General features: G+C 49.9%; 106 protein-coding genes and 1 other annotated feature (1 of these 107 running past the window's edge). Of the genes, 28 read left to right on the top strand and 78 right to left on the bottom strand.

The window, feature by feature from the left end:
* The 5 genes from DX130_RS20895 to yyaC form a co-directional block, all read right to left on the bottom strand.
* Window positions 1-323, bottom strand: partial view of a histidine kinase N-terminal 7TM domain-containing diguanylate cyclase gene (locus DX130_RS20895; protein ID WP_240644642.1) — the 5' end (the start) only. Its footprint begins 1,357 nt before the window's first position; the window shows 323 of its 1,680 coding nt (coding positions 1-323); the start codon lies at window positions 321-323; its stop codon lies off the left edge, out of view.
* Window positions 324-402: 79 nt separating this feature from the next.
* The gene (locus DX130_RS20890) at window positions 403-1,608 is read right to left on the bottom strand and encodes a class I SAM-dependent methyltransferase (RefSeq protein ID WP_116048700.1); all 1,206 of its coding nucleotides are present in this window, start codon (window positions 1,606-1,608) and stop codon (window positions 403-405) included.
* A 26-nt stretch (window positions 1,609-1,634) separates the two neighbouring features.
* Window positions 1,635-2,288: a DUF6483 family protein gene (locus DX130_RS20885; protein ID WP_116048699.1), complete on the bottom strand. Its 654-nt coding sequence runs from the start codon at window positions 2,286-2,288 to the stop codon at window positions 1,635-1,637.
* Between the two features lie 38 nt (window positions 2,289-2,326).
* Window positions 2,327-3,175, bottom strand: coding sequence for an alpha/beta fold hydrolase (locus tag DX130_RS20880; protein ID WP_116048697.1), 849 nt, complete (start codon window positions 3,173-3,175; stop codon window positions 2,327-2,329).
* A 30-nt stretch (window positions 3,176-3,205) separates the two neighbouring features.
* Window positions 3,206-3,808, bottom strand: a complete 603-nt coding sequence (yyaC, locus tag DX130_RS20875; protein ID WP_240644623.1) for a spore protease YyaC — start codon at window positions 3,806-3,808, stop codon at window positions 3,206-3,208.
* A gap of 147 nt (window positions 3,809-3,955) precedes the next feature.
* On the opposite strand from yyaC, the gene DX130_RS20870 reads away from it, so the two are divergent.
* A complete protein-coding gene (locus DX130_RS20870; RefSeq protein WP_116048695.1) occupies window positions 3,956-4,183 on the top strand; it encodes a DUF1128 domain-containing protein in 228 nt (75 codons plus the stop codon).
* Window positions 4,184-4,304: 121 nt separating this feature from the next.
* On the opposite strand, the gene DX130_RS20865 is transcribed toward DX130_RS20870, so the two are convergent.
* The 4 genes from DX130_RS20865 to DX130_RS20850 all read right to left on the bottom strand — a co-directional run bounded on the left by DX130_RS20865 (window position 4,305) and on the right by DX130_RS20850 (window position 8,734).
* Entirely contained in the window at window positions 4,305-4,763 is a 459-nt protein-coding gene (locus DX130_RS20865; protein ID WP_116048694.1) for a hypothetical protein, read from the bottom strand.
* A 146-nt stretch (window positions 4,764-4,909) separates the two neighbouring features.
* Window positions 4,910-6,499, bottom strand: a complete 1,590-nt coding sequence (locus DX130_RS20860; RefSeq protein WP_116048692.1) for a UDP-glucose--hexose-1-phosphate uridylyltransferase — start codon at window positions 6,497-6,499, stop codon at window positions 4,910-4,912.
* Between the two features lie 32 nt (window positions 6,500-6,531).
* Entirely contained in the window at window positions 6,532-7,524 is a 993-nt protein-coding gene (gene galE / locus DX130_RS20855) for a UDP-glucose 4-epimerase GalE (RefSeq protein ID WP_116048690.1), read from the bottom strand.
* A 34-nt stretch (window positions 7,525-7,558) separates the two neighbouring features.
* Window positions 7,559-8,734 carry a galactokinase gene (locus DX130_RS20850; RefSeq protein WP_116048689.1) on the bottom strand — a complete coding sequence of 392 codons (1,176 nt, stop codon included), beginning with the start codon at window positions 8,732-8,734 and terminating at the stop codon, window positions 7,559-7,561.
* Window positions 8,735-8,931: 197 nt separating this feature from the next.
* Between DX130_RS20850 and DX130_RS20845 the strand changes: the two genes are divergently transcribed.
* Both DX130_RS20845 and DX130_RS20840 read left to right on the top strand, forming a co-directional pair.
* A complete protein-coding gene (locus DX130_RS20845) occupies window positions 8,932-9,810 on the top strand; it encodes an AraC family transcriptional regulator (RefSeq protein WP_116048687.1) in 879 nt (292 codons plus the stop codon).
* A gap of 53 nt (window positions 9,811-9,863) precedes the next feature.
* The gene (locus DX130_RS20840) at window positions 9,864-11,093 is read left to right on the top strand and encodes an NAD(P)/FAD-dependent oxidoreductase (RefSeq protein ID WP_116048686.1); all 1,230 of its coding nucleotides are present in this window, start codon (window positions 9,864-9,866) and stop codon (window positions 11,091-11,093) included.
* Between the two features lie 75 nt (window positions 11,094-11,168).
* On the opposite strand, the gene DX130_RS20835 is transcribed toward DX130_RS20840, so the two are convergent.
* The gene (locus tag DX130_RS20835; RefSeq protein WP_116048684.1) at window positions 11,169-12,458 is read right to left on the bottom strand and encodes an MFS transporter; all 1,290 of its coding nucleotides are present in this window, start codon (window positions 12,456-12,458) and stop codon (window positions 11,169-11,171) included.
* Window positions 12,459-12,580: 122 nt separating this feature from the next.
* On the opposite strand from DX130_RS20835, the gene DX130_RS20830 reads away from it, so the two are divergent.
* A complete protein-coding gene (locus DX130_RS20830; RefSeq protein ID WP_116048683.1) occupies window positions 12,581-13,378 on the top strand; it encodes a DUF2935 domain-containing protein in 798 nt (265 codons plus the stop codon).
* Between the two features lies 1 nt (window position 13,379).
* Here DX130_RS20830 and DX130_RS20825 read toward each other — a convergent pair whose 3' ends face one another.
* Entirely contained in the window at window positions 13,380-13,940 is a 561-nt protein-coding gene (locus tag DX130_RS20825; RefSeq protein ID WP_116048681.1) for a general stress protein, read from the bottom strand.
* 204 nt (window positions 13,941-14,144) lie between these two features.
* Between DX130_RS20825 and DX130_RS20820 the strand changes: the two genes are divergently transcribed.
* The gene (locus DX130_RS20820) at window positions 14,145-15,338 is read left to right on the top strand and encodes a CorA family divalent cation transporter (protein ID WP_116048680.1); all 1,194 of its coding nucleotides are present in this window, start codon (window positions 14,145-14,147) and stop codon (window positions 15,336-15,338) included.
* Window positions 15,339-15,452: 114 nt separating this feature from the next.
* Window positions 15,453-16,274: a lipase family protein gene (locus tag DX130_RS20815; RefSeq protein ID WP_240644622.1), complete on the top strand. Its 822-nt coding sequence runs from the start codon at window positions 15,453-15,455 to the stop codon at window positions 16,272-16,274.
* Between the two features lie 18 nt (window positions 16,275-16,292).
* On the opposite strand, the gene trhA is transcribed toward DX130_RS20815, so the two are convergent.
* From trhA to DX130_RS20780, 7 genes are all read right to left on the bottom strand, one after another.
* Window positions 16,293-16,937: a PAQR family membrane homeostasis protein TrhA gene (gene trhA, locus DX130_RS20810; protein WP_116048678.1), complete on the bottom strand. Its 645-nt coding sequence runs from the start codon at window positions 16,935-16,937 to the stop codon at window positions 16,293-16,295.
* A gap of 75 nt (window positions 16,938-17,012) precedes the next feature.
* Window positions 17,013-17,705 carry a hypothetical protein gene (locus tag DX130_RS20805; RefSeq protein ID WP_116048676.1) on the bottom strand — a complete coding sequence of 231 codons (693 nt, stop codon included), beginning with the start codon at window positions 17,703-17,705 and terminating at the stop codon, window positions 17,013-17,015.
* A gap of 283 nt (window positions 17,706-17,988) precedes the next feature.
* Window positions 17,989-18,189, bottom strand: coding sequence for a hypothetical protein (locus tag DX130_RS20800; RefSeq protein WP_116048675.1), 201 nt, complete (start codon window positions 18,187-18,189; stop codon window positions 17,989-17,991).
* A 31-nt stretch (window positions 18,190-18,220) separates the two neighbouring features.
* Window positions 18,221-19,162, bottom strand: coding sequence for a TRM11 family SAM-dependent methyltransferase (locus tag DX130_RS20795; protein WP_116048673.1), 942 nt, complete (start codon window positions 19,160-19,162; stop codon window positions 18,221-18,223).
* Window positions 19,163-19,173: 11 nt separating this feature from the next.
* The gene (locus tag DX130_RS20790) at window positions 19,174-19,533 is read right to left on the bottom strand and encodes a LapA family protein (protein ID WP_116048672.1); all 360 of its coding nucleotides are present in this window, start codon (window positions 19,531-19,533) and stop codon (window positions 19,174-19,176) included.
* 153 nt (window positions 19,534-19,686) lie between these two features.
* Window positions 19,687-20,721, bottom strand: a complete 1,035-nt coding sequence (locus DX130_RS20785) for an NADH:flavin oxidoreductase/NADH oxidase (protein ID WP_116048670.1) — start codon at window positions 20,719-20,721, stop codon at window positions 19,687-19,689.
* A 149-nt stretch (window positions 20,722-20,870) separates the two neighbouring features.
* Window positions 20,871-21,437, bottom strand: a complete 567-nt coding sequence (locus DX130_RS20780) for a C40 family peptidase (protein WP_116048669.1) — start codon at window positions 21,435-21,437, stop codon at window positions 20,871-20,873.
* A gap of 337 nt (window positions 21,438-21,774) precedes the next feature.
* On the opposite strand from DX130_RS20780, the gene DX130_RS20775 reads away from it, so the two are divergent.
* Window positions 21,775-22,698 (top strand): class 1 isoprenoid biosynthesis enzyme, encoded by a 924-nt coding sequence (locus tag DX130_RS20775; protein ID WP_116048667.1) that lies wholly within the window; start codon window positions 21,775-21,777, stop codon window positions 22,696-22,698.
* Between the two features lie 135 nt (window positions 22,699-22,833).
* Complete coding sequence (locus tag DX130_RS20770; RefSeq protein ID WP_240644621.1) at window positions 22,834-23,076, top strand: NHLP leader peptide family RiPP precursor; 243 nt, start codon at window positions 22,834-22,836, stop codon at window positions 23,074-23,076.
* A gap of 28 nt (window positions 23,077-23,104) precedes the next feature.
* Here the strand turns inward: DX130_RS20770 and DX130_RS20765 are convergent, their stop codons facing one another.
* The 4 genes from DX130_RS20765 to DX130_RS20750 form a co-directional block, all read right to left on the bottom strand.
* On the bottom strand, window positions 23,105-25,024 hold the full coding sequence (locus DX130_RS20765; protein WP_165861389.1) for a sensor histidine kinase: 1,920 nt from the start codon (window positions 25,022-25,024) through the stop codon (window positions 23,105-23,107).
* A gap of 203 nt (window positions 25,025-25,227) precedes the next feature.
* The gene (locus DX130_RS20760; protein WP_116048662.1) at window positions 25,228-25,947 is read right to left on the bottom strand and encodes a hypothetical protein; all 720 of its coding nucleotides are present in this window, start codon (window positions 25,945-25,947) and stop codon (window positions 25,228-25,230) included.
* Entirely contained in the window at window positions 25,944-26,825 is an 882-nt protein-coding gene (locus DX130_RS20755) for an ATP-binding cassette domain-containing protein (protein ID WP_116048661.1), read from the bottom strand. The genes DX130_RS20760 and DX130_RS20755 overlap by 4 nt, the downstream gene beginning before the upstream one ends.
* Window positions 26,822-27,190, bottom strand: coding sequence for a GntR family transcriptional regulator (locus tag DX130_RS20750; RefSeq protein WP_116048659.1), 369 nt, complete (start codon window positions 27,188-27,190; stop codon window positions 26,822-26,824). Before DX130_RS20750 ends, DX130_RS20755 begins: the two co-directional genes overlap by 4 nt.
* A gap of 166 nt (window positions 27,191-27,356) precedes the next feature.
* On the opposite strand from DX130_RS20750, the gene DX130_RS20745 reads away from it, so the two are divergent.
* From DX130_RS20745 to DX130_RS20725, 5 genes are all read left to right on the top strand, one after another.
* Window positions 27,357-27,764 (top strand): (deoxy)nucleoside triphosphate pyrophosphohydrolase, encoded by a 408-nt coding sequence (locus tag DX130_RS20745; protein ID WP_116048658.1) that lies wholly within the window; start codon window positions 27,357-27,359, stop codon window positions 27,762-27,764.
* A 139-nt stretch (window positions 27,765-27,903) separates the two neighbouring features.
* A complete protein-coding gene (locus tag DX130_RS20740; RefSeq protein ID WP_116048656.1) occupies window positions 27,904-30,285 on the top strand; it encodes a beta-propeller domain-containing protein in 2,382 nt (793 codons plus the stop codon).
* Window positions 30,286-30,454: 169 nt separating this feature from the next.
* Window positions 30,455-31,420 carry an ATP-binding protein gene (locus DX130_RS20735; protein ID WP_116048655.1) on the top strand — a complete coding sequence of 322 codons (966 nt, stop codon included), beginning with the start codon at window positions 30,455-30,457 and terminating at the stop codon, window positions 31,418-31,420.
* 32 nt (window positions 31,421-31,452) lie between these two features.
* Entirely contained in the window at window positions 31,453-32,325 is an 873-nt protein-coding gene (locus tag DX130_RS20730) for a tetratricopeptide repeat protein (protein WP_165861388.1), read from the top strand.
* A 340-nt stretch (window positions 32,326-32,665) separates the two neighbouring features.
* Window positions 32,666-33,532 (top strand): alpha/beta fold hydrolase, encoded by an 867-nt coding sequence (locus DX130_RS20725; protein ID WP_116048652.1) that lies wholly within the window; start codon window positions 32,666-32,668, stop codon window positions 33,530-33,532.
* Between the two features lie 670 nt (window positions 33,533-34,202).
* Here DX130_RS20725 and DX130_RS20720 read toward each other — a convergent pair.
* The 11 genes from DX130_RS20720 to DX130_RS20670 form a co-directional block, all read right to left on the bottom strand.
* Window positions 34,203-34,763, bottom strand: coding sequence for a GNAT family N-acetyltransferase (locus tag DX130_RS20720; RefSeq protein ID WP_116048650.1), 561 nt, complete (start codon window positions 34,761-34,763; stop codon window positions 34,203-34,205).
* 177 nt (window positions 34,764-34,940) lie between these two features.
* Window positions 34,941-35,468 carry a GNAT family N-acetyltransferase gene (locus DX130_RS20715; protein WP_116048648.1) on the bottom strand — a complete coding sequence of 176 codons (528 nt, stop codon included), beginning with the start codon at window positions 35,466-35,468 and terminating at the stop codon, window positions 34,941-34,943.
* Between the two features lie 385 nt (window positions 35,469-35,853).
* On the bottom strand, window positions 35,854-37,167 hold the full coding sequence (locus DX130_RS20710) for an ABC transporter substrate-binding protein (protein ID WP_116048646.1): 1,314 nt from the start codon (window positions 37,165-37,167) through the stop codon (window positions 35,854-35,856).
* Between the two features lie 231 nt (window positions 37,168-37,398).
* Window positions 37,399-38,886: an ABC transporter substrate-binding protein gene (locus DX130_RS20705; RefSeq protein ID WP_116048644.1), complete on the bottom strand. Its 1,488-nt coding sequence runs from the start codon at window positions 38,884-38,886 to the stop codon at window positions 37,399-37,401.
* Window positions 38,887-39,101: 215 nt separating this feature from the next.
* Window positions 39,102-40,580, bottom strand: a complete 1,479-nt coding sequence (locus DX130_RS20700) for an ABC transporter substrate-binding protein (protein ID WP_116048642.1) — start codon at window positions 40,578-40,580, stop codon at window positions 39,102-39,104.
* Window positions 40,581-40,810: 230 nt separating this feature from the next.
* Window positions 40,811-41,413 carry a response regulator transcription factor gene (locus DX130_RS20695; protein WP_116048640.1) on the bottom strand — a complete coding sequence of 201 codons (603 nt, stop codon included), beginning with the start codon at window positions 41,411-41,413 and terminating at the stop codon, window positions 40,811-40,813.
* Window positions 41,410-42,549, bottom strand: a complete 1,140-nt coding sequence (locus DX130_RS20690; RefSeq protein WP_116049022.1) for a sensor histidine kinase — start codon at window positions 42,547-42,549, stop codon at window positions 41,410-41,412. The genes DX130_RS20695 and DX130_RS20690 overlap by 4 nt, the downstream gene beginning before the upstream one ends.
* A gap of 67 nt (window positions 42,550-42,616) precedes the next feature.
* Window positions 42,617-43,669, bottom strand: a complete 1,053-nt coding sequence (gene desA, locus DX130_RS20685; protein ID WP_116048638.1) for a Delta(5) desaturase DesA — start codon at window positions 43,667-43,669, stop codon at window positions 42,617-42,619.
* Between the two features lie 129 nt (window positions 43,670-43,798).
* Complete coding sequence (locus tag DX130_RS20680; protein ID WP_116048636.1) at window positions 43,799-45,793, bottom strand: dihydroorotate dehydrogenase; 1,995 nt, start codon at window positions 45,791-45,793, stop codon at window positions 43,799-43,801.
* 58 nt (window positions 45,794-45,851) lie between these two features.
* Window positions 45,852-47,090: an aminopeptidase gene (locus DX130_RS20675; RefSeq protein WP_116048634.1), complete on the bottom strand. Its 1,239-nt coding sequence runs from the start codon at window positions 47,088-47,090 to the stop codon at window positions 45,852-45,854.
* Window positions 47,091-47,144: 54 nt separating this feature from the next.
* The gene (locus DX130_RS20670) at window positions 47,145-48,119 is read right to left on the bottom strand and encodes a helix-turn-helix transcriptional regulator (RefSeq protein ID WP_116048632.1); all 975 of its coding nucleotides are present in this window, start codon (window positions 48,117-48,119) and stop codon (window positions 47,145-47,147) included.
* Window positions 48,120-48,245: 126 nt separating this feature from the next.
* On the opposite strand from DX130_RS20670, the gene DX130_RS20665 reads away from it, so the two are divergent.
* The gene (locus DX130_RS20665) at window positions 48,246-48,575 is read left to right on the top strand and encodes an SDR family oxidoreductase (protein ID WP_165861387.1); all 330 of its coding nucleotides are present in this window, start codon (window positions 48,246-48,248) and stop codon (window positions 48,573-48,575) included.
* A 5-nt stretch (window positions 48,576-48,580) separates the two neighbouring features.
* On the opposite strand, the gene DX130_RS20660 is transcribed toward DX130_RS20665, so the two are convergent.
* The 4 genes from DX130_RS20660 to DX130_RS20645 form a co-directional block, all read right to left on the bottom strand.
* Window positions 48,581-49,450, bottom strand: a complete 870-nt coding sequence (locus DX130_RS20660; RefSeq protein ID WP_116048629.1) for an SDR family oxidoreductase — start codon at window positions 49,448-49,450, stop codon at window positions 48,581-48,583.
* 14 nt (window positions 49,451-49,464) lie between these two features.
* A complete protein-coding gene (gene speD, locus DX130_RS20655) occupies window positions 49,465-50,268 on the bottom strand; it encodes an adenosylmethionine decarboxylase (RefSeq protein WP_116048628.1) in 804 nt (267 codons plus the stop codon).
* A gap of 164 nt (window positions 50,269-50,432) precedes the next feature.
* Window positions 50,433-51,338, bottom strand: coding sequence for a hypothetical protein (locus tag DX130_RS20650; RefSeq protein ID WP_116048626.1), 906 nt, complete (start codon window positions 51,336-51,338; stop codon window positions 50,433-50,435).
* The gene (locus DX130_RS20645; protein ID WP_116048624.1) at window positions 51,331-51,888 is read right to left on the bottom strand and encodes an RNA polymerase sigma factor; all 558 of its coding nucleotides are present in this window, start codon (window positions 51,886-51,888) and stop codon (window positions 51,331-51,333) included. Before DX130_RS20645 ends, DX130_RS20650 begins: the two co-directional genes overlap by 8 nt.
* Before the next feature lie 149 nt (window positions 51,889-52,037).
* Between DX130_RS20645 and DX130_RS20640 the strand changes: the two genes are divergently transcribed.
* Window positions 52,038-53,108 carry an AI-2E family transporter gene (locus DX130_RS20640; RefSeq protein WP_165861386.1) on the top strand — a complete coding sequence of 357 codons (1,071 nt, stop codon included), beginning with the start codon at window positions 52,038-52,040 and terminating at the stop codon, window positions 53,106-53,108.
* Between the two features lie 100 nt (window positions 53,109-53,208).
* Here the strand turns inward: DX130_RS20640 and dcuC are convergent, their stop codons facing one another.
* The 5 genes from dcuC to DX130_RS20615 form a co-directional block, all read right to left on the bottom strand.
* Complete coding sequence (gene dcuC / locus DX130_RS20635) at window positions 53,209-54,642, bottom strand: C4-dicarboxylate transporter DcuC (RefSeq protein WP_116048621.1); 1,434 nt, start codon at window positions 54,640-54,642, stop codon at window positions 53,209-53,211.
* Window positions 54,643-54,677: 35 nt separating this feature from the next.
* Window positions 54,678-55,604, bottom strand: a complete 927-nt coding sequence (rihC, locus tag DX130_RS20630; RefSeq protein ID WP_116048619.1) for a ribonucleoside hydrolase RihC — start codon at window positions 55,602-55,604, stop codon at window positions 54,678-54,680.
* Between the two features lie 71 nt (window positions 55,605-55,675).
* On the bottom strand, window positions 55,676-56,560 hold the full coding sequence (gene rbsK, locus DX130_RS20625) for a ribokinase (RefSeq protein WP_116048618.1): 885 nt from the start codon (window positions 56,558-56,560) through the stop codon (window positions 55,676-55,678).
* Window positions 56,561-56,572: 12 nt separating this feature from the next.
* Window positions 56,573-57,547, bottom strand: coding sequence for a LacI family DNA-binding transcriptional regulator (locus DX130_RS20620; RefSeq protein WP_116048616.1), 975 nt, complete (start codon window positions 57,545-57,547; stop codon window positions 56,573-56,575).
* A gap of 240 nt (window positions 57,548-57,787) precedes the next feature.
* Entirely contained in the window at window positions 57,788-58,780 is a 993-nt protein-coding gene (locus tag DX130_RS20615) for a lipoate--protein ligase (protein ID WP_116048615.1), read from the bottom strand.
* A 168-nt stretch (window positions 58,781-58,948) separates the two neighbouring features.
* Here DX130_RS20615 and DX130_RS20610 point away from each other — a divergent pair, with 168 nt between their 5' ends.
* The gene (locus DX130_RS20610; protein WP_116048613.1) at window positions 58,949-59,923 is read left to right on the top strand and encodes an aldo/keto reductase; all 975 of its coding nucleotides are present in this window, start codon (window positions 58,949-58,951) and stop codon (window positions 59,921-59,923) included.
* A gap of 13 nt (window positions 59,924-59,936) precedes the next feature.
* On the opposite strand, the gene DX130_RS20605 is transcribed toward DX130_RS20610, so the two are convergent.
* A complete protein-coding gene (locus DX130_RS20605) occupies window positions 59,937-60,650 on the bottom strand; it encodes a DUF4085 family protein (RefSeq protein WP_165861385.1) in 714 nt (237 codons plus the stop codon).
* A gap of 1 nt (window position 60,651) precedes the next feature.
* Complete coding sequence (locus DX130_RS20600; protein ID WP_116048610.1) at window positions 60,652-61,638, bottom strand: Gfo/Idh/MocA family protein; 987 nt, start codon at window positions 61,636-61,638, stop codon at window positions 60,652-60,654.
* A gap of 90 nt (window positions 61,639-61,728) precedes the next feature.
* Here DX130_RS20600 and DX130_RS20595 point away from each other — a divergent pair, with 90 nt between their 5' ends.
* Window positions 61,729-63,117, top strand: a complete 1,389-nt coding sequence (locus DX130_RS20595) for a DUF5808 domain-containing protein (protein WP_116048608.1) — start codon at window positions 61,729-61,731, stop codon at window positions 63,115-63,117.
* A gap of 115 nt (window positions 63,118-63,232) precedes the next feature.
* Here DX130_RS20595 and DX130_RS20590 read toward each other — a convergent pair whose 3' ends face one another.
* Both DX130_RS20590 and DX130_RS20585 read right to left on the bottom strand, forming a co-directional pair.
* Window positions 63,233-63,997 (bottom strand): AAA family ATPase, encoded by a 765-nt coding sequence (locus DX130_RS20590; protein ID WP_116048607.1) that lies wholly within the window; start codon window positions 63,995-63,997, stop codon window positions 63,233-63,235.
* Between the two features lie 35 nt (window positions 63,998-64,032).
* Window positions 64,033-64,542, bottom strand: coding sequence for a CYTH domain-containing protein (locus DX130_RS20585; protein ID WP_116048605.1), 510 nt, complete (start codon window positions 64,540-64,542; stop codon window positions 64,033-64,035).
* Between the two features lie 162 nt (window positions 64,543-64,704).
* On the opposite strand from DX130_RS20585, the gene thiD reads away from it, so the two are divergent.
* Window positions 64,705-65,529, top strand: coding sequence for a bifunctional hydroxymethylpyrimidine kinase/phosphomethylpyrimidine kinase (gene thiD, locus DX130_RS20580; protein WP_116048603.1), 825 nt, complete (start codon window positions 64,705-64,707; stop codon window positions 65,527-65,529).
* A 761-nt stretch (window positions 65,530-66,290) separates the two neighbouring features.
* Here thiD and DX130_RS20570 read toward each other — a convergent pair.
* Window positions 66,291-69,026, bottom strand: coding sequence for a hypothetical protein (locus DX130_RS20570; protein WP_116048600.1), 2,736 nt, complete (start codon window positions 69,024-69,026; stop codon window positions 66,291-66,293).
* 195 nt (window positions 69,027-69,221) lie between these two features.
* Here DX130_RS20570 and DX130_RS20565 point away from each other — a divergent pair, with 195 nt between their 5' ends.
* Window positions 69,222-70,319 (top strand): ParB/RepB/Spo0J family partition protein, encoded by a 1,098-nt coding sequence (locus DX130_RS20565; RefSeq protein WP_116048599.1) that lies wholly within the window; start codon window positions 69,222-69,224, stop codon window positions 70,317-70,319.
* A gap of 192 nt (window positions 70,320-70,511) precedes the next feature.
* On the opposite strand, the gene DX130_RS20560 is transcribed toward DX130_RS20565, so the two are convergent.
* The gene (locus tag DX130_RS20560) at window positions 70,512-72,005 is read right to left on the bottom strand and encodes a DHA2 family efflux MFS transporter permease subunit (RefSeq protein WP_116048597.1); all 1,494 of its coding nucleotides are present in this window, start codon (window positions 72,003-72,005) and stop codon (window positions 70,512-70,514) included.
* A gap of 48 nt (window positions 72,006-72,053) precedes the next feature.
* Entirely contained in the window at window positions 72,054-74,471 is a 2,418-nt protein-coding gene (helD, locus tag DX130_RS20555; RefSeq protein WP_116048595.1) for an RNA polymerase recycling motor HelD, read from the bottom strand.
* 367 nt (window positions 74,472-74,838) lie between these two features.
* Here helD and DX130_RS20550 point away from each other — a divergent pair, with 367 nt between their 5' ends.
* On the top strand, window positions 74,839-75,528 hold the full coding sequence (locus tag DX130_RS20550) for a DUF421 domain-containing protein (RefSeq protein WP_338068652.1): 690 nt from the start codon (window positions 74,839-74,841) through the stop codon (window positions 75,526-75,528).
* A 504-nt stretch (window positions 75,529-76,032) separates the two neighbouring features.
* Here the strand turns inward: DX130_RS20550 and DX130_RS20540 are convergent.
* A complete protein-coding gene (locus DX130_RS20540) occupies window positions 76,033-76,902 on the bottom strand; it encodes a metallophosphoesterase (RefSeq protein ID WP_116048590.1) in 870 nt (289 codons plus the stop codon).
* Between the two features lie 27 nt (window positions 76,903-76,929).
* Window positions 76,930-78,444 carry a DUF4153 domain-containing protein gene (locus DX130_RS20535; protein WP_116048589.1) on the bottom strand — a complete coding sequence of 505 codons (1,515 nt, stop codon included), beginning with the start codon at window positions 78,442-78,444 and terminating at the stop codon, window positions 76,930-76,932.
* A 115-nt stretch (window positions 78,445-78,559) separates the two neighbouring features.
* Between DX130_RS20535 and DX130_RS20530 the strand changes: the two genes are divergently transcribed.
* Window positions 78,560-80,359 carry an ABC transporter substrate-binding protein gene (locus tag DX130_RS20530; protein ID WP_116048587.1) on the top strand — a complete coding sequence of 600 codons (1,800 nt, stop codon included), beginning with the start codon at window positions 78,560-78,562 and terminating at the stop codon, window positions 80,357-80,359.
* 82 nt (window positions 80,360-80,441) lie between these two features.
* Window positions 80,442-80,864 carry a DUF2500 domain-containing protein gene (locus DX130_RS20525; protein WP_116048585.1) on the top strand — a complete coding sequence of 141 codons (423 nt, stop codon included), beginning with the start codon at window positions 80,442-80,444 and terminating at the stop codon, window positions 80,862-80,864.
* Window positions 80,865-80,880: 16 nt separating this feature from the next.
* On the opposite strand, the gene DX130_RS20520 is transcribed toward DX130_RS20525, so the two are convergent.
* On the bottom strand, window positions 80,881-81,342 hold the full coding sequence (locus DX130_RS20520) for a GNAT family N-acetyltransferase (protein ID WP_116048584.1): 462 nt from the start codon (window positions 81,340-81,342) through the stop codon (window positions 80,881-80,883).
* A 3-nt stretch (window positions 81,343-81,345) separates the two neighbouring features.
* A complete protein-coding gene (hisJ, locus tag DX130_RS20515) occupies window positions 81,346-82,176 on the bottom strand; it encodes a histidinol-phosphatase HisJ (protein WP_116048582.1) in 831 nt (276 codons plus the stop codon).
* Between the two features lie 247 nt (window positions 82,177-82,423).
* On the opposite strand from hisJ, the gene DX130_RS20510 reads away from it, so the two are divergent.
* The 3 genes from DX130_RS20510 (at window position 82,424) to DX130_RS20500 (ending at window position 84,375) form a co-directional block, all read left to right on the top strand.
* A complete protein-coding gene (locus DX130_RS20510) occupies window positions 82,424-83,401 on the top strand; it encodes a M23 family metallopeptidase (RefSeq protein WP_116048580.1) in 978 nt (325 codons plus the stop codon).
* A gap of 2 nt (window positions 83,402-83,403) precedes the next feature.
* Window positions 83,404-83,811 (top strand): bactofilin family protein, encoded by a 408-nt coding sequence (locus DX130_RS20505; RefSeq protein ID WP_116048579.1) that lies wholly within the window; start codon window positions 83,404-83,406, stop codon window positions 83,809-83,811.
* Window positions 83,812-83,973: 162 nt separating this feature from the next.
* Window positions 83,974-84,375: a hypothetical protein gene (locus tag DX130_RS20500; RefSeq protein ID WP_116048577.1), complete on the top strand. Its 402-nt coding sequence runs from the start codon at window positions 83,974-83,976 to the stop codon at window positions 84,373-84,375.
* A gap of 173 nt (window positions 84,376-84,548) precedes the next feature.
* Here DX130_RS20500 and DX130_RS26570 read toward each other — a convergent pair whose 3' ends face one another.
* From DX130_RS26570 to DX130_RS20485, 4 genes are all read right to left on the bottom strand, one after another.
* The gene (locus tag DX130_RS26570; RefSeq protein WP_165861384.1) at window positions 84,549-84,722 is read right to left on the bottom strand and encodes a hypothetical protein; all 174 of its coding nucleotides are present in this window, start codon (window positions 84,720-84,722) and stop codon (window positions 84,549-84,551) included.
* 94 nt (window positions 84,723-84,816) lie between these two features.
* On the bottom strand, window positions 84,817-86,250 hold the full coding sequence (locus tag DX130_RS20495) for an MBOAT family O-acyltransferase (RefSeq protein ID WP_116048576.1): 1,434 nt from the start codon (window positions 86,248-86,250) through the stop codon (window positions 84,817-84,819).
* A 2-nt stretch (window positions 86,251-86,252) separates the two neighbouring features.
* Window positions 86,253-87,410 (bottom strand): hypothetical protein, encoded by a 1,158-nt coding sequence (locus DX130_RS20490; RefSeq protein ID WP_116048574.1) that lies wholly within the window; start codon window positions 87,408-87,410, stop codon window positions 86,253-86,255.
* A gap of 283 nt (window positions 87,411-87,693) precedes the next feature.
* Window positions 87,694-88,551, bottom strand: a complete 858-nt coding sequence (locus DX130_RS20485; RefSeq protein WP_420818547.1) for a hypothetical protein — start codon at window positions 88,549-88,551, stop codon at window positions 87,694-87,696.
* Window positions 88,552-88,804: 253 nt separating this feature from the next.
* On the opposite strand from DX130_RS20485, the gene DX130_RS20480 reads away from it, so the two are divergent.
* Window positions 88,805-89,461, top strand: a complete 657-nt coding sequence (locus DX130_RS20480; RefSeq protein ID WP_116048570.1) for an SIMPL domain-containing protein — start codon at window positions 88,805-88,807, stop codon at window positions 89,459-89,461.
* Here DX130_RS20480 and DX130_RS20475 read toward each other — a convergent pair.
* Window positions 89,413-90,066, bottom strand: a complete 654-nt coding sequence (locus DX130_RS20475; protein WP_240644620.1) for a hypothetical protein — start codon at window positions 90,064-90,066, stop codon at window positions 89,413-89,415. The two genes, DX130_RS20480 and DX130_RS20475, sit on opposite strands and share 49 nt — an antisense overlap.
* 196 nt (window positions 90,067-90,262) lie before the next feature.
* On the opposite strand from DX130_RS20475, the gene DX130_RS20470 reads away from it, so the two are divergent.
* Complete coding sequence (locus DX130_RS20470; RefSeq protein ID WP_116048568.1) at window positions 90,263-90,847, top strand: hypothetical protein; 585 nt, start codon at window positions 90,263-90,265, stop codon at window positions 90,845-90,847.
* A 143-nt stretch (window positions 90,848-90,990) separates the two neighbouring features.
* Here DX130_RS20470 and DX130_RS20465 read toward each other — a convergent pair whose 3' ends face one another.
* From DX130_RS20465 to DX130_RS20420, 10 genes are all read right to left on the bottom strand, one after another.
* Complete coding sequence (locus DX130_RS20465; RefSeq protein ID WP_116048567.1) at window positions 90,991-91,641, bottom strand: nitroreductase family protein; 651 nt, start codon at window positions 91,639-91,641, stop codon at window positions 90,991-90,993.
* 102 nt (window positions 91,642-91,743) lie between these two features.
* On the bottom strand, window positions 91,744-92,379 hold the full coding sequence (locus tag DX130_RS20460) for an NAD(P)-dependent oxidoreductase (protein ID WP_116048565.1): 636 nt from the start codon (window positions 92,377-92,379) through the stop codon (window positions 91,744-91,746).
* Window positions 92,380-92,402: 23 nt separating this feature from the next.
* A complete protein-coding gene (locus tag DX130_RS20455; RefSeq protein WP_116048563.1) occupies window positions 92,403-93,278 on the bottom strand; it encodes a VOC family protein in 876 nt (291 codons plus the stop codon).
* A gap of 223 nt (window positions 93,279-93,501) precedes the next feature.
* Complete coding sequence (locus DX130_RS20450; RefSeq protein ID WP_165861383.1) at window positions 93,502-94,620, bottom strand: Gfo/Idh/MocA family protein; 1,119 nt, start codon at window positions 94,618-94,620, stop codon at window positions 93,502-93,504.
* A 57-nt stretch (window positions 94,621-94,677) separates the two neighbouring features.
* Window positions 94,678-95,997 (bottom strand): MFS transporter, encoded by a 1,320-nt coding sequence (locus tag DX130_RS20445; RefSeq protein WP_116048559.1) that lies wholly within the window; start codon window positions 95,995-95,997, stop codon window positions 94,678-94,680.
* 59 nt (window positions 95,998-96,056) lie between these two features.
* Window positions 96,057-96,320 (bottom strand) — a binding site (T-box leader).
* A 65-nt stretch (window positions 96,321-96,385) separates the two neighbouring features.
* A complete protein-coding gene (locus DX130_RS20440) occupies window positions 96,386-97,642 on the bottom strand; it encodes an NAD(P)/FAD-dependent oxidoreductase (protein WP_116048558.1) in 1,257 nt (418 codons plus the stop codon).
* 6 nt (window positions 97,643-97,648) lie between these two features.
* Complete coding sequence (locus DX130_RS20435) at window positions 97,649-98,389, bottom strand: methyltransferase domain-containing protein (RefSeq protein WP_116048556.1); 741 nt, start codon at window positions 98,387-98,389, stop codon at window positions 97,649-97,651.
* On the bottom strand, window positions 98,376-99,563 hold the full coding sequence (locus DX130_RS20430; RefSeq protein ID WP_116048554.1) for a type III polyketide synthase: 1,188 nt from the start codon (window positions 99,561-99,563) through the stop codon (window positions 98,376-98,378). The genes DX130_RS20435 and DX130_RS20430 overlap by 14 nt, the downstream gene beginning before the upstream one ends.
* A gap of 331 nt (window positions 99,564-99,894) precedes the next feature.
* On the bottom strand, window positions 99,895-100,632 hold the full coding sequence (locus tag DX130_RS20425) for a ThuA domain-containing protein (protein ID WP_116049018.1): 738 nt from the start codon (window positions 100,630-100,632) through the stop codon (window positions 99,895-99,897).
* 101 nt (window positions 100,633-100,733) lie between these two features.
* Window positions 100,734-101,777 (bottom strand): Gfo/Idh/MocA family protein, encoded by a 1,044-nt coding sequence (locus tag DX130_RS20420; RefSeq protein WP_116048553.1) that lies wholly within the window; start codon window positions 101,775-101,777, stop codon window positions 100,734-100,736.
* Window positions 101,778-101,908: 131 nt separating this feature from the next.
* On the opposite strand from DX130_RS20420, the gene DX130_RS20415 reads away from it, so the two are divergent.
* On the top strand, window positions 101,909-102,790 hold the full coding sequence (locus tag DX130_RS20415) for an AraC family transcriptional regulator (protein ID WP_116048551.1): 882 nt from the start codon (window positions 101,909-101,911) through the stop codon (window positions 102,788-102,790).
* A gap of 270 nt (window positions 102,791-103,060) precedes the next feature.
* Here DX130_RS20415 and DX130_RS20410 read toward each other — a convergent pair whose 3' ends face one another.
* The 10 genes from DX130_RS20410 to DX130_RS20360 all read right to left on the bottom strand — a co-directional run bounded on the left by DX130_RS20410 (window position 103,061) and on the right by DX130_RS20360 (window position 113,699).
* Window positions 103,061-103,426 carry a hypothetical protein gene (locus DX130_RS20410; RefSeq protein ID WP_116048550.1) on the bottom strand — a complete coding sequence of 122 codons (366 nt, stop codon included), beginning with the start codon at window positions 103,424-103,426 and terminating at the stop codon, window positions 103,061-103,063.
* Window positions 103,427-103,734: 308 nt separating this feature from the next.
* Window positions 103,735-104,640, bottom strand: coding sequence for a DNA-3-methyladenine glycosylase family protein (locus DX130_RS20405; protein ID WP_240644619.1), 906 nt, complete (start codon window positions 104,638-104,640; stop codon window positions 103,735-103,737).
* 195 nt (window positions 104,641-104,835) lie between these two features.
* Window positions 104,836-105,531: an ABC transporter permease gene (locus DX130_RS20400; protein ID WP_116048548.1), complete on the bottom strand. Its 696-nt coding sequence runs from the start codon at window positions 105,529-105,531 to the stop codon at window positions 104,836-104,838.
* A complete protein-coding gene (locus tag DX130_RS20395; protein ID WP_116048546.1) occupies window positions 105,515-106,447 on the bottom strand; it encodes an ATP-binding cassette domain-containing protein in 933 nt (310 codons plus the stop codon). Before DX130_RS20395 ends, DX130_RS20400 begins: the two co-directional genes overlap by 17 nt.
* A gap of 78 nt (window positions 106,448-106,525) precedes the next feature.
* Window positions 106,526-107,500, bottom strand: a complete 975-nt coding sequence (locus tag DX130_RS20390; protein WP_116048545.1) for a sensor histidine kinase — start codon at window positions 107,498-107,500, stop codon at window positions 106,526-106,528.
* Window positions 107,501-108,217, bottom strand: coding sequence for a response regulator transcription factor (locus DX130_RS20385; RefSeq protein ID WP_116048543.1), 717 nt, complete (start codon window positions 108,215-108,217; stop codon window positions 107,501-107,503).
* Between the two features lie 16 nt (window positions 108,218-108,233).
* A complete protein-coding gene (locus tag DX130_RS20380; RefSeq protein WP_116048541.1) occupies window positions 108,234-108,644 on the bottom strand; it encodes a disulfide oxidoreductase in 411 nt (136 codons plus the stop codon).
* Between the two features lie 10 nt (window positions 108,645-108,654).
* Window positions 108,655-109,341, bottom strand: a complete 687-nt coding sequence (locus DX130_RS20375; protein WP_116048539.1) for a thioredoxin domain-containing protein — start codon at window positions 109,339-109,341, stop codon at window positions 108,655-108,657.
* A gap of 701 nt (window positions 109,342-110,042) precedes the next feature.
* Window positions 110,043-111,782: an assimilatory sulfite reductase (NADPH) hemoprotein subunit gene (gene cysI / locus DX130_RS20365; RefSeq protein WP_116048538.1), complete on the bottom strand. Its 1,740-nt coding sequence runs from the start codon at window positions 111,780-111,782 to the stop codon at window positions 110,043-110,045.
* Window positions 111,783-111,842: 60 nt separating this feature from the next.
* On the bottom strand, window positions 111,843-113,699 hold the full coding sequence (locus DX130_RS20360) for an assimilatory sulfite reductase (NADPH) flavoprotein subunit (RefSeq protein ID WP_116049014.1): 1,857 nt from the start codon (window positions 113,697-113,699) through the stop codon (window positions 111,843-111,845).
* Window positions 113,700-115,343: the final 1,644 nt, after the last annotated feature.

Here is a 115,343-nt window from a genome sequence, read left to right as displayed (position 1 = left end):
ACAATAACCGACACAAGTGCCGGTATCGATAGCAGAAGCAAGCGACTCTTCCGAATGATGTAGTATTGACCTGTCAAAAATAAGATAAAAGCAAACCATCCAATACCGAGCAATGAAAGGCCAATATAGGACGCGGATAGGTAAAAAAGCCTATAACTGACCACCGTTGTCGTCTGCGATGCAAACTGAAACAGAGGCCATAGCATGAAGACGATATGCAAGAAAAGATAGATTCGGTGCAGAACCGTGACTGAGCTTGATGAAAATAAATATAAAAATAAGCCCAGCAGCACCGCAAACGTACTAAAGTCTATCCAAATCATCCATTCCAATACGGTTCACCCATTCATTTGGTAGCCATCTTCTTCCATTGTAGCAAATGTTAATCCTATCGACAATTGGCTATTTCGTAGTTTTTACGAATTTGTTCTCTTCGTCCGGCCAGCGATGGGACAATATGCTCTCTAGTGCTGGAGACAGATGCAGAAAGTCTCTGAAACTCTCATATTGCTTCCACTTGGCGAGTGATGGTTCTTTGTGCGGAGTCGCTACAGCACGAATCAGCAGGTTTTTCGGGGTATGCTCCGGGTCCACGAACTCCAGCATGTTCACCTTGTAGCCGAGCACTTCCAGCAGATTCCCCCGGACGGCATCAGTTGCGAGCGCCGCGAACCGCTCCTTCAGCAGTCCTTGCGAGAATAGCGGCGCCAGCACATCACTCTTCACTTGCCGGAACAGCTCATGCTGGCAGCAAGGAACTGACATGATCACAGAGGCTCCCCAGCCTACCGCCTTGGCCAAAGCCGCATCTGTTGCCGTATCGCAAGCATGAAGGGTTACGACCATATCGGCTGCTTCAAGACCTTCATACTCTGCAATATCCCCGACGAGAAACGTCAGCTTGTCATACCCCAGCTTCTCGGCCAGATTAGAGCAGAAGTGAATGACATCTTCCTTCAGATCCAGCCCGATCACAGAGATATCACGCCCCTGCTCTACAGCAAGTAGATGATACAAGGCGAACGTCAGATACGACTTGCCACAGCCGAAGTCAACGATCTTAAGCTGGCGATCCTGCGGAAGCGCGTCCAGCACGTCGGTCACCATCTCCAGGAACCGATTGATCTGACGGTACTTGTCCTGCTTCTTCGCGTGGACGCGTCCATCCTCTGTCATGATGCCAAGCTCCACCATGAATGGCGCCGGCTTGCCTTCCTCCAGGATGCGCTGCTTCTTGCGATTGTGCTGGGGCGGTACAGACGTGTCCCGTCCGCTTACAGCAGACTTTCGAACCGTCGCTTTTCCCTTCTTGCTGAACAGCAGTTGAATATCGGCATCCGACGTTTTCACTAGTCCCTGCCGATACAGGGGACCGACGATCTCTAGCAATCGCGTGATCGTCTCATCCTTATCCAAGTTGTGATGGAGCACTTTATTCGCATAATGGGACTCGAATTGGTAACGAAGCCCCTCTTTCAGATTCACAGGCCGGACGACCGTCCGCGGAGCCGTCATCTCTCCGCCCCCGCGCGGCGAGCTAAGCGTCGCTTGCAGCAATTGTCCATTCCTGATCCAGCTCTCGATATCCTGTTGCCATTGTTCCGTCATGCTTGACTGGTCACTCCCTCGTTGCCTTATGCTTTCAATGCCGATTCCAGATCGGCCATGCCTTGGCGAATCTCTTCTCGCGGAAGTCCTCCCGCGGCCAACGCCTCGTCGCTCAGCCCCAACAGCCGACGATAGATCGCAGAGGCTTCCTCCGGCGATATCGTCTTCGCCTCAAGCAGCTCGTACATCATATTTTCAGTCAAATCGTAACGTCCATCCGCCTCATGCCATTCCATCAGCAGCCGCTTTGCAGGAGAGGGCAGCTCATAGGCGCTGAGCAGTTCCAACAGTTCGTTTATTTGCTCTCCAGGTTCTACGATCGTGGGCTCTGCACCCATTAAGGACAAGTGCACAAAAAGGCGAAGAGAACGCACATACATCTCGTAGCATTCCGCTTCCCGTCCAAGTTCCCCATGAAGCACTCCCTCTTGCTTCATAAGAATGGCGATAGCCTGAAGATGATCGGTATCGACCACTCCATTCGTAGTCATGATGTTGATCAAGTCTTCATCGGACAATGAACGAATCAGCTTGCTGCTAAGCCGGAAATGCTTGTCCAGAAGCTCGTCCAGCACGAGCAGCGCTTCCTCCTGCTTCATCTGCTTGCGCAATCCAAGCACTTGCCCTAGCGCTTCCGTCATCTGACCGATCATTCTCATGAAATAATCGCGTTGGAACATAGACCGCGTCCTCCCCTCGCCATTCCTTATTGCTCTTGCTAGATCGACCTTACGAAAGAAGCGATCTCTTCCGCAAGCTGTGCCGAACATTCCATCATGCTCATATGCCCCGCTTGTTCCAGTTCGACCTTTCTCGTCTCACCGTTAACGGCGGAGAATGTGCTCTCCACCGGAATAACCCCGTCTTGAGCGCCTGCTACAAGCAAGATTGGCAAAGCAGACTCCCTGATCACCGTGCTGCGATCAGCTCTGCCCTTCATCCCCTTAGCGGTGGCCACAGCGCCATGCAGAGCTGTTGTGTAGCCAATTTCCTTGCACCTCGCTACTTCCGGCTCCATCCCCTCCAGCCGATCCTTGGCGAACAGCTTCGGAATCAGACCATCGACGAACTCCGCGATGCCGTTCTCTTGAAGTGCAGCGACCGCTTTATCCCGATTGGCACGGGCAGCCTCGCTATCCGGCAGCGGAGTTGAATGCACAAGTCCGAATGCCGCGAGCTTATCGGCATAACGTTCTGTGAATGCCAGCGTCACATATCCGCCCAAGGAATGGCCCAGTACGATCGCACGGCGAATGGACAGCGAATCCAGCAGAGCAGCCACATCGTCAGCGAACAGCTCCATCGAATAAATCTCGTCCTCCGGGGCGGAGCTTAGTCCGTGTCCCCTGGCGTCGGGGGCTATGACTCGAATGGAGTCAGCCAGCTCGTCCACAATTTTTTCCCAATAGGCAGAGCTGCCGCAATAGCCGTGCAGCAGGACCAGCGCCGTATCGAGTCCATGCGATTCCTTCGAGTCATAATAAGCCAGCTTGATACCGTCCTTCAGATCAATGGTGTCCCGGGCTATTGATGGGTTGCCGCCCGTTTTCTCGTTTTCTTTTATCATAATCAAGCCTCCTTATCAGTTTGAATCCTACTACCCGTTACTTGCTTCCTCCAACCACGCAGCCTGAACGGCAGCAGCCACTGCCTTCACCATCCCCATAACTAGATGCAGCGATGTCGTCTGCAACATCCCGTACGCCTTGACGCCATACAGATTGACGACACCGGCAATGCTGTAATCGCCTACGGCAGGCAGTCTCCGTCCTGTTGCCACACCCGGCTGCAAGGAGCCTTCCTTGACAATAAAGCCTCCTACCGATTGTGGTTTGCCCAGACATGCGTCAACCGCAATCACCGTCATTCGGTCCCTGTCTTGCATGAGGGCAGCCTTGCTTGCAGCCGCCTCTACTGTATGGGCATCGCACGGCTCCTCTAGCGTGCCAATCACATGCTTCCAGCCCTGCTCCTTCAGCATCGTACCGAGCAGCGGACCGAATGCGTCTCCGGTTGACCGATCGCTCCCGATGCAGATGAACATGATGCAGTCCGGGTTGGGCTCCCGACTTGCGATCATGGCCAGAAAACTCGCCAATTCCTCTATATTTACTGCCGCCTGTGCCTCGGCATCCGCTCTAATGCCAGGCCGCAGCCCGCGTACTGCGCCGCTTCTCATTGACTGTTCCGTATCACGCACCTGACCTTTCATCCGTTTCCGGTTTCCGTACTCTTCCCAATACTATTTATTGTACCGAATATTGCCCTCGTCTTCAATTTGTGGCGATCCCCTCCCCAGTCGTGATACAATGACGGAAGCCAACACCCAAGGAAAGGGGCGGAGAATATGAGCAACCTGGATCAACCCACCCAAGAAAACGTAGAAATCATGATCGAAGCGATCAAGACCAAGCTGAGAATGGCATCGGGTGCAGCCATGCAAGCATCTAACTTCAACGTAGAACAATACGAGGATATAAAGGATTTGTACGATGTGGTAGACGGTAAGGACAGATTCAGCATCAGCGAGGTCGAGGCATTGGTTTCGGAGCTTGGCAAGCTGCGCAAAAAATGATGGTCCTCACGAAGCGGGATATATCGTTTATTCTGCCATTATGAACCATTAATTATCATTATTCGACAGAAAAGAACCGAAATCGCTCAAGCCGATTTCGGTTCTTTTCCTGCCGTTTTCGTTATTCCTGACTATCCGGACTTTCGTTCTGCTCCGCATCCACCGCTTCAATGGACAGCTTGATGGTGATGTCCTTGCGCTCGCCCTTCAGGAAGTGCGCCAGTCTCTCCAGCTTATCGGCCAGCTCCGGTCCGCTCAACGTCGTGTTGAGCTGGTAGTCGAATGAATCGGAAGGTAGCTTCGCGCCGTAACTGCCGCTGCGCCAGCCCCGCTCGTCCACATGACCGGGACGTTGATTCAAATTTTCTTGAACCGGGTAGAACTTGTCAGACTTATTCACGACACGCTCATAAATTCTAAGCTTCTTCAACAACATGTAATATTGGGCTGAATGCTTGAAGTTCCAAGCCTCCCGAATATCCTTAAGAGTATAATCCATCTTCCAACGCTTTAGTTTCTCAACCTGCTCGTCTGGGCTTAGCTGCAAAAAATCGTCAAGCGGCAGCATTTTCTCTGGCATTGCTATCCCTCCGTTATGATGGATCATCAAAATTTATTAATTCTAAAAACAATATTTATTATATAAAAAATACCATAATACATGAAAGATTACAACAAAGAACCTTCCCGTTCATCACATTGTCGATTTTCAGGAAGGTTCTCTATTCATTTTGGGGTGGCGCCTGCCGAAATAAGGAATTGATGAAAGGCCAATCTTCCATGTTCGTTTCGCTTGAATACACCTGCATCTCTAAGGACGCTGAGGAATTTCTCCCCGGTTTCCACTTGCATGATTTCCCAAGCTTGTGTTCCCGAATTCGCGGTACCGTACTTATTGGCTAGCGTTTCCAGCCACTTCCCGTGCTTGTGAAGTGGATGCTCCTCCCGCCCAAGCATCGTTATTTCCTCCGGTGGATCGCTCGTCAAGTATAGGGACAAGCTCTTCAGCTCTTCGCTCAGCCGACCTGGCAGCACTGCCAGTCCCATCACTTCAATTAGCCCGATATTTTCCTTCTTGATATGGTGCAGATCCCCATGAGGATGGAAGATCCCATCCGGATGTTCGGGACTGGTGCGATTATTGCGCAGCACCAGATCCAGCTCGTACTCGCCATTATCCCGCAGACGCGCAATTGGCGTAACCGTATTGTGAAGCTCGCGCATATGGTTCGCCCGATCCGTCCATGCCAACACTTCGGCAGAGGCGTCACTATAGCCTCTCCAGGCATCCAGCATGCGTTCAGCCGCTTTCAGCACACCTAATCGGGAAGATCCGTTAAGACGGATAACAGACATGGGCCACTCCACAATGCCAATAGATACATCGGGGCAGTCGGCGTCTGTGAACCATGACTCCACCTTCGCCGTTTCCATCGGAAAGACATGCCGTCCAGCCTGGAAGTGGTCATGACTTAGAATGGAGCCGCCCACAATGGGCAGATCCGCATTGGAGCCGATAAAATAATGCGGGAATTGCTCCACAAAATCAAATAGTCTTACAAACGTACCGGGGGTGATCGCCATAGGCTCATGCGCGGCCTTCAGTACGATGCTGTGCTCATTGTAATAAACGTAGGGAGAGTATTGAAAATACCAAGCTTCTCCTCCCAAACTGAGGGGCAGCACTCTCAAATTCTGCCTTGCCGGATGATCCATTCTTCCAGCATAGCCTACATTGTCCGCACATAGCAGACAGCTTGGGTAATGACTGGGCGGAATCGATCTCAGCAGCGCGATTTCTTGCGGGTCCTTCTCCGGCTTAGACAAATTAATCGTCATCTCCAGATTTCCGTAAGAAGTCTGGTGCAGCCAGTATAGATTGCTCGCAATACGGTCCATGCGAATATAATTGCTCGCGATATTCATCTGATAGAAGGCAGCCGTAGCGTTCGCTAAGCCTTCCCGTTCCGACCTCTTGTGAAATCGTTCCGCCACTTCCGACGGTCTGGGCATAAGCAATCCCATAATCTTGGCGTCCAGCAAGTCCCGCTGCGTCATCGTGGAATCAGGCACCAATCCAATGGAGCAGCCGTAGTCAAGCAGCGGCTCCAGCAGCTCGGACACCCTCCCTATCTCCACACCCTGAACAGTTCCTTCATAAGGCTCGGAAAATCCGAACAGATCAAGCAAGGCGTTGCGTCCATAGGACAAATCCAGTTCGTGCAGCAACTCCTGTTGTTGCGCGAACACCAATAATCGTTCGATCAGCAGCAGCGCTTCTTCTGCAGAAGGCGCCCTTTGCGGAGCGATTCTCATACGTCCAGCTCCTCTCATGCAGTTGCAGGTGGTTACATGCTATCCCCATAGCCGTCCGGGTGCGATGTATGCCAATTCCATGCGCTCTTGATGATATGCTCGAGCTCGCTGCGGCGGGGTTCCCAGCCCAGCTCCGTGCGCGCGCGCTGCGATGACGCGACCAATACAGCGGGATCGCCGGCCCGTCGCGGCTCGATAATCGCTGGAATAGCCTCGCCCGTAACCGTGCGCGCAATCCCAATCACTTCTTTTACGGAGAAGCCTTGCCCGTTGCCCAGATTATAGACTGCGCTGTCAGCGCCCGTACGCAGACGGTCGACCGCCAACACATGGGCATCCGCCAGATCGCTCACATGAATATAGTCACGGATGCAAGTGCCATCTGGCGTATCGTAATCATCCCCAAACACAGAGATATGAGGACGCTTGCCCAGTGCCGCTTCCAACACAATCGGCACCAGATGCGTCTCCGGCTGGTGATCCTCTCCGATCTTGCCGTTTTCATGCGCTCCCGCAGCGTTAAAGTAGCGAAGGGCGATGAACTTGATGCCATGGGCCGTATCAAACCAATGCATCATCTTCTCCATCGCCAGCTTTGTCTCGCCATATGCATTCGTCGGCTGCGTCCGGTCATATTCATCAATCGGGACTTGCTCCGGCTCGCCGTAAGTGGCGGCGGTGGATGAGAACACGATTTTCTTAACACCGTATTCATTCATCTTCTCCAGCAGGCATAACGTTCCGTACACATTATTGTGATAATACTTGCCCGGCTGCTTCATACTCTCGCCCACTAACGAATTGGCGGCAAAATGAATGACCGCATCGATCGTATTCTCTGTAAAAATCCGATCCAATACCTCATCATCGCGCAAGTCGCCCACATACAGCTTGCCGCCAAGCAGCGCTTCCTTATGTCCTTGCTGCAAGTTATCCAGAACAACAATCTCCTCGTCGCGATCTAGCAGCGCTGCCACCGTATGAGAGCCGATATATCCTGCGCCTCCCGTAACTAATACTGCCATTTCAACATCTCCTCACTAGTTAAATTCCCTTTATTTAAGGCTCCAGCCTCTCTACGCCATTACCGATGCTGCATACGTAGAAATCGGCTTTCAAGCCAGTAGCTTCCGTGTATCGACGTCCAACCTCTTCCATGAATAAAGCCACGTTGTCTTCATGCACAAGCGAAACCGTACAACCGCCAAACCCTGCTCCCGTCATACGCGAGCCTGCCACGCCTGGTAGTTGACGGGCGGCGTCCACCAACGCGTCGAGCTCTTGTCCTGTCACCTCATACAAGTCCCGCAGCGACTGATGCGATGCGTTCATCAGTTCGCCGAACCGTTCCAGATCCCCCGCAGTCAGCGCCTCTACCGATTGCAGCACACGCTCATTCTCCTCTACTACATGCTGAGCGCGTCTCCTGACGGTCTCGTCTTGAATCAGATGATGGATGCTATGGAACTGACCTGCGCTCAGTTCACCAAGCAGCTCCAGGTCTGGATGTGCGGCTCGCAGCTCCTCTACAGCACGTTCGCACTCGGCGCGTCGCTCGTTATATTTGGAGTCTGCTAATCCTCTCCGTTTATTCGTATTAGCAATGATCAACTGATAGCTTCCAGTCTGGAATGGCACCATCTCGACCTTCAAAGTATCGCACATGAGCAGAAGCGCATGATCGCGCAGCCCGTGAGCAACGGCAAATTGGTCCATAATGCCGCATTTGACGCCGTTGAACTCATTCTCCGACTTTTGCGACAACAGCGCGATTTTGGTCTTGTCGAGCGGCAAGCCTTCCATTGACAACAAGGCGTACGCCGTCACGACTTCAATAGAAGCAGAGGAGGACAGACCCGCTCCGTTCGGAATCTCGCCATGGAAAAGCAGATCGTACCCCTGGCTGAACGCAATGCCTTGGCCCAACAGCTCATGCACGATCCCTTTCGGATAATTCATCCATTCATCCGCTGGATCATAAGAGACGGAATCCATGTCATGCAGCTTGGAAAGCTGGAAGTTCGTAGAAGCAAGGCCTAGACTCCGATCCCTTCTCCCCCGAATAAGAAGTGTCGTCCCGAAAGTTAGCGCCGCCGGGAATACATAACCTCCGTTATAGTCCGTATGTTCTCCGATCAGATTAACTCTTCCCGGGGCATGAAAAACTTCGATATCCGACGCATGTCCGCCATAATGTTCGATAAATTGAATTTTGAGCGTCTCTATATTAGCCATCGCTTTCACGTTCCTTTGCTAGTGGAATGAATCGTCTAATCTTGTTAGCCTTAGTATAGTGGAAGATAGCTGGAAGGGAAATGGCGGAATAGAAGCATCTTATGTATTTATGTGACTTTTCCATCCTCGACTGGGCATGTTATGATGTGAAAAAAAACAGTGTCGGATCATCGCGTCCCGGAAAGGGGAAAGTCAACATGAAACCGGAAACCTATCGTGTCGCATCCAATCCGGCAATCGAGAGCAGCGGCGAATCGGCCGCCTTGCGCGTCTTATTTTCCGGAGAAAGCCAGACGAAGCCCAGCCATCTTCTTGGCCCAAAAGTATATGACTTCTATCTCATGCACCTTGTCTTGTCGGGACGAGGCACCTTCGAGCTGAATGGCAATAGCTATGAACTAAACGCGGGGCATACCTTTCTAATCAAGCCAGGCCAGTTGATTCGCTATGAATCAGACAGCGCGGAACCGTGGCGTTACAGATGGATTGCATTCAAGGGAATAGAGGCAGCTGCGCTTGTTGAGTTAGCTGGTTTTGATTCAGGAGAAGGTCAATATGTCCATCTCCCCGATTTCCGGCGAGCTTCGATTCTATACCGTCGTGTCTATCAGACACTGCACGGTGATGGTGCCGCTGCTGCCCTGGAGGCTGCCGGATATGTTCAGCTTATTCTGGCGGCGTATGGCAAGGCAGACCTCACCTCACACCGGCGCGCAGAGATTGCGGGAAGCCATGGCGATCAACTCCACCAGCGAGTGATCCGCTTATTGTCCGCTCAGTATACGCACTCCGTATCCATCGAAGCGATGGCAGATTCGCTGGGCTACAACAGAGCTTATCTGTCGCGCGTCTTCAGGAAGAAGACCGGACTCTCTCCGATCTCCTTCCTGCTCAGGCTCAGATTGGACAGGGCGAAGCTGATGCTTAGGGAGCGGCCCCAATTGACCGTAGGGCAAGTAGCAGCCTCCGTCGGCATACAGGACGCGCTGTACTTCTCCAAGCAATTCAAGAAGCAGCACGGGCTCTCCCCTGTTGCATATAGGCTTGATATATTGGGGATGCAGGAGGATTCCTGATATCCGGCAATGGACATACTATGGATTAGGTTGTTCCATGAAAGGGTGTGTCTATGAAGGAGCTTCACACAGGCCAGCTATACTGGCCGACTACACGAAGGGATTCGAAGCCTTCCTCCCCTCTGCAAGAGGCAACTGCTGCCAAAGTTGCCATCATTGGCGGTGGCATGTCCGGCGTGAACTGCGCCTACGCCTTTGCAAAGGCTGGACTCGATACGCTCCTGGTCGAGCGAGGAGAGATTGCGGGAGGAAGCACATCAGCCAATACGGGCATGCTGCAATTTTGCAATGACATTATGTTGTGCGATCTGATCGATCAAATTGGCAAGGCGGATGCCCAGCTCTTCTACAAGAGATGCCTTCAATCCGTCGATGAGTTGGAACAAACAGCGCTCAGCCTGCCAGTCGATGTCGGCTTCAAACGAAGAAGCAGCCTCTACTTCGCTTCCTCGGAACAAGATCTGCCCAAGCTGAAGAGAGAATACGAAGCGCTCAAAGAAACGGGGTTTCAGGTAGAGTGGTGGTCAGCCGACGACATCTCAGCCCGTTTCCCGTTCCGAAAGCCGGGAGCGATCGTGACGCATGGCGATGCCGAGGTTAATCCCTATCAATTCGTACTTGCTCTCGCCGACGGGGCCGCTCAGGCCGGCGCGCGGTTGTACGAGCATACGGACATTGAACGACACGAGAAGCTTGCGGACGGACGGCATAGGCTGTACACCTCTGGAGGTCTTACGATCGACGCCGACTATCTCGTCTGTGCGGTTGGCTACGAGCCGGAGGAGCTGCGCGGCAAGCTGGTACAGGCAAGCATGAACCGCTCTTACTCCATCGCTACAAGCGTCATCCCGGAGCCGTTATTACCGCAATGGCACGAGCAATGGCTAATATGGGAGACGGCAAGACCCTATCTATACATGCGGACAACCGTCGATGGGCGCGTTATCGCGGGTGGATTGGACGAGGAGATCGAGCAGCCTGTTCATCGAGCAGCGATATTGGACAAGAGGGGGGAGAAGCTCCTTGAAAGGGTTCATTCCTTATTCCCCGATTGGCCACTTGCCATCGAATATACGTGGAACGCGACATTCGGAGAGTCGCAGGACAATCTTCCTTTCATCGGAGAGGACCCCGCTCTGCCGGGCGTATATTACAATCTGGGCTACGGCGGGAATGGCACCGTCTACTCCATGATTGGCGCGAAGACGATATTGGGATTGATTCGAGGCGAATACAAGGTCCATCCGCTTCCCTTTATCGGCATACGCACCTCCACTACATGACTGTGCTTGGCTTGCAAAAAAAAGCTGTCATCGGACAACATGCCGAGTGACAGCTTTTTTGTTACGCATTCTGAATCAAGCATGCGCTTTTTTCTTTTTCCCCGGCTTAATGCCGAACAACCCTACTACGCAGCACAGCAAAGCAACGGCAGCTAACAGATAAAACAACCATTCTTCATGGCTGATGAGAGCGGAAGCCGTCAAGGGACCAGCTGCGACCCCAATAAACCTCATACTGCTGTATAGAGAGGTTATAGTTCCCCTTTGCTCTTTCTCCACGCCTTCTGTAATGAGCGCATCCAAACTAGGCAAGGAGAATCCGATCCCCACGCCGCCGGCGAACATGAGCGAAATAAGAAACACCATGCTTTTTGTATTAACAAGCGCGCAAGTCAACATACTGGCTGTCAGAAGCGCTGCTCCGATAACGGTAAACCATTTCATTTTCGACTTGTTTTCTCCAACAAGCTTTCCTGCAATGAAGGAGGATAGGCATATGGCGCATAACGGTATCGCAAGCACGAGGCCTTTCCATATTCCGTCTATATGATAATGCTCTTCCAACACGGACGATAAGTAATAAAGAAATCCAAACATAACAAACATCAGTATGCCGCCAATGGCAAAGATAGCGTAGAGCCAGCGATTCTGCTTCAAATTATCTTTCGTATTCGCCACAAAAGCCCCTAGCCCGGCTGGGCTTTCCTTCTTTTGCTTCTTCGGCTTAGGCACTTTCACGAAGTAGGCGACCGCCGCTATAGAAATTGCGGAGAACAAGGGAATAACAGCCAGCGGCAAAAACCAAACCATTAAAGCCAGTGCCGAGCCAAGAATAGGGCTGATCACTTTGCCGAACGTATTGGACGTCTCAATCATACCTAGTCCGCTGCTGATTTGCTGCTGGCTTCGGTACATATCTCCGACCAGAGGAAGCACAATCGGGAATGCTCCTGCCGCTCCAATTCCCTGTACAAGCCTGCCGCCCAAAATAACAAAGTAAGCCCCTTGCTCCTGCAATAACCATGCGCCGAGTCCGGATATGATACCGCCAATTGCGGCAATCGTTAAACCGATCAGAATAATAAGCTTTCTGCCGAAGCGATCCGACAAATAGCCTGCAATCGGAATACATACAATGGATACCGCGGCATATACCGTAATGATTAGGCTGGATTGAACGGGAGTAATACTCAGCTTCTTTTGCATCAAAGGCAGGACCGGAATCAGCATGGAATTGGCAAGCGTCATTATAAGGGGGATGGTGGCTAGAGCAGCCAGGTCCCATTTTTTCTTATCGCTCACGCTTACTCCCCATTCTATATTGGGATAACAACGATTGGACGAACGCCGAACGCTGCATCGCATGCCCTCAGGTCTCCCCGATTAATTTGTACGGTTAGGCCAAATATATTCCGACTGAATGCTGTCAGAATATGAATAGGACAGGGAGTGCTGTCCATAGGCTAGTGGAGGGAGGGATCGTACATATGGATAATCAAGCTTGGTTCGAGCATCGATTCTGGCTGCAAATATTAGGGGATCATGCCAGATTCATTTACAACGCGCTGTCACCGATTGAATTGAAGGATATCCAGACCGCCTCACGTTTCATCCATCACTTCGACCAGCTCTTAACGCAAGCAAGAGATCAATCCGTTCCTCTTGGGGAGCTGAATAAGCCTGCTAATGAGCTCACTGCGCAGCTTCGCTGGTTCAAGCTGGAGCTGCTCGATAAGTTGCTGCGCGGGAGGGTGAAGATTGGATTCACGCCCACTTTTCTGAATCACATGGTGAATGAACTGGATGAATATGCCGCTATTCTGGCTTCGCTGCTGGCAGGCAAGGGAGTTCCACAATTTCCATCCCTGCATCATGATCTGCTGTGGCTGCAGGATGCTTCGGGACATGCCGCTTCGCTGGCGATGGATCTGGATGCGGTCGAGAAGCGCTTGATCGGAAAAAGCCGGAAATTCGAAAAGCATTTCACCCAATATTATTTGAAAGCTATCGAACTGGTAGGATACTTCCGCACCATGCGCGATCGCTATCCCGTACTTGGCATATTTCATACCGACGTCAATCTGGAAATGAAAATATTTATGTCCTTTCTGAAAGAGCTGGAGGAGCTTGAGCTTGGAGAAGAGCTGCTCAGCCGCATCGACCCCTTAATGCCTAATCACATGTATCGTGAGGAATGTTATTATCTGCTTAAGCTATCTCAGAGCGGAGATATTGCACAGCCCGAGTGTGACCCTGCAGCACCCAGACTTCATGTAAAGGGATGACCTAGCTGCCATCTGCGATCTGGTATGCGCCGTTGCGGCGGAAGGCTGCCTCGGCAATGCCAAGCTTGGACAGGTCTGGTCCACCGTCCTTGTCGAGAAGCGATTTACTTTCATTGGTCTCCACAATAAAGGCAATCGCGCCTCCCCTCACCGCTTCCGAACACAGCTTCGATTCCTTGCTGTCGAGACCAAGAGACCGATAGGCACGCGTCTGAGCGTTATCGATAAAATCAAATGGCGCTGCTCCAGAATATCCGCCTCCGCCGATTCCCGGAGAATGCTCGAAGGTAGACAAGCCATAACCGCCTGCAATAACCGGGTAACCGTAGCTAGGTACAATGGCCAAGCCAAAGTCATCAAGCTCGCCCCCCCTTGCTCCTGTCTCCTCCAGCTCACGCATCTCCTCCACATGCGTATCCGTCTCTGACTCGATCCGTCTGGAATGCTCCCAATCTTTGGTCAGAATGAGCATCTCACCCGGCGTGAAGCCCGCTCCTTCAAGTTCCTCAATTGCCGTTATTACATCCTGCTGTTTTTCGAATAGTGCTATTTTTTTGGCCATAATGATTGCCTTCTTCCCTTCTTTAAAGTGAAATTGTCCTTAAGATTGGTATGCCCAATCGGTCAGGTAATCAGTCGAATATGTCGGATGAAGCGGAATTTTGACAAATAACGTCTAATACGAGATGGCAGGTTGTGCGGTCAGCCACGTTCGGGGTATGATGTTGAGTAGATATGGGAGAAAGCGGAGAAGGGGGATGGAAGGATGATTCATCGGATGCTTCGTTATCCCGCGGGCTGGGAATGGCATGTCGTTCAGCAAGCCAGATACGAGCCCCTGGATCAGCAGCCGCTCCCGAGCAGGAAGTCCGCCGCACGAGGCGAGGGCTCCCCTGCACTGAAACGAACCAAACAGAAGCCTTCGATGTCCGAAGCACAGAGTCAGGCTGAAGAGCATATTGCGGATTTGAAACGCGAATTTCCGGAATGCGCCATCTGGCTGGACGAATGCCAAGGCAGACGAACCAATCATATATATGTTGACGATCAGCCAACAATCGGCCCGCTTCTATGCGGCACCTTAATGATTCAAGTAACGGAAGATCATTCCGATGTACAGTCATTCCACTTCTGGTTATCCAGTAGTCGACTCATTACGATGCATGAGGATATGCGCGTCCCGCTCAGACTTCAGTCCGGAACTCATGCGCTCAAGTACGACGAATGCGGAATCGCGCCCGAAGCTTTTTTCATTATGATCAGCGTTCTGCTGGAAACTTTCCACATTGGATTGGATGGATTCGAGCGCAGACTAGGCGAGCTGGAGCGAACGATGAGGCGACGCAATCAGACCGGATTGCTTGACGTTATTTTCGAGAGACGATATGACCTGCTCCACTGGAGCCACCTCTTCATCCCGATTCGTGAGCTGTACGGAGCAGCGAAAGAATCATTCACAGAAGAGCTGGAAGAGAAGGAAGCTTTCATTCGTCTTAATCACAAGCTGGAACGCATCGAGACGCTGCTCAAGCATTATGCGCTGGAGATTGATACGCTCATCTCGATGGATGACGCCATATCCAGCTTTCGAGGCAATGACATCATGAAGACGCTGACGATCTTTACCGTCTTGTTCCTGCCGGCGACTATTGCCGGGACACTGATGGGAAGCAACTTCGACAAGCTCCCCTTCAGGGATCATCCCTGGGGATTTGCTGCTATGATAGCAGGAATTGCAGCCATTACAATCGGGATCTACATCTGGTTATGGAAGAAGGGCTGGACCGGCGATCTGCTTAACAAAAAGAGCGGTCCGCTGCTAATGCCTGAACCCGACTCTCAGGAGAGCCGTTCACACCGTCATGGCAAACGAAAGAAATCTCCGAAGAGCAGGCAACCGGAGGCCCCTATCGAATCATCAAATACGCTCGCATTGCGTTCCCGTAAAAATCGCGTGTAATACGCGGCTCCTACGGGAGCGTTTTTTCGTATGGGCCGCATTCCTATCGCAGGTACCTATTCTGGGCGATCGACATACACTATCCCATCAGTCGGTTGCGACGGAGGGATGACAATGATGTCAGCGTCGGAGCATGCGCGAGGCTTGGAGCCAGATATGGTGAGTGCGCTCTTCATGGCTGCGGTATGCGGACAAACATATGTACAATTCAATAACAAGGAAGACGGCTTGTTTCTCGTTCCCCGCACCTACAGTCTAGTGGGGGAATTTACAGCATCGAACGCTTATGACCAGCGGCCTGAGCGCTTCGGCTTCCTCATTGTGTCGGAGCAATGCGCCATCCTGGCCTTTCGAGGCACTGGCTCGGCAGTCGATTGGGTATCCGACTTTATAGCCCATCAAACCCTATATAGGCCTGTACGAAATGCAGGGCTTACGCATAAAGGCTTTACCGATATCTATATGTCCGCACGCGACCAGGTGCATGCCTTGCTTGGCCAAGTTCCGTACAATAAGCCTTTATTTATTACAGGACACAGTCTGGGCGGCGCACTAGCCACGCTCGCCGCGCTTGATATCGCTACGAACACGCCGTTTTCCGCTCCGATGGTCTATACGTTTGGCGCCCCTCGGGTCGGTGATCCCAAGTTTGTTCAGGCTTATAATTATGTCGTGCCGGTCCATTACCGATTCCAGAATGAGTTCGATATCGTCCCTCACTTGCCCCCGCTTGTCTATCAATCGCCCAGAACAAAAGGAACGTACTTTTATTTGCATGTCAAAGGAGAAGTTCAGCGCTCCTTCCGAATGGGCTCTGTCTCCAGCAACCATGTGCTATCAAGCTATTTTGCCGATTTGGCCAAAGAAAAACCCGTTGACGCGGCAGTCATGTGTGCCGAGCCTCCGGGCTGGTGTCCAGCAATTGAGGACGAATAAGGGATGGGCTTATTGATCTTAAGCCGGAAGAACGTAGAGCAGAATTGCAAAGAAATGAACGATGGATCCCGCAAGTACGAACAAGTGCCACACCGCATGATGGTAAGGGAAGCTCCGCCACATATAGAAGATCGTGCCTGCTGTGTACAGGATGCCGCCCGTTATGAGCAATTGAAGACCGCCTGGCGCCAAATGCGTAATTAACGGCTTCCATGCGAATACGATAATCCAGCCCATCGCGATATACAGAATGGTTGACGTGAATAGATATCTGGACGGGAAGATAGACTTGAATACCGTCCCAACAATCGCAATTCCCCAAACAATGCCGAACAATACCCAGCCAAGCGCACCTTGAACGATATGGAACAAGATTGGCGTGTACGTACCCGCAATAAAGACATAGATAAACGAATGGTCAAGCGATTCGAAGACCCGCTTGGCCTTTCCGATAGGAAAGCTATGGACAAGGGTCGAGGCCAAATACAGCAACAGCATGGCGGAGCCATAGATCGTGAAGCTGACGACATGCATAGCTGTGCCTTTCAACGATGCGAATACAATAAGCAGTACAAGAGCCGCGATGCTAAGCAGCGCTCCTATCCCATGCGTAACCGCGTTAGCGATTTCCTCGCCTTTAGAAAACGTATGTGTATTAGCCATAAGGTAGTCACCTCTTCCGACGTTTTGCCCCGGGCAAAACGCATTCGTATGCGTGCTTACCTTCAGTCTAAAGGATTACAGCCATTCTTTCAACCACGCCCGTACGCGTCCAATCGTCTTATCCAGATTGCATACCGCTTCCGTATCCATGAATGGCTCAGTATTGCGGAAATAATCGGCATGCCCTCCTACTGTAGGAATGCCTTCCACATATCCGGGCGCATACTTAAGCCGATTCCACGTCGGTACGGTCCGTCCCGATCTTGTCCAGCCGCCCCAACTGCCGATTCGGCTGATTGGATCGTTAAGATTGCCCAAGCTGTCGATGGAATGAAAGTAGCTTACCCTATCCCTAAGGGAAGGATGGATCGGTGTGCGCGGCGAACCCACCTGTACGACACGGAAATCATGGACAGCACCTTCCTCCTCCAACAGCTTTGCTGCTTGGTAAGCTGCCGCACCGCCCCCGCTATGTCCGATAAAGAGCGCTCGCTCACCATTAACTGTATCCTTTATTTGCTGCCATACATATTTCCCGCCGACTCGTCCTGCCCGCATCCGATTGGACAAGTCCGACTTCACCTCCAGGAGCTGTCTCATCAAGCTGCGGCTGGCATCGCCATAAGGAAACAACACCTGAATCGTATGCTCGATCCCCTCCGAATGCAGCTGTTCCTCAAGCCTCGTTTTACATGCGTTGAAGGAGCACGTCGTTGTCTTCACTCCGGCAAGCAGATAAACGCGGAGCGACGATGTATGGGCTGCCATAGAGAATCCCTCCAGTGAATAATCGATTGTTTATCGTTATCCTCATTATGCGGGGACACCGGGCTTATCATTCTTGAAAATCGCTGTCAGTTCCGACCACACGGAGCCCTGAGCTTTCGTCCCCTCATTCGTGCCATGAATGTAAGCTTTACTCATTGGGAGCGCTCACGCTTTTTTTCTAGGCTATATCCTATTCACCCCATAGTCGGAATGCGAATCCAGACAATAAAAAGAACGTCAAACCGCTTACGCGGCTGACGTCCCGTCCATGTGATATTGCGTGCTACACGCCCATTTTTTTGCGCTGGTTGTTAACCTTTTTTGTGTTCTGGCTCTTCATTTCCTGAGTCCCGGTTGTCAAATGCTTCTGACCTTGCTGGCCGCCGGATGCAGATTGTTTCTTCTGAGCCAGCAATTGCTTGACGCGCTCGGCCTGGGTTAACGGCTTGGATGGCTGCGCTTCGTTTTGTTCATTTGTAGACATAGGTTCACCTCGCTTTATGCTCCAATCATTTCTATTCTACTACACTTATATATCGTGTAAAAGAGCCTTTCGAAAGCTGTACCTGATCTCTTAACCTGAAATGGGCCTTTTTGAAACGCTCCTCGATCTCTTCCGTCGTCACAATAACCGCTCGACCGGCTATTCTGCGCACAGCCCGCAGCATAGCTAGCGACTCCTCTTGAGGCAACACGGAGCATAGATTATAGGGCATATCCACGATAGCCGTATCATATCTAGTCATCTCGTCCTGCATATCGCCCAGCTTCACCGTATTCGGATAGCCGAAGTGAGCCAGATTCAATCTTGCCCCCTGCACGGCAAGCGGATTCCGATCAATACCGTCAATCGCTATACCCATCGACATCGCTTCAATCAATACCGTCCCCATTCCGCAGCAGGGGTCAATCATACGCAATGTCTTGAGATTCGATTGTCCTGCCCCGATATTTACGATAGCTCGGGCTGCACGAGTGGGCAGCGCTGTAGAGTAGTTCTGCGGCTTGCTCTGATGCTTCAGCCACGTGGAATCATCCTCTTGGCAAGGACCGAACAGCCAGTTACCTTTATAACGGATTAACCCAAAGAGTTTCTCCGGCTGCCGCATCTCCGCTTTTCCTTTCAACACGGATCCAGCCGTCCGCTCCAGCATACGCCGCTCGTCATAGGAATGCCGCTCGTCACCTTCCGTATACAGTACTTTGAAGGTACCGCCAACGGGCTCCAGAGAGGCAATACGATCCGTAAGCTCTGACAGGCTTTCCGCTTCCTCGATTACTTCAATCCGCCTCTTAAAGAACGGACTTCTATTCACCGAAGGCGAGCCTTCGGATTCGGATCCCCACGCCACGACACCATCAGCGATCGACGCCATGCTGCCGAACAAGGAACGAAGCTCCAGCGCACATAAGTCTGATTCATCCTCATGACGCGCATATGTATAGATGACTTGCATTTCTCTCACACCTAACGTTTGCTGTCGTCTTCTCCATCCAGTTGGTTCTCTGGCTGCTCTTCGGTAACATTCGCAGCTTTGGCATTGTCGCTAGCAAAGCTTGCTTCAAACTTATCTGCTGCGGACGGCTGTTCAGCGACACGCTTCTCCAGCGCTTTCACCGTCTTCTGTAACTTATATATGCGCAGCATGCCGAATAAGCCCACTGTCAAGCCGCCAAGCAACGTCGATACAAGAATGACTAGAATAAGCGGCGTATTCGTCTTGGCGAACAGAAAATTCACTTGCACCTGATCCACATTAATAACGGCAAATACAGCGATCACAAGCGCAAATACAAATGCAGATATCAGTATGCCTTGTCCCTTCATCAGCGATCCCTCCAGTTCTTAGATTAAGATTCTCATAATTGGTTCAAATAGTCTAGAGGACAATAGGAAGGGGCTAATAATGATTCCCATCAAAAAAAAGCTGGCCTGATCGTCCAAACGACGCCGGCCAGCCTCTAGCTATTAAAGGTAACGTTAGTAACCCCGTATATAGGCCTTTGGAACCTGAGCGCGGAAGTCGCCGCCCGTCTCCTTGATCGCATGAATAGCCCAATACGGATCACGCAGCAAGGCGCGACCGACAGCAATCAAATCCGTCTTGCCGCTTGCAAGCGCATCAGCTGCGAATTGAGGATCGTCCAGCATGCCGACGGCAACAACAGGAACACCCAGCGCTTCTTTCACCGCATATGCAGCGTCCAACTGGAAGCCAGGCTCTAACTTCGGTCGCTTGGCAGGAGCAGGCGTGCCTTCTCCTCCCGTCGAGATATGAAGCAGGTCAACGCCCGCCTCCAGAAAAGCACGGCACAGCTCGATACCGTACTCGATGCTATAGCCATCCTCGACGTATTCCAGTGCTGAGATACGTAATAACAGCGGCATATCATCCGGCATATTCTTCTTCACTTCAGCAATAACCTCTCGGCCGAACAGCGTCAGGTCTTGTCCATATTCATCGTCACGTGTATTCGTGCGAGGAGAATGGAATTGATGCATCAGATAACCGTGCGCGCCATGCAGCTCGATCGTATCGAACCCCGCTTCTACCGCTCTGCGTGTGGCGTCGCCGAATGTCTTGACCATTTGCTTTACTTCCTCCGTCGTCAGTGCCCGCGGCTGCTTGTATGTCTCGTCGAAAGCGATCGCCGATGGCGCTACAGGCAGCACGGCATCCTGCGCCTTCCGTCCTGCATGAGCGATCTGAATGCCGATCTTGGCACCATGTGCGTGTGCAGCGTCGACAATGCGCTTCAGCGCCGGAATGTGGTCATCGGACCACAAACCCAGACATTGGTCGGAAATCCGGCCGTCAGGCTCGACATTGGTCATCTCCACAATAATAAGGCCAATGCCTCCAAGCGCACGGGATGTATAGTGCAGATAGTGCCACTCATTGGCAATCCCGTCCTTCTTCGTAACGCTGTACTGGCACATAGGCGCCATAACCGTTCGGTTGCGAAGCTGGAGTCCCTTCATGGCAAAGGGTGTTTCTAACGTAAATCCACTCATTGATTTCTTCCCTCCCTGAATCTGTCTATCTAACCGCGCCGTTCGAACGATACGTGGTTATATATTTTACTGCTAACCTTTACGCTCATGCAAGCGGTTAGGGCTTAACTGGAAACAAAAAAAGACCTCTATGGAAGAGATCTCTTGGATTATGCAGTTCGGAATGCGCTGGCGGCCGGCATACTCTCACAGCCTGCATAAGAATGCAGCCTTCCGTGATAGACCAGTTCAAGCTCCGGGGTATGCTGCAGATCGCCAGGCGTCACGAGCAGCGGTGATTTATCAACCAGGCTTACGCCGCTTCGTTCGAAGACAGTCGCTACGAATTGAGAGCAGAAGTAAGCGTATCTGCGCTCCCACTCGATGTTAAATACGACACCAAGCATGCCTACCAAATTGTATTTGTACAAATCCTGATATTGCTCGAAATGCTGCACTTGCGTCCGGATGCTGTTATACGCGGCTTGACTCACGTTGCAGCGATATAGAGCGCACATCGACTCTTCAAAAAAATCGCCCCGCACGTTTTCCTTCACAAACCCTGCGAAAAAAGGGTTGCTTGGATTTTTGCGGCCAAAGCTATATACTTCGCTCAAATCCGAATCAAAAGCAATCGATGCATGATTAAGCGGATCTTTCGTGAAGGTTCTTATAATTTTTGTTAAGACAGTTCCGGTATCTGTTAGCAATACATATATTTCTTTATCTCTGTTCATGACCCTCTGACCTCCACATGAAAGAACTCTTCTAGGTATTTACTTTAATGCAGGATATGCAAAAATATTAACCTGCTCAGGTAATAGATGACCCTCGACTTTAGTCCAGTTATGCAAGCCTCTCATGAAAGAGAAAAGTGAAAATGTTATGAACGTCATCAATCCTTCTTCATTCTACTGGATTTTCCATCTTTACTCAACCTATCAAATCAAAAGACATCAAAATAAATTCTATTCTGTCAGGAATTGTAGGACTGCTTGGACTAGCATGATATAGTTAGGAAAAGGCTTGTTTCCTTAATAATCTACTCTATTCATGAACGGGAGATCGGTTACGATGGACTGGTACAAACGACATATCACAAGTTTAAAACCTGTATTTCACGAAGTACAGTTGCAGATCATGCAATTCCCGCACCCGCTTGGAGACATCGGGAATCGGTATGCCGAGAAGTACAACCCTCTGGTTGATATTGACAAAGGCAAAGACTACATATGCGTGCTCCTGCCTTATTGGATGCAAGAATTAGTGGACCTATCGGACGAGCAATGTAATAGACTGGCGCTTGCCAATATATATGGCATGCTTTACTTTTTTATTCTTGATGATGTAATGGATAGTACGCAGATCGACCGGGTAAAGTCTCAACTTTCTCTCGCAAGCCTCCTTCAATTGAAGATGTCCGCCGTATTTCGTGAACTGTTTCCTTCGGATAGTCCCTTCTGGGCTTATTATGATCGTTATGTAACGGTATGGGCGGATTGCGTCATGAATGAGGATAAAGCTGATTTCTTTGTCCATAATCCCATCCGTACGGCCGGAAAGGCTGGTCCGGTGAAAATATCAGCAGTCGGTGCGTGTCTGCTTGCCGGGCGCGAAGAGCTAATCGATGAAGTTGGTCAATCGATCGATCTGTCTCTCATGACCTTGCAAATGCTGGATGATTGGGCGGACTGGCAGGAAGATATGGAAGAGGGCAACTATAACGGATTACTGGCATTGATCGCTTTCGAGACGGGCAAAGATTTGAAATCACTTACTATAGAAAAGATAAAATCGCACATTTATGTACTTGGCTGTATGAATCGATATACAGATATCGCCAATCGCAACCATAAAAGCTTGTTGGGGCTAAGTATCTGCATTCCTTCTATCTTGGAGTACCATGATTATATGGTAAACAGCCTGCGTGAAATTGCATCCGGGATTGAAAACAACAAGCGAAAGGCTCTGGGCGGCGGAATCAACTTTTTTGCTTAAAGCTACGCAAGTCTATTATCCTAGAACTGTACGACTATACCCATGTAGAATATAGTAAAATAGTTGTAGTAAATGTCGAATAATCGTGCTATCCTAGTCTTGGTAATCCTATACATATTTGAGAGGATGATTACGGTGCCAAGCGAAAAGGAACTACGTGAACAAATTATTGAGAAAGCATGGGCGGACGGAGAGTTCAAGCAGCAACTGCTGAAAGACCCTAAGGCAGCGATCCAAGATGCTTTTGGTATCGAAATTCCTGCTGAATTCAAATTGACTGTACTGGAAGAAACAGATGATACTTTCTACCTGGTTCTGCCTAAGAATCCGGATGATAAAGAAAACGTGGTTGGTGAGGTCTGCTATCCAAGATGGTAATTAAATACATAAAAAGCCGATTAATTATTTAATCGGCTTTTATAATTCTTGGAAGTTTAATTTTACATTCAGTCCCTTGGCCTTTTGTGCTACTAAATTGAATAGTCCCTTTCATAGCTTCGATTATTCGATAAGTAACCATAAGCCCTAAGCCAGTACCCTTTGTCTTTTTTGAATAGTATGGTTCTCCTAATCGTTTTAAATCTGCCTCATCAATTCCCTCGCCGTTATCTTTAATAACAATTATAATCATGTTCTCCTGCACTTCATAATTTGCCGAAATTTCAACCAATCCCGCATCTCTATTAAAAGCCTCAATACTATTTTTAATAATATTGATTAAGGCCTGCTTAAACTTTGAAGAATTTCCGTCTATAAATAAGTCATTTTGCGAACTTATCTTCAGAGTTCCTCCCCCCATTGTTGCTAGGGGAGCTAATATTGCCGTAATTTGCTGCAATTCATCCGTTAAATTTAAAGTGCGCATGTCTCCAAGATCTGGTTTAGCAAATGTCAAAAAGTCAGTAATGATTTCGGATGCTCGATCTAATTCATTAATTGCAAGCGTTGTATAGGCCTTTTCCTTTTCCCCACTTGATTTCTGACCAATTAACTGCAAAAAGCCTCGTGTTACTTGTAATGGGTTTCTTACTTCATGTGCAATCGAAGCTGCCAGGTGACTTATCATCTCAATTTTTTCTGACCGTTGTAACTCATTATTAAATATCTCAATTTGTTTAGAGTACTTCACAGCTTCTTCATAATTTTGCATAACCTTTCGAACTAAAATAATTATTAATGATGCAAGAAAGAATAACAAACTTACTTTCCAAAAAAACATCATATGCATTTGATCACTTAAGAAATACCAAATAACTTCTGCAATACCCACTCCCGCAAATATACTAAAACCCGAAGCTAGGATAATAGCTTCTTTGTTACCTCTTTTACAATAGAGGAATAATGAAACTATTAAGATGATATTACCAACGACTATTGAAATGGCAAATATAATAAGGCCAACATTTTCATACAATCGGGCGATGAATTCACTATTAGCGCTACCTATAAGTAGTGCAATTAAGAATATTGCACTTACCATTTGTAAATTTCTAAAATAACGAACAATATTATATGGGCCTTTCCCGAAGATTTTATCAAAAAAGAAGAAGATGGAGGGAATAAGAATAGATGAGGCCACATCAAAAATGTAATATAAAACCCTTCCATACTCCGGAAAAATCTTATCTATGAAAGAAGAGTAAGTTAGTATCATTAATCCAATAGAAAGCATAACTAGAAACAACGAATTCCAACCAGGTACAAACGATCGATTAAAGAAAACAACACTGACTAACATGAAAAAAGATATAAAAATTAATGCAGCTCCTAAAATAACCGCAATCAAATCTTCTTTTACATATCTTTTAATTAGTTCTGATGATTCACCAATATTGATAACATCTTGCAAACCTATTCGATAATTATCCCTTATTAGCTTTAAATAGACTTCTTTTTTTGTTTCAGAGTTAGACAGAGGTACAAAAAATTCATTCAAGTCATAAGGATAGTCTCTTGTTAGTTGATACACTATATTTTGTTCAATATAAATAGTTATACTAGTTGCAAATAGTCTATTAAATTCAATAGCAGGCCGCATCTGAGTCAACTCTGGCAATTGAAATTTAATCCAAACTGTTTTGATTTCTTCAGGCACAACCGGATACTCCCCGCCTACCTTTACGGGGAACCAGCCGTCATCATCACTTAAAGCGCTTACTTGCTCGATCGTCATCTCTTTACCGGATTGCTCCCAGAACATTTGCCACTCTGTAATGGTATTCATTCGCTCGTTGCCTTCGGCACGAAGCTGGGCCACCGGAACTAGAAAGGACAAAAGCACTACTACAATAGCAACTTTATATATAAATCCACGCGTTTCCCCCATAATGAGCACCTCTGACCAACCTCTTCGCGTTGAAATATTTTTCATAATTCGACAATGTTCTGCAAAATTTTCCTACTAACATTTTCCTCTATTCCAAATATAATAGCAACAGTCTAAATGGGCTGTTTTGCAAAAAAAATATCCCGATCGCCTCTCACTTCATGAAGAAGTGAGAAGCATCAGGATAGAATCAAGCAGATTAATTAGATCAATTTGCGTTTAATGGCCACCGTACGATGCATCCCATAATTTATTGTCATTACGATGACGGCGATTAGCAGGATAAGCAGCATTTCTACAATAAAGGACATAGACGGCATTGTAAACGTGTAGCCGAACAGCTCCGATGGTCCGGTACCGCCCACCATTTCAATTAGAATAATGGGGATAAGCGACAGAATAGAAACCGCTATGCCTGTTTGCCAATTAAAACGATAGAAGCTGCTTCCGATCATCCATCCAATAGCGAAATAACCGAGGAAACCAAGGAAAAACTCCACACCGACTTGCAGGAGCAGCGGCTTAACCAGAATCTCCTGCCCTCCAAACCACTCTGTCAGCAGGCGTTCCACTGGGAAACCGACAGTCATAATTAAAGCACTTATAAGCGACATAAGCATGCTGAATAGGACAGCTCCTCCCACAAAATGCTTGCGGGTTATGCCACTGGAGACGAAACTGGACAACGAAAGGGGTGTGAGCAGAATGCCGAGTATCAATAGGTATAATTTCGGCGAGATTCCAGCACCCGACCAGATGCCCTGTCCGATCTCCATCTCTTTCGATAAATGAATAGGCAAGCCCAATTGAATACCAATGAAAATGGCTGTGAATATGCTCCAATATGCAATGAGCGAGATACGATAACCGGACCATAGGTTTTTGGCTACAATGAACACAGGATGTTTTCTCTTTGTTGTCATATTCCCTCGCCTCCTTTCTTCGTCAAATGCACGAACAGATCTTGCAGCGCCACAGGGCCAAGCTCCAGCCCGTCCGTACGTGCACGATTTACGCGCTCTTGGCTCAGCTCTCCGTATACCGTTACAGACTTAGTCCTGCCAAGCGTCTGCTCTCCGAGCACCTGTAGTCCAATCACATATTCATCCACCCGCTCAGCCGGTCCTGTAATGGTAACGCCCCGTTGTCTCAGCAATTCCGACTCTTCTTGCAAAAGCAATCGTCCGTTATCCAGAATGAGTACCTCTTCGAACAAATTGCCCACTTCCTCGATCAAATGAGTCGAAAGAATAAAGGTACGCGGATGCTCCATATAATCGCGAAGCACTTCTTCATAAAAGGCGTACCGCGTAGGAGCGTCCATGCCGAGATAGGCTTCATCAAATATCGTAATGGGTGCCCGGCTTGCCAGGCCAATCGTGACGCCAAGCGCCGACTTCATACCTCTCGACAGGCTGGAAATTCTTTTCTTTTGCGAAAGCTGGTACAAGTCCAGCAGATAATTCGCATATTGTTCATCCCAATTCGGCCAGCAGCTTGCCGCCAGCTTGATCGCATCCTTCACAGAGTAACCGTCCGACATATGGCCATGCTCTTGAATGAAGCATACCTGGCTCATTATTTCCGCATTTTCGAACGTAATTTTGCCGTCGATCAGTACTTCCCCCGTCGTGGGCTGCCTGAATGAAGCAAGTACCGACAGCAGACTGGTTTTGCCAGAGCCGTTCCGTCCAAGCAAACCATAAATTTTATTGCCTTCCAGCTTGAAGGACACATTCTCTACCGCCACGGTGCGCCCGTAATGAACCCCAACACCTTTTATATCAATGCTTAATGTCATTGTCCCTTACCCTCCTTCCGGCTTTCAATATGGTTCAATATATCTGCGATCGGCACGCCGATCTGTCTCGCTTCCTCGACCATTCGGTCGACCACTTCCTCGAAGAAACGATCCTTGCGCGCTTGAACCAGTGTCTGCCGTGCGTCCACACTTACGAACATACCAATCCCTCTCTTCTTATACAAAATGCCTTCCTCTGTCAAAAGCTGAAAGCCCTTCGCTGCAGTAGCCGGATTAATCCGGTAAAACGCCGCATACTGGTTGGTCGACATGACTTGCTCATCTTCCTGCAGTACCCCGGATACAATATCAGCCTTAATTTGATCGGCAATCTGCTGATAGATCGGACTTCGTTCATCAAACACGTCATCACCCCGCAACCTCATTGGTTCATTACTTATGTAACTAACCATATAACTTCACGAAACAATCGTCAAGCCCCATTTGAAAATAAATGAATAATTCTTGCGCACAAAAATGGTTTGCCTTACCATGTGAGGAGAGAATTGAACAAGCAAAGGAGTAGCTTGCATGACCGAATACATACTTGTAGCAGGGGCTGTCATTCGCAATGACCAGGGAGAAGTGCTATGCGCGCTGCGATCCGAGACCATGTCCATGCCGAGACTATGGGAGTTCCCCGGCGGCAAGCTGGAGCCGAATGAGTCGGCGGAGCAATGCCTGGTGCGGGAAATTCTGGAGGAGCTTGGCTATGTCATACAAGTTGGAGATTTAATCGCCGACGTGATACACGAGTATCCTTCCATCCGCGTGCGGCTTGTCACATATGAGTCCAAGCTGGCGAGCGGCATGCCTGTGGCGCAAGAGCATGAGCAGCTGCTATGGCTGCCGGTTAACCGCATGAGGGAGTTGGAATGGGCCCCGGCAGATTGGCCTACGGTAGAAGCCTTAATAAAAGCACAATCGCAGGAACAATAGCGGTATAAACAAGTTGATGGATCTTGTAACTTCTGGAAGAGTTTTTACGTTGTATGTGATAACAACCATGGATTACGGCACGGATGCAACGGGCATTAACTTATTCATTTCGTTTTGAAAAAAAAGGAGGAATAGCCTCATGAAGCGTACTGCCCTATTAGCGGCTTGCCTGGCGATCGTGTTATGTCTTCCGTCATCGCTTTCATGGACGGACTCAAGCGTGGCTCATGCGGCGCAGAAGCCGATTCGCATTGAATTAGATAGCAAAGAGCTGCCGCTTGCAGCGCCCGCTTACATTGAACAAGACTCTACACTCGTACCCGTTCGGGAGATTGCCGAAGCATTGGGGGCGACGGTCACGTACGACAAGAAAGACGGAGAGCGAACCATTCTGTTAACCAAAGGCGAACGGAAGGCCCTGCTAACGATCGGCTCGAAGCAGATGCATGCGCAGGGAAGAACCATCGCTTTGACTGCGGCCCCCCGCACCGTTAGCAGCATCACGTTTGTCCCGCTCCGGGCGATATCCGAAGCGCTCGGAACCGTCGTAGCATGGGACGGCTTGAAGCGAACGGTCCATATCGATAAGCCACTGGAGCTCCCCGCTATCGGAACAGAAGAGAAACTGATCGAGCTGCTGAAGTCGACTCCGACCGACGACAGCGCCATCATTTCGCTGCCGGGATTATGGCTCCAAGGTAGAGAAGAAGTGGCGGTAGAGAGTTCAGCCCCGCAAGTATCGGAAGCTAATGGAGAAGCCGGGACACCTGGCATCGACTACTCGCAAACGAACATTCAAGTAAGCGGCGTAGACGAAGCCGATTGGGCCAAGACCGACGGAAGATTCATCTATCAGATCAGTGGCTCCCGTGTCGTCATTACGGATATCGCCAATCCTGACAAACCGCGACTAGCCAGTGAATTAACATACGGCCCGGAAGAACAATTCCAGCCCGAACAGCTCTATGTAGACGGTACGCGCCTGATCGTAATCGGTCATGCGACTGACTATGGCCTTAATACCATTCAGCCGCAGTCGGAGCAGCTTACCGTTTTGCCGGAGAGCAAAAGCGTATCATTATTGCCTCCGCCACAGATCAAGCAGTCAGTGAAATCCTATATTTACGACCTACAAAGCAATGGACAGCCCAAGCTGAAGCGCACGTTGGAGCAGGAAGGCAGCTACCTCTCCTCCCGCAAGATCGGCGACGCTTTATACATCATCACCAATAAGTTCTATCGCAATTATTCTCTATATGCCAAGTCAAAGGGACTTCATCTGGATGCCAGTACAGGACAGCAAACGGACTTCAAGGAGCTGGCAGCCTCTTTCCAGACCAATTATACCGATTCTGCCGTATCCGACAAGCCGCAGAGCGTATCGTTGAACGATATTCATTACTTCCCCGACATTCTTAACTATTCGTTGCTGCTTGTCGGGTCTATCGATCTGGGACAGCCGGAAGGCCAGCTTCAGGTATCAGCTTATCTAGGATCAGGTGACAGGATCTTTGTCTCTCAACGGCATCTCTATGTGTCCCAGATGATCCACAAGGCAAAGGGCAGCGCTTTTGAGATGATTACGAAATTCCACAAGTTCCGCCTGGATTATGGCAGCGTGCTTTATATGGGTGAAGGTACCGTTCCCGGCTACGTCACCGATCCATTTTCGATGAATGAGCATGAAGGCTATTTCCGGGTAGCCTTAACGAATGGCGATCTTACGTCAGAGCACCCCGGAGAATCGAGCCAAATTTATATTTTGGACGAAAAGCTTCGTATCGTCGGGAAGGTGGACGGCATCGCACCGGGCGAACGCATGTATTCGGTACGCTTCATGGGGAAACGCGCCTATATGGTCACCTTCCGCAAGGTTGATCCCCTCTTTGCCATCAACTTGAGCAATCCGCAACAGCCGAAGATTCTTGGCCAGCTGAAGATTCCGGGTTACAGTGATTATTTGCACCCGTATGATGAGAACCATTTGATTGGATTCGGCAAGGACACAACCGAAATCAAGAGCCTCGGATCTTCGAATGAGACGGTGGCCATAGCCAAGGGCATGAAAGTCGCCCTGTTCGACGTCAGCGATGTGAGCCAGCCTAAGGAAAAGTTCAAGGAAATTATCGGAGACTCCGGGACGCATTCTGAGCTGCTGAACGATTACAAGGCGCTGCTATTTTCCAAAGAAAAGGGGCTATTGGCCTTCCCTGTCACGCTTTATGAGATCGAAAACAAAAATAGCACTGGAAATGCAGAAGTATTCGCCCACGGCCAATTTGCCTATCAAGGCGCTTATGTGTATAGCCTTGACCTGGAGCGAGGCTTCCGGTTAAGGGACCGGATAACGCATCTGTCGAATGAGGAAATGCTGAAGAGCGGAATGTACGGTTACAATTATTCGAAGGCTATCAGACGAATTATGTATGCGGGAGATACACTCTATACGTTGTCGGATGCTATGCTGAAGGCCAATGGTCTGAGCGACTTGAAGGAACGCGGCGCACTACTGTACCCTTAGCCGCTTAGAATTCTATCATGAGAGGACAGTGACAGACGCTGTCCTCTTCTTCTATTCCCACCTCTTATTTGATCATTTAGCAACATTCCTTTTTTTCCAATTTATACGCCAGTCTCAAGTAATCTGGTATACTATTGACCATACGAAAACGAAGCAAAGGATGGTTGCCATGTCCGATTTCAACGGCCGGGACGATCTGGCAGATCGCCGCCGGAACAAGCTGAAGGTGCTGCAATTCGACAAGGACGGCAAAGATTTGATTGAAACCGAAAAACCTAAGGAAACGTTCCATGATGTGGGCGGCCTGGACGCTGTAAAGAAGAAAATCCGCATGAATTTCATTCTCCCGCTCCAGCAGCCTGAGCTATTCGCAGCTTACGGCAAGGAAGCTGGCGGCAGTCTGCTGCTCTATGGCCCTCCCGGCTGCGGGAAGACATTCCTCGCCCGTGCGATTGCCGGAGAGATTGACGCAAATTTTCTGCATATTGAGCTGCAGGCCATCTTGTCCATGTACGTAGGCCAAAGCGAAAGCAACTTGCATGATCTATTCGAGAGGGCGCGCGACAATAAGCCTTGCGTTATTTTTATCGACGAGCTTGACGCTATGGGCGGCAGCCGCAACAATATGCGCCAGCATCACGACCGCATGCTCGTGAATCAGCTGCTGCTAGAACTGGACGGCCTGCAATCGTTCAACGATGGCGTATTTGTCATCGGAGCGACGAATACCCCGTGGTATTTGGACCCCGCCTTGCGCAGACCCGGACGGTTCAACCATTTGATCTTCGTGCCGCCGCCTGAGGAAGCCGAGCGGGAGACCATTCTTAATCTTAAGCTTGCTGGCAAGCCGATCGATAGGCTTGAGCTGTCACGGATCGCCAAAGATACACGACACTTCTCCGGCGCTGATCTGGAGCAAATCGTCAAGGATGCGGTTGAGGGTGCTCTGGAGCGAACGCTTGAATTGGCCGAAATCCAGCCTATTACGCAAGAGGATATGCGGAAATCTGCGAACGGGCGGAAAGCGACAACGCTGGAATGGTTCGCCACTGCCAAAAACTACGCGACCTTTAGCGATATTAATCAAGATTACCAACACGTGCTTGATTATATGAAAACGAACGGATTGAAATAATCCATAACTTTCAGGGACATGAGGTTATGCTTATGATAGAAAGAGATCATTCTCAGCACTACTACCCCAGAATTTATCAACTGATGGAATGGAAGAGATACGAGGAAGCGCAGAAAGAAGTTATGAATCTACTGCGGGAACTGCCTGAAGACCCTGAGGCACATGCTATCGCAGGACAAATCTGTTTGCGCCTGAACAAACGAGATGAGGCGCTGCATTGGTCTCAGGAGGCGATTCGTCTGGATCCGGACAACGCGCTGGGCTGGTTTGTGCGCACTTGCGCCCTCTATGAGGCGGAAAAATGGAGGGCTCTTGATGAATCGCTAGAGAACGCGCAGCGCATCGACCCCTACGAGCCTTTCTATTACTTCCTGCGCGCCAATATATGCAACCAGAAGAACCATTTTAACGAGGCTAGGGATCATCTGCTTAAGGGCCTCCAGATTAGCCCGCATAACGCGCTCTACCTCGCCACATTAAGTTATACAGAAGCGCTGCTCAACCATGTGAACGAATCACGTGCGCTTGCAAGGGAAGCTCTTAGACAAGAAGTAGAATCCGATCAGGTATATCTGTATTTGGGGTGGGCTGCTGAGCGGAGAAGCGATTACGATGATCAACTGCTCATGCTGAAGAATGCCATTCAGTTGGACCCGGACAACAAGCAGATTCGTGAGGAATACTTGGAGGCGCTTCAGAAGGGCTACAAAGTCTATCGGATATTGCTTGCGCCTACCAACCTGCTTAAGCGTATGAAGCCCTGGCAAATTTTCTTGAGCTGGATGGTTGCGGCTCTGCTTTTCAGGCCGCTTATTATCTTGTTTATCGTGCTCTATATCCTCACGCACTGGTCCACCAAGCTTCTCGTTCATGTGAAGGTATTCGGATGGACGCGCCGCAGATAACGGTCCGAGCGATAAAAGTCCGCTAAGACTCGCTGTCTATAATCATCTCCAGTGCCCGAAGGATACAGCTGTATACCGCTAGTTCGGCCATGAACTCATACCCGGCTCGATCACAACCCGACTCCAGGTGTTCATGGATTATCTACAGAAAGTCTGATAGAGTGTGTGGTTATATACGTAAATGGATTCAACAGGGCTGTCCTCACAGCTCTGTTTTTTTGAGCCTATTCCAGCGCGCTACATTCCCATCCATTGACAATTATTGAGATTTTGTTTATTGTTTTTACTATGGTAAATTTTTTTTCCTCAGGGAAACATTATAGATTGCGAGGTGGCCGAAATGCCCAAAGCTGCTATTGAACATCCCTTATTCGAGCAATTGATTGCGTTTCGAACAACCTATCCCAAACAAACGATTTCTCATGACAGATTACAGTGGAAATATCATATAAGCGGCAAGGGAAAACAAGCGTTGCTGCTTTTGCCAGGCGGACTTGGGAGCGGCGAAGCATTTTTTTCGCATTTTATGGAGCTGTCGAGCCGCTATACGGTAATCGCTCCTTACTATGGCAAAGCAGAGCATATCGAACAGTTGTCGGATGGAATCATTGCGATTATGGAGCATGAAAATATAGAGTCGTTCCATGTGCTGGGCCAGTCCTTCGGCGGGCTTGTTGCACAAGCTCTGCTGTCGAAGGTTCCACACCGGATAGACAGGATGATATTATCCCATACGACTAGCGCATCACCTGAACCCGCCTCCATTTCTAGTCAAAAACGTATCGTTCGTATTCGCAATCTAATGCGCATTGTCAAAATGGTTCCTCGTTCCATGTTCATCACCGTATCCCGAAACAAAATTCAGAAACATTTTCGCTCAATGCCGGCTGGTGAAGGTGCCTTCTGGCTATGGTACTTCGAAGAGCTGATCCGCAGTCAACCGAAACAGGAGCATCTTGCGATCTATCAATGTATGCTGAATTTGGATAAAAAACCTCTTCCCCCGCCAAGTCAAACCTTCGATCAAAGCAATATACTCGTCATCGATTCGCCTGCTGACGCATCCTTTTCAGGGGAGGAACGAGATTCGGTACGCCTGCAATTCCCAGAGGCAGATTATTTGCGATTTAAGCATGCCGGCCATCTCAGCATTATTACGGAGCGAAAAATGTATATGAGAGAAATCCGCAAGTTTTTACTCACTTAAACAAATTCAGCCTCCAACGCGACTATATAAGCCGCATTGGAGGCTTGCTGCGTTTCTCCTAGGACATTAAGGCGTTGAAACCGACTTAGGGAGCGCTCTGAGTGTCCTGTCATGACATTAAGACGTTGAAACCGACTTAGGGAGCGCTCTGAGCGTCCTATCATGACATTAAGGCGTTGAAACCGACTTAGAGAGCGCTCTGAGCGTCCTATCATGACATTAAAGCGTTGAAACCGACTTACAGAGCGCTCTGAGCGTCCTATCATGACATTAAGACGTTGAAACCGACTTAGAGAGCGCTCTGAGCGTCCTATCATGACATTAAGGCGTTGAAACCGACTTAGGAAGCGCTCTGAGCGTCCTATCATGACATTAAGGCGTTGAAACCGACTTAGAGAGCGCTCTGAGCGTCCTTTCATGACATTAAGACGTTGAAACCGACTTAGGGAGCGCTCTGAGCGTCCTATCAGGACATTAAGGCGTTGAAACCGACTTAGGGAGCGCTCTGACCATTTAAGCGTTTCTGGCAACGTTATTTTGCCTGTTGCTACGTTTCTGGCTATTTAGTCTATTAATCCCCACAGGGACATTCCCCTGCCAGGACTGTCCTCCGCGCCTGCTCGAAAATGCTCTGAAATGCGATCTAGCTCTCTTCATCTGCCCACTTGCGCTATTGTGCCGATTGCTGCCCATGTTGTGACAACACCTTATATTCATGTTCCAAAATGGAATACAGATACGAGTCATGCCATTTGTCCTTGTGAAACATATGCTCTCGCAGATGCCCTTCATAGGACATGCCTAGCTTGCGCATAACGGTTGCGGAACCGACATTCCCTGGGCGGCAGGTTGCATAGATTCGATGGAGCCCTAACTCGCGAAACCCATAATGCAGCAAGGCAGAAGCTGCCTCGGTCGCATAACCTTGTCCCCAATACTGCCTGTTATAGCAGTAACCAATCTCGCCTTGCGACATCAGCATGACATAAAGACCCGTGCCGCCGATCAGCTTTCCGCTTTCCTTCAATGTCACGGCGAGCTCGTATCCCTCCCTAGGGCGTCGCTCCTGCATAGTGATCATTTGCTCAATAAAGCTTCTGGTATCCGCCACTGAGTTTGGTCCCCAAATCATATGGGTCGTGACAACTGGGTCAGATGCATATTCATGTACAGCTTCCATATCCTCATGAGTAAACTCCCGAATGATCAATCGTTCAGTTTCCAGTTGCATGTTGCCGCCCCCCTTTATTGTGCCGTTCCTCTAAACTTCAACCTGCTGCTGTGTTGCTAGAACTATAATTCCGAATACTTCTTCCACATCAGTCTAGCATCACGTTGCCTCTAAAACACCAACTCCCTCCCACACACCAAAACTGCAACACGATACCTCTAAAGTTCCGTTCATCTCTTACAAATCAATCCAAAAGCGTTTCAATACCTCACCGTTGTCTGTCGTTCTCTGTGAGTCCTGTACGCCGCCCGCCCGGCGAATCGTTCGCTCCGATGCCTCATTATCTTGATCGCATACCAACAGTACACGCTCGATTCCCATCGCTTTCGTTACCTTTAACGCCTCAGCTAGCTGTGCAGTCGCATATCCTCTGCCGCGACGCGAGGGCCGAATGCCATAGCCAATATGTCCGCCGCTCTCCAAAAGCTTCTGATTGAGTCGATGACGGATATTGACCGCTCCAACTACCTCATCTTCTTCGTTGATAAGCCAATAAGTCGAATGTGGAACAAAGTCGTCATTCGTCAATTTCTCCTCGCTGTCCGCAGCATACAGGAATGCCACATAAGCTTCAAAGTCATGCGGATCGTTTTCCGCTACCCAGGGCACAATTGCTTCTACTCCCTCCGTCAGCCAATCTTCATAAAATTCCAAATAAGCTTCACGGTATTCCAACGACGGCTTAACCAACCTCACTTCACCCATTTGGCATCCCCCTATATCTGACTAAAAACTATATAATGGAAAATATTATATCGATACAGCTTCAGTAATGCAATATAATAAAGAACCGGATGCGATCCTACACAATCGAATGGATCCAATAGGAATATTCGATGCTTACCAATTAACGAGAATAAAACATCCACACAGCCTGAGGGCAGAATGGATGTCTTATTCAAAAATATAACTAGTCCATATAGCGGGAGGCTTGCAAATTAAACATCTCGGAATACAAACTGTTTAACCTTAACAACTCCTCATGTGTCCCTTCTTCCACGATCTCTCCATTATCCAGTACTATAACCACTCACCCACAAATAAAGACTCTTCATAAATATGAGCAATACTAGATCCCAAGTTGGCTATGCTAGAGAACTAGAAAATTTTCTGAATTTGCATTTATACCTTCAATTAGTATTGATATTTCTTCCCACGCTTGTTCAAAAGTAACCTGTTTATTTCTCACCCGATTAAACTGGCGATCGATTTCTTGTGAAACGTTATAAGCTAGTTCTGGATCAAGCACTTCTACTATTCTAGCGGATGGTGACAATGCCGGTGCTGGGATAGAAGAGTCTGGCTTAAGCGCATCTAATGAAAAGGTTCCAAGTTCCAGATCGTCAAGATAGGTAGGAAAACCTACAAATTCTTGCCAATAGAAGCTCATCGTCGATCCAATGTTGGCTAGATCGGGAACCGATTTTTCGCTTAACAAATACTCTACTAACTCCCATGCCTGTTCTTCTTGTTCACTTGCATCACTAATAGCAATATTAACTGTTTTAATATATGGATTATAAAGTGCACCGTTAGGACTCTGTGGAATTGAAGCTGCCTGCCATCCAAAAGAAGTCTCTGGGTTTGCCAATAGCGAATACATAGTAGAAGCGTTGCCTATATAGAATACGAGATTATTCCAATTTCTCGGACCGGAATTTTCTTCTACTTTTCGGAGAATTGAGCTTGCTTCATCATTTAACATGTTTTCGGCTATTGCTTTTAATTCTAAATTCCATACTAGGCGACCACCATCACTACGTCTGTTTAAGCCGTTGTATTGCGCAATTTCAGTAAGTAGATTATTCCATGAAGTTGTACCTTGAATTTCATATCCCATTACGGTTGAGTCAGCTCTCTTGATTTGTTGTGAGATCTCACGTACTTGATCCCAAGTGATTTGTGAATCATTAAAAAGAATATTATGATCCTGAAGTAAGTTTTGATTAATAAAGAGAACTTCGCGGTCAAAGGTAGGGGAGATATAATAAGCGGGTCGATTTGATGGAATCATTTGACTTTGGATGTCATTTAGATGAACTTCATTTTTTTGGATTAATGTATTCATATCAACAAGCTGAATGTCTTTCCAATAAAAATCGGGATTAAAGTTAAAATAGATATCCGCTTGCTCTTGCTGCAGCAGCTCAGTAATGCGTTCTGTATAATTGGCAGTAGGTGAAGCTTCTTTATTTACTTGCTCAATAATACCGATTACCTCATAGCTAATATGGGGAAATTCTTTTTTAAGAATCTCTTCAAATCTACTAAACTCATTTTTATATGCAGTAATGACTTTTATCGTTAATGGCTCCTTATTTTTGGGAGGACCAACTATTGAACACCCGCTTAGTATACTGAATACAAGCACAGCAATAGCTACTAACTTATATTTCTTACCCATTAACACACCCCACCATTGATATATTTCGAGCTTCTTTCTTATAAAGAACAACCTTAAATGTTAAGCACTATATTGACTTCATCTATTGGTCGCATGATACTAAATTTACAATTATATGTAAACAAATCCGCTGAATATATAGAAAACCAAACTTCAATGAATTCGAAGTAAAAATGAGACATTCCACATGACCTTTTGTCATTGAAATGTCTCACTTGTCCGTTCGTATGATTATTCAACCACTACCGTATCTATATTGCCGGCTTCTTCTTGCATTTGTTTTTCATATCGCTCTTGCCACATCTTCTGAATTTCCTCATCTGTCATGGACTCCTGGGCTAACAATTCCTCACCCTTCGTCTGCAAGATAGAGAGTACTTCATCCACGGACTTTTTACCGTCCTGAATTTCCTTTAATTCCTCTTCCATGAAGTTATAGAACATCATATTAAATTGCTTCGGAAGTTTCTCATATTCTTTATAATCCATAGAAGGTTTCACTGGCTTTAACTTGTAAAATGCTTCATAGTTATGACCTTCGTCATCCTTAATATATTTCGTGTGGATGGAGAAGCCGTTGTTGTAGGTCAGCTTAGATTTCACGCGAGCGTGTTCTTCACTGGAGATATAAGAGATAAACTTCCATGCCGCATCAGCGTTCGGCGAATCCTTGGAGATGGAGAAAATGTTGTTGTACCAAGTGCTTCTGCTAACATCAGGATTTTGTGCGCTGACTGGAATCGTAACCATATCCCAATCCTTTATGACTTTTCCCTCTTCCTTGCTGTAGCTCTCCGCAGCTTCCTTCATTTCACGGATGTAATAGCTGCCGTCGAGTGTCATGGCTACCCGGTTGGTCGTGAATGGATTGCGCAGCAAGTAATCGTTATATCCACTCGAAAAGCTCATCATATTGTTGTTTTGCGCTTCGAAATACAGAGCCTCGGACTTAATCGCGTCATAAGCAGTCTGTATCGCGTTTTTCCACCCAGCTGTATTAATCGTCATTGTTTTTGTTGCTGGATTAACATAACTCAGACCCTCTGAACCTGCAATCGAATTTGCAAGCTCGCTCAGACCGCCGCTATAGCCGGCCTTCAGGCCATAAATGCGATCTTCTTTCTCTCCATCAATCGGGAATTGTTTAGCCAACTGGAGAACTTCATCCCATGTCATCTTGTCTGTTGGATACGAAATATTATATTTGTCGAACAAAGATTTGTTATAGAAGAGTACTTGGCTGCTGAAGCCGGAAGGCAGACCGTACAATTGACCTCCGCCCAATTCCTTCATATAGTCGATCATACCAGGCACTAAGTTTTCGGTATCAAATTTGTCTCTTACGATATAAGCGTCCAAGTCAGTGAACTTGCCTTCTAGCGCGAATTCCTCGTACTGGAGCATATCGAGCATAAGAATATCCGGCTTTTCTTTTTCAATTAATTCCTTTTTGGCCTTCTCAAAATCAAACTCTTCGCCATCCTCACTCGTATTGTTGCCGCGATAGAGGCTCTGCATGGTCACGACGGAAATCTCAATCTCCGGATAGATAGTGCTGAACAGCATACCGTATTCCTGGTAGAAGCTGTTCTCATCATGATACATCACTTTCAACGCCTGAGGCGTATTAGAGCTCTCCTCTTTACCGCCAAAGCTGCAGCCCGCCAGAAGTGTCGTCACAAGCGCGACAGAAGCTGCCTTTTTGATCCACTTTTTCATTTCTTTTTACCTCTCCCCGCTTTTTTTATAACTCCCATGAAATCCAATATGTACCATAGACTATACGTTTATCTAGACAAAAAAGTTGCAATTCCCATCCATTTTCCATACATTTTTTGATAAGAGTCACACGAACCATCACTTTCAAGGTCAAAAAAAGGAGACATCCCTTTTGGCTGTTGGCCATCGAAATGTCTCACTTGTCATCTAATCCTTTATTCTACAATTACCGTTTCACCTGCTGCCTCTTGCATTTGCTTCACTTGGTCAGCGTTGCGTTCTTCCCACAACTTATTAAGTTCCTCATCCGTCATCGACTCCTGAGCAAGCAGTTCTTCGCCTTTCGTATGAAGGGCTGCTAGCGCCTCTTCCACGGACTTGTTGCCATCCTGAACGGCTTTGAATTCCTCTTCCATATAAGAATACATCATGCCGAATTGCTTCGGAAGCTTGTTCATTTCATTGTAGTCTATCGTTGGTTTTGCCGGCTTGAGTTTATAGAAAGCTTCATAATTGTGACCCTCTTCATCCTTGATGTACTTCGTATGGATCGAGAAACCATTGTTGTACGTGAGCTTCGACTTCACGCGCGCATGTTCTTCGCTGGAGATGTAGGCAATAAACTTCCAAGCCGCATCAGCGTTCGTCGATTCCTTCGTAATAGCAAAAATGTTATTATACCCAGTGCTTGTGCTTTGATCCGGCATTTGCGGACTGACCGGGATCGTCACGATATCCCAATCCTTCACGATTTTTCCTTCTTCCTTGCTATAATACTCGGCTGCTTCTTTCATCTGGCGGATGTAATAACTGCCGTCAATTGTCATCGCAACACGGTTGCTTGTGAATGGATTACGCAGTAAATAATCGTTGTAGTCGCCCGACCAGCCCATATTATTTTGCTCGTCAAAATAAAGCGTTTCGGACTTAATCGCATCATAAGCGGTTTGTACTGCATTTTTCCATCCCGCGGAATTGATCGTCATCGTCTTGGTTGCCGGGTTGACATAGCTCAGTCCTTCGGAATTAGCCATCATTTGCGCCAGCTCGCTCAGGCTGCCGCTGTAGCCGGCTTTCAGCCCATAGATACGATCTTCCTTCGTTCCATCGGTCGGGAACTGTCTGGCCAACTGAATAACCTCGCTCCAAGTCATGCTATCCGTCGGATAAGGAATATTAAATTTGTCGAAAAGCGTTTTGTTGTAGAACAAGACTTGGCTGTTGAAGCCGGAAGGTAGACCGTACAGCTGGCCGCCGCCCAATTGCTTCATATAATCGACCATGCCCGGCACGAGACCGGCCGTGTCGAACTTGTCCTTGGCGATATAGGATTCGAGATCGATGAACTTGCCTTCCTGCGCCATCTTCTCGTACTCGTTCATTTCAATCATAACGATGTCAGGCTTTTCTTTATCGATGAGATCCTGCTTAGCCTTCTCGTAGTCAACCTCTTCGCCATTCTCGCCCGTATTGTTGCGATAAATGCTCTGTGTCGATACAACAGAAATATCGATGTTCGGATAAAGCGTGCTGAACAGCATTCCGTACTCCTGGAAGAAGCTGCCCTCATCGTAATACATTACTTTGAGCGCTTGCGGCGTATTCGAGATCTCCTCTTTGCCGCCCAAGCTGCAGCCCGCAAGAATCGTCGTTACCAGCACGACCGAAGCTGCTTTTTTAAACCAGTTTTTCATTTCCTCTTCTCTCCCCTTCTACTTTCTGACTCCCATCAGATCTCATATGTATCATAGTGACTATATGCTTTTATGGGCAATAAAGTTGCATGTGCTATGAATTCCCCATGCCCCATCTAGTCTCCATCCCCTCTTAACTATAAACGGAAAAACGATTTTAGTTGTAAATATGTTGTAAATATTTTCTTAAACTTTCTTAAGAAGCGACTGCAACATAGAAAAAGAACCGGTTACTTGAACCAGCCCTTCTCTTTGAACCTCGTTATAGCCTCAATTCGGTTGCTCACGCCAAGCTTGTCCAGAATGACGGAAATGTAATTGCGCACCGTTCCCGTTGTCAGAAAGAGCTCACTTGCAATCTCCTTCGTATTTTTCCCGTCCGCAACAAGCTCAAGCACTTCCTTCTCCCTTTCCGTAAGCGGATTATCGGAGCTGCCGCCATAAGCCTCGTCCATCAGCTCAGATGCATAAATTCTGCGGCCGGACATAACGCTTCTGATCGAGCTTGCCAGCTCTTCGCTGGGACTGTCCTTCAGCAGATAGCCGCTTACGCCAGCCTTGATCGCTCTTTCGAAATAGCCGGTGCGCGCGAAGGTTGTCAGGATGATGACCTTGCATGCTCCTTTCATCTCTTCCGCCGCTTCCAGTCCGCTCTTCAGCGGCATCTCGATATCCATGATGCATATATCCGGCTTCTGCTTCTCGACCAGCGCGATCGCCTCTTCGCCATTCGACGCCCGGCCGACCACCTTCATATCATCTTCCAGATCCAGCAGAGAAGCCAGCGCGCCGAGCAGCATGCGTTGATCTTCCGCTATAACGATCGTAATCATTCGCTAAGCTCCTCCTTCGTTGGGCGCTTCACGACATGCGGCACCGTGATGTTAAGCTCAGTCCCTCTATCGGATCGCAATGTCATACTTCCGTTTACGAACTCCAGCCGTTCCTTCATTCCGCGAAGTCCATTGCCTCTATAATACCCAGGACGCACCGCCATCCCCACACCGTCGTCCGATACCGTCACCGTAAAGTCGGTTGGCGTGGATCTGAACGTAATGATGCAACGCTGCGCCTTACTATGCTTGACAACGTTCGTCACCGCTTCCTTCATGCACATACAAAGCACATTCTCCGTCAATAGATTCGTATCGTTCAAACGATAATCGCCTTCAATACGAAGCTCAATATCCGCCGCAGCCAGAATTTGCGTTACTCGGTACAACTCCTCGTCGAGCCGGGCTCCTCTCATCTGAGTAACCATCTCGCGTACTTCCTTAAGCGCGGTACGAGCCGTCTGTTGAACATCGCGAATCTCGGCTTGGGCACGAAGCGGATTTTTGTGAACCAGCTTTCCTGCCAGATCGCTTTTCAGTCCGATAAGAGACAGCTTCTGCCCCAGCGTGTCGTGCAGGTCGCGGGCGATACGCTGCCGCTCCTCCGTCTTCACAAGTTCCGCAATTCGCTTGTTCGCATCCTCCAGCTGGCCTTCCAGCTGTCCCTGCTTCTTCTGGTTATACGTATTGAACGGAAGCAGAATGACGACAATCAGGCTGATTAGTATAAATGGAAACTGTGTGAAAAACAGTTGGTTTTGCGTAGCAAAGCCGTAATTGACGGTAATGAACGTACTCGCCAAATGGATGGCATATAGGGTGAAAAATCCTGCCCGGCTTTGAATATTGCCGATAAAAAAAGCCAGAAAAATAGAGAAGTACACATAACTGAACAATAACGTCATCGCGATAGAAATAATGATCTGTACACTGGTCCAGAAATAGACAAGCCATCCTTTGGATACAAAGGACAGCCGGTAGCATACAAAGAACAAAATAATCATGACGATGCCGGAGACAACCTCCGGCGTCGATGATGAACGGAATATAAAGTAAAACGGCAAGATACAAAAGACGACCCATACATAAGGGCTCAGCCCTGTATTACGATGAAAGATTTGATACCACTTATTCATCAGCGACCATCCCTCTGCCCCGCGACTCATTCCGCCTAGTTTTGCGTTTATTGTAGCATACTCCTCGCTAGCTTGCCTTGCTCGGATTGCCCGCGGACGTTGCGCCGCCTAAAGGGGATGGCTGACGAAGGCGATCCTTCACCGCCTTGAAGCTCACGAACCGTTTGCCTTCTTCGTCCCACAGACGGAATTTCAACGACTCCAGACTTTGGCGGATTGTAATCGTCGTCGCTTTGTGCAGCGGCGGTACCGCATCATGCGCGGTCTCCAAGTAATAGTTTGGAACTTTCGGGCTAAGATGATGCACATGGTGGAAGCCAATATTGCCAGTCAGCCATTGGAATAGCTTAGGCAGCTTGTAGTAAGAACTGCCGTCTACCGCTGCTTTCACATAGCTCCATTCTTCCTCATGCTCAAAGTATGAATCCTCGAATTGATGCTGCACGTAGAACAGCCATACGCCTAGCACGCCAGACAGATAGAAGATAGGTCCTTGCACCAACACGAACGCTTGCCAGCCAATCGCCCAGCACATAAGGGCGTATACAGCAACGATGAGCACATTCATCAGATACGTATTCATACGTTCCTTGCGGCGGGCACCTTTGCGATTGAAGCGGTATTGGAACAGGAATACAAAGATTGGTCCTAGACCAAACATGATGAACGGGTTACGATAAATCCGGTAAGCGAGCTTCTGCTTCCAAGATGACGCAGCATACTCCTCCACCGTTAAAATCCACAAATCGCCTACGCCTCGTTTGTCGAGGTTACTACTTGTTGCATGGTGGATAGCATGGGCATTTTTCCACTGCTGGTAAGGAACTAGCGTAAGCACGCCGGTTATGATACCCATGATGTCGTTGGCACGCTTGCTCTTGAAGAACGAGCCGTGGCAGCAATCATGGAAAATAATAAAGGCTCGAATGACGAAAAATGATGTGGCAACAACAAACACCAGCGTCAGCCAATAGGATATGGATAAGCTCCAATAAGCGCCGTACCATAGAACGGCTAAGGGAAGCAGCGTATTGAACAATTGCCTTATGCTAACGTTAAGTTCGGAATGTTCGTAAGGGGCTACGCTTTTTTTCAATTGCATTTGTTTGGGTTCAGACATGCTGACGTCCTCCTCGAATTTCCATAGAGCGAGAGGAACTAGCCATCCCCGGCTCTTGCTTACTCTATTGTAGGGTAATGACCGTATCTGCTCCTAGTCATAAACGTCAAGTCGCCTATATGACAAATGTCATATAGGCGACTTGCGCATCATGTATGGATACAAGAGAATAAGGCCTGCTATGTATAAGAATACCGCCACAAATGCGGGAAGAAGATGCATAAAATCAACGTAGCCGATTCCGTAATGAACAGATAGCCCGGCATAGAATCCCGGCGCCCCTCCAATCAAGAGCGTCCACCATAACCAGCGTTCGCCTTCGCCAATTCCCCATAGGGCAATGATGAGAATTGCAATGGCATCACATAGCAGCGCGCCTCCGAAGCCTGCCCGGTCATGAGCAATCAGTGAGATTAGCTTCGGATTCACATCATTCAGTTGATCCGGCGTAGTTCCGAGAAAGGCCAAATCCGCCTTCACGAATACATCCGTAATTCCGACACCGGCGATGGCGAGACCGCCTGCAGTAAGCGCAAACCCTAATGCTACGAAACACAGCTGACCCCACATCGCCAGCTTCCAAGCTCTATCGTTGCGCAGATTGACCCGTTTTCGGCTCGGTCTGTCGGTATGACCTCTGAGCGAGAAGATAAACATCGGAAGAAGAATAGCGGCTGCGAGCGCGTGAAGCGGATCGAAATAGCCATAGCCCAAATAAAGAAAAAAGCTGGAGAAGCCGACTGCGCAAGAGGTGACAATAGCCGTTCGCGCCCAATGCTGCCCATATCTCAAGCCGTACTTCGCTAGCTGGTAATAGAGAATACCAATGGAAATCATTGTTCCCGCCAGCGTAATCCGGTCATGAGACATAAAGTGGAGCAAGTTATGGTTCACATGATGAATCTCGTCAATCGACATCCCGAGAAATCGGGTGTCGTAGGAGAGCAGTACATCCGTGGCCCCGATCCACCAAGCTAGTAGTCCGCCAATAATCATGCCTATGCCGAGGAGACACATCCAGCCCCAATTGCGCCAGAAAGGAATTGGGGCTGGCGGCGGTTTATCACGAACAGTCTCATAGATGATCGCTTCATTAATCCGCTTGGGCAAGCCGGGACCGGAATACACCAGCCCGCTGTGCAGCATAATCAGATCGGCTCCCGCCTCCAACAACTGCAGTGCGTCTAGCGGCTCATGAACGCCTCCGCCCGCCTTGATCGTGACAGCATCTCCCATCCGATCACGCAGAAGCCTTGTCTTGTCAAGCGTTGCCGCCAATCCTTTCTTGCCCACGACGGCTTCCCTTGCCGAGTCTTCATTCATCGCAGCTTCGGCTGCCGTTTCACTGAACTTAGACGCATATGCTACACGCTCAACTCCGATTTGATCCAGCCATGCTTCTCCAATGACAGCCCCTTGCCATCTGACTTCCTTCGTACCATTCCATAATTCAAGCAACCGATCTTCGGACAGCGATAACGGTACGTATAGAAATAACGGAAGGTCCACGGTATCCTGAAGCCTGGATAAGCTCTCTCCTATCCTCAGAACCTGATCCCATGACCGATTGCCCGAAGCTACATCCATATAAAACCCGGCAGCTCCCGCCTTAGCCAGCTTATCCATCATCTCGCTTAACTGCTCTATCGCTTCATCGGTCGATGCATCAGGCAACGCCGTCAGACGCGCGAACTGGGGGAGCTTATGCTCCCTTCGCGTCAACCGCTCTGCTATAGCGGTCAGCCCGTCATTCTCGAAGTAATCAGGATAATAAATCATCTCGCTAGCGCTATCGTTTCGTATCTTGCTGTCACTCCGAATTGCGGTTATCGTTACGGGCCCAAACTCCATGAACCCTGGACCGAACTGGGCAAGCGCCTTATGGGCCACCCCCGAGGGATCAACGCCCCCCGATATTCCGATAGGCGAAAGAAGCGTCAAGCCCGCAGCTTGACGCTCCAATAACGGTGACAGCTCCATATGACCGAGCGTACGAATGACGAAAGAACCGCCAGGCAGGCGGCTAATTGCACCCATCGCACCCAACGTGATCGATCGGCTGACGCGAGCGGGCAACCGGAATAGCAACGGGCGGAATATCGTTTGATAGGACCAATCCGGCATAGCGTTCAGGTCTCCCCTTCCTTAAGCATGTACCGTTATCTCTTCATGTCCATCCAGACTAAATCGCCCAAGCTCCCTTACGGAAGACAGGCACAACCGTACCATCGGCTTGAATGCCGTCAATATCCATCTCGGCAGAGCCGATCATGAAGTCGTTATGCGTAATACTGGAGTTGACGCCATGGACCTCAAGCTCCTCCGGCGACATCGTTTTGCCGCCTTCCACGTTGAACGCATAGCCGCTGCCGATGGCCAAGTGGTTGGACGCATTCTCGTCGAAGAGTGTATTGTAGAACAGGATGCCCGACTGGGAAATAGGCGACTCATGCGGCACAAGTGCGACCTCGCCCAAGTATTTCGCTCCATCGTCCACATCGACCAGCTTCTTCAGAATCTCTTCGCCTTCCTCGGCTTCTGCCTGCACGACTCGGCCGTTCTCGAACGTCAGCTTGAAACGATCGATAATATTGCCGCCGTAGCTAAGCGGCTTCGTGCTGGATACGTAGCCATTTGTGCCCGTCTTCAGCGGCACGGTGAATACTTCCTCAGTCGGCATATTCGCCATAAAGGAGAAGCCCTTTTCGTTCGTGCTGCCTGCCGCTACCCAGAGATGCTTCTCGTGCAATTCTACCGTCAGGTCTGTACCTGGCGCTGTATAATGCAGCTTCTGGAAGCGATGCGAGTTCAGCGTCTCCGCCTTCTCATGTAGCGTATCATTGTGCTTCACCCATGCTTGCACCGGATCAGCGTCATGCAGACGGACGGAATCGAAGATCGCCTTCCACAAAAGGTCCACCGCTTCGCCCTCGGATACGTCCGGGAACACTTTTTTCGCCCATTCTGCACCTGCTGCAGCTACAACCGTCCAGCTCACCTTATCGGATTGGATCGCTCTGCGGAACTCGCGCAGGCCTAGACCGGAAGCCTTCTGGAAAGCGGAGATGCGATCTGACGAAATGCCTTTCAGCAGATCGGGGCTGGATGCCGTAATCGAGATGAACGCCGCCCCGCGATTCACGAAGTCATTGCGCTTGGCCGACTCCCATTCCGGGAAATGGCTGAATACGTTATCCGACGCCTTTTCGTATTTCAGACGGGACAATTCGTCATCAACCCATTCCACGTGTACGTTGGAAGCACCAGCTTCATAAGCTTTGGCAGCGATTAGGCGCACGAGCGGCGCGATCTCGATGGAAGCTCCGTTGACGTATACCTCTTGGCCCTGCTGAATGTTAACGCCGGTGCGAACGATCAGCTCGGCATATTTCTGGAAATACTGCTCCATGTTTGTGCTCATATGTACATCTCCTCTATCTTCAAATGATGGATCAGGCATACGCCTATCCGCAATTTATGCACGGTTCCAGTATACCACTCGGAGCGCCTCGATTTCATCTATGACCATCTTCCGTAATTCAGCAGGCTCCAGCGCTTCCATACCCGCTCCATAGCTCATCATAATCTGGCATGCAGACTCCAGCGTCTCGAATTCTACGTCGGCTTTTGTCCAGCCTTCTGCGTCTTTCTCTGCTTCCGGGCGCACAGAGAGGACATACCTCTCCGACTCCAGTCGGCGCATGAGGTTCGGCTTAAGCCTGATCACCGCAGGGTAACGCGGCAGCTGAACCTTGAATTCCGCTAAGGAACGCTCCCAGTATGCCGCAAGATTGAATGATTCCGGCGGACGGAACCCACCCAGAAGAAGCTCCGCTGACCTGAACCGCGATATGCGGAAGGTACGAATCTCTTCCTCTTCCGTCCATGCTACGACGTACCAGACATTGCGCTTCGCAACAAGGCCAAGCGGCCTTAGTACGCGGTCGGTGACAGCTCCATCACGCTCGTAGGCGATGCGAAGCTCCCTCTCCTCCCACACAGCCTCCTGCACAATCGGCAAGAGAGGATGCTGCTCCTTGCCGTACTTCTCCGCATGCCAGCCGGCTCCGTCGATATGAATTTTACTGCGGACCAGCTCAGCGTTCCTCCTCGCCGTATCCGTAGTAGCTGCAAGAAGCTTGCGAAGCCCTGCTTCCAGCGACTGCCGCTGCCCCAGATCGCTCAGCGCCTCGCCTTGGCTCGACAGCAGCAAAGCCGTAAGCTCGTCGGAGTGAAGCCCCGTCAGGCTGGATCGGTACCCTTCCGTCAGCAGCCAGCCGCCTTGCGGTCCGCGCTCCGCGTACACGGGAACGCCCGCACCGCTTAGCTCCTCCATGTCGCGCAGAACCGTCCGCTCCGTCACCTCCAGACGCTCCGCAAGCTGTTTTGATGTCAGCTTCCCCTCGGACTGCAGCAGCAATACGATGGAGACCAGCCTTCCTGCACGCATGATCATCACCTCTATCCCAGATTATTTAGCTGCTACCATCTTATCATGTTTATATGACAAAGGATGTCGTATATGAGCCGTTGTACTGGGTGACCTATTCATCTCGCAACTGCTATGTCAGAAGAATTGAAGTCGTACGGGGTGTCGGCTGTCGCCATAACACCAGGTTTCCTCCGCTTCGAGGAGATGCTGGAGCATTACGGCGTAACAGAAGCCAATTGGCGGGACGCCGTAACCAGCGACTTGCCGAATGCGGAGCACTTAGGGCAGTCGGAGACGCCGCGCTTTATCGGCCGCGGCATCGCTGCGCTAGCTGCCGATGCCGATGCCGATTATGCTTCGAAGAATGGCTCCGCGCTGGCAAGCTGGGACTGGTCGGACCTGTATGGATTCCAGGACGTCGATGGCAGTTCTCCGCCTTGGGGACGTTTTGCCAAGAAACATGGCTTTCTATAAGCGGGTTATCCATTCACGATTTCTCCGCCGTTAATATGAAGAATCTGGCCTGTCATATAACTGGAATCATCGCAGGCCAGATAGACATAAGCCGCTGCCAGCTCATGAGGCTGGCCGGGCCTTCCCATCGGCGTGTCCGAGCCGAACGTCGATACCGCCTGCGGATCGAACGACGCCGGAATAAGCGGCGTCCAGATCGGCCCGGGCGCAACGCCATTGACGCGGATGCCCCCTCCCGCAAGGTTGGCCGCCAATGCCCGAGTGAACGAGACGACTGCTCCCTTCGTCGAGGAGTAGTCGATCAGCGTCGGGTTGCCTTTGTACGCTGTAATCGAAGCGGTGTTAATGATCGTTCCGCCTTGCTTGAGGTGCGGCATAGCCGCAATCGTGACATGGAACATACCGAATACGTTCGTGCGGAAGGTCGCTTCGAGCTGCCTCGGCGTAATATCCTCCAGCTTCTGGCGCACATGCTGCTCCGCCGCGTTGTTCACCAGAATGTCCAGCTTGCCGTAAGCTTCAATAGCCGCGCGGATAAGCCCTTGCCCGAATGTCTCCGAACCGATATCTCCCGCAACCAGCTTGCATTTCGCTCCATGTTGCTCCGCGATCTCCTTGGTCCGTTTCGCATCCACATGCTCGTCCTTATAAGCAATAACAAGCGATGCCCCTTCCTTCGCGTAGGCGACAGCGACCGCCCTGCCTATGCCGCTGTCTCCGCCTGTAATGACCGCCACTTTCCCCTTCAGCTTACCTGCTGCCTTATACTGATCCGTCTCGAAGATCGGAACCGGATTCATTTCTGATTCAATGCCGGGCTGCCTCTCCTGATTTTGCGGCGGGAAGATTTGTTTCTTTTTATCCGAATTCGCCATAGTGATCTACCCCTTTACTTCGTAATGTGATAAAAAATTTCGTCCATCTCGCGTCTGAGCAGCCGCTCGATCTCCGCCTGCTCGCCAGCGCTTAACGAATCCTTCGCATACCCGAACAAGTAGTTGTTGAGATCGAATTGTTTCAGCCTGCATTTCGTATGGAACGTGTTCTCCTGATAGATGTTCACGTCGATCATGTCGTACAGCTTGCTCTGCTCCTTCGGGATATAATTTTGGATCGAATTGATCTCATGGTCGATGAACAGCTTGTTGCCGTAGATGTCCCGGGTGAAGCCGCGCACTCTGTAGTCGATCATCATGATGTCCGTGTCAAAGGAATGGATCAGATAACGCAGCGCCTTCAGCGGAGAAATCTCGCCGCAGGTCGATACGTCGATATCCGCACGGAACGTGCTAATTCCCTCGCTAGGATGGTATTCGGGGTACGTATGCACCGTAATATGGCTCTTGTCGAGCGCCATCACAACCGTGGACGGCAGCGGTCCCGGCGTCTCCTCGAACGTGTCGATCGGCACTTCCACGACTGGTCCCTCCGACACGAGAAGCGTCACACTAGCTCCTTGCGGTACATAATCCTGCTTGGCCGTATTCAGCACATGGGCGCCGATGATATCCGCCACATGATTCAGAATCGACGTCAGCCGATCTGAATTGTATTGCTCGTCGATATAAGCGATGTATGCCTCCCGCTCTTCCTTCGTCTTGGTATAGCAAATATCGTACATGTTGAAGCTCAGCGATTTTGTCAGATTGTTGAAGCCATGCAGCTGTATCCGCTGCTCCGGCGTTAGATTCACTTGGGAGCACCTCTTTTCCATTCCTACTATTTCCTTTTACCCCTCTGCCAATTCCATGAATCTGCTTTCGGCTATTCCCTGCTATTCCGCCCATATCAAAAAGACATCCGCCTTATTGCCCGTTTAAGGGAACAAGGGGATGTCTTCTGCATTAGCTTACCTCGTTATTTGGCAACCTCAACTACGATACTTCCAATCAGCTTGCCGTTCATATAAGGCAGCAGCCTCCATTTTCCTGGCTCCGGCAGCATCATCATGGACGGCAGACTGTCGTGGCTGCCCGCAGGCCCATACTCAAAGACAGATAACAACTTATCGCTGCCTTTCCTAACAGCCTTCACTTCAAAATGGCCTGCCTGCGCCAGGTTCCTGTCCATGAAAAACCACATATATTTATTAAAATGGTTGGCGATAAAGCCGTGATTAATGAACCCAATGACATCCGGAATGCCTCTCAGTGTATAACCCTCGCCTCGAAAGGTAGGCGAAAGCGACCAGTCCGGCTCCGCTACCCCCAGTACCACGTCCGCATAATGCTCACCGTCGAGGCTGATTTCATAACGCCATAAGCCAGGCAGCGGCAAGGCAAAGCTGGCCGTATAGCGTTCGAGCCCCGCATAACCGGGACTAGGCTCCTCCACCATCATCGGCTCCACTGCAGTTTGACTCTGACCAGAAGGCAGATGCACCGCCTCGATGGAAAGCTCCTTACCCGCCAAACTACTGAATGGCGCGGCAAAGCGAAAGATGTATCCGGCCGGAGCTCCCGCTCTTAGCTCGGGATCAGGGAACACCTCCATAATCAGCCCTCCGTTATCATAATACGCATGACGAGCCTCGGGCCCCTCCCCTTCTCCCTGCCAGAGCGATAAGCGGTCCGAGATAAAAAACAACGCGACTCCCATGAGCGCTATGGAGGCCAGCAAAGCCACCCGGAACATTCGGTTACGTCCCTTGGTTTCTCCCCTCAACCCTTGCCTCACTTTACTCTTCAGATTGTTTGTGAAATGAGATTGATAAAAGGGTGATTCCTTCAGACCAGCCTCCCAGTTTCCATTGCCACTATCCATCGTCCTTGCCCCCTTCCTGTTTCTCTCTCAGCAATTCGGACATTTTCTTCTTCGCCCGGAACAGTCTGGACTTGACCGTCCCCTCCGACAAATCGAGCGTCGCGGCGATCTCATCCATCTTCATTTGATAGTGGTACGCAAGCAGCAGCACTTCCCTGTGCTTCCTTGGCAGCTTTATCACGGTCTCCCAAACCTCCCGGGATGCTATCCGCTCGAAAACCACTTGTTCAGCAGAAGCCGTCGAGCCTTCTGCTCTATAAGCTCCCATCAGAACAGTCCTTCGTATAAACGCATTTCTCAAGTATTTCAATGATTGGTTGCGGGTAATGCTCAGCAGCCAGCTCTTCACGCTCGCCTCTCCTCGGAACGTGTACATTCGGTTATACGCGATCAGAAACACATCTTGGGCGATATCATCCGCAGCGTCACGACGGCGCGTAAGAAAATAAGCGAAGTTCCAAATATCCTCGCCGAATTCCGTCATCATATCCTCCAGCACAGCAGAACGGTCGAAGCCCGGCGTCAGATGATGCAAGTAATGCTTCTCCACACTTTTCACCTCTAAGAATAAGACCCCTCAGGCATCCCAATAGTTCCATTCTTCCATATTTTTTTCGTTTCATATATGGGTTTCAGGTTTACTTACCTTTAAAAAATCATAAGCAATCGATCGCTTGTCGCATGAAAGGGGATAGCCGCATGTCCTGGAAAGAAAAAAAAGAAGTTAAATGGCTCGTAATGACCATTCTTGTGCTGCTTCTCTTTTATTTGCTTAGCTTGAATCGCAGCTGGTTTCAGCCTATTGGCGTTGTTCTAAACGCCGTTTTTTTCCCATTTGCCGTAACCGGTGTGCTTTATTATTTATTCCGTCCGCTTGTGGAATGGCTGGAACGCAGAAAAACACCGCGAAGTATCGCGGTGCTTCTCGTTTTCCTCGTCATCGGCCTGTCTCTTGCCGGAATTATGATGACAGCCGGCCCTTTCTTCCAAAAGCAATTCGTCAGCTTCGTCGCTCAAGTTCCGGAGATGGTCGAGTTTGTGGCGGATGGCATAGAATCGATTCGCAACGAACAGCAGGCTCTGGCCCCTCCGATACGAGATGCCATTCCGAATTTGAGCCAAGAGATCGGCTCAGAGTGGAATCGATATGCCGGTTCGATCGCGAGCAGTATGCTGCGCGTATTCAACTGGATGAGCAACGCTCTCTTCGTACTGGGGCTTGTGCCGTTCATCCTCTTTTACGCGCTCAAGGATGGAGACAAGCTTATTTCGAAGATGATGGGCCTTGCTCCATCCTCCTACCGGGAGCATGTGCCTCCTTTGCTGAAGGATTTGGATGATACACTTTCCTCATTCATAAGAGGCAAGGCCGTTATCAGCCTCGTCGTAGGCAGTCTGCTTCTCGCGGGTTATTCCATTATCGGACTGGAATACGCGCTTGTGCTTGCCGTTATTGGCATGCTGGCGAATATCGTCCCCTTCTTCGGTCCCGTAATCGGCGCTGCGCCTGCTGTACTGGTCGCCCTAATCCAGGACCCTGTAAAAGCATTGTATGTCATACTGGTCACTATCATCATCCAGCAAATCGAAGGCAACTTCATCTCGCCTCAAATTATGGGGAAGACGATGGACATTCATCCAGTGACCGTGATCGTGCTTATTATTGTTGCCGGCAGCCTGTCTGGACTGATTGGCATTCTAATCGTTGTTCCGGTTTACGCCGTTGTGAAGGTATTCATCAAGCATGGGCGACGCATCTTTCATGCATAGGAAAGGGCTGCCTCAGAAGTCGTCTATGACCTCTGGGCAGCCCTTTTTTCAGACCGTTTTTATACAAGCATACGTCGATTGAACAGCCTGGTACTTAGCCTTATAGAAATACAATCATGGAGAGGACGAACATAAAGATAACTCCGGCAATCATAGGAACAGACGTCCTTCTTACAATGGCGATCGGATCTACTTTAACCGTTCCAGCTACGATCAATATAACTGCAGCTACTGGCGAGACAGCCCGGAAGAGATTGCCCGACAGACCAAGCGGAACGGAAATGGCAATTGGGCTAATGCCCGCCGCTACCGCTAATGGCACGATTAGCGGTACCATCGCAAAGATCAGGGCTGTGCCGCTGCCGCTCAAGATAACGATAAGAGCAGTCAACGCTACTAAGATGAGCGGTAAAATAAAGTCAAGGCCATTGCCTTGAATATGCTGCATCGAGGTTTGAAGCTCGTCCACCAAACCAATCGATTTCAGACCCGTTACAAATACGGACGCGGCTACGAGCAATGCCACGATCGGAATAGCTCCGCCCATGCCTTTGAAGAAGGCTTCCGTCTTCTCCAAAACGCTCTTATTGCCTTTATGCCTAATTAATTCACACACAATGGCAAGAATCAGGGATACTAATGTCGCTACCTCTACACTGATACTTATCGATTCACCCGTTGTCATCTGAACCGCATAAACACCTAACAGCAAGATAATAGGGAAGATCGGAAGAATCGCATAGACCGTTTTAAATAGTTTGCCTCCGCTGATTTCAGCGACGGTTGGCGCATCGATGTTCTCTGTTTCATTTGCAGCTTTTGTATTCAGCTTATCTTTTTTATCCATTCGCTTCTGCCAGAAGTAATGCACGACAGCGATAAATACCAACGTCGGAATGGACACAAGAGCATGATAGTTAAACACATAGTTGGTTACGTTCATACCTTCGAACATAGCATGCTTGGCCAATTCCTCAGCAATAGCCACGTTGTCGCTTCCAAGCGGTGTCGGTACAATCGTTGCCGACGTAGCGATTACCGCACCTGCGGTCAAAGCTGTCATGCCCGCTTTTCTCAAGATCGGATACAGAGTGGCAAGCAAAATAATTGCCAGATTGGAAGCACTAGGAATAACCAGGGACAATGCGTTGCCTAACAAGAATACGATAGGCACCAAGATATAGACGGATTTAATTTTTGCGATAGGTTTCGTTAACGCATTAACTGTTACTTCATTGGCTCCGATGGATGACATATAAGCCGTATATCCGCCCAAGATAAGGACGATAAAGCCCGCCGCCCCAAATGTTTGCTTGAACTGCGCGACTATAACTTCAAGCGGATCGAGCCAAAACGATCCCGTGGATACAAATCCTTTAATGGCTATCTCTTTACCCATGCCCATGCTAATGAGAATGAGGATAATACCCATTAAGAAGAGTGTAATTTTGATATCCATTTTTTTAATTAGCATATAAATAACGATTGATACGGCTATAATAGCCGAGGCGTACATGACGATATTAGAATCCATGATGTTATTCCTTCCCTAAGTGGAATGGTTGTCGTTTAATTGCATTTTTTCAAACTTTCCATAAACCATTGCTTGAACATGTGCGGATCCAGATCGACACATACTTTGGCATTGTTAGGCTGTTTCAAATACCCCTTCAAATCCACTACCGTACATCCCGTAGTTAATGATCCGTTCAGTTCCACATCCACAAATGTATCCGCCACTTGGAACATTTCCGGCTGCAACAGGTAAGCTATAGCGCAGCTATCGTACATTTTCAATCCCGTTTTCATGCTGCCGCCTCTGTATTTTTGGAACAATTGATAGATCATTTGGCCCGTCTTATTCATCACTTTCAGCTGCTCACTGTCCTCCGGGTACACCAGAGCTTTCAAGCCAACGTCGAGTCCCACCATGACCACAGGCAGACCGGCTGAGAAGACGATCTTGGCTGCTTCCGGATCGGCGAAAATATTAAATTCGGACATGACGCCCATATTCCCGCGAGTAATGGAGCCGCCCATTAATACAATTTCATCAATCCGCTCTTTCACTTCCGGGTACATCTTAAGCAAGAGCGCAATATTCGTTAGCGGACCGATAGGCACCAAGGTGATAGGCTCTTCGCTCGCCATAATGACGCGGTACATAGCATTTACGGCATGCTCTTTCAGCACAAGATCTTCTGTCGGCTCTTCAAAGTCAAAGCCGTCCATTCCCGTTGATCCGTGAATGTCGCTTGCATCAATAGGGTCCTTGATAAGTGGTCTCTCTGCACCAAGCGCAACCGGAATGTTTTTTCCGAAAAATTGCAGCAAACGCAAAGCGTTAGTCGTTACCTTCTGCAGGCTGACATTGCCGGCAATCGTCGTAATTAAGCGTACGTCCAACTTTTCGCTATAGAGTGCTATGGCAAGCGCAACCGCGTCATCAATCCCTGGGTCCGTATCAATAATGATTGGTCTTGGTTTTGTAGTCATCGTATAATTCCTCCTAAATGAAAATATGAAGTAAGCGATTCCAATGCTTATATAAAACAGCCGCCGGGTTATTACGCCCGGCTCTTCATAAACTCTTCCACTTCTGCTGCAGTTGGCATGCCAGTCTGTGCGCCAAGCTTCGTAGTGGACATAGCTGCAACCGCGTTTCCATAGTAGCAAGCGTCTCTTAGTGGAACACCTTTTGAAAGCGCAAGGGCCAGTCCTCCATTAAACGAATCTCCAGCTCCAGTCGTATCCACTACATCGATCTTGAAAGCAGGAATGCGGATGTCCTTGCCTCCTTCACGAATAGCGACTCCCTGACTCCCCATCGTGACGATGAGCTTGCCGTCCAGTTCTTCTTCATTTCTCCCTTGTCTGAGCAACGTTTGTTCGTGTTCGTTCGGGGTCAAATAATCGACATTATGAATTAATTCGGACGGCAGCTCTTGAATAGGGGCTGGATTAAGAATGACCGTTACACCATTCTCCTTGGCAATCTCAACAGCCTTCTGCACGCCTTCCAGCGGAATCTCCAATTGAACAATGAGAATATCGCTTGTCGCTATTGCATCCCGCTTGGATTCAACGAAATCAGCTGTTACATAATTATTAGCCGCCGGCACAACAATAATACTATTGTCCCCGTCAGCCACAATAATGGTTGCAGTCGCCGTCGAATCTGTAACCGGTTCCACATTGCTTACATCGACACCTTCATTTTTCAGATGCTTCATAATATGCTGGCCAAAATCATCCTTGCCAATGCAACCGATTAGTTGAACATGAGCTCCAAGCCTGGCGGCAGCCACTGCCTGATTAGCTCCTTTGCCTCCAGGATTCATTTGAAAACGATTGCCGAAAAGCGTCTCGCCTACCTTCGGCACCTGGGAAGTAATCGTCACTAAATCCATATTGATGCTGCCTACAACGGTAATTTTGGGTTTCTGCTCCACACCGGTAACTCCTTAAGTTGAATTTCTCTCTATCAGCTCTACATCCAATTTACAGTATGTGTTCTCTATAGGTTGCTGTTCCATAAGACTAATCAACATCTCGGCAGATATTTCCCCCAATTTATAAATGGGCTGCACAATGGTCGTTAGCTCTGGCGTCATAACTGTGGATAGCTTAATTCCGTCAAATCCAATAACGGCAAGCTCTTCGGGCACTTTCTTGCCCAACTGGTGAGCGACTTTAATCGCTCCGATCGCCATAATATCATTGGCGGCAAATATGCCGTCTATTTCAGGGTGCAAGCGCAACAGCTCTGCTGTCGCTTCAATGGATGACTGCATATCGAAGTTGCCATTCACTACATAGCTTTCTCTGAACCACGGCTCGTTAGCCACGACTTCTTTATAGCCTTCATAACGCTCTTCCGCATTGACTACTCCATAGGAACCTCTGATGTGGCCAATGTTTCTGCACCCCTTGCTCTGCAAATAACGCGTAGCCATCATAGCCCCCTTCTTGTTTTCTACCACAATCGTCGGAAGGCCTTTGCTGATTTCTCGGTCAATGCTTACAACAGGAATATTGAGCTCTTCAACCTGCTGAGCAGTAAGCGTATTGGAAGAAACAATAATACCGTTTACATATTTTTGCTTCAGTACATCCAAGTAAGCCTGCTCTTTGTCTCCATTCCCATCGGAGTTGCACAGAATAACGTTATAGCCAAGCTTGATCGCCATATCTTCGACAGCTCGGGCCAGCTCGGTAAAGAATGGGTTCATGATATCAGGAACGATTAAGCCAATCGTATTCGATTGCTTCTTAAACAAGCTTCTCGCCACTTCATTAGGCTTGTAGCTTGTTTCTTTTATGGCCTTTTCAACCTTTTCTCTCGTTCTCTGACCCACATATCCCTTGTCGTTCAGCACTCTCGACACTGTCGCAACAGATACGCCCGCAATTCGTGCAACGTCTTTAATTGAAGTCATGCTCTCACTCCACCCTAATAGGTAACCGGTTACACAATTAATATACACCCCATTAACTCGTTAGTCAATATCTCATATTTTGCCGAAATGGTGTCTGCCGGGATACATTGAGCCGCCAAAAAGACCAGTCCGACAAGCGGCTGGCCTCTTCTTCAATCAAAACGTCATACTGGCTGCTTTCAGTTCCCTCTATACAAGGGGCAAGCGGCTCAGTAGCTTCTATACCTTCGATACCCGTTTCTACAGCAGCAATTCCATCCATTGTTCCTTCGTAATAGCGCCAAAATAGTACGGCAGGTCCAGGCTATCCGTCAGCTCATGCAGCGCTGCCGCATCGTAACGGATGCCCGCAAGGCGTTCCGACACCTCGGTGCTATCGCCCCGTCCAAAGTAATCGCCATAGATCGCCGCTTCCGTAATGATGCCCTCTTCGACTTGCAGACGGACGTCGAACGTGCCGACGCCTTCAATTCGCTTACGCTGCTGCACGTTGAACGAAGGCGAGCGGCCGTAGTTCCATTCCCAGCTGCGGTAGCGTTCATCGGCCAGCTTGCGGACCCTGTCCCAATCCTGTTCAGTCAGTTCGTATACCGGAATCTCTTCCGAGCCTTCAAACAGCGATTGCAGCAGCTTGTGCCGGAATTGCTCCGTCGTCATCGGCTCTGTCAGAAACTCTGAAATATTCGCGACCCGGCTGCGGATTGACTTGGTAGACTTCGACACATACTTCTCGGCATTTACTTTGAGCGCAGACACCACGTTCTCGATCTCGGAATCGAACAGTAGCGTGCCGTGGCTGAACATTTTGCCCTTCGTATGGAACTGCGCGTTGCCGGAGATTTTACGTTCGCCGACCTGCAAGTCATTGCGCCCGGTCAGTTCGGCCTCTACGCCCAACTTGCGCAGCGCGTTGACGACAGGCTCCGTAAACTTCTTGAAGTTATGGAATGAACCTCCGTCATCTTTCATAATAAAGCTGAAATTCAGGTTGCCGAGGTCGTGATAGACCGCTCCGCCTCCCGACAGCCTCCGCACGACATGCAGATTGTTCTCCTTCACATATTCGGCGTTGATTTCTTCAACGGTGTTTTGATTTTTGCCGATAATAATGGACGGCTCATTCATATAGAACAGAAGATAATCGTCTTCGTTCGGCAAGGAGCGAAGAATGTATTCTTCAAGCGCCAGATTAAGCGCCGGATCGGTAATGCCGTTGTTGCTGACGAATCGCATGAGTCGTCCTCCTTCGCGTTGTCGAAGTCATGCTGGCTTGGCCAGTATGATTTCGTTAGGTATGGCCTTAGGGAGATTATACCCGTGAGTGGCGCTCCGGTTCAACCGGGATGGATTTTACCCCGGACGAGGAGTAGAATGGGTAAAAACGGGAGGTGCTGATCTCATATGGAATACCGTCGTTTGGGAAATAGCGGGCTGAAGGTGTCCGCTTTGGGGCTTGGCACGAATGCGTTCGGCAAGCGGTCCGACGAGCGTGCTTCGATCGATATCATTCATAAAGCTTTGGACAGCGGCATTACGTTCATCGACACCGCCAATATTTATGCCGGAACGGAATCCGAGAGAATAATTGGTGTCGCGCTGGAGGGAAGACGGCATGAAGCCGTGCTGACGACAAAAGCGGGCTTGCCCCGTGGCGCAGGCGCATATGAGCGAGGCTCGTCCCGCCGTCATCTGATGAGCGAGCTGGAGGGCAGTCTGCGGAGATTGAAAACCGATTATGTGGATCTGTATCAGATTCATACTTTCGATCCCGAGACGCCGCTGGAGGAGACGCTGCGGACGCTCGACGATATGGTGCGCTCCGGCAAAGTCCGGTATGTCGGCGCATCCAACTACTACGCCTGGGAGCTTATGAAAGCACTTGGCATCAGCGACAAACTGGGACTGAATGCGTATGTGTCCATGCAGACGAGCTACTCACTGGCAGACCGGACGCCCGAGCGCGAGCTGATTCCGTTATGCCTCGATCAAGGACTCGGCATTATTCCTTACTTCCCACTGGCAGGCGGCATACTGACGGGCAAATACGCTACGGCGCAAGATGCGCCAGCGGGCTCGCGCGCGGATACCGATCCCGGCTTCAAGCGGTTCATGGAAGAGAGGAACCTGACGCTTGCGCGTCAGGTGAATGAGCTTGCGGCAGAGCTGGGCACTACGGCAAGTACGCTGTCGCTCGCTTGGCTGATGGCTCGCCCTGCCGTCTCGACGATCATCGTTGGAGCAACGCGCGTCAGCCAGCTTCGCGACAATCTCGCCAGCGTAGACCTTAAACTGAGCGCGGAGACGCTTGCCCGGTTGGACGAGATCAGCGAACCATTCAGGCAAGGCGAGCCGTTCGCCGTATACCGGCTGTCTTAGTCCAGATGACCGATTAGTCCAACTGCCCGTCGCTGAAGCTGGACTCAACAGCGTGCTCCGTGACGACCGTCACGCGGCTTGCCGAGATGATAAGCTCATTCATGTCCTGCAAGCCGCTGCCTGTGTATAGCAAAGCGCGCAGCTCGAATCCATTGCCGCTCACATCCAGCTCCTCGTAAAGCCAGTTGTTATCGAGCAACGAGCTAAGCGATTCATAATGGGTCACTCCTTCGAACCGAAGGAATAGGTGATCATGACCAAGCATCGAGCCGCTGCCATCCAGCAGCAGCTCGATGCTTTTTTCATCTGCGCTGATCGTTTCTGCGATAATCTTGGCATCATGGAGCCGATGAATCATGCTGCGCTCTTCAGGCAGCTCAGATTCGACTTCCTTGTAGCGCGCCCAGTACAGATCCCGCGCCTCATCCCACTCTCGTTGAAGCTCTTGCTTCCATGCTTCGGCTTTCCTCCGAAATTCAGGGGACGGCATGTCTATTCCCGTCAAGTCACCTTCGCCGCGCTGAATAGCTTCCTGCAGCTCCTGCGGCATATAACGGGTAATAATGGGCTCCAGATAGGTATAGAAGGCCATGGATTCCGCCTCGTAATCCCTATCATTCTCCACATACCATAGCCTGTCGGCTGCATAGTCCTCTTCACTCTCATGAAAGACGAGAAAACCTCGAATCTGCATCTTCCGGTACAGCTCTGCCGTGAAGTATTTCATCCTATTCCCTATCGGCTGGATAGATAATGCCCAGTTGCCTTCTGGCCTCGTCCATAATCTCCATCGTAATGAGAGACACCTCATGCGTGTTCACCGACGACTCTCTCTTTCCTTCTTTCAATAAGCGGATAAATTCATCCAGCTCGTAAAACATCGTATGTTCCACAGTCTGCCTAGACAAATCTTCAACCTTCCCATCCCTTGTATGAAGCTCGATGCGTACCGGCTCGCTAATTTTATTAATAACCAGATTGCCGTCCTCGCCATGAATCTCATTCGGCAGTGTCGAGCTCGTAATCTTGGAATGCATCATCACCGCATCCATAGAGTCGTAGCCCAGAATGATGCTGCCTTCTCCATCTACGCCGGTAGACAGCTTGTAGCCATCCGCCTTAACCGTACGGGGTCTGCCGAACAGAGCAACAGCGGGATAGATGCAATAAATGCCGATGTCCATCAGAGAGCCATTCGACAGCTCCGGCTTGAACGCATTCAGCACTTCGCCGGACTTATAGGAATCATAGCGGGAGGAATATTGGCAGAAGCTCGCAAAATAACGCCGCACCGGTCCGATTCGCTCCAGATTGTCACGTATAGCGCCAAAACCCGGCATAAGCGTCGACTTTACCGCCTCCATCAGCAGCGTTCCTGTCCGATTCGCGGTATCGATCATCTCTTTCAACTCGCGGACATTGGACGCCGCAGGCTTCTCGCACAAGACGTGAATACCGCGATTCATCGCGGCAATCGCATGTGGAGCATGAAAGCTGTTAGGGCTGGCGATATAGACGGCATCAATCTCCCCGCTCGTGAACATAGCGTCCAGATCAGTGAATCGATGTTTAATCCCATGTTTATCTGCGAATGCCGCGGCTGTCTCTTCCGTGCGGGAGTAGACGGCAGTCAGGTTGAATTGGTCGTGCAGCTTAGCCGCTGCCAGGAATCTTTCTGTAATCCAGTTTGTTCCGATAAGGCCGAATCGTATCATATTGAACAGCTCCTTCTCATTTTGACAAAAACATATGTTCTATATTATATTGGGCGAGAGCAACAGAGATATCCAACAGGAGGTAGAGTATTGGACACATTGATCTTGCTTATACCAGGTCTGATCGTATTTATTATCTTTCTACTTGTATACGGGACACAGGCAAAGCCGAAGAACGGCATCCTGTTCGGCCTTAAGCTGACTGAAGCCGCGCTTCAGGATGAACGCATCGCCGCGCTCCAGAACCAATTCCGCCAAGCGTACCGCTGGTATGCCGTCGCAGCTCTGCTGGGACTGGCTCCTTTGCTATGGCTGGGTTCCTACTTTTCGCTATCCTTCATTTACTTCTTCTTATGGATCGCAGGTGTCATTTACACCTCCACCGTACCATTTAAAGGCATCCATCACAAGGCCGTCGCGCTGAAACGGGATGAGGGGTGGTTCGTCGGTAAGAAACGCTACATAACCGTTGAAAAGGACATTAACCGGCTGGCCGCCATGAAGCCTTGGTCGCCCTATTGGTTCGCATTGCCTGCTGTTCTGAGCATTCCGCTGATCGCCCTATCCATCTCGCATGACAACCCCTTATTGCGCTTGACCGGTTTTGCCTCTCTAGTCATGACCGGCGTCTTGCTGCTGCTTTCGCTCAGCTTCACTCACGGCAAGCCGCGGGCCTACAGCCGAAATCCGGTAGCGACTAACGCCATTCATCATGCTGCGAGACGCTACTGGTCGATCTTTTGGCTGCTGCTGGCCGTGTTCGAGGTCTTCAACGCGTTTATCGCCTACAACGTTCTGTCCGAAGGCACGATGATCCATATCAATCTATGGATGGGCGGCATCGCGATGGTCTCGCTTGTCCCTCTACTTGGCATCTATTACGTGCACAACCGTGTCAAGGAACTGGAATACCGCTTCGGCAGCACCGATGGCAAGGGCTACTATGCAGAAGATGATGACCTGCATTGGCGTCATGGCTTGTCCTACTATAATCCACAGAATAAATCCGTGATGGTTCCTAAGCGAGTCGGCACAGGCTCAACGGTCAATCTGGCTACCAAAGGCGGCAAGCGAATTTATTACGGAAGCTTCATATTCGCGGCCCTCGTCATTCTGCCCGTAACGTTTATGATGATCCGAGCGGATTCTTCTCCGCCTGAATTGCGCATTAGTGACCAAGGGACCGTATCGATCAAAAACACCGAATATGCCTATAGCTTTGAGCTTGATGATATCAAAGAGCTGACGCTTGAGGATGCTGTGCCGACAGGCTTCCGCACAAACGGCATCGCGACATCCGCTTTTGCAAGGGGCAACTTCAAACTTGCCGAGCTTGGACCTGCCAAGCTGTACATATTCAAAAAAACACCGCCGTACATCATGATGAAGCTCGATGATCTGGTTGTCATCTACAATGACGAAGAGCCGGTTAAGACCAGAGCCCTCTATGCAGAGTTAAAGAAACAGACGGGCCTGTAATGGGCTCTTCTTGCCTCCACATGAAGCTGGCTGTCCCTTGGGGGCGGCCAGCTTTTATGATTCCCCACTTGCAACCACTGTGTGGGGTTATCGACTGACCGTTACTCAAATCCGGTTACTCAAATCCGTCTTCCAGCAATTCTTTCATCATTCGGTCCCGATTGTTCAGAAACTGCTTGGTAATAACATAGTGCTCCGTCTCCTCCCAGGTCGTCGTTCTGATCCCATCCGCAGTTAATTCATATATAACGGAATCCGGATAAGCCATCACGATTGGTGAATGAGTCGCAATAATAAACTGGGAGTTATCCTGAATCAGATCATGCATGCGAGCGACCAGCGCCATCTGTCTGGATGGTGACAGCGCCGCTTCGGGCTCATCGAGAATATACAACCCGTTCCCGCCGAAACGATGCAGAAAGGTCGAGAAAAACGACTCTCCATGCGATTGCTGATGAAGCGACTTTCCGCCGTAAGAAGATATGACGGACGGCCCCCTCCCCTCGCGATCCATCTCGTCAATGTTTGTCGCCAAATTGTAATAGCTCTCCGCACGGAAGAAGAAGCCGTCTCTCGGTCGGCTTGCTCCACGCACCGGCTTCAGGTACTCGTGAAGCTCCGAATGCGTAGGTTCTGTTTGGAAGGTGAAATTGACCGTGCCGCCCTCTGCATTAAAACCTAGCGCTACGGCGATCGCCTCCATTAACGTAGACTTTCCTGAGCCGTTTTCACCTACCAAGTAGGTTACTTTCGGATGAAACTCCAGCTCATCCAGCTCTCGCACAGCATTCAAATTGAACGGATATTGACGGAAAGAAGGTACGCTATCCCGAAGCAGCGCAATTTTGCGCAGAAACCCGCTTCTATCATGAATGGACATGTATCATCACTCCTTTGGCATCGTTGCCCGCTCCTCTACTTGTCCTGCCACTTCTCGCCTTGAAGCTGCTTCCATACCGTCTTGTTGCTATATTGCTTCTGCGAGCTAATATCCTCTCCGAACCATTCCGGCGCTTGGAATGCGTTCGCTTCCTCTAATGAAGGAAACTCTACTTCAAGAACGGATAGATGGATTTGATCGTAGTTATCGATTTCAATCGTTCTTCCGTTCCATGTAGCCGTAATCCGGTTTTTCGTAAGCGGCGTAAAGCCGAAAGCACTCACGATCTGAGCATAAATGTCCGCCGAGATGCCGTATTCCACTTCTTCTCTCACCAAGCCGTTGCCGCTCTTGAATGTATGCGTATGTGTTACTTGACCCGTCTCCAGGTCGGTCAGCCGACGAACTCTCAGCTCTTCATTTTCATCTATGGCCAAATAGGTCTGCTCGATGCGTTGTTCCGATCGGATAACCAATTCATTCGCTTCAATCTCCGCCTTCGGAAATCGGGGCAATAAAAACTTGCGTTCTATCTCCAATGCCATTCGTATTCACTTCTCCTCTACGGTCGCTTATTCTCCAAACTACCAAATTAGGCTGCACGAATCAACCGCGTATTTCTATCGTTAATAAAAAATTCATTTCGATGAAAGCTGCTCACTGATACAATAATAGCTAATCTATGTGCGAGGAAGGAATATTCCACTATGCAACCTTCACATGTCATTCGCAAGGCGTTAACGATAGCCGGTTCAGACAGCGGCGGCGGAGCTGGCATTCAAGCAGATTTGAAAACCTTCCAGGAAATGGGCGTATACGGAATGTCGGCAATTACCGCCATCACGGCGCAAAATACGCAAGGCGTGCAAGCCCTCTACCCGATGGAGGCGAGCATCATTAATGAGCAACTGCACTCAATAGGAGAAGATTTGCCGCCGGATGCCGTCAAGACAGGCATGTTGGGCAACGCCTCTATCATTGCAGCCGTAGCTGAAAATATGGCCCGCTACCGCTTCCCTCATCTCGTCATCGATCCCGTCATGATTGCAAAAGGCGGCTCAACCCTGCTTCAGCGCGAGGCCTTGACGGCTCTCATCAAGATGCTTATTCCGCTATCCGTCATGATCACGCCGAATATTCCAGAGGCCGAAGAGTTGACGGGCATACGCATTGTCAGCTTAAGCGATCGGGAGGAAGCTGCCCGTTGCTTGCATGGAATGGGGAGCGACCATGTCATGCTAAAAGGCGGGCATGATCCCTCTACGCGGGACCTTGTCGTGGACATGCTGTATGACGGCACAGCGTTTCATTATTGGGAACATCAGCGCATCGATACCCGCCATACGCATGGCACCGGCTGCACGTTCTCAGCGGCTATCACCGCCGGGCTTGCTCAAGGTATGAGCGTCTATGACTCTGTTAACCGGGCAAAATCGTTCATCCATGCGGCCATCGAACATTCGCTTGAAATCGGAGCAGGACACGGACCTACGAACCATTTTGCTTATCGAAAACATTATAAAAACGGCTAGCACCGCTCTGATTTGCTCAGTCTTACACGACAAGGATTATGGATAACTACTTCATAATATAAAGCATTAAGTAGTACGTTCAACTTAACAAGTAGCCGTTCTTCGCAACCGCTTCACGACAGCCTCCCTCGATACAATCAAAGTTCATCAAAAACATGCCAATCTATGGTTGGGCTGCGGAATAACGAAAAAAGAGGACCTGAATAGGTCCTCCTAGTAATGCTGGTTGCACATACGTTGCACACTCCATGTCGCTCAGAATGACTTAACTCCCATCAACGACTCGCCTTACATGCTCCAAGTCGCTCAGAACGACTTAACTTCCATCAATGCCTCGCCTTACATGCTCCAAGTCGCTCAGAACGACTTAATTCCCGTCAACGACTCGCCTTACATGCTCCAAGTCGCTCAGAACGACTTAATTCCCGTCAACGCCTCGCCTTACATGCTCCAAGTCGCCCAGAACGACTTAATTCCCGTCAACGCCTCACCTTGCACACTCCAAGTCGCTCAGAACGACTTAACTCCCGTCAACGCCTCACCTTGCACACTCCAAGTCGCTCAAAACGACTTAACTTCCATCAATGCCTCGCCTTACATACTCCAAGTCGCTCAGAACGACTTAATTCCCGTCAACGCCTCACCTTGCACACTCCAAGTCGCTCAGAACGACTTAACTTCCATCATTGCCTCGCCTTACATGCTCCAAGTCGCTCAGAACGACTTCATATGCTGCCCTGGCGCAAATGACTGGATCATAATTACCGCTCCAGCGCATTGGGGATAACCAGTCCGTTGTACCCTTTCATGCCCAGGTCATCGTCAAGCTCCTTGTAGCCTTCTGTATACTCTGTTTCCAGATTCCCAAAATCATGGAATATCCATTCGTATTCGTCCAGCTTCAGAATAGCCTCCAGATGGGCGGCCCATCCAATCGAATATAACAAATTAAACGTAAACGTAACTCGTATATTGCCATATTCGTCATACCTTGCGTTAATCGGCTGCCAGGCAAAAGCACGAGATGGATTACCTTCCTTCTCGAGCTTGGCAAAGTCGGTCTTAAGCCGCTGGAAGCCCGGGTTATTCCACGCCTTCTCCGTGAAGAGCGAGCGGAGCTTCGCCTCATCCATCTTGCCTTCCGGCAGAGCAATATCGGTCAATCCCAACGCCTGTTCCAGGCGATTTGCATAGCGATCTACAACCGTTCGCAGATCAGCATATTCTTCCGTTCGATCCCTCAAAGCGGTTAAAGTAAACGTCTTTTCTCTCACATCCGCCATCCACATCAGTTCATAAAATTTTCCATCCGTATAAGATTGGAGAATCAGCGCTTGCCGCGATGGCGTAATTGTTGCTTCCTGATCCATGATAGCGATGCTATCAGCCGACTGAATACCTCCAGGACTTGCATAGCGGAAGGTAAGCGGAGTCGCTTCTCCGCCCTCTGTGACGGCATAAACGTATACATTACTTGATTTCGAAGTGTAGCCTTTGAACTGGGATTGATGGGTCTGAAATAAGATCAGATCAAATTGGTCAAAAGACAACACTTTCATCTCGCCAAGGGGCTTCCCCAGCACCAGCTCCACATTTTCCAATAATGGCAAGCTAATGTTGCGGCCTTCATTGGTAGTGAAATCTACTTGATATTGGCCGTAATATTGCTTTATTGCGCCATCTGTTAAGTATTGTTCCCCTTCTGAAGAACGAATCCTAAGCGTGCCGTAACGGCTCTTCCCCTTCGCGCGCACCTCATTCCCCGAAAGAATTTTGGGACTGCCAACCCCCTCATTCCCTTCATTCCACCATTCCTTGAAGCTAAAACGATTAATATTGCCCCATAATACGGGCAGCCCTTCTGCATTGCGTTCCGGATCCATCTCCGTATTCAGATAGAGAAAGGAACTCCGCCCGCGATCCCCCAGCATCAGCCAGCCGCCTATCGCCTGGTGAAGCGTTTGATCAGATGAGCTATAGCTATGGACCAATTGAAGCTGCCTCTCCTCGCTATCCCATTTGAAAATACGCCCCTGGTTATCCTTTTCATAAACATTGATATACAGATTCCCATCGGACTCATACGTCCAGCCTTTTACATCGGGCGTCCATACTTTCTTGTGCTTTTGATCGATATACACGAACGCCTTGGAATCGTATGTTCCGCCAGCTGTACAAAGTTTTAACGTCTCACCATTAGCCAGCTTGCTTGCATCTTGCTCATGACGGTAGGCCGTGAGCTTGCCGGTTCGCACATCATATTCCTTGTAGGCAATCTCTCCCTTGCTCCAGCCCCCATTCGCCCTCTGAACCGGGCGATAGCTCTCTACCAGCAAACGATGTTCATCCAGCCAATTGAAGACGCTGATCCGCTCTCCTTTTGCGGCATGAAGTATGCGGCTCCTCTCTCCGTTTGCATCATAAAAGGCGATTTGCTGAGCGAAAACAAGCGTGCCCGTATCATATACGACCCCCATCTCCTCGCCGCTCTTCGCATATTCCAGATAAAAACGGCTGCTCTCTTTATTCCATACAGGTCCGGAATTAGACAGCAACAAAGAATCGTCTATGCTGAACAGCTTGATGACCTTGCCGCTTTTCGAATCCGTAACCATGAAGTGATTGCTAATATAGATTGGAACTTTCTCCGTAAACCTGTAGACGAATCTTTCCAGATCCGGTGTTGGATACATCAGCGGTCTGGGTGGGCTGCTGCCGGGATCACCCGCGCCAGGATAAGTCTGCCCTCTGTCGCCGATCAGCTTGAAAGTCTTTAAGTTCATTTGCCATCGCTTGCCCCCATAGCTCGTTAGCATGACTTCCACGATATGCCCATCCTCATTCCATTCATAGTGGGCGCTTAGCAGAAAGTCGCGTTCATCCTCGCTATCGGCATGAATCTTCCAAAAAGTAGGCATCGTATAGATGCTACCACTACCCAAAAAAACAACGGCAAGCTGATACTCTATCGCATCGCCTTCTTTGGATCGCTTAATAAACATCGCTTGATGCTCATTCATGAGCTTGACAATAGGAGGATAAAAGCCGTGGTCAATTGCTTTTTCTGTGTATAAAGGATAGGTATCGATCCTAGCAGTATCTGGTCTCACCACTACCAGGTTGTACTGCTTTACCCAGCCCAATTCGGCGCTCCCTGAATACACCTCACGTTCCACCAGATGAACGGACACCCCTCCTGTAGCATCATCAGCTACACTGTTCACGTATTGGCTCTCTTTTTCATCCAGCACCAGACGCATTCCGCCTGGCGCTGGCTCCAAGTAAGCATTGAGAGGGGGGATCTGATCCTTCTTATCGCTTTCTCCCGTGACTAACGGCGTACTAGTCGGTTCCATCTCAACTTCTATTGCAGCCGCAGCCTCTGCTCCTTCGTTCGCAGACCGATGGCCGCCTGGCACCCTCTCAAAAGCCGGAATAATCAAAATTAATATAATGACCGCAGATACGAGCGCCATCAAGATCATTTGTCGATTCATTCATCTTCTCCTTATGCTCTTAGTGATGGTTTCAGCCTAGTAGACGGTACATATCTTGAAATTGTTACACTTTTTTACAAAACCATTTATACTAGTCCAATTTCTTCTACATGCACAGCCTATCCTGTTATATAATAGGGTCGTCCCTTCAGGACATCTCCAAGCGAGAATGACAGATACGAAGGAGAATGGAACGTGGATATCGTTGAACTTCCTATAGCGCTAATAGACGAAGATAAAGACCAACCGAGATACCAATTCGACGAGGAAGCCTTGCAAGAGCTCATGCGCAGCATTGATGAGCTTGGCTTGCTATCGCCGATCAAAGTAAGAACAGCCGCCAATGGACGCTACACAATCATATACGGCAACAGACGCTACAAAGCGACCGAACGCCTCGGGCGTGCTACCATCCCGTGCATTGTCTCCAATACAACGGATGAAATGGAAATCTATCTGGAGCAGATTGCAGAAAACCTGACCCGCGAAGGCTTCTCTCCTATTGAAGAAGCGGAAGCCTTTGATAAGATGATGAACGATTCAAGATTCCGCAGCTCGTTGAAATTACTATCGGCCAAGCTTGGGAAACCCGAGAGCTACATCAAAAATAAATGCGAGCTGCTGAAGTTCAGCAATGCCGTGAAAAAGCTGATCGTCAGCGGCGTCGAGATCCGCAAGGACAAGCTGACGGAAGATCAGTTGATGCCGCTGAAGGATCTGCCTATGGAGCATCGCGATCCGCTGGCCTTGATCGCTGCCAGAGACGAGCTTCCAGTCAGCGACGTGAAGAAGATTGCAAAGCTGTTCAAGGACAAGACAATCTCGGAGGGCACCAAAGAAAAGCTGCTGCTCAAGTCGGGGCCGGGACTCATCGAAACCTGGTCGGTGTATGAGCAGAACCGGAAGGAACGCTCCCGTCAGCAAGAGGAGCCTAAATCTCAGAAGGCGCCTGCTCCAAGCTCTCACTCTGGTGCATCCAGCGCCAGCCAAAGTACGGCACCGACCGAAAACAAGCCTGCTGATCTACCCAGCACATCATCTTCAAAGGGACATCCAGATTCCGCCGCAGCTTCAGGCGCCACGCCTGCGGCACAAGCTGCAGCTCCATCAGTCGACATGCAGCCTGCCGAATTGCTGGGGCAATTGCAGACACAGTTGAAACATCAAGGTGAATTGACAATTCAGCTCATCGCCCTCGACAAAGCAAACGGCGGAGTGTTGTTCCCGCACGAGATTGATGACATCATTTCGCAATTGGAGAAGCAACTCGTCCAATGGAAGGCACGGCTTTAAACGAAGCGAAGCCGTTCCCTTGGATGTAACGGAAGACGAGAAGTTAGCTATGTTCTGCGAAAAACCGTAGTATGCTCGTATACAACATCATCCTTCACAGACCAACAGGATCAGCAGAAAAATAGCCTTGGCCGACTAACGGCCAAGGCTATTTGCATACTAGCGAATCGCAGATTTTTTAAGGATTCAAGACTAGTGACCCATTATCGCCGGGTCCGGATTATTCCCGCCTGCGGTTGACTCTTCTTCCTGCTGCTTCGGCTTGCGCAGAAGTAGCGTCAGTGCGACAGCCGCGGTCACAAGGCACGCGGACAGGAAGAACGTATCGCCGTAACCCGCGACGACAGCGCTTAGCGGATTCGCATCCGCTCCCGCGCTTGCGGCGTGGAGAGCGATCTGTGACGTCAGATAACCCGTCAAGCCCGCAACTGCAAACGAGACAACGACTTGTTGTGCTGCTGTAGTGAGAGGTGTAACGCGGCTCACCAGACGGCGCGGCGCAGCGTTCAAGACATGCGTGTTAAGGGGCATCATGGAGAATCCCATACCAAGACCCATCATGCAGAGGCATAGAATAATGACCCGTAACGGGGTATCCACCGATATGCCGGACAACATGTACAAGGCGACGGATACAACGGTCAAACCGCCAAAAGCGAGCGGGCGAGCGCCGATCTTATCGAACAGCCGACCGCTGATCGGCATGCCTAGTGCTGCGCAAAGTGCATAAGGCATCAGGATCAAGCCCGCTTCAAGCGCAGAATAGTGCATGACGCCTTGCAGATACAACGGTACGATCAACATCGCTCCGAATAACGCGAGCTGAACGACCCACGTCAAGATGATGCTGCGTGTAAAGTCGGAAGACTTGAACACTTTCAGCTCAAGCAATGGCTGCTTCTGCCGCAGCTCCACGAAGATAAAGAGGATGAGCGCTAAGCCGCCGACAGTCAAGCCTGTAATCGTCGATGCGCTGGACCAGCTCGTACCGCCTTCGCTTACCCCGTATGCCAGCATGGAGAAGGCAATCGGTGCGAGACACATGCCCATGATGTCCAGATGCGGAGCCGCATGGCGGTCCGATTTCGGCAAATATTTATATCCCAGAATAAATGCGATAATGCCGATCGGAAGATTAATGAAAAATATCCAGTGCCAGCTAACCGAATCGACCAACCAACCAGATAGTACAGGGCCGAATGCCGGCGCCAACAGCAATGGAATGCCGAGTACGCCCATGATGGATCCGCGACGCTCCGGAGGCGCAAGCTTGAACACCATTGCCATCCCGATCGGACCTACCATACCGCCGCCCAAGCCTTGAATGATACGATATATAATGAGCTGTTCCGGCGTTTGCGCAATGCCGCACAGTATAGAACCGAGCGTAAATAACGCTATCGTAGTCATAAAAATAGGCTTGGAGCCGAATTTGTCAGTCATCCAGCCTGCAAGCGGAATAACAGCGGACAAAGCCAGCGTATAGCCGGTAACGGTCCATTGAATCGTTTTCAGATCGGTGTCGAAGTAGGTTACGAGCTTCGGAATGGCATTATTGACGACAGTGCTGTCCAGTATCACCATAATCATGCCGACAATAATCGCCATAAGCGGCGGCAGAATGGCTTTCAACGAGAAGTTGTCCTCACCGGCTGCTGCCGGCTTTGATTGCGTAGGAGTGGACATAGATCCCTGCTTTCTGCTCAGCGAGCTTTGTATGGATCAATAGAATGGTCAATTTGCAGCTTGCTCATACAAATCCGCAGACAACGCCCGCACGAACGGGGACCAGTCGCCTGTCGTATACAGATGAAGCCGGTGCATGGCCCGCGTACATGCCGTATATAGAAGTTTCCGCTCATTGTCTCGACCGTATGCATCAAGAGAAACATCACAAACCAAAACAGCATCGAACTCCACACCCTTGGCAAGATACACAGGAATGACCATCACACCTTTATTAAAATCCATTGTCTCCTTTGTTATGAGCTGCAGAGCTTCGACACCGTGAATACGAAGCGACTCATGGACATCCCGGCTTTCTGCCGCGGTCTTGGTAATGACGGCGATGGAGTCGTACCCCTCCGCTATGAGCGAAGCGATATCTGCCGCTATTTGTGCATCACGCTTCTCTCTGCCATTCAATCTAGCCAGAAGCGGCTTTCTGCCTCTCCGATCAAATGGTGCGATTTCTTCCCCTCCCGGCAGCATCGATCTCGTGAATTCAACAATTTCTCTTGTTGAACGGTAGCTGCGCAACAGGCGAATCAGACTTGTCTCGTCTTTACCGAAAAGGCGTACGAGTGGCGAATCGGGAGCATCCAAGCTGGTAGCCTGCATAAAGATTGCCTGCCCGAAGTCGCCGAGAACCGTCATCCGTGCACGGGGAAACAGCTTCTTCAAATACACATATTGAAACGACGAATAGTCCTGCCCCTCATCGACAAAAATATGCCGAATCTCCGTGTTCGTCCGAACGCCTTCAATCAGTTCCTTTAAGTACAGATATGGAGTTGCATCCTCATAAAATAATTGTTGCTGGTCCAGCCTTTCTTTGGTTTGCTTGCAGATGTCAGACCATTGATCAGGAAGCTCTGCCCTATTGGTCCTCTCCCGGTAAGCGGCCTCTCCCTTGAACAATTGCTCGTATATGCCTTTAATATCTACAAACAAGAACTTTTTCACCGCTTTCCTTAGCGGTTTAAAGCTTTCTTTCACGACTCTTCGGCGGAGCAGCTCCTCCTCCTTCGAAGCAAATTCAAAGTCGCCTTCATCTTCCCGGCGCTTGTTGCTCAATTTCTCGCGAACGGATGTGAAATGCTCTGTAAGGTCGAATAACTCCTTCTCTTTATGCAGCATTCCGAATGCCTCCGCATATTGATCGGAATCCAGGTAACTCAGCTCCTCCTCCACCCAAGGCGCTTCCCGCTCCCTGCGCTCCAGCGAAGCCAGTTCATTCAGCAGCCATTCCTGCATCAGAGCGACCCGGTTGAACAACGGCAGGGAACGTTCATACGCGTAAAACTTCGTTCTCATTTGCTCTGCGGTTATCAAATTGCGATTCCGAAAGCGAATGCCGTTGAAGCGCATGCCTTTCTGCCCCAGCCACACTCCATAGCTCTGCAGGTCTAGCAGAAAAGCTTCAGACGACTTGTATGTCATCCCCTGTAGACGTGCCTTATACCCTGGTTCTCCTTGTGCAGTCAGTACATATTCCATTTGATTGAATGGATCTTCCGGCTGGAGCGAGTCACCTAACCAGTAGTCGAGATACTCTTGGAACGTCGTTTGCTGCATATTCTCTTCACCCAGCTCCGGAAGAACGGTAGAGATATAACTGGCAAACATCGTATTCGGAGAAAATAGTACGATCTGGTCAGCCTTTATGGATTGGCGGTGTTTGTACAGCAGGTACGCCACCCGCTGCAATGCCGCTGAAGTTTTGCCGCTGCCGGCCGCTCCTTGCACGATAAGCATCCGGCTTGTATCATTGCGGATAATGGCGTTTTGCTCCTTCTGGATCGTGGCCACGATACTCTTCATCTGCGAGTCTGCACCTTTGCCGAGCACTTGCTGCAGCAATTCATCCCCTATCGTTTCACTCGCGTCAAACATATTGCGGATTTGCCCATTATGAATCTGATATTGCCGCTTGAGTTCCATCGTCCCTTCGATTGCTCCCGATGGCGTCACATAAGACGCTGGGCCAGGCGAGCAGTCGTAGTACAGGCTTGCAATTGGCGTGCGCCAGTCATAAACCAGAAAGCTCAATCCGTCTTCGTTAAGAAATGATGACACGCCGATATAGACTTGCTCGCTGGGGCCAAGGCCATCCTCCTTAAAGTCGATGCGTCCGAAATACGGAGACGGAAGCAGACGATTCATGTTCTTCCATTGCTGCATCAACAGCTTGTGACCGCGCTCTCGTTCGGCCAGTATCGCGGACTGCTGATTAATCGAGTAAAAGCTTTCTTCAAAATCTTCATACGTACTTGTATTGATCGTCACTTCTTCCCAAAATCGCTTGCGGATATCTGTAGCCTGATCACTCAGCCCGGCAACTTCCGGTTCTAGTTCAGCAATGTTCGCCTGCAGCTTCTTTCTGACCCGCTCCAGACGTTCCTTTTCCTGCCGCCAATGATTCGCTTCCATCTCTCTGAACACTCTCCTTTTTCTATTTATTGGTATTCCGAAAAGTACATTGACAAAACAAAACTACAGATGTACAATTAAAGTGGGAATAAAACTGAACTCTATAATCGTTCTAATTCGCTATAGATTATATCATGGCGATTTTTTGCGTTCAATAGATTTTTTCGTGTTATTTTCTGACATGCTGAACTACTAAAAGACGATCATAACCCCAACTTAGGGGAGGTATGGTCGTCTTTCCACTTTACGCGCCTATCAGCGCATATTTCCTATTCAGGCTGAGCAACTTATTCTGGGAACGAATGCCCGCTCCATATTGTTCAACCGGGAGGAATGAACGCTGGCTATACTTAAAGATTCACTTCATGTGATCGGCCGTATCTATACCATTTATCCGTTGCTCCTTGCCATTACCCTTTTTATGGGCAGGCGTTCGATCGGGCAGCTTCCCGTCTTCGACTTCCTTATCTTCTTGTCGCTTGGCTCTGTTGTAGGCGCCGATATAGCCGATCCGAAAGTTCAGCACATCCATACTGCCGTAGCCATTGTGGCCATTGCCATTATGCAGAAGCTATTCTCCTATCTGTTGATCAAAAGCGGCAAGTTCGGAAAGTGGATGACATTCGAGCCCGTTGTGGTGCTAAAGGATGGCCAGTTCCTCCGCTCCAATCTGCGAAAGCTTCAGTATAGCGTGGATGATATTTTGCGTATGCTGAGAGAACAGGGGATTTTCGATGCTGCGCTGGTAGAAGCGGCGATTTTGGAGGGGAACGGCGAATTAAGCGTGTTGAAAAAAGCGGTCCATCAGGAAGCGACGCCATCCATGCTAGGCGTGCCAAACGGCTCGCTTGGCCTTTCCTACGCGGTCATTAAAGAAGGGAAACCTCAATTGCTCACGCTTGACGCGCTTCATCTTAGCGTGAATTGGCTGGAGCATGCTCTCAAAGAAAAGAACCTGACAATAGGAGACGTATTCTTCGCTTCCTTGAACGAAAACAAGGAATTGACCGTCACATCCTATCATCAGGAACCAAAAATAAAAGCATTTTTCCGTTAAATGAACGCCAGGTGGAAAGCCTGCCCAACATTTGTAACGAAACTGAAACATTGCGTTCATCGTCCATTAATGAAAGGGGCATATAATAAATCTCGACCCCCTTTTTTATAATATATACCTTTTGGCCCGCTGCCCGTTGCAGCGGGTCCCTTTTTGCTTCTGGGCGGTGCTGCGCTTGCACGGCGGCCTCGCGAATGTCGCGTCTCACGCCGCCGTCTCGAAACGCTCGCTGAGCCTTCTCCCTGATTCTCTTCCTCAGCTTCCTCAGGCGACTCCGTCGATACCGTATTCGTGCTGGGGGCGTACTGCCGTATATTCCCGAATATGATCGTGCCTTCATTTTTGAAAATCTGCACATTTCCGAGGCAACAGGGCATACCATCATCCGCCTTCTCTGTTCATCTATCTCGCCATATACGTTAGCGTATGCGGATCATAGAACGGACGAATTGGCGATTCCTAAGGGTCATTCGCCTCTTTTTCGCAGCAACCGGTTGCGTACCTCTACTCCGCCGATCGCTCATCGATCAACTCAACCAGCACAATCTCGGGCTGATTAAATAAGCGCATCGGGAATCGACTGTTGCCAAGTCCACGATTGACAATCATGGAGCTAGCGCCAAGCTCATGCATCCCGTCCGTCCATGCAGGCCATACCCCTTGCCCGGGAGCGAACACCCCGCCTTTGAACGGAATGCGAATCTGGCCGCCATGGGCATGTCCCGTCAAGCTAAGATCAATACCGTTCTCGGCATATACAGGGAATAGCTCCGTGCGATGGGACAGGAGCACCGTAAAGGGATCCGAGCCGTCGGTATCCCCCAGCGCTTCGGCCAGATGAGCGTTCATCTTGTCCGCATCGCCATCTCCCCTGTGGTTATACGTAGGATCGTCTACTCCAACCAACCGGAATACGCCATCCCCGATCGGAATATCCTCATGAGCATTCTTCATAATGTGGACGCCTAGCGCGAGCAGTCGCTCCTCCAGTTCCGAAGAGTATCCCCTCGCTCCCCGTTCATGATTGCCTCTCGCAAAGTACACCGGAGCAATCTTCACCAAGCCTTCCATCAGCTTAAAACTGGCCTCTCCATCATAATGCCGCTGATCCACAAGGTCTCCTGTGAAGACAATTATATCGGGATCCAGCTTCTGAACCTTGCGAATCAGCGGGCGCTGTTCCTTGCCGAACTCCTTGCTCTGAAGATCGGATAGCTGCACAATACGGTAGGAATCAAAATCGCTTGGCAGCTTGTCACTTGCAACCTTATAGGTCGAGATGACAATTGAATTGTTTTGCGCATACAGAAAATAAATGCACAGTACAATGGCAGCAGGCAAATAGATAAGCAACCATCTCTTTGTTCTGCTCATCTCTCCACCTCCTCTTTCACTCCCTCATCACGGTAATTGACGTTGATAAGACAGGTTCCACGATTGCCAATGCTTCCGCTCTAGAGCTTCGCCTTCGTATCTCTTAAGGATATCCTCCAACTGCGTATATTTCGGATGCTTCGCCCATAGCTTCGCAAGCGCAGGTGCGGCATCGGCCGATAATGTATTCAAATAGTACATATCGATTTTCCCTGTCTCCTCGAACCGTGTACTATTATTGACGGCAATACGGGCATCAATGTTCGCGAAATTCATAATTACGTACGAAGTTATAGCCAGAGCAATATATATTTTCGCTAATGAGAACCTGGTATACCAGATTCGTACGAAAGCCACCGCCATGAGCACGCCAAGGAAAATCATAAATCCGTGCACAAGCAGTCGCATTTGCGTATAGCCATAAACTTCTTCATACAACGAGAGTCGGCTGTAAGCCGAGATAAGCATCACAAGCGTACTGCCCATCAAAATACTGAGCATGGCTTGGCGCAAACGCTCGAACAGTGCGCTGCCTTTGCCGATAAAATGAAGACCTACCAACAGGATACCGATATTGATCAGCGCGACAATCACCAGCTCCGTGAATCCTCTTCGCGCGTATTCGGCGTATGCTGTGCCCTCAGGCAGCAGCCCTTCCGCCGCTCCGAACAAGTAAGTGAACTGTATCACAGCGAACAAAACATATACCACGTTGACGCATACAAGCACCGTAGCTGCTGATATCGGATCGAACTTGTCCCTCTCCACGCCAGGGCGCAGCTTCGGATCACCGTCGGGAGTCAGCTCCGCTGAGCTGCTATCCGGGACTTTTCGCTTCTGGAACAGAAGACCCCACAAATAGCAAAAAACATAAATCGCTACACAGCATGCAAAGATAAACCTGTTCACGCCAATGCGGACAGAGCCGCCGGCGAATACAGAGCTGAGCTTATTCAGCCAAGCCATAAAGATGCCATCAGCCGAAGCCAGCAGCAGGACGACCACAAATAAAAGCGGAGCCGCCAGCAGTAAGCCGAAGCCGACTTTGCCTGCTACCGATCTCGCTTTGCTTGTATCCCTTCTGCTGTTCACCCAGTCCGCCATCGTATGAAATGGCGTAGTCAAATGCGCGAATGGGGTTACCAGCCATTGCTTGATATGCTCCAGGATAAACCTAGGGCGATGCCACGGCTGCGAGCCGCCGCGCGCGAGGAGCATCGTCTGGGCCACAATCAATATAAACAACACGATGGGATTCAGTGTCCGGAAGAGATCATTTGCGAATAGCACAAACGTGATGGAGAGCAGTGCAATCGGCGCAAACAGAAACCAACCCATTCTGGATTGACCTCTCCAGCGGTCGAACCCTCCCATTCTTCCTTTCATCGCATAGAAAAATAATAAGTAGAACAACGTGACGAATATCGGTACGGATACGCCTGCCGGACGTCCCACGAACAAATATTGCCCAAGCACGCCGAGAAGGATCGATAATAGCCACATGTTGTTGTATCGCCTCTGCCATGGCGCGGGATCTCTCATCGCCCATAACCTCCCTTTGTAATGAACTCCCTTTTATTGTAACCTATAAAATAAGAACAAAAAGTGCAACTTTCATATATAGAATTTCATATTTTGTAGCATAGCGGGTGTTCATGTGAAAATACGAAGACATTATTTCATATTAAGAGAATCCTATCCGCAATCGACCGATGGGCTTCCTTTCGAAGTGACGACAGCCGAACTTGCCGAGAAGCTCGATTGCACGCATCGCAACATGGTCCTTCTGCTGAAGCGAATGATACAGGAAGGGTGGATCGAATGGATAGCCAAGCGCGGCAGGGGCAATCGCTCCCTGCTTACCTTTGCGAAGCCGCTCGACTCCCTCATGCTGGAGGAAGCAGAAGAGCTGGCGGTCAGGGGCGATCTGCAATCGGCGCTGGAGCTGCTTCAACCACGAGGCGCAGCGGTGGTCGGGCGGTTCCAGCAATGGCTGTCGGGACAATTCGGCTTCCAGACCGTCCTGGAAGGCGAGCGGCGAACCGATACGCTGCGTTTCCCTATGCCTGGCACCATCGACAGCTTGGACCCTGCCCGTATTCATTATATCGGAGAATCCCATCTGGTGAACCAGCTCTTCGACGGACTGGTGCGGATGGATGTGAGGGGCGTCACCGTACTTCCGCACCTGGCTCACGCTTGGGAAACCAATGAAGCCCGGACAGAGTGGACCTTCTTTCTGCGCAAAGGCATCTTCTTCCACCATGGCCGTGAGATGACCTCTTCGGATGTGAAGTATACGCTAACCCGGCTGGCCCGGCTGGCGCCAAACGGACTGTACAGCTGGGTATACAACGGAATCGAACAGATGGATACGCCGGATGATTTGACAATCCGATTCCGGCTCAAGGCGCGTAACGAAGCGTTCCTTTCCTTCCTCTCCACCAACCGGGCTTCGATCGTGCCGGAAGAGCTATGCGAGCAGGTAGGGGAAGCGTTCGGGCAAGCGAGCGGAGCCGTGGTCGGGACCGGCCCTTTCAGACTGGCGGGCAGCAGCCACGGCATATGGATTCTGGAGGCCTTCTCCTCTTACTTCCAGGAACGGCCATTCCTCGATCGGGTAGAGGTATGGACGATGCCCGCTGGAGCGGACCGCAAGGAAGAAGATATGGAGGAGCTCCGACAGTTCCAGGTGATGCACAATGTGCGGATCGAAGGCATGGCTGGCGGCGAATGGGAGCAGGTTCGACAGTCCGGAACGACGTGCAAATTTCTGACTGTGAATGAGCTGAAGGACGGTCCGCTTGCCAATGCGGCATTCCGTTCAGTGCTTGATTATGCCATTCATCGGAAGGAGCTGCTAAGACGCTTGTCCGGTGATGTAATCGAGGAAGCAAGCAGCTTCTGGTCCCGACCGGCAGCGGATGACAGTCAAAGCGTCGATGATGCGGACTTCCAACATACTTGCAGCGCCATGCTCCGTGAATGCGGTTATGACGGAGAGCCGCTTACCCTAACGACCATCCCGCAATATGAGCATGACGCTGCTTTGATCCAAGAAATGCTGGGCAAGGCAGGCATTCATGTGCATATCCATCTCATTGCCGCCGAGCAATTCAAAGGCAAAGACCGAATGTCCGCTGATCTGCTTCTGTTCGCCATTATGCTAGATGAGCATCGCGAGCTGCGTCTGATCGATTTGTACAAAAGCATGATGCAGCATATGGACAAACGTACAAGCGATATTCTTGGGGATACATTGCAATGCATACTGGCGGAGCCGGATGCCGCTCGCAGATTTAGTCTGTTCATGAAGATTGAAGATGAGTTGATCAGACGGCAGTTCCTGATGTTCCTCTACCGCAAGCACTTAAAGACGGCATTCCACCCCTCCGTCCAGGGCATCACACTGGAATCACTGGGCTGGGTCAGATTTCGTGATCTGTGGTTCAGATAAACGCAACAATTTATAGGGGATGGACGTATTAGGAGTAGTTCGCGTCAAGACGCAACCGACAATCAGATTTGGAGGGATCGCAATGTTTGACTTCGGACCTGGTCCGTCAATGCCCGGCAGGGGCGGTGGATTCGATTTTATGTTCACAGCCGTACCCATCATCATTATCATTGGATTTATCATCGTATTCGGAGCCATTCTATACTCCGCGGTGAATCACTTCCGCAACGCGCGCGCCCCGCAGGAGAATACCTATGCGAGAGTCGTAACCAAACGAATGGAAGTCAAGAGCCACAACACTCATCAACATCATCACGAGAATCAGATTGGCCATACAACCTCGTCTTCCCGCACGTATTATTACATCACGCTGGAGTTCGATAACGGCACGCGCAAGGAATATCTCGATGTCAAAGGGTTGTATGGATTGGTCGTGGAAGGCGATGCGGGCTACGCCGCGATCAAAGGCGACTGGATCGTCGCCTTCGAACGGAGCGCAGGGTAGTCCTTCTAAAGCCAATCTATCTGATTCGCTTCTCCATACAGAGACTGGACTCACAGCCGATATACTCGCCGAATGGCGGTATCTCGGAGAAGCCCATCCTCTCATAGAACGCAATTGCCTCAACCTGCGGAGCGCCCGCTTCCAGCCTCATGATGGAGCAGCTAAGCTCGATGGCTTGCTGCTCCAGGTACTGATACAACTGACGGGCAACGCCATGTCTCCTCATCCGGGGATCTACATAGAAGCGTTTCAACTCCGCCGACTGCCCGTCCAGTTGCCTTAGTCCAGCACAGCCTACCGGTTCGCCGTCCCCATATGCGATGACGAATACCATCTCCTTCGTCTTCGGATCATCGAAATCAACGACGAAGATATCCTCTGGCGGATACAAACCCTCCAGATAACGGTCCAGTTCCCGAATCAGCACCGCAAGCTCGGGACTGCTCGCCGGCACTTTTTCAATGACAAGCTTCTCCATCGTCTAGTCCTCTCTCGGGTTCGACATCTGTTTCTCGAACCATTCCCATCCAAAGCCGACTTGCTCCGGTTTATGTGAATCAGAGCCGTATACGCATGAGATGCCCCGCTTCATGCATTCAGCCAAGAACCACTCTGGGACGTACGGCTTGCCGCAGGTCGCGACTCGCATTCCCGCCGTATTCACATCGACGCCTACTTTCGATTCCTCCAGCAATGGCAGCATCCTCTCCAGCCTGCTGCGAATCAGACTCTCATCAATCCGGGGCAGCTCCTGTTGGAACTTCTGGATCAGATTGATATGACCGATACGCTTGCGCATTGGGAATCTTGCCGCCCACTGGATGGCCGCTTCAACATGGTCATAATATTCATTCACCACTCGTTCCATCGACCCGTAATACGACAGCAGCTCAGCCTTGAAGTGCTCAGCCTTGAAGTCGAGACAGCGCATGCCGTCTCTGCCAGGCAAATAATGCACAGAGTAGACAACGTCCTCTAATTCATCCTGCCAGCTGTCCAGCATCCGTTCCGTATAATCGAGTCTTCCCGGCAAATAATCAAATTCCAGCCCCGTCGCAATCTCGATCTTGCCCTCGTATGCCCGCTTCATCTCTTGCACATAGGCCATATAGACCGGAAGCTCCTCCTCCGGCATCGCAAGCTCATCCCATATGTCATGATCCGCTATCCAATTAAGCGGCAGCGGAGGATGCTCACTAATTGTATATCGCTCGAATCCAAGCTCAATCGCTCTGTCCAGATACCGCTCCTGTGCTGCATCGCTGCCATGATAACAAAACTTGGTGTGTGTATGTCCATCCCACTTCAGCATACCTGTTATGACTCCTATCCTTCGCCCTGCTCCTATGCTCCTTTGCATACGGGTACGAGGCTTCCTTTTTAGATAGCGTATCATGTGACGGACTCGCCGTAAATATCGTTCAAAAGTCATAGGAGTCCCCATATTTTTTAACATTCCGATCATTCTTCCACATATTTGCTCGAAATAAAGGATTTTTTTGGTGATATGTCGAATAGGAGGAAGTTGAAGACGTAATGGAAAATGTAGGAGGAAAATCATGAAGTGGATGTCGAAGCGATTCACGTTCGTCGTTATCCCGGACGCGAATCAATCCGTCCAGCGCTACAGCGTGCCTGGACTTATCATCGTACTCATACCCGCCCTTATTATACTGCTGGCAATTTGCGCAGCGCTGTTCATCACATTATTTTCCGGAAAGGCCAGCACTCTCAAAGATGTGAAGCATCAGCTGTCCCTCTCCGAATCGGGTTATGAGGAGCAGCTTAAGGAACGGGAGGATCTCATTGCGGCGCTGGAGGCCGATGTGACCGCCCTGTCCGCACAAGCGAAACATGTAGAGAGTAGAATGTCCGAGATTACGGAGCTTGAGCTTCAGTTGAAGGAGATTGCGGGCATTCAGGAATCCGAAGTGCGGATATCTTCCGGCGTGACCATCGAAGAAGGCGGTCAAGGGGGAGAGGAGCTGCCACTGCCTGTCCAAGCGAACGATTCGCTGGCGGCGGAGACGCTCCAGGAGCTGTCCGCCATGTCCTCTCAGATGGATGAGCTGAAACCGAGCCTCGAAGCTACGAAGGAAGCGCTGCTGAAGCATCAACGCATATTGGACATTACGCCAACGATATGGCCGGCTGATTCTCGCAAAATCACCTCTACCTTCGGCGTGCGTCGAGATCCCTTTACTCGAAGGGCTGCCGTGCATTCCGGTCTGGATCTGGGAGGCGATCGGGGGGATCCCATCTATGCCGCCGCGGACGGCGTCGTGACCTTATCAGAGAGAACCTACCCTTATGGGAACAACATTATAATCAATCATGGGCGCAGCATAGAAACCCGTTATCTGCATCTGAACAAACGACTGGTCGAGGTAGGCGCAACTGTGAAGAAAGGCGATCTAATTGGCGAGCTAGGCAACACAGGCCGCAGCACGGGTCCCCATCTTCATTACGAGGTAATCGTGGGCGGCGAGCATGTCGACCCTATGCCTTATTTAAAAGAAGACAGAGAGGAAAAGTGACCATGTTCAAAAGCAACAAATCGGGAAGCGGAAAAATCAATCCGGATACGACGGATACGTTGATCGGTGAAGGAACCATCTTCGAGGGCAAAATTAAATCCGAAGCCAGTATCCGTATTGAAGGCACCATCATCGGAGACATTATGTCAAGCGGTGATGTCATTATCGGGGAGAATGGCGTTGCCAACTCCAACATGATCGCAAGGGATCTGGTGCTTGCCGGCCAGCTCAACGGCGACGTCGAAGCGAGAGGCAAACTGACGATCTGCGCCACCGGCGTCCTGAACGGCAACATAACGGCCCAGTCTCTTATTATTGAATCTGGCGGCATCTTTAACGGCAGCAGCAAGATGGCAGCAAGTCCAGCGCCTGCAGCGCAATCCCAGAAGGAACTGAAAGCAACTTCGTAATAAAAGAACCGAAACGGCCGTTCTTACGCCGCTCTTCGGTTCTTTTTTCCAGCTGTGGACAGCGGGAGATTTAACAAACTTTCATATCATCTTGACACTCTCTTCACACTCATCCGCTACACTGGTCCTAATCAGACATCCCTGATGAGGAGGAGTACGCGAATGAAGCTGTCCATCCAAAGTGCAATCCTTATGCTGCTGGCTGCCGCAACGCTATACGGCGCCTTGTCCAGTCCACCTGCGCCAGAACATACGCCTGTCACGGCGCTAGCCCTATCTACCTCTGCCCCGTCTGCTATTCATTTGGCTTCCACCCATGGATCGGCCTATCAACCGCTCCTTGAGCTCGTAGATCAATATGACGGTCAACTGACTTATAATCGAGAAACCGATACGATCGATCTAACTGTAAACGGCTCCCCCTTCTCTCTTCTGTTGGGGAGCGGCAGCGTGCTCCAGAACAGCTATGAATATCCCGGCGACTATTATACAGAGAATGGACTTATCTACATGAACGCAGACCAGTTCAAAAAGCTGGCTGCGTTCTCTATGTTCCATTCTTGACCATGCCATAGCGCTTCATCCATTTACCACCGTAATCGAGACTGCGAATCGGCATAAGCCCCACGTCCGCATCTCTTAACAATACAAAAAAGCCATGTCAACGCTGCGCTTAGCGGCAGTGACATGGCTATTATTTTAACTCTTTGGTTGTATCTATCGCACAGGCTTAAGGTTTACAACTGATCTGCATTCTTCAAGGCATGATCCCAGCTAGGAAAATAGAACAGCGCATTCCGCATTAACTCAGGATCACTCTGCTTCACCTGCTTCTTGCCCGTTGCTCCTCCGCTCGATTGCAGCTGCTTAATCCGGCGAACGACTTCGTCCGCGCCAAGTGTGAATTCCATCGGCTTCGCTCCTTTCCTATAGGATGCTCCCCACTCTCTAGTCTTTCATATCGAGAGCGATCTATACCTTTCGGAAAGCATTTTATGGAAGAAGCTAGAACTGGAAGTAGATGAAACCGCTTGACTCTCCCTTCATGAGCAAGATAAGCAAGATGACGGCGATAACCGCATAGACTGCTCCCCGTATGATGGAAGGCACATATAATTGCCATGCAAGCGACCATCTCTGGAATCGGGATACGACGATGGACTCCATAATATGGAGCAAATACAACCCCGCAATAACCGCCAGCAGAAGCAGATGCTGTTTCGAGAACTGTATGCCGTCCAGCATCGTCATTTTCCGCAGCAAATAGAGGGCATCCGACCAGCTGTTGGCACGGAAAAATACCCAGCCGACTACGGTCAAATGGAAAAACACAAAGATGGAAAAAACCTTGTACAGCCCGTTATTATGTATCTGCTTCCAGCCCAGACGAGCGATGCCCTTGGCGTACATGCGATGGCCTGCCGACAACAAGCCATGGTAAAAGCCCCATATGACGAAGGTCCAGGCAGCCCCATGCCAAATGCCGGATATCGTCATTGCGGCAATAAGGTTGGCATAGATACGCCAATTAGCTACGCGAGAGCCACCAAGCGGGATAAAGATATAATCGCGAATCCATTGTGATAGCGTAATATGCCATCTTCTCCAGAACTCGGCCGGATTCGCGCTGAGGTAAGGCGTTTTGAAGTTCAAATCAAGACGCAAGCCAAGCAGGAAGCCGATACCGACAGCCATCTCGCTGTAAGCTGAGAAGTCAAAATAAATCTGAAACGCAAACAAATAGGATGCAATCCAGGATTCAACCCCGCTAAGCGTCTGCGCTTTGGCAAAGTAGTCGTTCACATACGGTGCAATCTGCTCGACGATGACCACTTTCTTGAACAGTCCAAGCAGGATGAACGCCATACCCAGCTTCACGCGCGGCGCGCGAAATAGGATGGATCTAATATTGCGAAGCTGCGGAATAAAGTCGTTGCCCCGCAGTATAGGACCTGCTGCCGAATGAGCGAACAGGGAGATAAAGACCCAAAATTCAAATAACGAGCGGCTAGGCTTCAACTGCCCCCTATGTACATCGACGAGATACGCAATGAGTTGGAACGAATAGAAGGAAATGCCGATCGGCAGTGCGATCATCCGATCGTCAAATGCCGTTCCTTGCAGCGAGAAGGTCATCCCCAGCATGCTCTCGATATTCTCGAGGAGGAACATCGAATATTTGAAGAACAACAAGTTCCCCAGCACCACGGCCAGTCCCAACCCAAGCGCAAGCTTGCCTCTCGGTCCTTGTAGGCCCTTGGATATAAAGTATACAGATGCTACAATGGCGCCGAATAACAGGAAGTAACCTACTCCTGCATAAGCGTAGAATGCGGCATTCGCCAGCGCGAGAATCATCATTCTTCCACGTGGGAACGCATAATACAAACCAAAGACAACAACAAGGAACAGTAGGAATGTCGGTGAATTGAATAACATGATTAAGATTCCTTCCCTTTCCAGGTGTCCCAAATGATGCGGGCAAGCTGCTCATTGCCTTCTTTGGTCAGATGAACATGATCGGTAAATAAATTCGGCGCAATTCGATCCTGCAAAATGACATATTCCGCACCAAACTCCGATAAATAGGTATCGATTTTCTCCATATTGGCAATATAACCAGGATGCGTCACTTCCTGCTTGGAGAGCTCTCCGTTGCTTCCAGCCACAAATACGAACAGCCGCTTTCCTTGCTGATGCTCGGCTATCCGATTCATAAAGTAAACGCTCCAGTTGGCCTCCGACATATCGAACGGCTCCGGATTAAAGAAATTCAAATATTGTGGCGACGTAATCCATTTCTCGGAAAATTTCTTTTCATCCCAGGCGCGCGGGTCGCCCATTAAGTCGCTTTTCTTGCCGCTTTGCTTAATTGATTCCTGGATCACGGTTTTATATTTGACAACCGGTATCCATTCCGAGACGGCGTCGATAGCGTTATGCTCGGTTTCCTTCCAGCCCGTCATATTCTTATAGCCGTTGGCTTCCAGATGCGGAAGCACCTTTTCGAACATGGCCGGATCTTGTTTTTTCAAATCATCCCCCAGCCAAAATACTTTCCGTACGCCCGAACCCCCCTGTACGAATGAAGAGTATGTAAGCCCGATCATAACGTTGTCCGTCTTGATACCATGCTCATCAAGCATCAGAAGCAGCGTGTATGCATCTCCTGCCATAATCGAAGGCGCGGACAGATTGAATACCGCCTCCAGCTTGTCGTCCTCGTCCGCTGTGGCAGCATCGGACAAATATCTGCCCAAGGAATGGTCTGAGCTTTCATTCGTGCCCCAGGCAACAGAGTTGCCGATCAGAATCGCATAATTGGTCAAGCCCTTATCCTTGATTTCGCGGGCCATCTCATCGACGACAATGCCCATTACCTTGGCGTCTTCCAGGAACATGTCATAATTCAACCTGTGCTTATACACGGTATCCAACTTAACCATATAACTTGCCGCAAACTGTGTCAGGATGAATAAAAGCAACGCAAATGCAATGCCATAGTACCCATATCTTGCTTTTCGAAGCTTGGAGTATGGTGCTTTCGCTCGTGCAGCCCGCTTAGCCGTCTGCGAAGAAATCTTTAATTCAGGATTCATAGTCGTACTACAAGCCTCTTTTCACCTAATGTTTGGATGTCGAATGATGTCACTATTATTTATACCACGCACAACAGCAATTGGATAGATGTGTTGTATGTTACCAGTAATGACGCTGCCTATATTATTTCAAACGCTGCATGTTGTGTATTTGTTGCTTTTTTCCTACTAATTTATTGAAAAATAGATAAAATAAAGGCACCCCTCCATTGGCGCTTGCCTTTGAAGAGATACCTTCATTTCTTATAGTATAAAAACGGCCTTATACCCTGGCAAACCCGATCTATCCAACGAGACTCCTCCCGTTCTTCCTCGAACGCACGACTTCCAGATATGCCCGTACGCCTGACACCATTGTCACGACGAAAAATGCGAGTGCCGTAAGCGGCAACAGCGACCATTCCAGAATGGATCTCTCCAGCAGGGTTTGCAGGCCGATAGCCAGCAGCCCGCCTATGAAAGCAGTCCCACCAATATGAATAAGCTTTCGTTGCAAACGCGCCGTCACAGCGCTCTTCACAACAAGCCAAGCCATCATCGGAAGGAGCTGCAGCGCATGAAAACCTAATCCATGGAACCATATCAAATTACCCTCTACACCGATGAACCTGCCGCCGTTGAGAGAGATACAGATGCCGCCTATAAAAGAAAGCATCACAGCGAACATGGCGTATCGAACGCTCAGCACAATACTTGGCTGCAACTGATAGGCTCTCTTCCGGAAAAACGCCGCCGCAAAGAACAAATAAAACACGGCCAGCAGCATAGCGACGATCCCGAAGCCATCCGCAATGGCTTGATCGAGGTCGGAGCCGTCGGTGACGAACCGAGGATTAACCCCGCGGACGTGCTGAACTGTCTCCGCAAAATAAGAAAATAGCGCTAGTGCTATATAAGACCAGCGAAAGAAAGCTATACTCTTCCGTCCCATTCCAGAGAACGGACTCACGGCTGCCGTCGAAAGCAGGAAGATGCCAAGAGCCACATTAAACGAAACGGCTTTAGCCATACCGGAACCCGGCGATTCGTCCGTGCCGAGCAGAAGAACGCCTATGCCACAAGCCAGCGCCAATACGATGCCCAGAAGTCCTGTGAGCAACATCCATTTTTCACCTTTATACCATAATGGCTGATCTGTCACCTTAACCATTCCTCCTGTAAAATCGGATAGCTCAACTTTACAGAAGGAACGGCAACAACGTTACAGTCGAAGGCTGTATTTTTACCTGCGACATTAGTAGATGGGAATGCAGGACCGAAGTCTCGCCGTCCGTAGTCCTACAGACAGAATTTGTCCATCGCCTCTATCATCTACAATAAGAAGTCCGCATGTGGAAGCGTGCAAGGCCATACGTTAAACTACAGATATAACCGATTCGAAAGGGGATAATAAGATGAACGGAATGTCCGGTAACCATAGCGGAGAAAACTCATGTGATTTCACAATCGAGGTCGTTGGAGAGGGTCACGTATCCGCAGCACCTGACCGCACCCTTATTACGCTTGGCGCCGCAACAGAGAACAAGGATGTACAGCCTGCACAGAGCGAGAATGCCGAAATCTCCACCGCTATTATTGAAGCGCTGACGGGTCTCGGCATTCCAAGATCGCACATACAGACCAAATCGTATACAGTTGAACCGCAATATGATTATGAAGATGGCAAGCAGGTGTTTCGCAACTACAAAGTGACCCACTTGCTGCTCATCACATTGGATGGCATAGCCGCAGCAGGCAAAGTTATCGATACCGCCGTCACAAGCGGGGCTAATCTGGTTGTCGATATTTCATTTGCTTCCTCCGAATCAGAGAAACATGAAGCGGAGGCGCTGGCCCTCGCTGTGCAGGATGCACAAGCGAAAGCCGCTAGCATCGCAGCCGCTCTAGGCGTCTCGATATCCGCCGTTCCTTGCAAAGTTCAGCAAATCGTCAGAGATAGTGAGTCGGTGCGCTACAAAAGCGCGCTTATGGCAAGCGACGCCTCTACGCCGATTGAGCCCGGTCAATTAACCTTCAAAGCAGCTGTGCGCGTCTGGTATCTGTTCGCTTGAGCATGATACAGCTTCATCGCGTCAAGCTCCGGATAGTCGGTTAAACGTCCTTCATACATTTTCTCCAATCGTGGATGTTCGTAAAAATGATGTGGAGTAACCAAAGCGGATGGGCGGGAATCCCATAGATTGAGGCCGCCTTTGCCTAACACTTCCGCCACAAACTCGGAGCAGAATCGCGCATGCTGGATCCCCAGTTCACGGTTCATCAAGACGCCGATCAGGCCAATCAAATTATAGGAATACAGCTCCTTATTCTGCTCGAACACTCTGATGGCAGCCCTAACGGCGTCCTTCTCTTTGTGCGTCACTTTGAGTCGCAGGACAATACATGATGTATGTTGGTAATAGCTATATGTTCCATGATACACATCCTCTTGAATAAAACCGGCGTTCAGCGGGTTGCGAGCCGTCTTGCGGCCAAAGCTGTACAGCTCGTTAAGCTCCGGATCAAGCGAGATGGAAGCATGGTTGTATGGAGCATTCGTAAAGGATTGAATTAGCCTCGAAAATGCCGTTCCTGTATTAGTCAGCAAAATATATAGATATGATGCACGCTTTGACGTTTTTTGCGGATGAGTTGTGTTCATCTTGCCAGCTGTCATATCCGTCACCTCTTCGTTCATAATGGCAGCCTGTCGAATATATATGACTTGGTACCAATATATCAACGAGCGGTTGGACGGAATAGTACCAACTATGTTTGGTACTGGTCGAGGGTATACTTGATCATTTGTAAATTTAAATGTTACCGCTCCTTCAAATTATGATAAAGACGAATTGAAAGGTAAGGTTTAAGCGATGATATTAAAAAAGAAAAGTACGATAATTTCACTGGCCTTGGTTTTGATCCTCGCAGCAGTATTTTACTATTATTTTGCCATTTATAATTCAGTTCGTGACATATCTATGGCCGGTTCTTATGAGTGGCACCCAACATCAAAAGCGTTGTTTTCAGGGGCTGATTTGGTTGTTATAGGAAAGCCAATTAAAGACATTGAGGATCGTGAAGTACTTTCAAAAGAGACTTCTACGGGGATTCTTATGTATATTGCCACTTCTACAGAAATTAAAGTTGAAAAAGTATTGAAGGGGCCGAAAGAGGATGCAGTTGATCTTAAAGTAATTGAGCCTGTCGGTTTAAGACAGACTTTTAAAGGTAAAGAAAGAATCGCTATTGAAGGATATACAGCCATGAAAAAAGATAGCCAATACTTAATATTTTTAAGTAAAAATACTTTTGGTCAGTACGGTGTCATTAATATGCAAGCTGGTAAATTTAATCTTGATGGAACTGATCCAAATGATAGTTCAGGCGAAGAGTCAATTAATAAACAAATAATTTTCACTGAACTGCAGACGGAGTTTTCTCAGGACTTAAAATAAGAGGGGAATATTCACCGCCTTTGCACATTATGCTGGAATGTATTATTTTCAACAAAAAAATGTTCGTAGCCCGATCCTATTTAACCGGGCTATGAACATTTTTTATTTTGATTCACTCATTTACTTCAGTGTATGCTTGCTGCTTATTTAAACACTTTCACGCGCTCTTCAAGCGGGCTGAATTGCTTCTCGCCTGCAGGAGCAACCGGCTTGCCAAAAGGCATCTGAGCAAGCAGCTTCCAGTTGGAAGGAATGTTCCATTCCGCTTTCACTGCGTCGTCAATAAGCGGATTGTAGTGTTGGAGAGACGCGCCAAAACCTTCAAGCTCCAGCGATGTCCAGATAACAAACTGAAGCATGCCGTTGGACTGATTCGACCATACCGGGAAGTTGTCCGCATAAGCAGCGAACTGGTTTTGCAACCCTTCCACAACCGCTTGATCCTCAAAGAACAACACCGTGCCGTAGCCTGCTCCGAATGCGTTCATCTTTTCTTGCGTAGGTCCGAATTGATCGGCCGGTACAATAGCCTTCAGCGTATTCGTTGTAATATCCCACACTTTTTTATGCTGATCGCCCAGCAGCACAACGACTCTTGCGCTTTGCGAATTAAATGATGATGGCGTATGCTTCACAGCATGATTGATTACTTCATGGATGCGCTCGTCCGATACGACCTGCTCATTGCTGATGCCATAAATAGAGCGTCTTCCCTCAACTGCCGCATAAAAGGTTGCTGCCGGCGTTTCCGCATTTTTATTTCCTGATCCAAATAAAGTGTCCATAATTCCCATTGTTCGTTCCCTCCATTAGTTGGTTCGTGTTGGTTTTTTCGATTTATGACGTATTCCTTATCCAATAACGCTTTATCTATGTGTAACGCGCCGACGACAGGCTTACGCTTCGCCGACAACGGTATATCTTTCGTTGAGATGCTGCGGATTTTCGATTTCATCCAGTATTGCGATGGCATAATCGGCATAGCTAATGTAGCTGTCGCCTGTGGAATTGACGAGCAGATGATCCTGACCGGATTCATATGCGCCCGTTCTTCTGCCTTCTGCATGGAAGAAAGCTGCAGGACTAAGGAATGTCCACGTCACATCTTGCTGATTCTGGAGAATTTCCAGGTTTCTGCCCTGATTTTGTGCAGTCGCAAGGTAAGCCGCTGGAAAATCAGGCGTATCAAACACACGGACCGACTTAGCCTCGTCTACGAACAGACTGCCTGCTCCGCCAACGACGAACAATCGCAGGGATGTGCCTCTCAGCGCATCGATTAGGACATTCCCTGCGTCAACATGTTGATGTTCCGCTCCAGGCGCTGCTCCGAACGCATTCACGATTACATCGAAGGAAGCCAGATCAGCCTGCTTCAAATCAAATACGTCCTTCTCCAGAACGACTGCATCTATTTCTTGAACACTTGCCTTATTGCGGACAATGGCTGTCACTTCATGGCCTCTGCCAAGAGCTTCTTGCGCGATCAGCTTGCCTGCTTTGCCGCCAGCTCCAACAATACCGACTTTCATATATCCATTCTCTCCTTTATCCGTCATATGAATTCAGATGCTGTAAGGAGTTGTACTCCAATCCCATTAGGGTCCGTCGTCCACCATACCGCTTCATGCTGCTCCAACTCGGCGCCAAGCCCTTTCAATCGAAGGATAGTTGCCTCCAGTTCTACTGCGTTTGGCACAATAATGGTGAAGTATTCAATACCTGTACCATTGGGCTTGACTGGCGGGGCACCAGCTCCAGCCCAAATGTTAAGTCCCATATGATGATGATAACGACCTGCCCCGATAAAGAGCGCGCCCATCTGACGCATCAGATCAGCCTCTACTTCGAAGCCTATCGCATCGCAATAAAATTGCTTTGACTTATGCAGATCAGCAACATGGAAGTGAACATGACCAATCACCGTACCATCTGGCAGTCCATTCCACTGACTTCCCTTGGCTTCTGCAAGCAAGCCCTCCCAATCAATCGGGTCGGTCGCCATCTTCACAAAGCCTTGGGCATCGTATTCCCATTGTTCCCTGGGGCGGTCACGATAAATCTCGATGCCATTCAAATCCGGGTCAGATATATAAAGGGCCTCGCTGACCAAATGATCCGCTTGGCCGATTTGCACGCCCTTATCCATCAACCTGCGTAGCGACAAACCAAGATCCTTCCTGGTCGGCAGCAAAATCGCAAAATGATACAGTCCGCTTGACGAGCGACGCGGGGTTATCGTAGCATTCGGCACTTCCTCCAGGACCAACAGCGTAGTTTTTCCATCAGCAGTCAGTTGTGCCTTGCCCTCTGTCCTCGACAGCAGTCGGAAACCAACAATATCTTCATAGAACGTAATAGAGCGTTCCAGATTGCTTACCTTCAGCTTGACCTCGCCTAAGCGCGTATTAGCATGAAGCTTATTGGCCATAAACGAGCTCACCACCTCTATTTTTGCTTGTTACTTACTATTTGTAATTAAGTATATAATCAATATAAACTTAAGTCAAGTAGATTGTTTGCTTCATATGCAAGCTGCCTCACACGACAAGGATCCAAGCAAATACCTCGCACGAAAAAAGGATCAGGAGATATAATTCCCCTGATCCAGTTAATGCAGTTATTTAATCATAAATGACTCATCGTTATCGCCGCTACTCCGCCGACTGTACAGACACCCAGCGACGTTCTTCCGCAGCCTGCATGACAGCTTCCATTACAGCCTGTACGTAATATCCGTCAGCAAAGGTAGGTGCATCAGTTGTCGCTTCTGCCGTGCCTTCCCTACGGTCTTTAATCCGGTCGATCCACTTCCATACCTCATTGCGATCCGTCAGCCGCCAAGGCCGGAAGCTCGACTCCGAGGACGGATCGTCTTCATTCCAAGCGGGGAGACCATCCTCCCGAAGATCTACAACCGTCTTGCCGCCCTCATGCAGTGTATAGGATAGAGAGGAGCCCAGATGGCTGACAGCAAATTCTATGATGCCCCGCTCGCCATTCAGACCAATGCGAATCGTCTGTCCCTTTGTCCCTTGATGCTCAATCCAGCTTGTGCGGAATGTATGTTGAGAGCCTTGTGAGGCACGTCCCAAGAAGATGACCGCGTCCGCAGCTGCATCCGAATTCACGTCCCGATGGGTGAAGCAGGCATCTGCACTAACTTCGGCTAAGCCGTCTCCAGTCATGTATTTCGCCAAATCAATCAGATGGGAGCCTAAGTCAGCCAATACGCCGCCTATGCCGCCCTTCGCTATAGAGCCTCTCCATCCAGGAGGACCGGCAACGCCATAGTCGCCCGTATATTCGAAGTGGCCGGATTGCAGCTCCCCTATGACACCATCCTCCATCATCGCCTTCATTCGGAGCACGCCCGGGTGCTCCCGATACGTAAAGTTAACGCCATGTATAATGCCGCTTCTCTCCGCAGTTTGCACCATCTGCGCCGCTTCCTTGAGATTAAGCGCCAATGGCTTCTCGCTCATAACATGAATGCCGCGATTCATCGCAGCCTCCGCAATCGTGATATGCACATCGTTCGGCGTGATGATACATACGCCATCCAGCTCGGCCTTCTCCAGCATTTCCTCGTATGAGAGGAATACATGCGGAATGCCATATTGTTCAGCCATCCGCCTGGCGCTCCCGCCGCCTTCGCTGCATATTGCATAAATTTCTGCATTAGGATGTCTCTGAATGACTGGCAAATACCACAGATCCGCAAACCAGCTTGCTCCGACCAATCCAATTCTCACTCGCCGCTGTTCAGCCAATCGCAACGCCTCCCTGCTTGATGTTGTCTTGCGTCAATGCTCGCGCGAACGACAGGGCTACTCTACGTGATTCGTCTTTCCTAAGCCCGACTCGCGTCTTGTCTCTATTGTAGTATAGGCTGCGCCAGGTTGCACGGAAATGCCTGAACCGGATACTTTTTGTACAATAATGACTTTGTAGAGAAGAAGCAATCCCAGAGCAATGCTCAGTACGGTCATAGCGATGACACCTGCGATCACAGCCGCTTGAATTGATCCCCACTCTGCCCATAAGCCAAGTGCGACCGTTGTAATCATAATCCCTATCGCTTCGATAAACCCGTTCATGCTTCCGAATCTCCCCATCATGTCCACCGGGACGTTGTTTTGATAAAATGTCGCAAATCCAGCATTGGCGAAAGCTAGAAAAAACGCGAGGACAAAAAATCCGACCGCTGCAGCCCCATACGCGGAAGAGGTAGCATACAACAGATAACCCGCGCTTACGCCCAGCACGCCAAACCCTACTAGTCTCCCTATCGGTACTTTGCCTGCCACTACCGTATTGACGACAGCGCCAGCGATAATTCCCACTCCGGAGATACTCACCAGCAAGCCATAACTGCTTTCAGACAATCCAAGCACCGTCAAGGCAAAAGCCACCTCCAGCGAATCGATGGCCGAAGCCATCACCATCATAATGGATCCGAACAATAGGCAGACGGCTGTTATAAAGATTTGCGTACGATAAAATCGGAATACCGTTCCCCAATCCGCCTTGATCATGGACCACTCCAGCTTGGGGCTGCCTTCTTCGGCCAATACGGCGTCCCTCTCCAAATTCGGCATCAACAGCGTAATCAGTCCCGACACGAACATGGCTGCCGCGTTGATATAGATCGCCATCACCGGAGAGCCGATGAGAAACAGCAGTCCGGCAATTGCAGGTCCGATCAAGAAGGCGCCGGAGCCGATCAGGGCGTTGAGCGAATTAAAGCGGGGCCTTTGATCCGGCGGAATGAGCAGCGTAATATAGGTGCCGGAGGCTGGTCCGAACACGGAACTCGCCATCTGGATCAAGAACACCACGGCATAGATATACCAAATAGACGAAAAAAGAGGCAAAAGCACGATCAGCGCCGCCCGAACCACATCCAATACCACCATCAGGCTGCGCTTGTTCGTCCGATCAATGAGACTGCCCGCCCACAGATTGCTTGCCAGCGTAGATAACGGGCGGATCAGATAGAGAACCGACACCGCCAAAGCGGATTGGGTCATATTGTACACAATCAGATTCAGCGCGATAAAATAAATCCATCCCCCTACATTCGATAATCCGATTCCGAATAGGAGAATAGACGGATACTTCCACTTCTCCAACCAAGCTTTTTTCATAGTAGCGGCTCCCTTCCATCCTCAATGATCAAAAAAATCCCACCCCCAAGACTTAAAGTCTTGGGGGCGAGATTGATCATCGCGGTGCCACCCCATATTCGCCAGCCTGTCGCCAAGCGGACCTCTTCAAGTACGGCATGAGACATGCTTATACTCTAGCCCTGTAACGGGAGCACCCGTCACACCATCCCGGGACTGATCGCACCCGTTCCAATGTGCCGCTCGGAGGCTTGGTTCAACCCTATATCCGATGACTCCTTTTCAGCAGGCGGAGCTCTCTGTACATGGACATGCAGGCTTACTCTTCTCGTCATTGCATTTGTGATACTTTACCAGATCACTCTGTCAGTTGTAAACCACTTTGCTGCAAAAAAAGATAGAGCCGCTATCAGATACGCAGTCGCGTAGCTTGAATCATGCCTCTCGCCGCCTTAGGCGCCAATCTTGCCAGGGCTGGCAGCGCACGGGATAGGATCACCGAGCTGAGTAAAGACTCTGTGAGCCTTCCCCAGCGCAAAGGCTTGCTGAATTCCCGCATAATGGCCTCCCTGTATTCGCATTCCCAGTCCCCGAGTGAGAGCTCGCCCCGCAAGTAACGACTGGCGTAGAGCGAGCAAAGCTCTGCGGAGCGGAGCGCCATCGACATGCCGTCACCGCATAAAGGCGGGATGCGGCAGATGGCATCTCCGATAAGCGGAATGCCATTCCACGCCACGGGCTGCATGCTGATCCGGACAGGAGATACAGCCGATGCTGTGGCGGGCATCGCATGAAGCGCCGCCATCCTCTCATGCAGCTTAGGATGGCGGCAAGCCGCTTCCTCCATCATCCCTGCAACGGAGCGGTGCTTCGAAGGAATATCGTCACGATCAAGCAGGGCTGCGACATTCACCTTCCCGTCCTCCACCTGGTTGACTCCCGCATACCCCCCGCGAAAGAAATACAGCTCCACCGCGCTGTTCTCCTGTACACAGTCCGGAGCGAAGTCTTTCATCTCGTAATGCATCTTCACACCGACATAGTCAGGCGTCCGGGAAGATGAACGTAAGCGCCCCTGTCGAGCAGCCTTGACGTCCCCCTCATGCCTCTGAGAATGAGACCAATGTCGATCGTCTGGCTGTTGTCGATCATCAGGCTCCTTCCGCCCCTTCACTCCTCCTGCTGCCAGTCCTGCTCCGCCCCAAGCTGCGATCACCGCGCGTGCCCGTAATACTTCCGTGTGTCCCTCGCTTCGCAAGGTAATCGTATAGTCACGATCCTCCATATTCACCGAGATAACTGTAGCTCCCTCCCGAATGCTTGCACCCGCCGCCGCAGCAGCTTGGTGGAAGGAAGCATCCAGCCTATAGCGGCTAATGCCAAGCGCCGTTCCCGGAAGCGGGAGCCTGATAACGCCTCCGCTCTCCAGGTACAAGCTCGTACTGCTGATTACGCTCGGCGATAATGATTGCACGGCTTCCAGCAGCCCAAGCCGGGATAACGTCGCCAAGGATTCAGGCGACAGAAACTCTCCGCATACCTTATGTCTGGGGAAGCGTTGCCGATCCAGTACGACCGTACGCCAGCCTTGCTCAGCAAGCGACTTCGCTGCCACGCTCCCCGCTATACCCCCACCGAGCACAACGACATCATAGATCATAGTCATGTACCCTCACCTCGCATGGGGCATCTCTCCATCCTTACTGATCATGACCGCATATCGGAACAATGGCCGCCAGACATGCTGGAATTCCGTCGGAGTGAGCGACAATGCCTCTCTCAGCCTCCTCCAATCTTCTCCTCTGAATCCTTTGGCCACCGATAATGGCCCGTCATGCCGTATATAGGAATTGCGCGAGATGAGCCGGGTAGTCAGCCACACAGCCAGCCACGACAGAGGATGCCGATGAATGTCGTTAATGACAACGCCGATCCGGGATACTTGCAGCATTTGTCTCACTGCCCGCTCCAGATCCTCTCCTGTAAAATGATGCAGAAATTGCGTTCCCGTGACCACATCCGCAGATTCCGCATCCAGCTCGAACAGATCGCCTTGACTAACGCTGACACGCGATTCGTTCCAGAAGAATAGATTCGCCTCTTTTACCGCCTCTTCCGTCGTATCAACAAGCGTTACATTCAGCCGAATCCCTTCCTCCAGCGCCCATCGAAGAAGCTTTTGATTCACATCTCCCGAACCTGCTCCAACGTCCAGAATGGACAACTCCTTAGGGGAGCCCGCAGCCTTCCACAATCGTTTCACACCGTAGAGAGTGGGCGAAGCCGCGCCGAACAATCGATTCAGCCGCCGCAGATGGACCAGCGCTTCACGAAGCTCCGGTCCGCCCTGTGAGGTATCGTCCATATATTCAGGTCTCGACTCCCGATTCTGAAGAGCTTTAAGCATAGGCATCCGCCTCTGTGGCGTTATCTGTCCAACCTTCCGTATTTCTTGCTTGCATAGACGGAGAGTAGGCAATACGAATCATCTCCGCTGTCACCCCTGGACCGAAGGCCAGCGCAATGCCCTCCTTAAATCCGGCTCCATCCTCACGCAACAATCGCTTCATCTCGTTCAGGACAAATAGTATCGTAGCAGACGACATATTGCCGTACTCGCGCAATATCGTTCGGCTAGCCGAGGTCTGCTTGTCGCTCAGCCCAAACATGTCTTGCATAATATCGACAATGCCTCTGCCGCCCGGGTGAATCGCCCATAAGTCCGGCTTAGGCACACCATCCAGAAGAAAGTCGACTTCTGTGGGAACATGCTCCCCGATCAATCGGGGAATCGATGGGGATAGATAGAGATCGAACCCATGGTTGCCTACCTCCCAGATCATCTCCCCCGCACTGCCGGGCAGCAGCACCGATCTTTCCTCGCCTAGCAGGAATACATCCCGCTGGTTCTCGTCCGGCGTGCCTACCACGCAAGCGGAAGCCCCATCGCCGAAGAACGATGCCCCATAGAGCGCTTCCCTGTCACTGGATGGCTGAATATGAAGCGTGCACAGCTCCACGCATACGACCAAGGCTCGTGCATACGGCTGGCCCGCTACCAGCTTCTTGGACAGACAGACCGCCTTCAACCCCGCAGCGCAACCTAGAAAAGTAAGCGGCACCCGCGCTACAATGGGACGAAGCCCCAGCTCTCCCATTAGCGCAGCGTCTAGTCCCGGAAGAAACTGCCCCGTACAGCTGACCGTGATTAGATGGGTAATCTCATTCCCTTGTACGCCGCTGTCCGCCAGTGCCTTGCGTGCTGCCTCTGCCGCAAGCGGAACCGATGCCCGCTTATACACCGCCATGCGTCCGCTGGTTGACGGTACCTCTGTGTGCTTGTCCGCACTCGGAAAGTATCGGCAATTCGCAGCGGGCTCAAGCAAATTCGGCTCGCAGGTATAGCGGCTTTCTACACCGCACTGCCGAAATATCCGTTTGGCCCACCGGCTGGAATCGGAATATCCCGCGTCGGACAAGGCCTCCGTCAGCCTGCGGGACGTATCCTCCTGATCCATCCGATAGGGCGGAACAGCCGTTCCCAGCCCCAATATAGCAATGTCCATACTCTCATCATGCATTCTCATCCTTCTTTCCCCTCCTCATACCCGTCCATACAACCAGACAAGCCCGTATTAGGAAAAGTCTATTCGATCCGATCCCGCAATATGTACAAGCTGCCGCTTAATAGCGGACAATATCGTGAAAGTAGCGTTGAAGCATCCATTTTCAAAGACAACTCCTTCGCTGCCGATAGGATCGAGCGCAGCCGAATTCCGCCTCTTGCCTATGCGCAAATAGGCTCTGATCTCTCCTGGCGGATAAGGAGAGATCAGAACCTGCGAATCAGCCTATACAAAGTTGTCTACAAACAAGCTGGTCTGTTTTGTGCTTATGCGCTAACCAGTCGCTTTACTGCTAGTTTTTGCCGATCGGCTCAATTGGCTCCATACGTCCGGAGCGAGTTGCCGCACCTGCTATAGGCGCAGCCCAGCGAACGGCGTTGCCGATGACCTTCAGCACTTCCGGCTGATGGTAGATTGGGAATGTTTCATGGCCTGGACGGAAGTAGAACAGCTTGCCCTTGCCGCGACGGTAGCAGCAGCCGCTGCGGAATACTTCGCCGCCCTCGAACCACGAGATGAAGACAAGCTCGTCCGGCGCTGGAATCTCGAAGCGCTCGCCGTACATTTCTTCTTTCGGAATTTCGAAGTAATCGCCAAGTCCTTCCGCAATCGGATGACCATGCTCGATGACCCATACTCTTTCGCGTTCGCCATCATCACGCCATTTCAACGTACCCGTCTTCGTGCCGAGCAGACGCTCGAACAGCTTGGAAGCATGGCCGGAGTGAAGTACGATAAGCCCCATGCCGTCCGAGACAACACGGTCCCGCACCTTCTCCACAATGTCGTCGCGCACTTCATCATGCGCGATATGTCCCCACCAGATCAGTACATCCGTGCTCGCGAGCACCTCATCGGTCAGACCATGATCCGGCTCATCCAGTGTCGCTGTGCGAACCTCCACCGGCTCATTCGTCTTCAAATAGTTGCCGATGGCATTATGGATGCCCTCTGGATAAATGCTGGCTACCAGCTCATTTTGTTTTTCATGCCGATATTCGTTCCATACCGTTACGCGAATTGTCATAATATCTTCATCTCCTATTCCTGTAACCATTTTTTTCATTTCACTTCCGAGTCTTACCCCTAATCCAAGTTACACGGCTTCCAGCAGATCGGCCTCGCCGTCCACTACACCGTCGACACCCAGCGCTCCTCTGTAAACGATTCAATAATAGCGTCCAGCGTCCGCTGATTGATATAACCGTCCTCAATGGTTGCATCCAACCCGTCTCCCCTGCCGCGCAGCAAATTGAAGAAGGACTGCATTTGCTCCGCTATGCAGCTCTCCGGCACGGCAACATCCTGAAATCCGCCCTCTTCATCCGCAAAGTTCACCTGCAGCGAGTCCGATTCCTCCAGATTATATACGAGCGACCCTGTGGAGCCGTAAATCTCGATGCGCTGGTAATTCCCGCGGCCGAACGCAAACCGGGAAATCTGCATGGAGGACGAGATGCCGCCCTCCATCCGCCCTAGCACATGGCAGAAGTCATCGACATCTACCTCGCCCCTGCCATTGCCGCTGATCAACTCACGCTCACGGATAATCGTATCAGCGTGCGCCATAACCTTCTCCGTCTCGCCCACCAGGAAACGATGCAGATCAAGAATATGCGAACCCAGATCGCCGAGAGCGCCGGAGCCAGACAGCTCCTTGCTGAATCGCCATACGAGCGGAAGCTTCTCGTCAATGGCCCACCCTTGCAAATACTGGCTATATATATGATGGATGCGTCCAAGCTTGCCTTCGGCAATCAACTGCCGCGCATAGCGGGCAGCGGACTTATAGCGGTACGTAAAGCACACCATATGAGGGATGGGGGACTTCTGCAGTTCTTCTCGCAGCACGAGCGCCTCCCGCATATTCATCGCGATCGGCTTCTCCAGCGCAAACGGCTTTCCGAATCGCATCGCGTCACGAGCCACCGCAAAGTGGTTGAAGTTCGGCGTACCGATCATAACCGCATCGACTTCTCCGTTCTGAAGCATGTCCTCATGGCGCAAAAAACGCCTCTCCATCGGGATGCCCAGCGATTCGCCTCGTTCCGCAAGCGCTTGTTCGTTCACGTCGCAGATCGCCCATAGCTCGGCATCCGGACTTTGCTTAATGCCCCAGATGTGATAATTCGCAATACCGCCAAGCCCAATGACCCCGATCCTCAGCTTCTCCATATCCACCCTCCATTTCACAAGTGAGTTGGCCGTTCACCAACAGTATAGAGTGTGCTAGAATAATCGAAAATGAGCAATCATGACGCTTTTTGTACAATACCGACTTTTCCGAATAGAGGGTGTGAATCTTTATGTTAAAAATGAACGTCGACCGAGTTCCCAAAATAATGCTGATGGGCTTCGTTTCCTATACGGCTCCATGGATTCATTTTCACCGCAATACCGACGAGCACATTCTTTACATCGTAAAAAATGGAGAGCTTCATATGAGGGAGGATGGACGTGATTACGTGCTGAAACGCGGGGATTCTCTTCTGCTGGAGCCTGGACTGGATCACGAGGGCACGAAGAAGGCCCCTTGCGATTACTATTACTTTCACTTCAAACATCCGGGCATATCCGCCGTCGAAGAATTGAACCCGCTTGAGCTGGCCAAAAGCATTCTGTTGGAGGAGCAAGCCGACCCGGAAGAGGAAACGACTTATTACTTCCCCAAGCTGCACTCACTCTCCGACAAAAACAGCTTCAGCCAAATGATGCATGCGCTGAATGAGCTGCTGATTCTCTATAGACGCAAGCATTACAATCGGGGACTAACCGCTCTGCGCTTCTCCGGGCTGCTCATCGAGCTGTCGCGGGACTACTTCCTGCACAAGCTGCGGCATGAAGGGGGGAAAGGCTCCAAGGCTGTAGCCAAAGTCCATGCCCTGCTCGACTATATCCATCAGCACTACATGGAGAAGATTGGAAGCGCCCTGATCGAGCGAGAATTCGAATCCAATTATGATTATTTGAACCGGATCTTCAAGGAAACGACGGGGTACACCATTACGCGGTACGTCAACAAGGTTCGAATCCAGCATGCGCAGGAGCTTATTCAGGCGACGCATATGGGCTTCGGGGAAATCGGTTATTTGACTGGCCTTGAAGACCCCTATTACTTCAGCAAAGTGTTCAAGCAGTTCACGGGCGTATCGCCTGGGCAATATTATAAGCAGGTCAGGGAGCTGTAGCTCGCGCCTATATGAATGTCCAGGGTTTGCTCTGTTTGTTTTTAGTGTGTAAGGAGAAGAAAATGAGGGTTCCCACACTTTGTCGCCTTATCCAGGCGCAAGGCTATCTAATCGTCTTTTGAACGAATCAAAAAAATATAAGTATAGTTAATGTTATTATCACAATTACATGCAATGTCGTGTTGATAGAAATGGGAATAAAAATAGACTGCCGAGATTTTCTCGACAGTCTGATCGCTCGTCCTAATCAGAGGAGCGCTTACGTGTGTATTAGCTGTAGTTTTGAATTGTGCCGGCTACCGGAAACACTCCGCTAGTAATGTGTAGCTTAAACTTGCAGTTGGATGGCATTGCCACAAGTTGTTCAACTGAACCCCCGTCAGCAGGGATATAGCTGGCAGGGCCATATGTGGTAACCGTTCCTGTACAAGATTTTTCATAGAAGCCATAGCCACCGCCGGATGAATTGAATTTTATTTTACCCATTTGACCTTGACCGTTAATATACGAAGAACTGGCGTCATTTCCTCCGCCTGTGGCGTAAGCGGTGCTTGATTGGTTGGCAGCAAATACAGTGGTTGCAGTCAGAATAAAGATCAATGCAACAAGTCCATAGATACGAAATACTTTTCTCATAAAAACCCTCCTATGGGATATTATTGGATTTAAGTCCAAGTTTACAATTATTAGGTTTTTGTTACAATGAGTCTAAGTATCCATTTTATGGATCGACAAACTTCTCAATTAATACCATTCGTATATAAAAACGCCTTGAGCTTTGTCAAAAATGTTTCTCGACAGCCTAAAACAGCCATCCCACTAAAGATGGCCATTCATTCGTTGGCATGTCATGAAGATTATCATTTTTTAGCCCATTACTAATCGAGCTTTCGCACACAGTTGACCATGAAGGGCGTTCTTCAGTGCTCCGTCATGAGCTAAGTTTAGTACAACAACCGCCACAAATAAAAAGTCACATACGCCTCCCAGCCTCGCCAGCCTTCGGACATCGCAATCAGCTCCGGCTTGGTCGGCTTTCGATCCATGCCAAGCTGCAACTTGACCGCGTTATGCAAGCCGACATCGTCGATGGGAAATGCGTCCGGCAGCCTCAGGCAGCGCATAATCGCATAGTGAGCCGTCCACGGCCCGATCCCCCTCATGCCAGTCAGCAGCTTTTCCGCTTCCTTCAAGCTGCCGGCGGCATTAAGCCGCTCCTTGCTCATTGCTCCTGAAACGATAGCCTCCGCTGCGCCGATCAAATACTCGCATTTTTTCACGGTCATGCGCAGCGGCTCCAGATCGGAGACCGACAGCGATGCGATTAACTCCGGCTTCGGGAATAGCCAGTAGGTAACGCCCTCTGCCTCCACCGGCATGCCGTAAGATTCAATCAGCCTTCTCTTGAGCGTATAGGCAAATGCCAAGTTGATCTGCTGTCCAATAATTCCCCAGCATAACGCCTCGAACAAATCCGGTATGCCCATCAGCCTAAGGCCATTAAATTGCCGGACCGGCTCCTGCAAAAGTCGATCGCCTGACGCAAGCTCATAAAATGGCGACAAATCCCGGTCCAGATCGAACCATTCACGCACATATGCAACTGCTGCAGCCATTAGTCCATCGCAGGCAGCTGCGTTCTTCGGCATTTCGAGAAGCTCTAACGAAAGCCCCCCAGCAGCCGGACCCACCTTCATAACGGCCGTATCATCACCACGAGCTATTGCTTTATAAACAAAACCTTCTTCGATCCGATACATGCATTCATTCGCCGATCTCTGCAAATACGCCGCGTTTTGCTCAAAACAAAACGCCTCCGGAACCTGCAACTCCACTATCCATCTATTCAATCGTATTTCCTCCGCTTCCCGTACACATTGTCCTATTCTAGTTGTAGCACAATCACGGAAGAAATAAACTACGGAATCTTGCTCTTTTAGTCTTGGAATGACCGATGCATCGCATTCAAAAAAGACGACCTCCTGGGAGATCGTCTTCGCCTCTTACTATCGAAATGCTGAAAAGAGAAAACTGAGCCATTCTCTCTAAGCAACATCGATTCGATCTATATTGCGAATACTTAAAAAAGTAAGCATAATGCCAAGCGCTGAAAGCGATAACGGGATCGCGATAATCGAGCTAAGGCTGAAGCCCATGTTGTTGGAGCATACGATTACGACGATAAGCACAGATGTAATAATCGTTGCTGGAACAGATTTTTTCCTCATCCCAATCGTCAGGGGAAGCAAGCTCATGCCTGCGGCTGCTATCGCTTGAGTCACGATAGATATGCCATGATTGATCAGCAGCCCAGACGTAACCGTACCCTGTACATAGCCAAAGTTAGCATTGAGTGTCAGGAATATGGTGCCAATGATAAAATTCGCAATAATAACGTTAGCTAAGGTCCATATGAACACCATCGACAGCTTCGCCAGCAGCAGCTTCTTGCGGCTTACCGGATAAGCGAACAGAAGCGCAATCGTCTTGTTTTGGAATTCTCCGATGACGAGTTTGGACAGCAGTACCGATGCATAAATAATAAACGTGGCGCGTATAAGCGTGTCAATGAGGCCCAGCATCTCCGCATTGCTTTGGAAGATAGGCTCTTCTTGAACGGGCCCCTCCACCATGTAGATAAGGATCAGGAAGCCCAAAATAACGCCATACGTAATGAGCGATCCCCATAGATACCCTGTCATCCTGCCTTTCTTAAGCTCCAGCTTAATGAGATGCAGCATATCCGCCACCTCCCCGTGTCAATTCAAGGAAGTATTCTTCCAGCGAGTGATGACGCCGATTGATAGCCGTTACCGGGACGTCGTTCAAGATCAGTCCCTTGAACAGCTCCTCTTGAGTCATGGACATTGCATAGATGCGAACGGCCGTGTTGCCTACAATCTTGTAGTTGCGAATGCCCAAACGATCATCCAGCACAAATGCGCACAGCTTCACATCCGTCGTCGATATCTCCACATAGTCGGTCTTGGAGCTGCGAATGCTCTCCATGGATACTTCCTGCAGGAGACGTCCGCGATCCAGCACACCAATTGTATCGGCGATCTGCTCGATCTCCGCCAGCATATGACTAGAGATCAGAAGCGTCATTCCGTATTCGTCGCATAGCCTTCTGAACAGCGATCGCGTCTCCTGTATCCCCTCTGGGTCCAGGCCGTTGATTGGCTCATCCAGCAACAACAATTCCGGACGCGTACAGATCGCTCTGGCGATGCCAAGCCTTTGCCTCATCCCAAGCGAGAATTGCTTGACTGGCTTGCCCTCGATACCGCGCAGTTGAACCAGCTCTAGTGCTTCCCGGATTGCTCCCGAACGATGGTAGCCCATATACTCGCAGTGCAGCTCGAGATTTTGCTCCGCTGTCAGCTTCTCATAAAATACCGGCGCTTCGATCATATGACCGATCCGCTTGAGCGGCTCAATCGTACCCGGCAAAAGCCGTTCGCCGAACAATTCAATTTCGCCTCCAGTCGGCTTGACCAGATTCAGAAGCATTTTCATCAAAGTAGACTTGCCCGCTCCATTAGGTCCAAGGAAACCGTAAATTTCCCCGCTGCGGACCTTCATACTGACATTTGTGACGACGTCTGCCATGCCGTACGTTTTGCTCAGCAGCCGCGTTCGGATTAATTCTGTCATCTGTTCACTCTCCCGCTTAAATTCGTTATGAGCTTATCTTATCGCGGGTCTCTCACTTTTTTCTGTCTCAAATCTTACTTATTCCTTACTTCCTGCTTTTGCTGCCGCTTGGGGTTCCATTGCCCTTAGCGTCACGGTAAAGCTTGTACGGACATCCGGCACGCTCTGAACCGCAATGCTGCCACCGATCCGTTCAATCAGGCGCTTCGTAATCGCAAGTCCAAGACCGCTTCCCTGCACGTTCTTATTGCGTGAATCCTCCAGCGTATATAGCCGCTCGAATATTCGCTTCTGTTCGCTTGGCGGTATGCCGGGACCCCGATCTGCCACTTCGATAACAACTTGCCCACTCCGTCGCTTAATGGAAACTCCCAAATATTTGCCGATCGATCCGTACCGGACAGCATTCGAGAACAGATTGTCCAGAATGCGCGTCAATGCCTCTTCATTGGCATATACCTGAAGCGGTTCCTCCCGAATATTGATATCCACCTCATAGCCTTCAGAAGCCAGCAGGTCATAATAGGCCAGAATACGATGACGGGCCAGCTCCCCGATATCCAACACAGCCATCTCCAACTCGGAATCATTCGCCTCCAGCTTCGCCAGATCGAAGAACGCATTCATAAGTGCAAGCACTTCCTGCGTCTTTCTATAGATCTGGCCAAGCAAACGCTGACGCTCCTCCGGCACCAGCTCCGGGCTTCGATCCAGCATCTCCGCATAACCCAGAATGACTGTAAGCGGCGTCTTCAAGTCATGCGACACATTGGACAGCATGCGGCGCATCGCTTGCTCCGTCATCGCATAATCGGAGGCTAATTGGCGGGCGCGGTCCAGCCACTCGTTCACGGCGCGCAACATCTCCCGCAGCTCGACCTGCTCCGTCATGACCTGAACCCGCTCCACAGATGAGGATGACGGGCGATTCGCTATTTCGTCCAGCTTGAACTGAATATATCGCAGATTTCTCCGAGTCACCCGATTGCGCGCAAGTTCACGAACATACAAGATGGCGAATAGTACTGCCAGTCCGAAAAAAAGCCACAGCATCTAAGCTTCCCCCAGTCGGTATCCGATCCCCCACAATGTGCGTATGTAACAGGGATGCGACGGATCGTCTTCGATCTTCTCCCGAAGCCGTCTCATATGGACGTTAATCACATTCTCGTCGCCGTAATAATCATCATTCCAGACCAGCTGATAGAGCAACGCCTTCGTATACACCCGTGTCGGATGCTGAACGAACAGCTTCAAAATTTGAAACTCCTTCGCCGTCAGCTTCACGTCCTCGCCCCGCTTCGTCACCGTGAAGTTGTCCGGGTCCATGCTCAGATCGCCACACACCAGCAGCGCCTGCTCTGCTTCTTCAGCAGGCAGAATAGGCTCCGTCATCGACACGTACTGTGTAGCTCTTCGGATCGACGCACTCACTCTCGCCGACAGCTCCAGCAGGGAGAAGGGCTTGGCAATATAATCGTCGGCACCGAACCTTAGCCCCAGCGCCTTGTCCACCTCGCCATCCTTTGCAGACAGGATGAGAATCGGCACTTTGCTTCGCTCACGGATCCGCTGCAGCAAATCGAGCCCGTTCACATTGGGCAGCATCAGATCCAGCAGCACCAGATCATAGGTTCCTCCGTCGAATGCCTGCATCGCGTCGCCGCCATCGTTTACGGTCGTTACGAGATAGCCTTCTTTGGATAAATAGTCAACGACCATCTCGCTAATAGAGAAATCGTCTTCGATAAGCAGCAAGCTGGCAGTCATACAGGGAGCCCCTTTCTTATCTTTTTCGGAAAACGAGCAGCAGCGCCGTAATAAGTGTAAATGCTATCAATGCCAGGAACGGAATGGTTACAAAGCCGAACCAGTCAATATAATCCTTGTTGCAAGGAACTCCTTGCGTGCACGGCCTGATGCCCGAAAAACCAGGAATCTTCTGCTCCATGTAGTGGAAGGCAGCGACCAGCATGCCCATAATAGACAATGGAAGCACATACTTCTTAATGGAATGTTCATCGTAAAAGGCTGCGATACCCAGCAGCAAGCTAAGCGGATACATCAAAATGCGCTGATACCAGCAAAGCTCGCATGGTATATATCCTTTAATCTCGCTGAAATACAGACTACCCAGCGTCGCCACAACGGCAACCAGCCAAGCGAAATACAAGACATTGCGTCTCATGAACTCCATAATTGGCCTCCTATTTCAGTTGTTTCTCGATTGCAGCTTGAATCGCTGCATAATCGAACGGATTCGCAATTTTCACATCATTAATCATGATGGTAGGGGTAGCCTGTATGTTGAACTGCTTCACCAGAATCTCGTCAAGCTCAACAAGCTTGGCAGCTTCCTCCGTAGCCATCGTCGCTTTCAGTGCTTCCTCGTCCAGATCCGGAACTGCCGCTTTGGCCGTCTCCATCACCTTCTCCTCCGTCAGCCACAAGCTGTCATGATCATCACCCGGCTGCGCGTCATACAGCTTCTTATGGAAATCCCAGAACTGCTCCGGGTGCAGCTTCAGCATCGCTTCGCTCGCAAGCGCGCCCAGTCTGGACTCCTCGCCGTGGAACAATACATTAATGTAGGAGAACGTTGCTTTGCCCGTATCGACATAGTCTGCTTTCAGCTTGGGCCAGAGCGTCTCTCCCCATGCTTTGCAAGAAGGACATTTGTAGTCGCCGAATTCGACAATGGAAACTTTGGCTGCGGCGTCCCCCATTACAGGCTGCGCGACAGTCGAAGGCGCGCTGCCGATCGATTCACTGCCGCCTCCGCCCTTCGACTGTTGGTTGATGACAAACAATGCAGCGACAACAATAATGATAATAGCCGTGTACAGCACGAAATAACGCGATCCGCCAGGCTTGGTTCCTTTTTTGGAAGACATGTTCGTAAAACCACCTTTTTCAACATATTGGATTGGTATGCTATCTCACCAAACATATCATATCAGGGACTCTTCCACTATAGAGCAAGTCGGGCGAAAACGCACAATTTTGAAAACGCAGGAGGCTTCATGCGAGTAGCCCCATTCCGTCTGAAAGTCGATACGATGCCCCTCCTAAAATAGCACGTTACTTTAGTAGACCAGACGGTCCGTCCACTTGCCATACTCATACAAGAACGCTTTTCGGATGCAATCGAACTTCATGCCGGCACTCTCCGCCAGGTTGTATGATATAGCCAGTTCTTTCCTACTGGAATTCTTCTCGCGCCAATGTTGGAAAGTCGATCATCCCCAGGTACGCACCACCCTCTTTTTTTTGAAATAGGCCGATTATGTTCACTTTGTCACCCCTCGCTAGTTCCTGATGCCTGACCAAGAGCCGCTGAAACCATGCTTGCATTCGCTCAAATGCAGAAGGCCAGCCGCTCGCTGTAATCCTCTTTAATTAGAAGCCATACCATCAGCCTTTCTGTCTCCGTGCGGGTAAGAAACCCGTTCAACCTGTTACTCCTCAGCCGATTCATGTTTGTCTATCTTCATTATATATCATGACTCCCTGCCTCCGACTATAGGAATACGGACAAAAAAAGCACAGGAGGAGTCTTGCTCCCATCCTGTGCTGATACTGTCCATTCAGTCGACTAGCTATGAAAATCAGTGCCGGAAATAACAGGCTTCACATAACCTGTACGAATGACGAAGTCGCCGAAATGCTCCTCGTTATCGCGCTCCGCCGCATAGCGATGGATAATCGGCTTTAGTGTTTCCAGAATTTCATTTTCGTCCACATTCTCGCGATACAGCTTGCTGAGGCGGTCACCGGAAAAGCCAGCGCCCATGTACATATTGTATTTGCCCGGCGACTTGCCGATGAAGGCAATCTCGCCAAGCGCTGGACGCGCGCAGCCGTTCGGGCAGCCGGTCATACGAATATTGATCTCGTTGTCACGCAGGCCGACTTCTTCCAGAATCGGCTCCAGCTTATCAACCAGAGTCGGCAAGTAACGCTCAGCCTCCGCCATCGCCAGTCCACACGTAGGGAAAGCTACACAGGATAGGGAGCTGCGGCGAATCGCGGAATGTTGGCCGCCATCCGTAATGCCATATTGACCAAGCAACGCAATGATTTTGGCCTTCTTCGCTGTAGTGATTCCTGCAATCATCAGGTTCTGGTTCGCCGTCAGACGGAAGTCGCCCGTATGGATCTTCGCAATCTCGCGAAGGCCTGTCTTGAGCTGATATCCCTCTTGGTCGGCGATACGTCCGCTCTGTACATACAGCGTCAGATTCCAACGGCCATTCTTGTCCTTCTGCCAGCCATAGCGGTCGCCGCTGTTCTCGAAGTGAAATGGACGAGCCGGTTCCAGCTCCCAGCCTAGTCTCTCCTGCAGCTCGGCTACAAACCAGTCCAGACCGTGACGGTCAATTGTATATTTGAAGCGAGCGTATTTCCGAACGGAACGGTTACCGTAGTCGCGCTGGATTGTCACCGTTTTCTCCGCGATCTCATTCACTTGCTCCGGCTTAATAAAGCCGATTACACGTCCAAGCTGCGGGTACGTATTCGTGTCGCCATGCGTCATACCCATGCCGCCGCCGACCGTAACGTTGAATCCGACCAGCTTGCCCTTTTCAACGATAGCGATATATCCCAAATCCTGCGAGTAGACGTCGACGTCGTTGGAAGGCGGCACCGCGATGCCGATCTTGAACTTACGCGGCAGATAGACCGGCCCATAGATTGGCTCTACCGGGTCCGCGCCTTCAACCTTCAGCAGCTCCGTGCTGTCGATCAGCTTCTCCCCTTCCAGCCAAATCTCATGGTAAGCCGGCGTGCGAGGAGCCAGATGTGTCGTAATCTGCTGCGCCCAGTGGAAAACTTCCGTATGCACCTGAGATTGCTCCGGGTTCGGGTTGCACATGACATTACGGTTGACGTCGCCGCATGCAGCAAGCGTCGTTAGCAGCGTATCATTAATGCTTTTGATCGTATCCTTCAGATTCCACTTCAATACGCCATGAAGCTGGAATGCTTGTCTAGTCGTCAGCTTGATGCTGCCGCTGCCGTATTTCTCGGCAAGCTCGTCGATGACGAGCCATTGCTCTGGCGTCGATACGCCGCCCGGCGTTACGACACGAAGCATGAATTGGAACGAAGGCTCCAGCTTCTGCTTCTGACGCTCGTTGCGCACGTCGCGATCATCCTGCATGTAGCTGCCGTGGAATTTCAGCAAGCGATTATCCAGCTCCGAAAGTCCGCCTGTAATCCGATTTTGCAGCGACTCTACAAGTGAACCGCGCAAGTAGTTGCTTTCCTTCTTTAAATGTTCAACGTCGCTCGGCGGTCCGCCGATCGGCTCTACTTTATGTTTCTTTGTCATTGCTGCAGGCTCCTTTCACCGATGCGCCTTCAAGCGCACACGCTATCTCTATCGATTCGATTAATATACGTCACGTTGGTAGCGCTGCTGCGCCTGCAATTCGGCCAGATAAGCTTTCGCCGCTTCGGCGTCCAGTCCGCCTTGCTGCTCAATAATGGTCAGAAGTGCGTTATGAACATCATGCGCCATATGCTTCTCATCGCCACACACATACACATGCGCTCCTTCTTGCAGCCAAGAATACAACTCTTCTGCCTGTTGAAGCATCCGATGTTGCACATACACCTTCTCTTTGGTATCGCGAGAGAATGCCACATCTAGCTTCGTCAGCACGCCGTCATTCAGCATTCTCTGCCAATCGGTCTGGTACAGGAAGTCTGTCACGAAATGGCGGTCGCCGTAGAACAGCCACGTCTTCCCTTCCAAGCCAAGCTCTTCTCTCTCTTCCATGAAAGCGCGGAAAGGAGCTACACCCGTACCCGGACCGACCATTATGATTGGCGTCTCCGGATTAGCCGGAAGCTTGAAGTTCGGGTTATGCTGGATGAAGATTGAGAGTGTATCGCCTTCTGCGAGACGCTCCGACACTTGAACGGAGCATACGCCTCCGCGAGCGCGCCCATGCGCTTCATATTCTACCTTGCGAATCGTCAGATGCACTTCATCCTCATTCGCTTTGTTGCTGCTTGCGATGGAATAAAGACGCGGCGGCAGCTTGCGTAGAATCGATACCAGATTCACAGCTGTCAGCTTCCAAGGACCAAAATCCTGCAGCAGATCAAGCAGGTCTCGTCCGTTCGTATAAGCTTTCAGTTCGGTCTTCTTCTCAGGAGCGATCAGTTCCGCCAATTGTCCGTTATCTGTATAGGCTGCCGCCTTCTCTAGCAGCGGTTTCGTCAGCACCGTTACTTCGAACTGGCGTAGAAGCGCGGAACGAAGGGTGCCTTCGTCACCGTCTTTGCCCGGAACAACCACCTCGGAAGGTGACCAGTTCATCGCTGCAATAATCGCATCAACAAGAGCCGGATCGTTCTCCGGATAGACGCCGACACAATCACCCGGCTCATAGAAGAGTCCGGAGCCTTCCAGAGACAGCTCCAGATGGCGTGTCTCGCGATCGGAACCACGTCCGTTCAGGTTAATCGTCGTCAGGACCTCGGCTTTAAACGGATTGGAACGTGAATATTCGGATTCTGCTGATACAGAGGCTACAGCCGGAGCACCAACAGTAGCTGCCGCAGCTCCCGTTCCGGTTGCGGCGTCAAGCGAACCGATGACACTTGCCATCCACTCGTTGGCAGGAGCTTCGAAGTCGAGATCGCAATCGACGCGAGCGATCAGACGCTCTGCGCCCAGCTCGGCCAGGCGCTCGTCGAAATCAATGCCCGTTTTGCAGAAGAATTCATAAGATGTATCGCCCAGCGCCAGCACTGAGAACTTCAGTCCGTCCAGCTTCGGTGCACGCTTGGAATATAGGAATTCGTGGAAGGTCAATGCATTGTCTGGCGGATCGCCTTCACCATGCGTGCTTGCCACGATAAACAAATGCGCCGTTTTTTTCAGGCCGTTCGTTTTGTAGCCACTCATGGCCGATAGCGTCACTTCAAAGCCTTGCGCCTTCAGCTTATCTGCCAGCTTGCCGGCCAGACGCTGTGAGTTGCCCGTCTGCGAGCCGAATAGAATCGTCGCTTCGCGTGGAGCTGTCGACGCGCTTGCTACCGCCTGCACAACTTGCTCCAATGCTGGCGCTATGAGTTGCGCGCTAGCTGCAGTTTCGGCCGAAGCCGCACCCGCCCTATAAAATGTCAAAAAACCGCCGAGCCATTGAGTCTGTGTCTCCGTCAACGTTGGCAGGAGCTTGTTAAGCAGCTCAGCCTGCTCTTCCGTAAACGGACTGTTCGTCACCTTCAGTTGCAACAACATCCACCTCGCATCAAATCTCGTTCATCATCGTCATTCATCGTTCACGTTCGTTCATTTCAGGCTAATCCCAAGTATATCACTATGATTTTATTTTCTGCTCTAAACCTACCACAGACTTACATATATGGTCAACGATATCCGTCGCTTTCCCCCTATAAGAAGTTTTGAACTAAAACTCGAGAAAACCTTATAGTCAATATTGTATTCAAGCAGAATTTATTGAAACTAAGTTCGTATATTGTGTTTATACTTGTGTAAAATGATAAATTTTATAAAAAGTAAGGCATGAGAAAATTCTCATCTAGAAAAGCTACCTAGACCATTCCAGAGGAGAGTATTTATTCATGGCTCAGTATCAGGTACACTAGATCTCAATTATTAACACTATTTATTAGAGAAAATCGAGATACTGACTAAGTGTCATTACTGCAGACAGTTTAAACCAAGTGTTAGAGGCTCACGCATCTGAACAGTTAGCCGCTGCAGCATGGGAGCGAACACTCAGGAAACTAAGGTATAAATGGATTATACACTCGTGGGTTATTGACGCGAGTAGTGGGCATTACGACAGATACTCCGTTTTCGTGATGGTTCTTTATCAATGGAACTGTTCAATTGCTACCAGCGAAGCGAGCAAATCTTGGTACTCCCCTCATGGAGCTTGGCTTGTGATCAATAGTTTCTACGCAGAATTGTTCGGAATAGAGTTTACGCAAACACCTTGATCCAATCGTATTTGCATGGAACATTCGCAACTTACATGAAGTGGGGTATCGTTCATGCCGGTGGATGCCTGTATGCGAAGGTATGTGGATACAGCCGAATACGCTCTAGAGGGGCTTTACTGATTACTACGTCAACAAGGATAACACTCGAAGATTCTAGACTTGCGGTTGGCAATGCCGAATCTGAAGCCAGTTGAGATTCCTATTTTTTTCCAAGTCAAAGCATGTGAATTAAACGAAGAAAATTGCATACAGTGATACCCATCATGATTTGATCAAAATCATTTGTCAACATTTTTTCAAGGCGTGTCCTGATAACGGTGTCAAACCTTCTTCTTTATGCGCAACAATTTTGAATACTGCACCAAAGGCTCTTTAGAAAAGTATTAAGAGTATGCTTCGCTCCATCTTCGAGGCGCTGGACATTGCGAGAAATTGTCTCAAAGACACCTTTGAATCGTTTCAGAATAAAGCGATGGACACGTTCTAAGACGAATTTAACGATGCAACAAGCCATACACATATATCCAGAAGAATATCGCTTAAGACTACAGACTTCTAATGGAATTGAACGCGTAGATGAGGGGATTCGTCGGCGTGAGCGTATCATTTGCATCTTTTTCAACCGAGAGGTTGACGTGCGTACGATTGTTATGTACTCCTGGAGATCGGGCCAAGCGAACATGCATGGATAAGACAACTTACCGTAATTGGTGTCATGACTTATGCAGTTCGCCCCAATTGATGGAAGTTTCATAAGTGTCATGCAAATGTGCTCAAAAATCCGGAAAACACCTTGGCTTTTCCAGAATCCCACAATAATCGCAAAGGATACCTTTCTACAAAGGGTATATCTTTAGCGATTACAGGTGATTTCATTGAAGCAAACCCTTGAGCAGCCTAAGTTCCGCAA

This window comes from Paenibacillus paeoniae, from assembly GCF_003388735.1.
Lineage (GTDB): Bacteria > Bacillota > Bacilli > Paenibacillales > Paenibacillaceae > Pristimantibacillus > Pristimantibacillus paeoniae.
This window is presented reverse-complemented; position numbering and strand designations above follow the sequence as displayed.

Coding starts and splice junctions, on each gene's coding strand:
- helD (WP_116048595.1), bottom strand. CDS start 74,471: ATGGAAGCGAATCATTGGCGGCAGGAAAAGGAACGTCTGGAGCGGGTC.
- DX130_RS20870 (WP_116048695.1), top strand. CDS start 3,956: ATGAGCAACCTGGATCAACCCACCCAAGAAAACGTAGAAATCATGATC.
- DX130_RS20525 (WP_116048585.1), top strand. CDS start 80,442: ATGTTTGACTTCGGACCTGGTCCGTCAATGCCCGGCAGGGGCGGTGGA.
- DX130_RS26570 (WP_165861384.1), bottom strand. CDS start 84,722: ATGGAATTCACACTTGGCGCGGACGAAGTCGTTCGCCGGATTAAGCAG.
- DX130_RS20430 (WP_116048554.1), bottom strand. CDS start 99,563: ATGAGAATGCATGATGAGAGTATGGACATTGCTATATTGGGGCTGGGA.
- DX130_RS20830 (WP_116048683.1), top strand. CDS start 12,581: ATGGATAATCAAGCTTGGTTCGAGCATCGATTCTGGCTGCAAATATTA.
- DX130_RS20755 (WP_116048661.1), bottom strand. CDS start 26,825: ATGACATTAAGCATTGATATAAAAGGTGTTGGGGTTCATTACGGGCGC.
- DX130_RS20410 (WP_116048550.1), bottom strand. CDS start 103,426: ATGAGAAAAGTATTTCGTATCTATGGACTTGTTGCATTGATCTTTATT.
- DX130_RS20740 (WP_116048656.1), top strand. CDS start 27,904: ATGAAGCGTACTGCCCTATTAGCGGCTTGCCTGGCGATCGTGTTATGT.
- desA (WP_116048638.1), bottom strand. CDS start 43,669: ATGTCTGAACCCAAACAAATGCAATTGAAAAAAAGCGTAGCCCCTTAC.
- DX130_RS20715 (WP_116048648.1), bottom strand. CDS start 35,468: ATGGGTGAAGTGAGGTTGGTTAAGCCGTCGTTGGAATACCGTGAAGCT.
- DX130_RS20640 (WP_165861386.1), top strand. CDS start 52,038: ATGTCCTGGAAAGAAAAAAAAGAAGTTAAATGGCTCGTAATGACCATT.
- cysI (WP_116048538.1), bottom strand. CDS start 111,782: ATGACAAAGAAACATAAAGTAGAGCCGATCGGCGGACCGCCGAGCGAC.
- DX130_RS20455 (WP_116048563.1), bottom strand. CDS start 93,278: ATGGCCAATAAGCTTCATGCTAATACGCGCTTAGGCGAGGTCAAGCTG.
- DX130_RS20705 (WP_116048644.1), bottom strand. CDS start 38,886: ATGAAAAAGTGGATCAAAAAGGCAGCTTCTGTCGCGCTTGTGACGACA.
- thiD (WP_116048603.1), top strand. CDS start 64,705: ATGCAACCTTCACATGTCATTCGCAAGGCGTTAACGATAGCCGGTTCA.
- DX130_RS20420 (WP_116048553.1), bottom strand. CDS start 101,777: ATGGAGAAGCTGAGGATCGGGGTCATTGGGCTTGGCGGTATTGCGAAT.
- DX130_RS20730 (WP_165861388.1), top strand. CDS start 31,453: ATGATAGAAAGAGATCATTCTCAGCACTACTACCCCAGAATTTATCAA.
- DX130_RS20720 (WP_116048650.1), bottom strand. CDS start 34,763: ATGCAACTGGAAACTGAACGATTGATCATTCGGGAGTTTACTCATGAG.
- DX130_RS20600 (WP_116048610.1), bottom strand. CDS start 61,638: ATGATACGATTCGGCCTTATCGGAACAAACTGGATTACAGAAAGATTC.
- DX130_RS20395 (WP_116048546.1), bottom strand. CDS start 106,447: ATGACAGAATTAATCCGAACGCGGCTGCTGAGCAAAACGTACGGCATG.
- DX130_RS20585 (WP_116048605.1), bottom strand. CDS start 64,542: ATGGCATTGGAGATAGAACGCAAGTTTTTATTGCCCCGATTTCCGAAG.
- DX130_RS20795 (WP_116048673.1), bottom strand. CDS start 19,162: ATGCAAGTCATCTATACATATGCGCGTCATGAGGATGAATCAGACTTA.
- DX130_RS20850 (WP_116048689.1), bottom strand. CDS start 8,734: ATGGCTAATATAGAGACGCTCAAAATTCAATTTATCGAACATTATGGC.
- DX130_RS20790 (WP_116048672.1), bottom strand. CDS start 19,533: ATGAAGGGACAAGGCATACTGATATCTGCATTTGTATTTGCGCTTGTG.
- DX130_RS20480 (WP_116048570.1), top strand. CDS start 88,805: ATGAACGGAATGTCCGGTAACCATAGCGGAGAAAACTCATGTGATTTC.
- DX130_RS20670 (WP_116048632.1), bottom strand. CDS start 48,119: ATGCGTGCAGGAAGGCTGGTCTCCATCGTATTGCTGCTGCAGTCCGAG.
- galE (WP_116048690.1), bottom strand. CDS start 7,524: ATGGCAGTATTAGTTACGGGAGGCGCAGGATATATCGGCTCTCATACG.
- DX130_RS20605 (WP_165861385.1), bottom strand. CDS start 60,650: ATGAAATACTTCACGGCAGAGCTGTACCGGAAGATGCAGATTCGAGGT.
- DX130_RS20860 (WP_116048692.1), bottom strand. CDS start 6,499: ATGAGAATCGCTCCGCAAAGGGCGCCTTCTGCAGAAGAAGCGCTGCTG.
- DX130_RS20375 (WP_116048539.1), bottom strand. CDS start 109,341: ATGTCTTCCAAAAAAGGAACCAAGCCTGGCGGATCGCGTTATTTCGTG.
- DX130_RS20470 (WP_116048568.1), top strand. CDS start 90,263: ATGATATTAAAAAAGAAAAGTACGATAATTTCACTGGCCTTGGTTTTG.
- DX130_RS20560 (WP_116048597.1), bottom strand. CDS start 72,005: ATGTCCACTCCTACGCAATCAAAGCCGGCAGCAGCCGGTGAGGACAAC.
- hisJ (WP_116048582.1), bottom strand. CDS start 82,176: ATGCTGAAGTGGGATGGACATACACACACCAAGTTTTGTTATCATGGC.
- DX130_RS20500 (WP_116048577.1), top strand. CDS start 83,974: ATGAAGCTGTCCATCCAAAGTGCAATCCTTATGCTGCTGGCTGCCGCA.
- DX130_RS20780 (WP_116048669.1), bottom strand. CDS start 21,437: ATGAACAGAGATAAAGAAATATATGTATTGCTAACAGATACCGGAACT.
- DX130_RS20400 (WP_116048548.1), bottom strand. CDS start 105,531: ATGCTGCATCTCATTAAGCTGGAGCTTAAGAAAGGCAGGATGACAGGG.
- DX130_RS20725 (WP_116048652.1), top strand. CDS start 32,666: ATGCCCAAAGCTGCTATTGAACATCCCTTATTCGAGCAATTGATTGCG.
- DX130_RS20535 (WP_116048589.1), bottom strand. CDS start 78,444: ATGAGAGATCCCGCGCCATGGCAGAGGCGATACAACAACATGTGGCTA.
- rihC (WP_116048619.1), bottom strand. CDS start 55,604: ATGACTACAAAACCAAGACCAATCATTATTGATACGGACCCAGGGATT.
- DX130_RS20610 (WP_116048613.1), top strand. CDS start 58,949: ATGGAATACCGTCGTTTGGGAAATAGCGGGCTGAAGGTGTCCGCTTTG.
- DX130_RS20745 (WP_116048658.1), top strand. CDS start 27,357: ATGACCGAATACATACTTGTAGCAGGGGCTGTCATTCGCAATGACCAG.
- dcuC (WP_116048621.1), bottom strand. CDS start 54,642: ATGGATTCTAATATCGTCATGTACGCCTCGGCTATTATAGCCGTATCA.
- DX130_RS20735 (WP_116048655.1), top strand. CDS start 30,455: ATGTCCGATTTCAACGGCCGGGACGATCTGGCAGATCGCCGCCGGAAC.
- DX130_RS20390 (WP_116048545.1), bottom strand. CDS start 107,500: ATGCTGTGGCTTTTTTTCGGACTGGCAGTACTATTCGCCATCTTGTAT.
- DX130_RS20775 (WP_116048667.1), top strand. CDS start 21,775: ATGGACTGGTACAAACGACATATCACAAGTTTAAAACCTGTATTTCAC.
- DX130_RS20805 (WP_116048676.1), bottom strand. CDS start 17,705: ATGGCAGCCCATACATCGTCGCTCCGCGTTTATCTGCTTGCCGGAGTG.
- DX130_RS20825 (WP_116048681.1), bottom strand. CDS start 13,940: ATGGCCAAAAAAATAGCACTATTCGAAAAACAGCAGGATGTAATAACG.
- DX130_RS20460 (WP_116048565.1), bottom strand. CDS start 92,379: ATGAAAGTCGGTATTGTTGGAGCTGGCGGCAAAGCAGGCAAGCTGATC.
- DX130_RS20490 (WP_116048574.1), bottom strand. CDS start 87,410: ATGAATCCTGAATTAAAGATTTCTTCGCAGACGGCTAAGCGGGCTGCA.
- DX130_RS20615 (WP_116048615.1), bottom strand. CDS start 58,780: ATGCGATTCGTCAGCAACAACGGCATTACCGATCCGGCGCTTAATCTG.
- DX130_RS20700 (WP_116048642.1), bottom strand. CDS start 40,580: ATGAAAAACTGGTTTAAAAAAGCAGCTTCGGTCGTGCTGGTAACGACG.
- DX130_RS20540 (WP_116048590.1), bottom strand. CDS start 76,902: ATGAGCAGAACAAAGAGATGGTTGCTTATCTATTTGCCTGCTGCCATT.
- DX130_RS20785 (WP_116048670.1), bottom strand. CDS start 20,721: ATGAGTGGATTTACGTTAGAAACACCCTTTGCCATGAAGGGACTCCAG.
- DX130_RS20520 (WP_116048584.1), bottom strand. CDS start 81,342: ATGGAGAAGCTTGTCATTGAAAAAGTGCCGGCGAGCAGTCCCGAGCTT.
- DX130_RS20680 (WP_116048636.1), bottom strand. CDS start 45,793: ATGCCGGATTGGTCCTATCAAACGATATTCCGCCCGTTGCTATTCCGG.
- DX130_RS20510 (WP_116048580.1), top strand. CDS start 82,424: ATGAAGTGGATGTCGAAGCGATTCACGTTCGTCGTTATCCCGGACGCG.
- DX130_RS20840 (WP_116048686.1), top strand. CDS start 9,864: ATGAAGGAGCTTCACACAGGCCAGCTATACTGGCCGACTACACGAAGG.
- DX130_RS20570 (WP_116048600.1), bottom strand. CDS start 69,026: ATGAATCGACAAATGATCTTGATGGCGCTCGTATCTGCGGTCATTATA.
- trhA (WP_116048678.1), bottom strand. CDS start 16,937: ATGGCTAATACACATACGTTTTCTAAAGGCGAGGAAATCGCTAACGCG.
- DX130_RS20865 (WP_116048694.1), bottom strand. CDS start 4,763: ATGCCAGAGAAAATGCTGCCGCTTGACGATTTTTTGCAGCTAAGCCCA.
- DX130_RS20590 (WP_116048607.1), bottom strand. CDS start 63,997: ATGTCCATTCATGATAGAAGCGGGTTTCTGCGCAAAATTGCGCTGCTT.
- DX130_RS20800 (WP_116048675.1), bottom strand. CDS start 18,189: ATGTCTACAAATGAACAAAACGAAGCGCAGCCATCCAAGCCGTTAACC.
- DX130_RS20505 (WP_116048579.1), top strand. CDS start 83,404: ATGTTCAAAAGCAACAAATCGGGAAGCGGAAAAATCAATCCGGATACG.
- DX130_RS20710 (WP_116048646.1), bottom strand. CDS start 37,167: ATGGGTAAGAAATATAAGTTAGTAGCTATTGCTGTGCTTGTATTCAGT.
- DX130_RS20890 (WP_116048700.1), bottom strand. CDS start 1,608: ATGACGGAACAATGGCAACAGGATATCGAGAGCTGGATCAGGAATGGA.
- DX130_RS20695 (WP_116048640.1), bottom strand. CDS start 41,413: ATGATTACGATCGTTATAGCGGAAGATCAACGCATGCTGCTCGGCGCG.
- DX130_RS20475 (WP_240644620.1), bottom strand. CDS start 90,066: ATGACAGCTGGCAAGATGAACACAACTCATCCGCAAAAAACGTCAAAG.
- DX130_RS20465 (WP_116048567.1), bottom strand. CDS start 91,641: ATGGGAATTATGGACACTTTATTTGGATCAGGAAATAAAAATGCGGAA.
- DX130_RS20885 (WP_116048699.1), bottom strand. CDS start 2,288: ATGTTCCAACGCGATTATTTCATGAGAATGATCGGTCAGATGACGGAA.
- DX130_RS20415 (WP_116048551.1), top strand. CDS start 101,909: ATGTTAAAAATGAACGTCGACCGAGTTCCCAAAATAATGCTGATGGGC.
- DX130_RS20690 (WP_116049022.1), bottom strand. CDS start 42,549: ATGAATAAGTGGTATCAAATCTTTCATCGTAATACAGGGCTGAGCCCT.
- DX130_RS20765 (WP_165861389.1), bottom strand. CDS start 25,024: ATGGGGGAAACGCGTGGATTTATATATAAAGTTGCTATTGTAGTAGTG.
- DX130_RS20820 (WP_116048680.1), top strand. CDS start 14,145: ATGATTCATCGGATGCTTCGTTATCCCGCGGGCTGGGAATGGCATGTC.
- DX130_RS20445 (WP_116048559.1), bottom strand. CDS start 95,997: ATGAAAAAAGCTTGGTTGGAGAAGTGGAAGTATCCGTCTATTCTCCTA.
- DX130_RS20675 (WP_116048634.1), bottom strand. CDS start 47,090: ATGAGCACAAACATGGAGCAGTATTTCCAGAAATATGCCGAGCTGATC.
- DX130_RS20660 (WP_116048629.1), bottom strand. CDS start 49,450: ATGGCGAATTCGGATAAAAAGAAACAAATCTTCCCGCCGCAAAATCAG.
- DX130_RS20380 (WP_116048541.1), bottom strand. CDS start 108,644: ATGGAGTTCATGAGACGCAATGTCTTGTATTTCGCTTGGCTGGTTGCC.
- DX130_RS20495 (WP_116048576.1), bottom strand. CDS start 86,250: ATGTTATTCAATTCACCGACATTCCTACTGTTCCTTGTTGTTGTCTTT.
- DX130_RS20760 (WP_116048662.1), bottom strand. CDS start 25,947: ATGACAACAAAGAGAAAACATCCTGTGTTCATTGTAGCCAAAAACCTA.
- DX130_RS20650 (WP_116048626.1), bottom strand. CDS start 51,338: ATGGATAGTGGCAATGGAAACTGGGAGGCTGGTCTGAAGGAATCACCC.
- DX130_RS20880 (WP_116048697.1), bottom strand. CDS start 3,175: ATGATAAAAGAAAACGAGAAAACGGGCGGCAACCCATCAATAGCCCGG.
- DX130_RS20440 (WP_116048558.1), bottom strand. CDS start 97,642: ATGACTATGATCTATGATGTCGTTGTGCTCGGTGGGGGTATAGCGGGG.
- DX130_RS20620 (WP_116048616.1), bottom strand. CDS start 57,547: ATGACTTCAATTAAAGACGTTGCACGAATTGCGGGCGTATCTGTTGCG.
- DX130_RS20835 (WP_116048684.1), bottom strand. CDS start 12,458: ATGCGATGCAGCGTTCGGCGTTCGTCCAATCGTTGTTATCCCAATATA.
- DX130_RS20435 (WP_116048556.1), bottom strand. CDS start 98,389: ATGCCTATGCTTAAAGCTCTTCAGAATCGGGAGTCGAGACCTGAATAT.
- DX130_RS20815 (WP_240644622.1), top strand. CDS start 15,453: ATGATGTCAGCGTCGGAGCATGCGCGAGGCTTGGAGCCAGATATGGTG.
- DX130_RS20845 (WP_116048687.1), top strand. CDS start 8,932: ATGAAACCGGAAACCTATCGTGTCGCATCCAATCCGGCAATCGAGAGC.
- DX130_RS20385 (WP_116048543.1), bottom strand. CDS start 108,217: ATGACTGCCAGCTTGCTGCTTATCGAAGACGATTTCTCTATTAGCGAG.